We start from the raw sequence: 115343 nt of genomic DNA, 5'->3' as shown, positions 1-115343 counted from the left end.
CGCGGCAACCGGATCGCAGCGGGACTGGCGCCGGGGTTCCTCGACACGCTGGCACCGGGCGATGCCGGGCGGGCGCAGGCCCAGGCGTTGATCGGCAATCCCAACTCGTCGCTGTACAACTCGCAGCTTGGCGGCGGCTTCTTCGCACCCGATGCGACGACGTTGGTTGCCGCGCGGTCGATGAGCGTGCGCTTCGGCGATTATGCGCTGTTCCAGAACACGGCGGTCCCCGGCCGGGCGTCGGGGGTCACCGTCGGGTCGCTGGCGGCGCCGGTGACGCCCGCGCTGCGCATCGCGACGTTCGGCACGCCCTCGGCAGCGAGCTTCGCGTTCTTCGGCGACATCAACGGGATCACCGGGGCGGGGGCGGCGCTGCTCGGTAATCCGGTGATCGATATTCAACCGGCGCTGCTGCCCAACAGCCGGATCAACGGGTGTCTCGCCGGGTCGGGCGCGGGGTGTCTGACGACGATCGTCATCCAGCCGACGCTGCAGGTGTTCGATTGGGACAGCCAGGCGGTCTTCGGCATCCTGCAGGACGTGTCCCTGCCGTTCACCCCGATCATCGGCGGCAACAACGAAGCGTTGTTGAGCGGCCTGCCCGCGCTGGCGCCCGAGACGCCGGCCGATGCCGCCGCCCCCGCCCCGACCGTCGCGGCACCGCCGCAGCAGGAGCCCAAGCCTTGATCCCCAGCCGTATCGTCCCGTTGCTGTCGGGTGCCGCCGCCGCCGTGCTGGCGGGCTGCACCACTACGCCGCCCGCACGGCTCGACAGTTTCAACCTGGGGAGCAACGCGGCGGGCGAACGCTGTGCGGCGGCGCGCAACTGGAGCGATGCGGCGACGCCCGATCCGTTCTCGCGCGCCTATGCCATCACCTGTTCGAGCGTCGCGGCCAGCCGCCCGCTGGGTAGCGTGCGGATCGTGCCGGTCGAAGCGGCAGCGATCGCGGCGGTCGATGCACAGTTCGATTGCGGTGATCGGCGCGACCTGACGATCGCGGGCAACCCCGCCACTGCCGCGCGCTGTTTCGACAGGCAGACCGGGCTGGAATCGATCCGGCTCGACCTGACGCGCGGTACCCGGCGCTATGTCGCGGCGGGGGCGCCGGCGATCCTGCCGCAGGTCGAGGAGGCGCTGACCATCGCCGCAGGCCTGCGCCGGCCAGCGGTGGCGGCGACCTATGTCGCGACCGCCAGCGTCGATGCCGCGAGCCTGCCGCCGCGCGCGGGCGCGCTGGCCGCCGATGCGGCGCCGGTGCCCGAAGCGAGCGCCAGCGCCGCGCTGACGCAGGGAATCGCGCTCAACCACAAGGGGCTGCATGTCGAAGCGTCGCGGGTGCTGAACGACGCGCTTACGCGGCTGACGCCCGACGCGCCGGCAGCATTGCAGGCTGAGTTGCTGCTCGAAGCCGGCCTCGCCGATTCCAACATCCGCTTTCCCGACGCCGCCGCCCAGCATTTCGACGCGGCGCGGGCGATCTTCGTCGCGACGCCCGCAACGCGCACGCCGTTCCTGCTGCGCAAGCTCGACACCTATCGCGCGCTCGACGCGATCAATCGTGGCGCGTTCAACGAGGCGCTGGCGACGCTCGACCGCACCGGCGGCATGCCGGGGGCGACTGCCCGGCCGCTGGAGGATGCCGCGACGCTGGTCGCACTGAACCAGCCGGCAGCGGGTGCGCGCGGGATGCCGGCGTTGGCGGATACGGCGCAGCTGTCGCGGTTGGTGCTGGACGCGCAGTCGCATTACGCGCGCAGCATCGCGCTACTGGGCCGCGGCGACCGGGCCGGTGCGCTGACCGAGATCGAAGCTGCGGCGGCGATCTATCGCCCGTTGACCAACCAGCGGCTCGACCAGACGCAGCTGTTCTGGCTGGGCGCGCGGATTGCGCGGCAGCAGGGGCGGTTGCGGGCACAGGCGGGCGATTACCGCGCGGCATTGGACCATTATACCACCACGGTCGAACTGCTGCGGCGCGGATCGATCGCCAATGCCGGGACCGGCAGCGAGCCGGCGATCGCCGAGGCGGAGCTGGAGCGTGCCGCGATCTATGCCCGTGCCGGTGCGTCTCGCGCCGATGCGCGGTCGGCGTTCCGCGATGCGGTGGATGCGGTCATCGCATCGGGCGGGACGGCGCCCAGTGGGGCGATCGGCATGGAGGATTATCTCGACCTGCTTGTTGCCGAATCCGCCAAGCCTGCCGCCGACACCTATGACCTGTTCTTCCGCGCGGTGCAGGCGACCGGCGAACCCGCCGTCGCGCGCCAGATCACCGAGTTGCGCAACGTCGTCACCGCCGATCCGGCGGTCGGGGCGGCGGTGCGCGAGCGGGCGGACCTCGAGCGCGAACTCACCCGGCTGCGCTATGCGTTGTCCAGCGGCGGCGAGGGCGCTCCGGGCAGCTCGACCGCCGAGCTGAACCGCGCGCGCGAAACCGCGGAGAACCGGTTGCTCGCGGTCGATGCACAGCTGGCCGCCGATCCGCGCTATCGCACGCTCGACGAAAGCCCGGCGACGCTGGCCGAACTGCGCGCCGCACTGCGTCCGGGGGAGACGTTCCTGAAGCTGACCACGCTCAACCGCCGCATCTATGGCATGGTCGTGACCGCCGACCGGACGTATCTGTACCAGGTTGCCGAGAGTGAGGCGGCGCGCGGCGCGGTGCTGCAATTGGGCGAACAGCTGCGCGCGTCGATCGACGGCGACCTGGCGCTGGGCAAGCTTGTGCCGTTCGACGAGGCGCGGGCCTATACCCTGTATCGGCTGGTAAGCGGCCCGGCCGCGCCGGTGCTGGCGGGATCGCGGGCGATCGTGGTCGATCCGTCGGGGCCGCTCCAGCAACTCCCGGTTGGCGTACTGGTAACGCGCTATACCGCCGAGGCGCCGGAAGCGCCTAAGCGCGACGCGTTCGATTTTTCGCGCACCGCCTTCCTTGCCGCCAATGCGTCGATCTCGACCGCGCTGTCGCCGCGATCCTTCCTCGTGTCGCGCGCGCTGCCGGCGTCGCGGGCGCAGCGGGCGTTTCTGGGGTTCGGGCAGAATCAGCCGGGATCGCCAGTACCGGCCCCCGGTGCGAAGGGTGAGATCCGGGTCGGGTTCGGCTGCATGGTCGGCGCCGACCGGCTGGGGACGATCGCGCGGTCGCTGAAACCGATCGACGGGCGCGAGCTGAACATCGCCGCCGGGGCGCTGGGCACGCGCGATCCGCAGTTCGTCACCGGCGCGGCGTTCAGCGATACCGGCGTCGAAGGGCGCAGCGACCTCGACCAATATGAGGTCGTGCATTTTGCGACCCATGGCATCGAGGAAGGGCTGTGGGGCTGTTCGAAGTCCCCGCCCGCACTGGTCACGTCGTTCGGGCAGCCGGGGTCGGACGGGCTGCTCGACTTCTCCGAGATCGCCAAGTTGAAGTTCGACGCCAACCTAGTCGTGTTGTCGGCGTGCGATACGGCGGCGGGGGTGCGTGGCGAGGCGCTGCGCCGTGCGGTCGGGCAGGAGGAGCCGGGATCGACGCTGGAAGGGCTGGTGCGCGCGTTCCTGACTGCCAACGTCCGCTCGGTCCTCGCGACCTATTGGCAGGTGTCGGCCGAGCAGGAGAGTACCGAGTTCATGCGCAGCTTCTATGGCGAGGCGCGCACCCATAGCATCGGCGAGGCACTGCAACGCGCCCAGCGCACGCTGATCGCGCAGCCGCAATATTCGCATCCCTTTTACTGGGGGCCGTATTTCCTGGTGGGTGACAGCGCGAAGACGATGCTGAGCGGTGGGGCGGGCACGCGGGTCGCGGCGCGCTGATCGTGCAGGCCCGCCCGATCGCACTGGCGGGCGCCGGGGTGTTGGCGACATGGGTATGCCTGTGGGGCGTGACGCCCTTTGCCGATCACATGGTGCAAGGCGCTTCGCCGGCGGTGGCGGACGCAGGGTTCGGCTTCGTCGTATTCGGGGCGATCCTGTTGCTGGCGCTGGGGTTGCGCAAGGTCGCGGGATTGTCGTGGCGGTGGCCGGGCGGCGCGGCGGTGGCCGAGTTCGGGCAGGGTGCTGCGATCGGGCTTGGCGCGTTGCTGCTGGCGATCGGCTATTGCGCGCTTGCCGGGACCTTGGGCTGGGGGAGCGGATCGGTTGGTCGCTCGACGTTGCCGTTGGGGCTGCTCATCGTGTTGGTCCAGGTCACGGCGGAAGAGGCCATGTTCCGCGGTTATGTCCAGCCGTTGCTCGTGCGCGGGGTCGGGGCGAGCGGCGCAGTGCCGCTGACGGCGGTATCGTTCGCAGCGTTGCATGCGGTGCTGGGCGGCATGGAGCTGGTCATGCTGGTCAATATGCTGCTCGGCGGGATATTGTTCGGGCTGCTGGCGCTGCAGGGCGGGCTCTGGCCGGCGGTAGGCGCGCATTTCGCGTGGAATGCGGTCGAGCAGCTGGGCGTGGGACTGGACCCCAACCCCGGCACCGGGGCGTTCGGAGCGGTCATCGACCTCGACCTGAACGGTGCAGCGCTATGGGGTGGATCGGCGGCGGGGCTGAACGCCAGTATCGCGATGGGCATCGCGTTGCTGGCGGCGATCCTGCTGGTGTTCCGGCGGCGGTGGGCGTGAGATTACATAGTCTCCGCCCGTTTCGCGTCGATGGCGTCGCGGATCTTGCGGAACGCCGCCATCGCCGCGGCCGGGATCGCGCGGCCGCCACCGGTTTCGATCGACAACGGATCGACCGCTTGCCCGTCGATATGAACCTCGTAGTGCAGATGCGGACCGGTCGAGCGCCCGGTGGTGCCGACCTCGCCGATCTGCGTGCCCTGTGCCACGCGGCTGCCGGGCACGATCGCGGCGGCGATGCGGTTCATGTGCAAATAGAGCGTCTCCCATCCATTGTCGTGGCGCAGCCGGACGAAATTGCCGTTGGCGCCCTTCATCCCCGCAAACGACACGGTGGCATCGCCGGCCGCGAAGATCGGCGTGCCCGTAGGCGCGGCGAAGTCGGTGCCGCGGTGCATCTTGCGAAAGCCAAGGATCGGATGGCCGCGCATGCCGAAGCCCGAACTGATCCGCGCGGCGTCGACCGGCGTGCGCATCAGCGACCGGCGGCTGCTGCGGCCGCTGCTGTCGAACCATTCCGCCTCCGCATCGCCGGGCAGGCGGTACTGGTAGAGCGCGCGGGTCTTGGTCGGGGTGGAGAGAAAGGCGTAGACGAGGCGCGGCGCGCCGACCGCCTCGCCATCGGCGTTGACCCGTTCCTCGAACCCCGCTTCGAACACGTCGCCCGCCGACACTTCGCGCTGGATGTCGAAGTCGTAGCGAAAGGCGTTGGCGAAGGCGCCGACCAGCACGTCGCTGACCCCCGCCGCGACCGCCGAGCTGTAGAAGCTTTCACCGTCCAGCTCGCCGCGGACGAAACGCATCCGGCGGGTGAGCTTCGCCGACAGCGGCTTGGCCGTCAGCGCATTGTCGCCGCCGCGCTCTATCACGACACCGCCGCCATCGACATGGGTCGCGGTGACGGCGTGGAGCGTGGCATCCGCCAGCGTGACGTCGAGGCGGATGAGGCCGGGCGTATCGCCCAGCGCCGCCTGTGCCAGTTGCGCGGCACGGGCGGCGTCGTCCTCCGCAACGCCCAGCGAGGCGAGCGTCGGCGCGATCGCGCCGGGGGCGGCGATGTTGAGGACGCGCTGGTCGTAGGATGTGCCGGCCGTAGCGGTCGGCGCGGGTCCCGGGGTGACGGCTTCGTCGCCGGCCGGCCGGGCGGCATAGGCGAGGATCGCCCCGCCGAGGGCGATAGCGGCACTGGCGGCCAGCGGCACCCGGCTACGGCCGCGATCGACCGGCGGTGGTGTCGGCGGAGCCGGTGCGGCTACCGGGACGGGCCGGGGGCGGCTCCACGAGCGTGGGTCGTAGGACGGTTCGGGATCGTCGCGATACTGCATGGCCTGCCCTTGGAACCATTGACGGCGCCGGGCGTCCCTCCGGCAGCTATTGCTGTGGCGAAACGATCTGGCAGTAACTTGGCTCCGGCGCGGCATGATCCGTCGGGAGGGGGTAGAGGTTGGTGAAGAACCGGGTGGCGTGGTCCGAGGGTATGTTCCTGCGGCCGCAGCATTTTCAAGCGCAGGACCGCCATGCCGAAGCGCAGCTGAACGCGCGGATCGCGTCGATCCGGCCATGGCCGTGGGGGCTGACCGAGCTGGTCATCGACGAGGATGTGGCGACCCTGGGCAAGTTCGCGGTGACGCGTGCGACCGGCATCCTGCCCGACGGAACGCCCTTTGCGATCCCCGACGACTTCCCGCCGCCGCCGCCGCTCGACATTCCGGCGGATGCGCGCGACGCGCTGATCTCGCTGACGCTGCCGGTGGGCCAGTCGGGCGCGGTCCAGTTTCGCGAGGCGGACAGCGACAGCCTCGACGCACGGTTCCTGGTCGACGATGCCGAGGTCGCCGATAGCTTCTCCAGTGACCGGACGAGCGAACCGGTCGGACTGGCCCGCCCCAATCTCCGCTTCGGCGTAACGCGTGACCAGACCTATGGCCGGGTAACGCTGGGCCTCGTCAAGGTGCGCGAGGTGCAGAATAAGCGGGTGATGCTCGACGATCGCTATATCCCGGCGACGCTGGATATCGCGGCGGCGGCACGGCTGCGCGGCGGGCTGTCGGATATTGCCGGGCGTGCCGGTCAGCGCGCGGGCGAGCTGGCGCTGCGCGCGGTCGAGGCGACCGATGGCGGGTCGGACACCTTTGCCGGGTTCCTGCTGCTGCAGGCGCTCAACCGCTGGCTGCCGGTACTCGACCACCTCCAGCATCTGCCGATGGTCCATCCCGAGCGGCTGTTCGAGGCGCTGGTGTCGATGGCGGGCGAGCTGGCGACGCTGATCCGGCCCGAACGGCGCGCGCCACCGTTGCCGCGCTACGACCATGTCGATCCGCAGCAATGTTTCGATCCGGTGTTCGACCTGCTCCAGTCGATGCTGTCGGCGGTGTTCGAACGCTCCGCCGTGCAGCTGCCGCTCGATCAGGCGGGGCCGGGGGCCTATGTGTCGCGGATCACCGACCATGGGTTGTACCAGACCGGCTATTTCTACCTTGCGGTAACGGCGGCCGCCCCGGTCGAGGAAATCCGCGGGCTGTTCCCCTCGGTCGCGAAGATCGGCGCAGTGCAGCGGATGCGGCAGATCGTCGATTCGGCGTTGCCCGGCGTGCCGCTGCGCCATACGCCGACCCCGCCGCCGCAGCTGCGCGTGCTGCCGGGCTTCGTCTATTTCGAGCTGGATCGCGGCGTGCCCGACTGGGCCGAGTTCCAGCAGGCGACGGCGCTGGGGCTGCATGTCGCAGGTGACTGGCCGGGGCTGAAGCTCGAACTGTGGTGCGTAAAGCGGAGCGCGCGGTGACCGAGGACGGCGACGACGGCGACAAGACGGTCTTCCGGCCGTCGCCCCTGCAAGGACTGCGGCGGGGTACCGCGCCGGACGCGGGCTATGGCGCGCCGCCGCCGCTGTCGCGTACCGGCCACGCGCCGGGCGGGGGCAGCCTTGCCCCGTCGCGACTGTCCGAGGACGACGTGCCGCTGCCCGCGACACCGCCAAAGGTGCGCAACGTCATGCTGGCCGAGGCCGAGCCGGTCCTCGCGCTGCTGGCGGCGGTGCGCGCGGGGCGGGTGCGGATGCCGATGCCCGAGTTCCACCGCGAATGCGCCAAGGCGATCGCGACGTTCGAACGGGCGATCGCGGGCCATTACCCCGAGGAAAAGCGCCAGCGCGCCAAATATGCCGTCTGCGCGACCGCCGACGACATCGCGCAGAACCTGCCCGGTATCGGCACCGACGGCGCCGAATGGGCGCGGCGGTCGATGGTCGTGCAGTTCTTCCACGAGAATATCGGCGGCGACCGCTTCTGGCAGCTGGTCGACGACATGCTGCGCACGCCGCACGACAATCTCGACCTGATCGAGCTGTTCCATGCCTGCCTCGCCGCCGGGTTCGAGGGGCGCTTCCGCGTGATGCCCGACGGGCGACGGCGGTTGCAGGAGATCATGACGCGGCTGTACGGCGCGCTGCCGCATGTCCGCAGCCTGTCGCAGGTCGAGCTGGTGCCGAACTGGCGGGGCGAGAAGGCGCCGCCCGCGCGGATCGGGATGAACATCCTCGCGCTGGCGGCGGCGGGCGCGCTGGCGCTGCTGGTGCTCGCCTATGCCATATTGCGGCTGATGCTGGCGTCGAGTGGCGATTTGCCGGCCGACCGGTTGGCGGCGCTCAATCCCGACAGCCGCCTGACCCTGTCGCGCCCGGCCGAGGCCATGGTGGCGGCGCGCAGCGCGCAGGCGTCGCGCCTCGCGAAGTTCCTAGAACCGGAAATCCGCGAAGGGCTGGTGACGGTCGAGGAGGATGCGCAGACGGTGCGGGTACGCACTACCCTCGGGCAGCTGTTCGAATCCGGATCGGACGAACTGGAGGATGGGCGCGATGCGCTGTTCCACCGCATCGGTCGCGCGATCGAGGGCGAGCGGGGATCGGTGCTGATCGAAGGCCATGCCGATAACGACCGCGTCGCCACGGTCCGCTTCCCCGACAACATGGCGCTGTCCGAAGCGCGGGCGGAAACGGTCGGCAAGCTGATCCGTGAGGACCTGTCCGATCCGGCGCGCGTGACGACCAAGGGGCTGGGGGAAAGCGTGCCGATCGCATCGAACGATACGCCGGAGGGCAAGTCGCAGAACCGCCGGGTTGAGATCATCGTGCCGAGGCGCCAGTGATGCGGCGGTTCTTCACCAACTGGTATGCGGTTACGCTGCTGTCGGCGCTGGTGCTGGCGCTGATCGTCGTGTTCGCGCTGCCGCTGTTCTTCGCCTTCTTCCGGCCGTGGAGCGTGCGGATCGCGTTCGTCATCGGCATCGCGCTGCTCTGGGGCGCATGGTGGGGATGGCGGCGCTGGCGGGCGAAGAAGCGTTCGGACGCCATCGCCAAGGAACTGGCCGGACCCGATGCGGCGGAGGAAGAGGGCAAGGCGCTCGGCAGCCGCATGGGCGATGCGCTGGCCAAGCTGCGCAGCGCATCGGGCAATCGCCGCGACTATCTCTACAGCCGCCCTTGGTATGTCATCATCGGCCCGCCGGGCGCGGGCAAGACGACGGCCTTGCTCCATTCGGGCCTACGTTTCCCCTTCGTCGAACAGGCGGCAAAGGGTGTGGGCGGCACCCGCAATCTCGATTTCTGGTTCGCCGACGAAGCGGTGCTGGTCGACACCGCCGGCCGCTATACCACGCAGGATTCGGACGCCACCGTCGATGCGGCGGGGTGGGGTGCGTTCCTCAATTTACTCAAGCGTCATCGCCCGGCGCAACCGATCAACGGCATTATCGTCGCGATCGGGGTCGACAAATTGGTCGGCAGCGATTGCGCGGCGATCGACGCCCATGCCAGCGCGGTCCGGCGGCGGCTGGTCGAGCTGCGCCGGACGCTGGAAACGGCGGTGCCAGTCTATCTGATCGTCACCAAGGCCGATCTGCTGGCCGGGTTCGATACCTATTTCGACGATCTGGATGTCGAGGGGCGGCGCGCGGTGTTCGGCGCGACCTTGCCCTATGCGGAGGGGCGGCCGAGCGCGGAGGCGCTGGCAGAGGCATTCGACGTGTCGGCGCAGGCGATCGCCGACCGGCAGGCACGGCGGTTGTTCGAGGAGGTCGACCAGCGCCGTCGCGGCATGATGCTGGGCTTCCCTGCCCAGCTGCGGAGTCTCCGCGCGCGCATGATGCGCTTTGCCGAAGGTGCGTTCGTCGCGGGGGACGATGCCCCGGCGCAGCTGCGCGGCTTCTACCTGACCAGTGGCGTGCAGGAGGGGGCGCCGCTCGATCGTATCCTCGCCGCGATGGGCGATGTGTACGAAACGCCCGCCGGAGGGATGGAGACGCGCAGCCGCGCCTATTTCCTCAACCGATTGCTGACCGAGGTCATGTTTCCCGAGGCCGGGCTGGGGTCGACCGACCTGCGCGCCCGGACACGGCACCGCGCGCGGCTGATCGCGGCGCTGGCGGCGATCGGGATCGTCACTGCGCTGGTGCTGACGGCATGGGGCTTCAGCTATGCCCGCAACCGTGCGTTCCAGAACCAGCTGGCGGCACGCGCGCAGCTGGCCGAGAACCAGCTGCGCGAGGCCGGTGTCGACTTGGTGCAGGTGCGCGAGGACGACGCCGATCTGCGCGCCGCGCTGCCCGCGCTCGATACGCTGCGCAATCTGCCGCGCGGCTATGCCGAACGCCGCGCCGGCGGCCCGCCGCTGGCGATGACGTTCGGGCTGTACCAATCGAGCCTCAGCCAGCAGGCCGAGGAAAGCTACCGCGTGGCGCTGCGCCGGATCATGCTGCCGCGGCTGCTGCTGCGGCTGGAGGCGGTGATGCGCGCCGACGGACGCGACCCGATGCGGCTGTACGAACCGCTCAAAATCTATCTCATGCTCGGCCAGCAGGGGCCAATGGACGCGAAGGCGGTCAAGGCATGGGTCACGGCCGACTGGGCGGGTGAACTCTATCCGGGTGCGGACAGCCAGGCGGAGCGCACCGCGCTGACCCGCCACCTCGATGCGTTGCTGGAGGATCGCGACATGGCGTCGGTGTGGGCCAATCGCCGCCCGCCGCTCGACGCCGGATTGGTCGCCTCGGCCCGCGCGGCGGTGCAGACGCTGAGCCTCGCCGATCGTGCCTATGCGGTGATGCGACAGAAGGCGGCGTCGGCGGGGCCGGCATGGGAAGCGGCGAACATCCTGTCGCAGGGCGACGTGCTGGCCTTTGCCGACCCGGACGCGGTCGCGGCCTATCGCATTCCCTATTTCTTCACCCGCGCCGGCTATGAGAAGGCGTATCTGCCGGGTCTGGCGACCGTACAGCAGGACCTGAAGCGCGACCTGTGGGTGCTGGGCGGTGCCGGCGAGGGTGGCGTCGGTGAGGAACTGTCGAACGTCCGTCCGGGCGTCGCGGGGCTCTATGCCAAGGACTATATTGCCGCATGGGACGGGATCGTCGCCGCGATGAAGCCCGGTGCGTACTTCCGCGATCCTGCCGCGTTCGGCGCGCTGACCAAGAGCCCGTCGCCGGTGAAGCGCGTGCTGCTCGAACTGCGCAAGAACACGATCTTCACCGGCGGGGTGCAGGCCGGGCTGGCGCGGGCCGGGCGCTATGGCATGAACCGCTCGCGCCTCGGCCGCGTCGCCAACGAACTCGGGCGCGATCGTGCGAGCGGGATCGATGCCGGTGACGAGATCAGCGGCTATTTCAGCAACGTCCACGAATATGTCGGTGACGGTCGCAACCAGGCACCGATCGACGAGTTCGTCGCGGGCATCAAGGCGGCGGGGCAGGCAGTGATGGCGGCGCAGTCGGTCGGCGGCGGCGGCGGTTCGGACGCAACCCAGGCGGCGATGGCGCAGGCGCTGGCGACGGTGAAGGCGTCTGCTGCACAAGCCCCGCCGCAGCTCCAGTCGTTCGTCAACGCCGCCGCTGGTGGTGGTGCCGCCGCGCAGATCGGCGCGGCGAGCGGTGCGGTAACCGATGCCTATGCGCAGAGCGTCCTCCCGGCGTGCAAGGGGGTTGCCCAGGAGCACTACCCTTTCTTCGCGGGTGCGCCGGACGCACCGATGGCTGAGACGTTGCGTGTCTTCGGCATGGGTGGAGTGTTCGACGGCTTCGTGCAGCAGCGGCTGGCGTCGATGATCGATACCGCCGGACCGGTATGGCGCTGGCGCGATGGCGATCCGGTCGCCGCCGCGCTGAACCCGGCGACGCCCGAAGCGCTGTCGCGGACGGTCGAGTTGCGCGACCTGCTGGCAGGCGGTCTGCCGATCAAGGTCGCGGTATCCCGCTTCGGTCAGGGGGTCGCGACGGTCGAGCTGTCGAGCGGCGGCACGCGTTATCGCTTCACCCCGACCGGCAACCAGCCGCGCCCACTGCTGTGGTCGGCGAATGGCGGCCTGCCCGAGGCGTCGCTGGTCCTGTATGGTCCGGCGGTCGCGGGCGCCGCGCCTGCCGGTGCCGATGCACCGCCGGGACCGGAAATCGCACGGATCGAGACCGAGGGGCCGTGGGCACTGTTCCGGCTGATGGACCGCGCCGAGAAGCGCAATGCCGGCGAACAGGCGATCGAGGCGAGCCTGGGCGAAGGGGCGGCGCGCACGACGCTCAAGATCGCGCTGCCGACCAAGCGTAACCCGTTCAGCCGGGCCGGGCTGTGGTCGTTCCGTTGTCCGGCGACGCTATGACCGCGTGGGTGTTCGGCAAGCTGCCCGTGCATGGCGATTTCGTCGCACGGGGCATGACGGCCGAGGATCGCGCCGCATTCGATACGTGGCTGTCTGCGTCGCTGCTGGACGCGCGCGAGACCTATGGCGCAGGCTTCGCCGATCGGTTCGATGCGGCGCAGCCGTGGCGGGCGGAGGGTGACGGGGTGGCCGGCGCGGTTGCCGCGTCGCAGGATGCGGTCGGGCGACGGTTTCCGCTGTTGTTGCTGACTGCCGCTGCTGCTTTCGATCCGGCCGCATGCGAGGAATTGCTGCGATCGGCGATCATGGAGGGTTGGGACGTGGATCGGCTGGCGATGGCGGCGGAGCGCCCGGACGGAGCAGTGCAGCGCTGGGTGGGCGCGGACGGTCGTATCCTGACCGGAAAACGGCCGGTCGATCTGGTGCGGGCAATGCTTGCATGACCGGCGCGGTTCGCATCCGTGCCGTCGCGGCGACCCATCCGGGGCTGAAACGGCGGATCAACGAGGATCGCTTCTGCGCGCGTGACGATCTGGGGCTGTGGGCGGTCGCCGATGGCATGGGTGGGCACGCGCATGGCGACTGGGCATCGAACGCCGTGGTGCAGGCGCTGGAGGCGGTCGCACTGCCGGGTGATTTCCACGACGCGACGCGCGCCGTCGCCGACGCCGTCCACAGCGCCAACCGCCGCATCTGGAGCGAGGCACAGCGCCGGACGCAGCAGATGGGGTCGACCGTCGTCGCCTTGCTGGTGCGCGACGGGTGTTTCTCCGCAGTCTGGGTCGGCGACAGCCGCGCCTATGTGCTGCGCGACGGCGTGCTGCATCCCCTGACCCGCGACCATAGCCAGGTGCAGGAAATGGTCGACCGCGGCCTGATCACGGCGGAGGAAGCACGCGATCATCCGCGCGGGCATGTGCTGGCACGGGCGGTTGGGGTCGGTGCGCGGCTGGCGGTCGATGTGGTGACCGACGATGCTCTGCCGGGCGACGTGTTCCTGCTGTGCAGCGACGGGCTGACCGCGACGACCGACGAAGCGGCGATCGCCGCAACGCTGGCGCTTGCCGACGTCCAGGCGGCGCTCGACCAGTTGATCGCAGGGGCACTGGCCGGTGGCGCGCCTGACAATGTCACGATCGTGCTGGTCGCGGTCGACGAGGCGACCGCGCTGTCGCTCGGGGGCAGGGGAGCATGATCGGCGACGACGACGATCGCACCGTGTTTCAGCCCGGCATGGGCGAGGAGAGCGAGCGTACGGTGTTCGAACCGGCCGGCACCGGGCCTGCAGCGCAGCGCAGCGCGGGTATCCAGCCGGGCGACGTGCTCAACCACATGTTCGTCGTCCGCCGCTTCCTGGCGCGGGGCGGCATGGGTGAGGTGTTCGAAGGCGCGAACCTCGCCACCGACGAACGCGTCGCGATCAAGGTGATGCTGCCGGCGCTGGCCGCCGATCCCAACGTCATCACCCTGTTCAAGCGCGAGGCGCAGACGCTGACCCGGCTGCATCACGAAGCGGTGGTGCAGTATCGCGTGCTGGCGATGGAGCCCGCACTGGGTGTCCTCTATATCGTCACCGAATATATCGACGGGACCAGCCTGTCGGATGTGTTGTCGACTCTGCGGCCCGATCCCGCCGCGCTGGGGGCGTTGCTGCGACGGCTCGCCTCGGGACTGTCGGCGGCGCACCGGCTGGGCGCGATCCACCGCGATGTGGCGCCCGACAACGTCCTGTTGGGCGGCGGCGAGTTGTCCCGGGCGAAGCTGATCGATTTCGGCATCGCCAAGGACCTCGACCCCGGCACCGCGACGATCGTCGGCGACGGTTTTGCCGGCAAGCTCGGCTATGTCGCGCCCGAACAGCTTGGCGATTTCGATCGGGCCTTGGGGCCGTGGACCGATGTCTACAGCCTCGGCCTGCTGATCCTGGCGGTGGCGCGCGGCGCCGACCTCGGCCTCGGCGGGACGTTGGTGGACGCGGTCGACAAGCGGCGGGCCGGGCTCGACCTCGCGGCGGTACCGGTCCCCTTGCGCGGCGTGGTGGAGCGAATGGTGCGGCCTGACCCGGCGCAGCGGTTACGCGACATGGATGCCGTGCGGGCGGCGCTGGATGCGGCCGAGGTGCCCGGTGCGACCGATCGACATCCGTTACGCACCTGGTGGATCGCCGGCGGCGCGCTTGCCGTCCTGCTGCTGGTGGCACTGTTCTTCGCGTTCCGCAGCGGAGACGACCCCGTCGGCAATTCCACCGCGCCGGTCGTCGCGAAGGGCGACGTCGTCCAGCAGGCCCGGTCGGCGATCGACGCCGCGCTGCCGTCGGTCGGCTGCACGTGGCTCAGCATCACCGATATTAAGGCGCAGGGCGGCGGGATCGACGTCGCGCTGACCGGTGTGGCGGGCGATCCCGGTCAGGCGCAGAACGAGATATCGGAGACGCTCCGCGATCGCGGCAGTTCGGCGCGCAACATCGATTTCGCCGATGTGGCGCTCATCACGCCCGCCGGTTGCGCCGCGCTCGACGCCTTTCGTCAGATTCGCGCAACCGGGCGTAGCTGGCTGAGCGTGCCGCTGCGTCGCTTCGAGATGCGGCAGCAACCTGCCACGTCGATCTATCCCGGAAAGCTAGCGGCGAATGCGCTGGTCCTGATCGATATCGCCGACCCGTCGCTCGACTTCGCCCTGTTCGGGATCGAGCCGTCGGGCCGGATCGAACAGATACTTCCCAGCCGCACGGCGTTCACCGCCGCGTTGCGGGCGTCACGGGGCGGCACGCCGATCACCGATCTCGGCAACGACCGCTACCGGATGCAGATCGACCTCGACCATGCCGGCTGGTCGGGCGTGCTGCTGGTGACAGGCAAGGGTCCGTTCGATCCGGCGGTGATGGCGCCGCCGCTGGGTGCGCGCGGCAGCGAATGGCGCGACCGGATCGCGACGCTGGCGGGGGAGCGTGGCTGGCGCACTGACATGGTCTGGTTCGAATCGACCGCGCCGCGCGCGCGCTAGTGCGCCTCGCCGGGTTTCGCCATCCGGCGGGGCCGGGGAGCGAGCCAGATGATGAGCGCCGCCACGCCGAACACGATGGCCGACAACAGGAACAGGTGATTGATCGCCAGTGTGCTGCTCTCGCGCGTCACCGTCATTTCGATCGCAGCGCGGACCTGCTCCAGCGAAAATCCCTGTGCCATCATGGCATTGGCCGTGGCGTCGGTGTTCAGCCGTGACGTCATCTCGCTGCGTGCGATGGTCATGTTGTCGGTATAGAGCGTGGTGGAAATCGACGTGCCGATCGCCCCGGCCATGGTTCGCAGGAAGCTCATGACGCCCGCCGCCGACGCCGTTTCCTGTGGCTCGACCGCACCCAGGGCGATGGTGGTCAGGGGAATGAAGAAGAACGGCATGCCGAACCCCTGCAGCATCTGCGGGAATGCCAGCGTCCAGAAATCTGCGCCGGTCGTCCACCCGACGCGCAGCAGCGACATGCCCCCCAGCCAGAAGATGCCGAAGCACACCAGCGCGCGCGGATCGTATTTCTTCATCAGCTGCGCGACGATCGGCGACATGATCACCGCGCCGACGCCGTTGAACGCGGTGGCATAGCCGGCATAGGTCGACGTGTAGCCAAGGCTTGCCTGCAACCATTGCGGGATCAGCACGACCGAGGCGAAGAACGTCCCGAACGCGAACGACAAGGCGCAGACCGCGACGGTGAACCCGCGATGCCGGAACACGCGCAGGTCGACGATCGGTTGCCGTTCGGTCAGTTCCCACACGATGAATGCTGCCGCGCCGATCGCGGCGACCAGCGCCAGGATGATGATCGTCGGGTCCTCGAACCAGTCATGCTCGCGTCCGATGTCGAGCATGATTTGCAGCGCACCGATCCACAGCACCAGCAGCGCAAGGCCGATCTTGTCGACCTTCAGCTTCTCGCGCTTCGTCTCGGCGGGCTTGAGCAGCCGCAGCGCGCCGAACACGCACAGGATCGCGACCGGAATGTTGATGAAGAAAATCCAGTGCCACGACCAGCTGTCGCTGATGGTCCCGCCCAGGATCGGCCCCAGGATCGGCGCGACGACAGTCGTCATCGCCCACAGGCCCATCGCCTGGCCGTGCTTTTCCTTGGGAAAGATGCGCAGCAGCATCGTCTGGGTCAGCGGCATCAGCGGCCCGCCGCACAGCCCCTGACCGATCCGGGCGGCCACGATCATCGCCAGGCTGGTCGACAGCCCGCACAGGATCGAGAAGATGCCGAAGCCAATCATCCCGAACACGAAGGTCCGCAGCGTCCCGAACCGTCCGGCCAGCCACCCGGTCAGCGGCACGCAGATCGCCTCCGCCACCGCGTAGGAGGTGATGATCCACGTCCCCTGGCTGGTCGAGATGCCGAGCGACCCGGCGATATGCCCGACCGATACGTTGGCGATGGTGGTGTCGAGCACCACCATGAAGTTGGTCAGCGCCAGCACCAGCCCGGCGAGCCACAGCGTCGCGCCGCTGAACGGCTTGAAATCGTTTTGGCCGGCCATGGTGCCGAACTCCCTGTCGCGCGGACTATTGCCCCGAAATGTCGACTTCGGCGGTCATCGACAGCCCGACGCGCAGCGGATGTGCGGCCAGCTCCCGCGGATCGAGTGCGACCCGCACCGGCAGGCGCTGGACGACCTTGATCCAGTTGCCGGTCGCGTTCTGCGCCGGGATCAGCGCGAACGCCGATCCGGTGCCGCCCGAAAAGCCGACCACCCGGCCGTGATATTCGACGTCGCCGCCATACAGGTCGGAGGTGAGCGTTACCGGCTGCCCCGGCTTCACCTTCGTCAGCTGGCCTTCCTTGAAGTTCGCATCGACATAGACCTGGCCCACCGGCACGATCCGCATCACCGTCGCACCGGAGGCGACGCGCTGGCCGACCTGGATGGTGCGGTTGGCGACGACGCCGTCGATCGGCGCGCGAATGACGGTGCGCTCCAGATCGAGCCGGGCCTGCCGCACCTTCGCCTCGGCGGCGAGAACGTCGGGCGAGCTGGATGCCGTCGTCCCCTGGATCAGTGCCTGGTTGGCGGCAAGGTTGCCCGCCGCCGCACCGCGCTGCGACGATGCCTGCGCCACTGCGGCACGCGCCTGTTCGCGCGCGGCACGGGCGGCGGCCAGCGCGTTGGTGGCGGCGGTCAGCTCGTCGCCCGACACGGCGCCGGCGGAAACCAGGCGGCGACGGCGATCGAAATCGACCTGCGCCTTGGCGAACGCCGCTTCGCTCGATTCCAGCTGTGCCCGGGCGCTGCTGACATCGGCGCCGCGCGCGCGGACCTGTTCGGACAGGGCAGTGCTGGTCGCCGCCGTCTGGCCGAACATCCGCTGCGCCTTGGCCAGATCGGCCTCGGCAGCGGCAAGGGTGATCCGCGCGTCGCTGTCGTCGAGCCGGACGAGGATATCGCCGCGCTTCACCGCCTGCGTATCCGACGCGGTCACGGCGATCGCCTGTCCCGCGATCATCGGCGTCACCTGTGCGGTATCGGCGCCGACATAGGCATTGTCGGTTTCGACATAATGGCTGCCGACCAGCGTATACCACGCACCATAGCCGACCCCGCCCAGCAGGACGATGGCGGCGATCCCGCCCAGCAGCTTCTTGCGCTTGGTGGACGGCGCACCCTCGGCGGCTGCGGGGACGGCGGGTTCGGAATCAGCCATGGGTCGGGTCCTCGTTGCTCTGTCCGGCGGGCGTGGCGAACCCGCCGCCGAGTGCGCGTACCAGCGCGATGTCGATGGTGAAGGCGCGGGCGTCGAGCGCGGCGACGGTCCGCCGCGCCTGCAATACCCGGTCCTGCGCGGTCAGCACGTCGAGGAACCGGGACAATCCGCCCTCGTAGCGCAGCCGCGCGACGTCATAAGCGCCCTGTGCGTCGGTCAGTGCCTGGCGCGATTGGGTCAGGCGGGTGTCGAGCGCACGCTGGCTAACCACTGCATCGGCAACCGCGCGATAGGCGTCGGTAACGGTGCGGTCGTAATCGGCGACCGCCGCGTCATAGTTGCCGCGGGCGACGCGGTAGCGGCCCTGCAATTCGCCGCCGCGAAAGATCGGCAGGTTGATCGCCGGACCGACGGTGCCGGCGGTCGAGCCGCTCTTGAACAGATTGCCGAGCCCGAACGACTGGAAGCCGAGCACCGCCGACAGCCGGACCGACGGGTAGAAGTCGGCGCGCGCCACCTTGATCCGGCTTGCCTCCGCCTCGACGCGGGTCCGTGCCGCGACGATGTCGGGGCGGCGGGCGATCAGGTCGGTGGTGACGCCGGCGGGCAGGGGGCGGACGGCGATCGCCGCGCGCGGCGGCGTGATCAACAGGCCGCGATCGGGCCCGGCACCCAGCAGAGCGGCGATGCGGTTGCGAGTCAGTGCGATCTGTTCGTCGGTCGCGGCCAGATCGGCACGCGCCGCTGGGACCGCCGACTGCGCCTGCTTCAATTCGGCTTGGGTATCCAGTCCGGCGGTGACGCGGTCTCCCGTCAGCTTTTGCGTCTGCTGGCGCACCTCGACCGCGCTGGCCTGCACCGCACGGTCGGCGAACAGCCGCGCCAGATCGGCATAGGCGTCGGCGATGTTGGTCGACAGGGTCAGGCGCGCCTGCGCGAAATCGAGCCGGGCCGCATCCGCATCCGAGCGCGCCGCGGCGTACCCGGCGCGATTGCGCCCCCACAGGTCGAGGTCGAAGCCCAATTGTCCTTCGACCCGGCCGGTGTCGTTCCAGCCCTTCGGCACGAAATCGGCGGGAATGCCGTTATTGTAGCTCTGCTTGGTCAGCCCCGCGCTGCCCGCGACGTCCAGCGTCGGCAGGCGCACGGCACCGGCCTGCTGGGCATAGCCATCGGCCTGCAACACGCGCGCGCGGGCGACGGCGACGTCGGGGGAACCGGCCAGCGCCTCGGCGATCAACGTGTCGAGCTGGCGGTCGCCATAGGCCTGCCACCACGCGTCCTCCGGCCATGCCGCGTCCGGCGTACCCGCAAGACTTCGACCGGTGGCGTAGGCGCCCGGCGACGCAATCACCGGCGCCTGTTCCAGCTTCGGCACGGTCGCGCAGGCGGACACCAACAGGGCAGCAATAATCGCCGCCGGACGGGCGGACCTTTCGAGAATCGAGCGCATCAGCGAAAAACCGTACTAGTGGGTACGGTTTTTGCCATGATCCCCGTCCGTGTGGTTGTCAACGGAAATCTGTACCGTATAGTACAGTTTATGAGGACTGGCACTGAAGACCGCCCGATGACGGTGCGAGAGGCGCGCAAGCAAGACCGCCGGGCGGCCATCCTTGCCGCCGCGCGACGCTCGTTTCTCGAAGATGGCTATGCCGCCACTTCGATGTCCGCGCTGCTCAAGACGCTGGGCGGGTCGAAGGCCACGTTGTGGAGCTATTTCCCGTCGAAGGAGGAATTGTTCGGCGCGGTGATTGCCGACGTCACTGCCGCCTTTCGCCGGCAGGTGATGGGTGAACTCGATGCGCCCGGCGACCTCGAAGCGACCCTGGTCAATTTCTGCCGCAGCTTCATGAACAAGACCGCGCATGCCGATGCGGTCGCGGTATGGCGGCTGGTCGTCGCGGAAAGCGGGCGCTTTCCGGAGGTCGGCCGCATCTTCTATCAACAGGCGGCCGGTCATATCGAACGGGCGCTTGCCAGCTATATCGCGCAACAGATTGCAGCGGGGCGACTGCGGGACGATGGCGCGCTCGACATGGCCCGCGTCCTGATCGGCATGACCGCCGCGCAGCAGAATCGACGCTTGTGGGGCGTCGAACCGGTGGGCGGCGATGGCATGGATGCCGATGCAAGGCGGTTCGTCGGGTATTTCTTGCGCCTTTTCGCTACGGGATCGGGCGCAGAATAGAAATATATTGTTACAATGCAAACACGCCGAGCCCGTCCGGCACGAACCGGACGGGCGCCGGCATCAGAAGTCGACGTTCGCCGACAGCAGCAGTCGCCGTCCTTCCTGATTGATCGCATAGGCAGGCGTGAAGACCGTCGCCGTACCGCTGCGATAGGGTTCGTAGATGGCATAGTCGGTGTCGAGGATGTTGTAGACGGCGGCGCCCAGCCGGAAGGCCGGCGTGACCTGATATGATCCGCCGACATGGAACAGTTCGTATCCGCGGAAGTCGCCCAGCGCCGCCTGTTGCGGATTGCTGCCACGGTACCGGCTCGACCGGATTTCGGCGCGGGTCCACAGGCTCGCGCGGTCGGTTATTGCCCAGCGCAGGTTGGTGTTCACCATATGCCGGGGGATGCCCACCAGCGGCCGGCCCTGTTCGGGGCCGCTCAGCTGCTCGGTTTCGGTGTAGGTATAGTTGGCCGTCAACGACACCGCCGGACCGAACGCGATGCGCCCCGCCGCCTCGATCCCGCGGGTCCGTGCCTCGTCGATGTTGATCGACTGGCTGAAGAGGTCGACCGCCGGGAACGGCCCGACGTCGAGGCACCCCGGGCGGTTGGGATTGCCGGTGAAGCGACAGTTGGGGATGCCGGGACCGGCCGCGATCTTGTCGGTGAAATCGTTGTTGAACAGCGTCACATTACCGCTGAACGCGCCCTTGTCGTCGTAATAGATCCCCGCTTCATAGCTGGTGCTGGTTTCGGGCGTCAGGCTGGGCGTGCCGAGCAGCGGCGTGCGGCCTTGGTTGCCGAAGCCGATGATCCCTTCGGCGATCTGTTCGACCCGCGGTGTCTTAAACCCCCGGCTGACCCCGCCTTTCAGCGTCAGCGCATCGGTGACGTTCCACACCGCATAGGCACGCGGCGACCATTTGTTGCCGAAGGTCGAATGGTCATCGTACCGCGCGCCGCCGGTCAGGTTGAACCCGTCGGTCAGCGTCACCGTCGCCTCGGCGAAGCCCGCCCATTGGGTGAAGGCGAACGGCTCGGGCGCGACGCCCTCGACCATGCGTGCCCTCCAGTATTGACCGCCGACGGTGAAGGCGACCGGCCCTTGCCGGCCGGCGAAACGCGAATCGACGATGTCGTTGCGCGCCTCCAGCGTGCGCGGGCTCCCCGGCACCTTGCCCGGCGTGCCGTTGGGGATCAGGCGACCGATCGTCTCGGTTTCGTTGCGGGTGAGCGTGGTGTCCAGCGTGCCGAGCGCGGTGCGCCAGCTATGCGCCACGACATAGTTCGACCGGTTGAACCGCTGTTCCGGTGCATAACCGCCCGATCCGAGCGTGCCGAGCTGCCCGTCGCTATTGTCGTACGCCTGCTGGTTGCGGTCATATTCGATCCACAGGTCGTGATCGGCATGCGGCGTGAACGACAACCGTCCGCCATAATTGTAGATGTCCGACCGCACCGGGTTGCGTCCCAGCGTCAGCGCGGGGTCGCCGGGGATCGGAATGTCCGACCCTTCGCGGTGGAACACGCTGCCGCGCAGCGTCAGGCCGACCAGATCGGCGACCAGCGGCCCCTGCGCAAAGCCGTTGATCGACTGGATATTGCCGAAGCGATCGTCGCCCTGGATCGTACTTTCGGCGGTCGCGGTGCCGACCCAGCGCCGGCCGACCTTGCGGGTGATGATGTTGACGACCCCGCCCATCGCGTCCGATCCGTAGAGGGTCGACATGGGGCCGCGCACGACCTCGATCCGGTCGATCGCGGAAAAGGGCGGCAGGAAACTGGTCGTCGTCTCGCCAAAGCCGTTCGGCGTCACCCCGCCCGGCGGATTCTGCCGCCGCCCGTCGAGCAGGATGAGGGTGTATTCGCTGGGCATGCCGCGGATGGAGATGTTCAACCCGCCGGTCTTGCCGGCCTCGCCGCCGACGTCGACGCCCTGCACATCCTGCAATGCTTCCGCGAGGCTGCCGAAGCGCTTCTCCTCCAGATTGGCGCGGTCGAGGACGGTGATACTGGCCGGCGCGTCGGCGATCCGCTGTTCATAGCCGGCGGCGGTCACGACGATGTCGCTGTCGGTCGCATCGCGCTCCTGCGTATCGCTGGTCCCCGCCTGCGTCTGCGCCGCAGCGATGCCTGCCGTCGCGACCGAACTCGCCAGTGCCGCCGCAACCGTGAATGCAACCCGCTTCATCTTCCAACCCCCTAATAACGCGAATGACTAGCAATAGCGCGCCTGTGATGGGTGGTGTGGTGCGGGGTCAAACGGAATGTCGATGCGGCAACGGAACGTTACAGTTGGGCAAAACGGCAGCGGCACAATGGCGGAGCATTGTCGGCCACATCGCCGGGACGTGCGTAACCGCGACCGGCGGGCCGTCCGCAGCCGATCGGTATCGTATAACCCTTGCGAAAACTGGCAAAGGGAATATGTACCGGACGTTATGGAAACCACTGCCACTGTCGCGCCCAAGGGGCGTCCTCGCGAATTCTGCACCGACCGGGCGCTCGCGGCGGCGCTCGGCGTCTTCTGGTCGAAAGGCTATGAAGGCGCGTCGATGGCCGATCTGACCGAGGCGATGGGCATCACCAAGCCCAGCCTGTATGCTGCGTTCGGCAACAAGGAGGCGTTGTTCCACAAGGCGCTCGACCTTTATGAGGCCGAGAAACTGGAATATACCCGCGACGCGCTGAACCAGCCGACTGCGCGCGCCGTCGCCGAGCATTTCATGCGCGGCGCGATCGATGCGCAGATGAGCAGCTGCGATCCCAAGGGGTGTCTGGGCGTCATCAGCATGACGGCATGCGGTGCCGAGGCGGTGTCGATCAAGGCCGATGTGGTCCAGCGTCGCGCTTCGTCGCAGGCGGCACTGGTCGAGCGCTTCGAACAGGCAAAGCGCGATGGCGACCTGCCCGATCACGTCGATATCCCCGGGCTGACCGGTTATCTCTACGCGATCCTGCAGGGGATGGCGGTGCAGGCCGGATCGGGCGCAACCCGTGCCGATCTGGAGCGCGTCGTCGACACCAGCCTGATGATGTGGCCGGGTCGGTAGAATTATTCTACCGACCGGTACAAAAGGCGTTGACGAAACGATTCGCCGTTAATATACCAGTCAGTATAGAAGAGGGCATCGCAGCGGTGTCCCGGCTTTCGAAAGGATGCCGCTATGCTCGAACCTGATTTCCGCGTGGTGTCTGCCCAGTAGTTCGGCGGCACCCGCACCCTAAGCGTACCTCATCCATCCGCAGACCGGACCACGCTCGACCGATGTGTCGTCGGGCGGTGTCGATCTGCGTCCTCATACCAGCGCCCTGGCCTCGAAAGGGGGCTTTGGCGGTCGCCCCCGTGCGTCCGCCGCCGGGTGCCTCTGCCTATCTGGGAGGATTTCTCATGGCCTATGTCGATTTCTCGGGCGACACGCTGTTCGCCACCCCCGCCATCCTCGATCGGCCCGAGGCCGTCACCGAAACGGTCGCTGCCGCTCCTACCGGGCTCAGCGCACTCGAATGGTCGGTGGTGGCACTGGCGCAGCGTGACCGGATGGCGTCGCTGCGCGAACCCTCGCCGCTGTCGATCGCGCTCGGGCGGGTATTCGGCACCCGTCGCCGCGATCCCAATCTGGCCGATCCGAAGCTCGAAGCGCTGCGGCGTATGGCGGTGCTCAGCTGGCATCGCGGCTTTGCGGTGCCGGTCCATGAACTCGCCGCCTTCTTCGCCGCCGGGTTCAACACCGACCAATATGAAACCATGCTTGCCAGCATCAGCACGGCGCAGGCGTCGCGAAAGGCACGCGCATGAACATGATCTCCACCATCCGCACCCCGGACGCCGTCGATACGCCGTCCGCGCCCACCCGGTCGCGCTGGCGACGGGCGGGCTGGGTCGCCGTGCCCGTCCTTGCACTGGGCGCGGCATGGGGCGTGCTGCATCAGGACAGCCCGGCGGTCGCCGCGATGCCGACGCCGACGGTGGAAGTCGCCCGGCCGCTGGTCCGCGATGTGACCGAATGGGACGATTTCGTCGGCCGGTTCGAAGCGTCGAAGTCGGTCGAGGTGCGTCCGCGCATCGCGGGCGCGATCACCGGCGTCCACTTCACCGACGGCGCGATCGTCCGCAAGGGACAGTTGCTGTTCACCATCGATCCCCGCCCGTTCGCCGCCGCGCTGGCGGAGGCGCGCGCGAGCGTGGCCGGTGCCGCCAGCGATCTCGCATTGGCCCGCGCGAACCTCGACCGCGCGAACCGGCTGGCCGCCGACGATGCGGTATCGAAAAGCGATCTCGACCAATTGGCCGCGCGGGTCCGTGCGGCGCAGGCGGCGCTGGTCGCGGCGCAGGCGCGGGTCCAGGCGCGGGCGCTCGACATCGAATTCACGCAGGTCCGCGCGCCGATTTCGGGGCGGATTTCCGACCGGCGGATCGATGCCGGCAATCTCGTCTCGGCGGGCGATACCACCGGCACGCTGCTGACCACGATCAACGCGCTCGACCCGATCTACTTCGCGTTCGACGCCTCCGAAGGGCTGTTCCTGAAGGCGAAGCGCGCCGGGGCCGAAGGATCGGCGGTCGAGGTACGGTTGCAGGACGAGGCGACGTACAGCCGAACCGGTCGGCTCGACTTCACCGACAACGGCCTCGATCCGCGGTCGGGCACGGTGCGCGGGCGGGCGGTGCTGGCCAATCCCGACCTGTTCCTGACGCCCGGCATGTTCGGCAACATGCGCCTCGCCAATGCCGGGACGATGCGCGCGCTGCTGGTGCCCGATGTCGCGATCCAGACCGATCAGGCGCGCAAGACCGTGCTGACCGTCGGCGCCGACGGCACCGTCGCGGCCAAGCCGGTGACGCTGGGACCGGTCATCGACGGCTTGCGGATCGTCAAGTCCGGCCTGTCGCCCGACGACCGGATCGTCGTCAGCGGGACGCAGCTGGCGATGCCCGGCGCCAAGGTGCAGGTGCGCGCCGCCACGATCGCCGCCACCCGCGCGGTCGCTGCACCCAAGCCCGCGGCGACGATCGGCGAGGCGACCTTCGCCGCGCAGTAACGCCGCCACGCTTCCCGCTGCCCCGTCGGGGCGCACATCCTTTCCATGACCACGTCCCATCGGGGCGAGGAGGCTTTCATGCGCCTGTCGCGCTTCTTCATCACGCGCCCGATCTTTGCCGGGGTCATCGCGGTCGTCATCACGATCGTCGGCGGCCTCGCCTATTTCGGGTTGCCGATCTCGCAATATCCCAACATCGTGCCGCCGACAGTCACGGTCGCCGCGACCTATCCCGGCGCCGCGGCCGAGACGGTCGCCGAAACCGTCGCCGCGCCGATCGAACAGGAGATCAACGGCGTCGACGGCATGCTGTACCAGTCGTCGCAGTCGACCGGCGACGGGCGGGTGACGATCACCGTCACCTTCAAGCCCGGCACCGACCTCGACGCCGCGCAGGTGCTGGTGCAGAATCGCGTCGCGATCGCCACCCCGCGCCTGCCGCAGGAGGTGCAGCGCCTGGGCATCGTCACCAAGAAGACGACGCCCGACTTCCTGATGGTCGTCAACCTCGTGTCGCCGGACCGGTCGCTCGATACGCAATACCTCTCCAACTATGCGCTGACGCAGGTCAAGGACCGGCTGGCGCGGATCGAGGGGGTGGGCGACGTCCAGCTGTTCGGCGCGCGCGACTATGCGATGCGGGTGTGGATCGACCCCGGCCGCGCCGCCGCGCTGAACCTGACCGCGGGCGATATCGTCCAGGCGCTGCGCGCGCAGAACGTGCAGGTCGCGGCGGGCACGCTCGGCCAGCCGCCCTATAATCAGGGCAGCGCCTTCCAGCTGAACGTCGAAACGCAGGGTCGGCTGACCGAGCCGCAGCAGTTCGCCGACGTCGTGATCCGCACCGACACCGATGGCCGGCAGGTTCGCGTGCGCGACGTGGCGCGGGTCGAACTGGGCGCGGCCGACTATTCGACCAACACCTATCTGTCGGGCGAGCCGACCGTGTTGCTGGGCGTGTTCCAGCGTCCCGGATCGAACGCGCTGGCCGCCGCCGAAGCGATCACGGCGGAGATGGATACGCTGCAAAAGACCTTCCCCAAGGGCCTTGAGTACCGCGTCATATACAACCCGACCGAATTCATCGCCCAGTCGATCGACGAGGTGATGAAGACGCTGGGCGAGGCGATCGTGCTGGTCGTGCTGGTCATCATCGTGTTCCTCCAGCGCTGGCGCGCGGCGATCATTCCGGTCGTGGCGATCCCGGTGTCGCTGATCGGTACGTTCGCGGTGCTGTTGCTGGTCGGCTATTCGCTCAACAACCTATCGCTGTTCGGGCTGGTGCTGGCGATCGGCATCGTCGTCGACGACGCGATCGTGGTGGTCGAGAATGTCGAGCGCAATCTCGCGCGCGGCATGACGCCGTTGCAGGCTGCGTTCACGTCGATGGACGAAGTGGCCGGCGCATTGGTCGCGATCGTCGCGGTGCTGTGCGCGGTGTTCATCCCGACGCTGTTCATGAACGGCATCTCGGGCGCGTTCTACCAGCAGTTCGCCGCGACCATCTCGACCGCGACGATCATCTCGCTGATCGTCTCGCTGACGCTGTCGCCCGCGCTCGCCGCGCTGCTGCTGAAAGGCCATGCCGAGGACGCGCCGGTCACGTCGCGCTTCATACGGACGCTGCGGCGGGCCGGTGACGGCTTCAATCGCGGGTTCGAAGCGATGAGCGAGCGCTACAGCCGGATGACGCACGCGCTGGTCACGCGACCGAAGCGGGTGATGGTCACCTATGCCGGCCTGATCGCTGCGACCTTCGCCATGTTGTGGACCACGCCGACCGGCTTCATTCCGCAGCAGGATCAGGGCTATTTCCTGACCGTCATCCAGTTGCCTTCCGGCTCCTCGGTAGAACGCACCGATGCGGTGATGCGCAAGGTCGCGAGCCGCATCCTGCCGCTGGAAGGCGTCAAGGGCGCGGTGATGCTCGCCGGGTTCGACGGCCCGTCGCAGACGCTCGCCCCCAATGCCGCCGCTGCCTACATTCCGCTCAAGGACTTCAAGGACCGCAAGGGCATCCATGTCAGCCAGATCATGGCCGAGGCGCAGAAGGCGACCGCCGACATTACCGAAGCGCGACTGATGATCGTCCCCCCGCCCGTCATCCAGGGGATCGGCGCGGCCGGTGGGTTCCGCATGATGGTGCAGGACAAGGGCGGCCATGGCTATCAGGCGCTGGGCAAGGAAGCCTATGCCCTGATCGCCAAGGCCAATCAGGCGCCGGGTCTGGCGGGTGCCTATACCTTCTTCGACACTGCCACCCCGCGCATCTTCGCCGATATCGACCGGGCGAAGGCCGACCTGCTCGGCGTACCGCCGGAGCGGGTGTTCGAGGCGCTGAACGTCTATCTGGGGTCGGCGTTCGTCAACGACTTCAACCTGCTCGGTCGCACCTATCGCGTGACCGCGCAGGCCGATGCGCCGTTCCGCGCGACCGAGAGCGATATCGCCAACCTCAAGACGCGGTCGAACGCCGGCGGCATGGTGCCGATCGGATCGCTGGCGACCTTCGCCGACAAGACCGGGCCGTACCGTGTCGTCCGCTACAACATGTTCCCCGCGGTCGAACTGGACGGCAATACCGCGCCGGGCTTCTCGTCGGGCCAGTCGTTGCTGACGATGGAGAAGCTCGCCAGCGAGACGCTGCCGACCGGCTACACCACCGAATGGACCGATATCGCGTTCCAGCAGCAGCTGGCCGGTAACACCGCCGCGATCGTCTTTGCGCTCGCCGTCGTGTTCGTCTTCCTCGTGCTGGCGGCGCAGTACGAAAGCCTGGTGCTGCCGCTGTCGATCATCATGATCGTGCCGATGTGCCTGTTGGCGGCGATGATCGGCGTCAATCTGCGCGGCATGGACAACAACGTCCTGACGCAGATCGGGTTGGTCGTGCTGATCGCGCTGGCGGCCAAGAACGCGATCCTCGTCGTCGAGTTCGCGCGACAGGCGGAGATGCAGGACGGGTTGTCGCCGGTCGAGGCGGCGGTGCGTGCGGCAGGCGATCGCCTGCGCCCGATCCTGATGACCAGCTTCGCCTTCGTACTTGGTGCCGTACCGCTGCTGATCGCGACCGGGGCAGGGGCCGAGCTCCGGCAGGCGCTGGGGACGGCGGTGTTCTTCGGGATGTTGGGCGTCACCGGCTTCGGCCTCGTCTTCACCCCCACCTTCTACGTCGTCTGTCGTGCGCTCGGCGATCGGCTGCGGTTCCGCCGGAGCCATGCCGATGCCCAGCTGCAGCCTGCCGAATAAGGGAGACCGACCCATGGTCCGCATCATCCTCGCCGCCGCCTCCACGCTCGCACTTGCCGCGTGCGCGGTCGGCCCCGACTATCACCGCCCGGTCGCGCCGCAGAGCGCCGCCGGTGCGTTCCAGACCGCCAGCCCGGCGATCGTCGCCAGCGCGACCGCGAACGATCGCTGGTGGCAACTCTATCGCGACCCCGTGCTCGACGGCCTCATCACCGATGCGCTGACGGCGAATACCGATATCCGCGTCGCCACCGCGCGACTGGCACGGGCGCGGGCGTCGCTCCGCGAAGTCCGCGGCGACCGGCAGCCACAGGCGACCGCCGGCGCCAGCGCGACCTATGGCCGGCTGTCGGAAATCCAGCGTCCCCCCGGCCTCGACCGCGAAAACTGGACGATCGATACCGGGCTCGACGTGGCCTATGAGGCCGACCTGTTCGGTCGCATCGGCCGCAATGTCGAGGCGGCACGCGGCGATGTCGGCGCGGCGCAGGAAGATGCCGATACGGTGCGGGTCGCGGTGGTCGCCGACACCACCCGCGCCTATGCCGATGCTGCCGCCGCAGCCGAACGGCTGGCAGTCGCGCAGCGGATCGTCGCATTGATCGACCGGTCGCTGAAAGTGACCGAGGGGCGGGCGCGGGTCGGGCTCATTACCGGGCTCGATACCGCGCGGATCGCGGCGCTGCGCAACCAGCGGCAAGCCGATATCCCGGCGATCGTGGCCGAGCGACAGGCGGCGCTGTTCCGGCTGGCCACCCTGACCGGGCGAACGCCCGCCGAGCTGCCGACCATCGCCGCGGCACGCAGCGAAACCCTGCGGCTGACCCAGCCGATCCCGGTCGGCGACGGGGCGGCGCTGCTCGCGCGGCGCCCCGACGTCCGTGCCGCCGAACGCCGCCTTGCCGCTGCGACTGCGCGGATCGGTGTCGCGACCGCCGACCTGTATCCCCGGATCAGCCTGGGCGGATCGATCGGTTCGACCGGGACCGGGCTTGGCAATATCTTCGGTGCGGGGCCGCTCAACTGGCTGCTGGGTCCGCTCATCAGCTGGAACGTCAATCCGGCCAAGGCGCGGGCGCGGATCGCCGGTGCCGAGGCCGATAGCCAGGCGGCGCTGGCGACGTTCGACGGCGTGGTGCTGACCGCGCTGGGTGAAACCGAAACGGCGCTGTCGAACTATGCCCGCGCGCTCGACCGGCGGACCGCGCTACAGGCCGCGCGCGATCAGGCGGCCATCGCGGCGCGCATCACCCGCGCACAGCAGCGCGAAGGCCAGATCGACAGCCTCGCGCAACTCGATGCCGAGCGGACCTTCGCCGATACCGAGGCTGCGCTGGCGCTGAGCGATGCGCAGATCGCGCAGGCGCAGATCGACGTGTTCCGTGCGTTGGGGGGCAACTGGACGGTGTGATCGCCTACCTTAGGTAGGGCAGGTGATCGAGGAAGTTGGCAATTTCGCGCCGGCGCAACCGTTCCTCGGCGAACTCGCCGTCGACGCCCAGCCGCCAGCGGAGCGCGCGACTGGCGGGATCGTCGTGCAACGCGGCGATCTCGTCCGCGCGGGCGGCGACGTCGCTTTCGCGCTCGGCAAGGCCCGCCTCGACCAGATCGCTAGCCTGATCGGCGATCGCGACAGCGATTTCGCGCAACGCCAGCTCGGGATGGTATTGCACGCCCCAGAACACGCCGCGATCGAAGCGGATTTCCGCCGCCTGTACCTCGGTCACCGCGTTGCTGGCGAGCAGGGTGGCGCCCGGCGGCAATTCCCATACCTCGTCGCCATGGATCGCGGGTGCGTCCCAGCTGCCCGGGCGCCCCTTCAGCAACGGATGGCTTCGACCCGCTTCGGTCGGGCTGATCCGCCGGGCGATGCCGGCTTCCATCCGGTCGGGCATCTTGCGCACCCGACCGCCCGCGGCGGTGGTGGCGATCTGCAACCCGGCGCACGATCCGAACGACGGGACGCCGGCAGCGAACACGCGCGTCATGAACGCCAGTTGCCGCTGGACCGGCGGCCCGTCGTCATAGACGTGCATCGGCGACCCGGTCAGGAACACCGCATCGAACCGCACCAGTGCTTCGGCCGACAGCGGCTCGGCATCCTCGTCTGCCGGCGACAGGATCGTGGTGTCGACGCCCGGCTGCAGCTGGTCGAGCGTTGCGGCATAGGTTTCGCCGGAACTCTTGCCGGCGCGCGCCCGGCGGGCCTCGCGTTCCTGCGGCAGTTCGCTCTGGGAAATCAGGTAATGGGGCACGCGCTGCTTTCTACTGTGAACCGCCCCAACGCATGCCCTTGGCCCCGGTGCCGCGTGAGGACGGACAAGTACCTAACAACGCGACATTTCCCGGCCAACGGACCGTCCGTCGCAGCCGATCGTTGAGGCCGGATGGCGCGCGCTATGACCGTCTTCTTCACCGCCGACACCCATTTCGGCGACCATCGCACGATCAATATCCAGAAGCGGCCGTTCGCCAGCGTCGCGGAAATGGATGCGCTGCTGATCGAGCGCTGGAACGCCGTCGTCGCGCCCGACGATATCGTCTGGCATCTGGGCGACGTCGCGCGGCGTCCGGCGGACGTGGCGGCGTTGCTCGCCCGGCTGCACGGCACCAAGCACCTGCTGCGCGGGAACAACGATCCGGACGCGACGCTCGCGGCGCCCGGATGGGCCAGCATCGGCAACTATGCCGAGCTGGAGGTCGACGGCCATCGCCTGGTGCTGTGCCACTACCCGTTCCGTAGTTGGAACGGGCAGCACAAACGCGCGCTGAACCTTCACGGACACGGCCATGGCCGGTTGAAGCCGATGCCGCGGCAATTCGATGTCGGCGTCGACGCGCGCGACTTCGCACCGGTCCGACTCGATCAACTGCTCGGCACTGGCTGAGCAACCCTCCACCGCCGGATCGTGGCGGCGGAGGGGCTGACGATCAGTTACCCTTGGTACCGGCGGCCGTCGCACCGTCGACGGCGCCCGCCCGCACCTGCGCGGTCGACGCGGCGAGCGCCCCGCCGATCGGCTCGGCCCGGCCGCCCAGACACTTGGCGAGGAAGTTTTCCGCCACCGCATTGAACGCGATGTTGTTCGCCGGACGCGCGAAGCCGTGCCCTTCGTCGGGGAACACGACATAGGTGACCGGGATGTTGCGCGCCTTCATCGCCGCGACGATCTGGTCGCTTTCGGCGACGTTGACGCGCGGGTCGTTGGCACCCTGACCGATCAGCAGCGGCTTCCTGATCTGATCGGCATAGGTCAGCGGGCTGCGTTCCTTCAGCAGCGCCTGTCCCTCAGGCGTGCCCGGATCGCCCATGCGGCGATACATCTGCTGCTTGCCGGCTTCCCAATAGGGCGGAATGGTCTTGAGCAGGGTGAACAGGTTCGACGGCCCGACGATATCGACGCCGCAGGCAAAGGCGTCGGGCGTCATCGTCAGGCCCGCCAGCGTCGCATAGCCGCCATAGGACCCGCCCATGATCGCGACCTTGTCCTTGGTGGTCACGCCGCGCTTCACCGCCCAGCCGACCGCGTCGATCAGGTCGTCGTGCATCTTGCGGCCCCATTGCCGGTCGCCGGCCTGTACGAATTTCTTGCCGAACCCGGTCGAGCTGCGGAAATTGACCGACAGCACCGCATAGCCGCGATTGGCGAGCCATTGGTGATAGCCGTTGAACCCATAGCCGTCGCGCGCCCATGGCCCGCCATGGACCAGCAATACCATCGGCGTCGCCGCGGTCGCACCCTTGGGCCGGGTAAGGTAGCTGACCATCGACAGCCCGTCGCGCGTCGGAATGTCGACCGCCTCCATCGCCACCAGCGGTGCGCCGACCAGTTCGGAGCGCGGCGTGTAGAGTTCGCTCAGCTTCTTCGCCCGGCGATCGTACAGCCACGTCGACGACGGTGCGGTAACGGGATCGAACGTCACCAGCCATTTGTCGTCGGCGTCGGTGCGGCTGCCGACATAGAATTCGCCCTTGTTCTGCGCCTTCAGGAAGGCGAGGTCGCCCTTCACCGCATCGCCGACCGGCACATATTCGTTGCGGTGGAAATTGACCGAATAGGCCTCGACCACGCCCGTCTTGGGATTGGTCAGCCCGCCGCCGACATCGGCCCGGTCGTTGGCGCCGATGGTGGTGAACTTGCCGGTCGCCATGTCCTGCGCCAGCAGCGCGCGCGTGTCGCGACCCCGTGCATCGCCCCAGTACAGCGTCTTGCCATCGGCGGTGAACCCCAGCGGCGAGGTCGACGACGCATCCTCGTAATCGACGCGGGTGAACGGCGTCGCCTCCACCTTGTTGTCGACCACCCGATAATAGTCGACGCCGCTGTCGGGCCGCGGCTTGACCGCGATGCGCAGGCGCAGCTGGTCGTCGGACAGGAACCCGGCATAGCCGTCGTTCTGGAACACCGGGGTCAGCTTGCCGGTGGTGAGGTTCAGTTCCTGGATATCGTGCCAGCGCGGATCGCGGTTGTTCACGCCGATCAGCATACGGTCCTTGATCGAATCGGACATGCCGACGACCTGCACCGTCGTCTTCTCGAACGGCGTCAGCGCCTTTTGCGCGCCGCTGGCCAGGTCGACGCCGTACAGCAGGAAATTCTCGTCGCCGCCCTTGTCGTTGACGAACAGGGTCTGCTTCGAATCGGGCGCCCAGAAATAGGAACGGATCGGCCGGACCTTTTCGGCGGTCAGCGGCCGCGCGTCGTTCGGCCGGTCGACCGGCGCGACCCAGACGTTGAGCACCCCGTCGCGCGGCGCGATGAAGCCCAGCCATTTGCCATCGGGCGACAGCTGCCCGCCGGTGCGGGTCGGATTGCCGAACAGCTTGGTCCGTTCGATCAGCGGCACGCCGTTTGCCGGCTGCGTGGTCTGTGCGACGGCGGCGACGGCAACCAATGCCGTCTTCGCGACCGCGGCGAGCTGAACTACCTTGCGCATGATGCATCCCCCTGATGTGTATTGCCAAGACACCACACAACCGGAGCGGCGACAAGAGGGGGACCGTGCGGGAATAACGCTGGACTTCGATCGCCATGCGCATAGCGTTGCGCCGTTCGCCATCCGGGAATTGCCGTGTCCGATCGCCTGAAGATACTCGTCCAGCACCTTCTGCCAAAACAGCATCTGACCCGCTTCGCCGGCGCCGTCGCGCAGGCCGAATCCGGCTGGGGAACGCCCCGGCTGATCCGCTGGTTCGTCCGCCGCTATGGCGTCGACATGACCGAGGCGGCCAATCCCGATCCGGCGAGCTACCCGACGTTCAACGCCTTCTTCACCCGCCCGCTCAGGGACGGTGCCCGACCGCTGGCGCTGGCGGACTTCGTCTCGCCGGTCGATGGCGCGATCAGCCAGCTCGGCGCGATCGAGGATGGCCGGATCGTGCAGGCAAAGGGGCATCGCTTCACCGCCACCGAACTGGTCGGCGGCGACGCTGCGCTAGCGGCGGCGTTTCAGCACGGGTCGTTCGCCAACCTGTATCTGGCGCCGAAAGACTATCACCGGCTGCACATGCCGTGCACCGGGCGGCTGGTGCGGATGATCCATGTGCCGGGCAGCCTGTTTTCGGTGAACCCGGTCACGGCGCGCGGCGTTGCCAACCTGTTCGCGCGCAACGAACGCGTCGTCTGCGTCTTCGAATCCGACGACCACGGCACCTTCGTCATGGTCTTGGTCGGCGCGACGATCGTCGGCAGCATGGCGACCGTGTGGCACGGTGTCGTCAATCCGAAGCGGACCGGACGGATCGCCGAATGGACCTATGCCGACCGCGATATCGTGCTGCGGCAGGGGGAGGAGATGGGACGATTCCTGCTCGGGTCGACCATCATCATGCTGTTCCGCCCGGACACGATCGCGTTCGATCCCGCCTGGGTCGCCGAACGCCCGGTGCGGCTGGGCGAGCGGATGGGCGACCGGGTCGGTTAGCCCGGCGACGTCTCCGGCACCGGCGTCAGCGCGCGGCCGTCGTCGAACCATGCCGTCAGATTGTCGACCACCAGCCGCCCCATCGCGGCGCGCGTCGCGTGGGATGCCGACCCGATATGCGGCAGCAGGACGACGTTGGGCATCGCCAGCAGCGCGTCGGGCACCTGCGGCTCGTTCTCGAACACGTCGAGCCCGGCCCCGCCGATTGTCCCGTCGCTGAGCGCGGCGACCAGCGCGGTTTCGTCGACGACGCTTCCGCGCGACACGTTGATGAGGACGCCGTCCGGCCCGAGTGCCGCCAGCATCTCCGCATCAACCAGATGACGGGTGCCCGAACCGCCGGGGACCATCACCACCACCACATCCGACGCCGCCGCCAACGCGACCGGCGTATCGTGATAGGGGTAGGCGACGCCCTCCTGCCGCGATCGACCATGGTAACCGATCGCTACTCCGAACCCGTCGAGCCGTCGCGCGATCGCCTTGCCGATCGCGCCCAGTCCGAGGATACCGACCCGCCGACCGCGCAGCGTGGGCGACAGCGGAAAGGCGCCGTCGGCCCAGCGCCCCTCGCGCACGAAGCGGTCCGCCTGCGGTATGCGTCGCAACGTCGCGAGCAGCAGGCCGACGGCAAGATCGGCGACCTCGTCATCGAGGACGCCCGGCGTGTTGGTGACGACGATCCCGCGGTCCGCCGCCGCGCTGGCATCGACATTGTCATAGCCGACCCCGAAGCTGGCGACGATCTCGAGCGCCGGAAATCGATCGAGCCATGCCGCATCGATCCTGCCGGCCAGCGTGCTGACGGCCAGCCCGCGAATGTCCGCAGCGACCGAGCGCAGATAGCCTTCGCGGTCGTCCTGTTCCCACAGGCGGTGCAGGGTGAACCGGGCTTCGAGCGCGGCGACGACATCGTCGGCCATGGGGGCGGGCATCAGGATTTGGGCGGCGGGCATCGGTCGTTCCTCGCATCGGCAGTCATCGGAACAGCGCCTCGGCGCCACGGCCGGTTCCGGCGTGTTTCGAAAAGGTCGGACGACCATTCGCCATGCATTCGACCAGACGTTACCCCAGCCTTCGCTGGGGTGACGTAGCGGTGTAGGTGGATTAACCGGCAAGTTCGCAAGGTTGCCGATCGGCATGTTTTCCGTGGGATTAGGGCATGAAACTTACATCGGTTCTCACGGCGTTCGCGCTCGCGCTGGGTTCGATATCCGCCGAGGCACAGCCCGCGAAGCCCGACACGATGCACCTGCGCGGGCGCTACCTCTACACCGCGGCGGGCGAGCGAGTGGTGCTGCGCGGAGTGAACGAGATGTTCGTCCTGTCGAGCGACCCGACCGGGGCGTGGACCATGGCGGAAATCGCTAAGACGGGCGCCAATGCCGTGCGCATCTTCACCATGCCCGATTATCCGGCGGACAAGCTCGACGCGATCCTTGGCAACGCGGTGCAGAACGGCCTGATCCCGATCGCCGAATGCCATGCTGCGACCGGCAAGTGGGAGAAGCTGGGCGAATGCGTCGCCTATTGGACGCGGCCCGATATCGCGGCAGTGATCGCCAAGCACCGGCGCTGGGTGCTGGTCAACATCGCCAACGAAGCCGGGACGACCGTCGCGCGCGACACCTTCGTCGCTGCCTATGTCGATGCGATCGGCCGCATTCGGGCGGCGGGCATCGATGTGCCGCTGGTGATCGACGGATCGGACTGGGGCAAGGAATATGCGATGCTGCTCGACAGCTGGCGCGCGTTCGACCGCGCCGATCCGACCCATGCGATCCTCGTGTCGGCGCACAGCTATTGGGCGGGGACCGAGGAGGAACGCAAGGCGCCGTACCGCGCGATCATCGCCCGCGTGCTGCGCGACGATATCCCGTTCCTGCTGGGCGAAGGGCCGACGGCGACCGGATGGGATTGCAAGCCATCGCCCTATCGCTGGGCACTGACCGAACTGGACAAGGCCGATATCGGCTGGCTCGCCTGGTCGTGGGGACTGGTGCCGAACGGCGATTGCCGCGCGGCCAACAGCTACGACATCACCGATGGCGGTCGCTTCGGACGCTGGAAGGCACCGTCGGGCGAGGCGTTGATGGTCACCCACCCGGCCAGCATCCGCAACACGTCGCGGCGGCCGTGTTCGATCCCAAATGCCGGGCGGATTTGCGTCCGGGCGGGCAAGGAGTGAGGGTGAGTTAGCCGGTAAGACCACGTCACCCCGGACTTGATCCGGGGTGACGGGAAGGGACTATGTGCCGCAACGGCGGACGTTCCGACCTATCGCAATGCCTCCACCATGACCGCCCGTCCGGCCCGCCGGCCATCGGCAGACCGGCTACGCACCTGCACCGGCCCGGTCACCGCGACCGGCCCGGTATAACGCTGCCACTCCCCCGTGCCGACCCGATATTCCAGCGGCACGCCGGGCAGTTCGCTGTTCATCTCCAACCGGCCGCCGACGATGCGCGCGCCGGGCGGGGCGATGCGATAGGCGATGCCGGCGCGATCCAGTCGGCCGAGCGCGACCGTGGCACGCGACGCGTACTCGTTCCACGCCGCGTCGATCGCGCGGACGTCGACCTTGCCGTCGCCCATCGCATAGCTGGTGCCGGGGACATAGGCCGGCTCCCATTCCGGGCGCCGCCACGCGCGTTCGGCAAAGGCCAGCAGGCGCGGGAACAGCATGTAATCGACCTGTTCGTCGCTGCGGACGGTTTCGCTCCATAGCTGTGCCTGGATGCCGTCGACGCTGCGCCCCGCCGCCATCGGCGATCCGTCGAGCAGCGGCACCGGCTGATTGAGGATATTGCCGCGGATCGACGCGTTGGCCGGCAGGTTGCCCGGCATGAAGGCGAACGCCTTCCACCCGTCGATCTCACGCGTGCCCCAGTCATAGCCGTGTTCCTCGGGATCGACGGCGTTGGGCATGTCGAGATAGGTGAAGTCGGGCATCGACAGTACGACCCGCCAGCCCCGGTTCGCTTGGGTGTGCGCCTCGGCGACGCCGCCGGTGTGCAGGCCGCCCCAGATGTTGGTCTGCACCGCCTTTGGCATGCGGTCGGCGGCGGTATGGCCCATGCCGTCGCTCCACCCGGCGACGCGGATGTTCTTGGCGGCGAGGGTGGCGGCGACGCGTTCGATGAAATGCGCGCCGAGCTGGTTGGGTTTGAGGCCGGTGCGGGCCATCATCGCCTGACACGCCGGAGACTGCGACCACGCGCCCGCCGTCTCGTCCGCACCGATATGATAGGTCTGGAGCGGCACGCCGGCGCGCCGGTGCAGTGCCCGCACCTCGTCGATCACCGTGTCGAGGAAGCGATAGGTAGGTTCGATGCAGACGTTCAGGGTATTGTCGTTGTAGTTCTGGATACTGCGATAGGCGGTGGTGTCGCCCGGTTCGACCAGACGGTAGCGTTCGGCCTCTGCGCGGCGGCCGGCGGCGATCAGGCGGTCGTAGCGGACCTCCATCGACCGGATCGCCGCGCGTGAGTGGCCGGGCATGTCGAACGACGGAATGACTTCGATCCCGCGTGCCTTCGCCGCGGCGAGGATTTCGAGATAATCGGCCTGGGTCAGATACCCGTTGGTCGGCGCGTCGCGGGCCGGATCGGCGCCGAGCTGCGGTTGCAGGCAGGTCTTCTCGGTGGCGTCGAGGCAGCGATAGGCGCCGACCTCGGTCAGTTCGGGCAGCGTGTTGATCTGCAACCGCCAGCCCTCGTCGTCGCCCAAATGGAGGTGCAGCTTGTTGAGCTTGTAGGTCGCGGCCTGCTCGATCAGCGACAGCAGCTTGGCCTTGCTGTGGAAGTTGCGCGCCACATCGACATGCAGCCCGCGAAAGGCGTAGCGCGGCGCGTCCTCGACCGCGAGCGGGCGCAGGCGGTAGGACTCGCTCGCCGCCTGTTGCGCCAGCGACCGCAGCGCGTGGTTGGCGCCTGCGGCATCGGCGGCGGCGATGCGCACGCGGCCATCGGCGACGCTCAGGCGATAGGCCTCGGGCGACAGCCCCGGCGTGCGCGCGATCTCGATCGGGGTGCCGTTGCCCGAGCGCGGCACACCGAGCGCGGCGACGGCGGCGTCGATCGACCGCGCGTCGATCCCCTTCACCGACAGGCGTATACCGCGCGATAGGTCGGCACCCATACCCTGCGGGCGCGATACGCGGACCGGTTTGGGCAGGATCACCACATCGGCGGGCAGCGCGCGCCCCCGCGCGGCATAGCGATCGAACGCGCGCTGCGGGGTCAGCCATGTCGTCCGGTCGCCCGCGACCGACGTCGACAGCTTCGCCTCGTCCGTCATCGCGGGCACGAAGGGCAGGTTTTCGAGCCCCGTCTCCCCCGATCGCACCGGACGGATCGCGGCGACGATCCGCGGGCTCAGTCCGGGCGCCGTCACCGATGCGTTGGGCATGGCATAGAAGCGCGAGAAGAAATGGCCGGTGCCGACGATCCCGATGCGATAGCGCTGTCCGGGCTGCAACCGCTTGCCCGGCTTCAGGCTCAGGCGGTGGAGGTCGCCGTTGACGAGCGTATCGTCGAACACGTCGCTTTCGATGTGCAGGACGCGCCCGACAAAGCCATATTGCAGCGTCAGGTCGTTCGGGATCGCGCCGATCCCCGCCGGCACCACCAGTTCGATTTCGGAGCGGAAGCAGGCACCGGGGCCGGGGCAGTCGGCCGGACGATTGTCGAGGATGGTGAAGCGATAGCCGAGCGACGCGGCAAGCCGGTCGAGATCGGCCTGCGCCGGCTGCGGCGGCGTCTGTGCCGGCGCGGTTGCGGCAGCACCCAGCGCCAGTCCGATCAGCATGTGGCGCATCGTGCTTTCCCCTTGTCGTCCTATTCGACCGGCATGGGCCAGGTCCCGTGCTGGCTTATGCCAACGTCGTCAGGCACCTATGCCAAGCATTGCGCGCGGCGTCGAGCAGCCGGTACGATGGGGCACAGAGTGCGAAGGGGGGAAGGGCATGACGACATCGACAGCGGCGACGCCGGGGCGGCTGGCATCGCTCGACGTGCTGCGCGGGCTGACGGTCATGGGAATGATCCTCGTCAATTCGGCGGCGGGCATCTTCTATGGGCATAAGGTGCCGGTGTTCGGCACGCTGCTGCATGCGTCGTGGGACGGGCTGACGCTCGCAGACACGGTGTTTCCGGCGTTCCTGATGATGGTCGGCGTGGCGATCCCCATGGCGCAGCGGCGGGGGAACGACGGGCGGCCGGTGGCGACGGCGGGACCGATCGTGGCGCGCGCGACGCGCTTGTTCGTGCTCGGGTTCCTGCTGTCCAACCTCTACTGGTTCGCCGATTTCAATAGCGGCGCGTGGCGGCTGTGGGGCGTGCTGCAGCGGATCGGGCTGGTCTATGGCGCCTGCGCGCTGCTTTACCTCCACACCGGCCAGCGCACGCGGATCGGGATCATCGCCGCCGTGCTGATCCTCTATTGGCCGCTATTGCTGCTGCCGGCGCTCGACGGGTTGCCGAACGACCTGTTTTCGCGCGGGCATACCTTCGTCGCGTCGGTCGATCGCTGGTTGCTGGGGGCGGGCGGTCATAACTACGTCGCGGGGCCCGAAGGCTATGATCCGGAAGGGTTTCTCAGCACGCTGCCGTCGATCGCGCATGGGCTGATCGGGGTGTGCATCGGCGACTATCTGCGCCAGCGACGCGGGCGGGCGGCGGGCGGCAAGCTGCTGCTGGTCGGCGCCGCGATGGTCGCGGTCGGGCTGGCATGGAGCCCGTGGCTGCCGCTCATCAAGGATATGTGGTCGAGCAGCTTCGTACTGGTGACCTGCGGGCTGACGACGATCGCGCTCGCCGCCCTGCATCTGGCGATCGACGGGCGGACGGCGCCGCTGTCTTGGCCGTGGACGATCGCGATCGTCTTCGGGATGAACGCGATCGCCGCCTATGTGCTGCATATGGTCACCGGGCATATGGTCGGGTGGGACCTGTTCTTCGCGACCTATAGCGCGACCGCCACGGTGGTGTCGCCGGCGGTGGCGGCGCTGGTGCCGATCGCCCTGTACATGGCGATGCTGTGGGCGTTCGTCGCGTGGCTGGCGCGCAAGGGCTGGATCGTGAAGATCTGACGCGATGGCGAGGAAGAAGCGCATCCTGACCGCGACCATGGCCGATGGCTGGGTCAAGACGATCGGCCCGACCAACGCGCCGTTCACGCATTTCTGGCGGATCGTCGCGCAGTTGCAGAACGGCAAGACCGAGGTGTTCTGGGGCCATGCCGCGTCGCTGAAAGAAGCGACGGGCAAGAAGGCCGCGACGCAGGAAGCCGCCCGCCAGCGCGGTTGGACGGCATTCAGCTTCGAAGTCGTGGCACTGGAGGAAGGGTAGCATCCGCACCCCATTGATCCGCGCTGCCCGCGGGTGCATCAGTCACGCCAGATACTAGTCGATCGGACCGTCCATGCGCTTTCTTGCCTCCACCGCCACCGTCACGATGCTGCTGATGTCCACCACCATCCTCGCCCAGAACCCCGCACCGACCGCCGCGACCGCCGCGCCCCTGCCTGCGTCGAACCCGTTCGCCCAGCCCAGCACGCTGCCGTTCGGCGCGCCGCAGTTCGACCGGATCAAGAGCACCGATTACGCCCCCGCGCTGATCGCCGGCATGGCGGCACAACGGGCGGAGATCAACGCGATCACCCGTGCGCGCAGCGCCCCGACGTTCGACAACACGATCGCCGCCATGGAGCGGTCGGGCCGGCTGCTCGAACGCGCCAGCCTCGCCTTCTACGCCGTGGTCGGTGCCAATACCGACGACACGCTGCAGAAGACGCAGGCCGATCTGGCCCCGGCGTTCGCCGCGCATCAGGATGCGATCAACCTCGACCCCGCGCTCTTCTCCCGGGTGAAGACGCTGTACGACCAGCGCCAGTCGCTGACGCTGACGCCCGAGCAGTTGCAGGTCCTGACGCTGACCTATCAGGGGATGGTCCGCGCCGGTGCCCAGCTGTCGCCCGCCGACAAGGTGACGCTGAGCGGGTACAACAGCCAGCTGTCGACGCTGGAAACCGCGTTCCAGCAGAAGCTGCTCGCCGCGGCCAAGGCCGGCGCGCTGGTGATCGACGACAAGGCCAAGCTGGCTGGCCTGTCGGAGGGCGAGATCGCCGCCGCGGCCGACGCCGCCAAGGCGCGTGGCCTGACCGGCAAATATGTCCTGACCCTCCAGAACACGACGCAGCAGCCCGAGCTGGCGACGCTCAAGGACCGGACAACGCGCGAGGCGCTGTTCAACGCCAGTTGGACCCGCGCGACCAAGGGCGACGCCAACGACACCCGCGATACCATCGCGCAGATCGCGTTGCTGCGTGCGCAGAAGGCGAAGCTGCTCGGTTTCCCGACCTGGGCCGATTACGTGCTGCAGGACCAGATGGCCAAGAACCCGAAGACCGCGCTGGGCTTCATGCAGCAGCTCGGCACGCCGGTCGCCGCCGAACAGCGGCGCGAGGCCGCCGAATTGCAGGCGCAGATCAAGGCGACCGGCAGCAATTTCCAGCTGAAGCCATGGGATTGGGATTTCTATTCCGAACAGGTCCGCAAGGCGAAATACGACCTGAACCAGGACGAGCTGAAACCCTATTTCGAGATCAACAAGGTGCTGACCGACGGCGTATTCTATGCCGCGACCCAGCTCTACGGCATCACGTTCAAGCGGCGTACCGACCTGCCGGTCTATCAGGGCGACGTGATGGTGTACGAGGTGAACGAGGCGGACGGCACGCCGATCGGCCTGATGTATTTCGACTTCTGGAAGCGTGACAACAAGAGTGGCGGCGCATGGATGTCGAACTTCGTCAACCAGTCGAAGCTGCTCGGCACCAAGCCGGTGATCTACAACGTGTCGAACTTTACGAAGCCGGCGGCCGGGCAACCGGCGCTGATCAGCTTCGACGACGTGACGACGATGTTCCACGAATTCGGCCATGCGCTGCACGGCCTGTTCGCGAACCAGACCTATCCGAGCGTATCGGGCACCAACACCGCGCGCGATTTCGTCGAATTTCCGTCGCAGTTCAACGAACATTGGGCGCTCGATCCGAAGGTGCTGCCCAACTATGCGGTACATTACGGCACCAAGCAGGTCATTCCGCAGGCGCTGGTCGACAAGATCAAGCGCGCGGGCACGTTCAATTCGGGCTATTCGTTCGGTGAGGCGCTGGCCGCGGCCGAGATGGACATGAGCTGGCATTCGCTGACCGCGGCGGATGGCAAGCAGAATGCAGATGCGTTCGAGGCGAAGGCGCTGGCCGCCACCGGGCTCGACGTCGCCGACGTGCCGCCGCGCTATCGGTCGAGCTATTTTCTGCACATTTGGGGTAATGGCTATTCGGCGGGCTATTACGCGTACAGCTGGACCAAGATGCTGAGTTCGAACGCGTTCAACTGGTTCGAACAGCATGGCGGCATGACCCGCGCCAATGGCCAGCGGTTCCGCGACATGATCCTGTCGAAGGGCCATACCGAGGATTACGCGCCGATGTTCCGCAACTTCAACGGCGCCGATCCACAGGTCGCGCCGCTGCTGAAGGACCTGGGGCTGAACGCCGACGGGTCGCGGATCGCGGTGGCGGCGGCGCCGGCGCCCGCGAAGTAGGGGTTCGGGAAACGTCACCCCAGCGAAGGCTGGGGTCTCCCCGTTGCAGCGCGTAGCAGGAGCCGCAAGACACCCCAGCCTGTGCTGGGGTGACGTTTCGATGCGGGCGTATCGGACCCTATAATAGCCGGTCGAGCGTGATCGGCAGGTCGCGGATACGCTTGCCCGTCGCGTTGTAGATCGCATTGGCGACCGCCGCCGCGACGCCGGTGATGCCGATTTCGCCGATGCCGTGCGCGCCCATCGGCGTGTGCGGATCGGGGATGTCGGTCCAGATCACGTCGATCTCCGGCACGTCGAGGTGCACCGGGATGTGATATTCGGCGAGGCTGGGGTTCATGATCCTGCCGTTGCGTTCGTCGAACTGCGTCTCCTCCATCAACGCCATGCCGAGGCCCATGATGATCCCGCCACGGAACTGGCTGGTCGCGGTCTTGGGGTTGAGGATGCGGCCGCAGTCGAACGATCCGAGGAAGCGGCTGACGCGGACTTCGCCGGTCACTTGGTTGACCCGCACTTCGCAGAACAGCGCGCTGTGCGAATGCATCGACCAGTGCATGAATTCGAGCGGCATCGAGCCCGCTTTCGTCACGCTGACGCTGTCACGGCGGGCGCGGGTGAGGATCGAGGCATAGCTTTCGCGGCGTGACGGATCGTCGAGCTTGGCAAGGCCACCCTCGTCGCTGCCGACCTCGTTCGCCGATAGTCCGGCGAGCGGCGAGTCGTTGCCGGCGAGCTTCAGCAGCGCGGCGACCAGTTCGCCATGCGCCGCGATCACCGCCCCGCCGATCGCTGCGGTCTGTTGCGATCCCCCCGCCATGATCGCGCCGGGAATCGCGCTGTCGCCATAGCCGACCTCGATCCAGTCGATCGGCAGCCCGAGGCGTTCGGCGGCGACGATCGCGGTCGTGGTGGACGTTCCCATGCCCATTTCCGCCGCGGCGACCTCCACCTTCGCGCGTACGTTGTCGCCGTCGCGCAATAAGGTGATCCGTGCCTCGGCGCCGGGCATCCGGTAATAGGGATAGGTCCCGGTCGCGCAGCCCATGCCGATCTGCCATTCGCCTTCCGTCCGCGCGCCCGGCACGGCGGGGCGTTCGTCCCATCCGAAACGGGTCGCGCCGTCGCGCCATGCCTTGACGATATGGCGCGAGGAGAAGGTCAGGCCGCTGGTCGGGTCCTTCTCCGGTTCGTTGCGGATGCGCAGCTCGACCGGATCGAGTCCCAAATCGACCGCCAGTTCGTCGATCGCCGATTCCAGTGCGAAGGTGCCGACCGCCTCGCCCGGCGCACGCATGAAGGTGTTGGCGAGCATGTTCATCCGCGCGATCTCGACCTGCAGCAGCAGGTTGGGCGCGGCATAGGCGCTGCGGGTGCCGAGGATGAACGGTTCGGGCATGTTGTTGTGCGGGGTAATCACCGACAGGCCGGTATGGATCAGCGCCTCAAACGTCCCGTCGGCCCGCGCACCGATCGCGACGCGCTGCTCGGTCAGCGCCCGGCCGCCGACGGTGCGGTACACGCCCTCGCGCGACAGGGCGATGCGGACTGGACGGCCGGCAAGGCGCGATGCGGCGGCGGCGATCACCTGATGATCCCACAGCCCCTTGCTGCCGAACCCGCCGCCGACATAGGGCGAGGTCAGGCGGACCTGTTCGGTCTTCAGCCCGAAGACGTCGGCCATGCTCTGCGCCTGCTGCGTCACCATCTGGCTGGCGTCGTGGAGGATGAGCGTGTCGCCTTCCCATGCCAGCGTCGCGGCGTGCGGTTCGATCGGGTTATGGTTGTGGCGCGGGGTGCGATACCGCTGGTCGACGCGGTATTCGGCGTTGGCAAGTGCGCCCTCGGCATCGCCGATGCTGTTGCGCAGCGGCTGGCCCATGAACAGCCCCTGCTCGAGCCCCTTGGCCTTGGCGGCCGCAAGGTCGGTGATCGACGGTTCCGGCGCATAGCTGATGTCCAGCAGCGCGGCGGCATGGTCGGCCTGTTCCTGCGTTTCGGCGAGGACGCAGGCGATCGGCTGTCCGTTCCAATGGATGCGGTCGTCCTGAAAGATCGGCAGGTCGGCGGGGCCTATCGCGTGCACCGACGTGCCGAACACCGGCGGCGTCGCCATGCGCGGCGCGTTCCGATGAGTCATCACCAGCACCACGCCCGGCGCACTTTCCGCCGCCTGCGTATCGATCGCCACGATCCGGCCGCGCGCGATCGTCGAATAGGCGAGCGAGGCATAGACCATGGTGTCGAAGCGAAATTCGGCGGCGAACGGTGCGGCGCCGGTGACCTTCAGCGTGCCGTCGAGCCGGGAGACGGGCTTGCCGATCAGCCCATGCTTGCGCGCGATCAGCGGGTCGGGCTTGCCGCCCGGAATCCAGCTGTCGGGGGCGAGCGGTACCAGCTTTTGTAGCGCGCCCATCACCAGGCCCTGTGCCGCCTGCTTGGCGGAATCGACGATGCTCATGCCGCTTCTCCGGTGGTTAGCGTGCCCAGCACGGCGGCAAGGGTCCTGCTCGCCAGTACCGGCTTGAAGCTGTTGTCGCGCAGCACGCGCGCATCGGCAAACTCCGCCGCCGCTGCGTCGCGAAACGCCTGCGCAGTGGCCGGGCCGCCACGCAGCGCCGCCTCGGCGGTCAGCGCGCGCCACGGCTTGGGCGCGACGCCGCCGAACGCGATGCGGACGTCGCCGATGCGGTCGCCGTCCATCTCGACCGCCGCCGCGACGGAGATCAGCGCGAAGGCGTAGCTCGCCCGGTCGCGGACCTTGCGATAGGTCGAGCTCGCCCCGAAGCGTAGCGGCGGTAGCTCGATCGCGACGATCAGGTCGCCGGGCGCCAGCACCGTATCGCGGTCGGGTTGGTCGCCGGGCAGGCGGTGCAGGTCGCCGAACGGCATCGTGCGCTGCCCCAGCGGGCCATCGATGTGGACGATCGCATCGAGCGCGGCCAGCGCGACGCACATGTCGGACGGATGGGTCGCCACACAGGCGTCGGAGGTGCCCAGCACGGCATGGATGCGGTTGAACCCGCCCACCGCGTCGCAGCCCTGTCCGGGCGCGCGCTTGTTGCAGCTGGAACCCTCCGCATCGTAGAAATAGGTACAGCGCGTCCGTTGCAGCACATTGCCGCCGACCGTCGCCATGTTGCGGATCTGCGCCGACGCTCCGGCAAGGATCGCCCGCGCCAGCACCGGATAGCGGCTGCGCACCACCGGATGTTCGGCGAGAGCAGTGTTGCGCACCGCGGCACCGATCATCAATCCGCCACCGTCGGTTTCCGCGATCGTCGCGGGCAGCGTGCTGACATCGACCAGCGCGCTCGGCTGCGCCAGCCGTTCGCGCATCAGGTCGACGATATTGGTACCGCCGCCCAGATAGGCCGCGCCGGCGGCGGCTCCCATCCGCAGCGCCTCGGCCAGATCGGTCGGACGGGCATAGTCGAACGGGGTCATGCGGCGACCTCCGCCGCGACGGTCGCGCGGATCGCGTTGATGATACCGTTATGGGCGCCGCAGCGGCACAGATTGCCGCTCATCCGTTCCTGTATCTCTTCGCGGGTCAGGGTGATGTCGGCCGAGAGGTCGCCGGTCAGGACGCTCGGCACTCCGCGCCGCGCCTCCGCCGCCATGCCGATCGCCGAGCAGATCTGGCCCGGCGTGCAATAGCCGCACTGGAACCCATCATGTTCGATGAACGCGGTTTGCAGCGGGTGCAGCGCGTCATCGTCGGCCAGTCCCTCGATCGTAGTGATCCGCCGACCGTCATATTGCACCGCCAGCGCAAGGCACGACAGGATGCGGTCGCCATCGACCAGCACCGTGCACGCACCACACGCCCCCTGGTTGCAGCCCTTCTTCGTACCCGGCAGGTGCAGCCCCTCGCGCAGATGGTCGAGCAGCGACACGCGCGGATCGGCGGGGGGCGCCACTTCCGTTCCATTGACGATCAGCGACATGGCAACCCTCCGTTCGATTGGCAGGCAATGCCGCGAACAGAACAGCTTGCGCCGCCGTCGTCCAGAATATTCGCCGGGTCACCCGCGATAGCGTGCTTCCGCCAGATCAAGCTCGCGCACCATCTTTCGCGCCGTTTCGCTGCCGATCGTCCGGTTGCGGATCAACCGGTTGAGTTGCTCGCGTTCGGCCTTCACCCCGGTCAGCGCCAGTTCGGCGGATAGCCGCTCCTGCGTCCGCACCGCATCGGACGCCCCGCCGGCCAGCCCGTCGATCCGTTCGCGATACACGTCCATCGCCCGCGCGCCGGCGGCGGCGTAGAGATCGGGGTCGTCGCCGGCTTCGGCGAGGACATGCTGCTGCCGTTCGATCGCGCGCACCGCCGCCTTGGCAGTCGCGATCCGGGCGGCGTCCTCCTCGGCCTGATGCGAGGGTTCGGCCGGCAGCGTCAGCCCTTTCAGCAGGATCGGCAACGCAAAGGTCGCCAGCAGCAGCGACACGATGATGACCCCCGCCGCAAGGAAGATGGCGAGGTCGCGCGCCGGAAAGGCGCTACCGTCGGTCAGCGTCAACGGCAGGGTCAGCACGCCGGCCAGCGTGATCGCGCCGCGCACCCCGGCGCAGGAGGTCGTCGCCACCAGCCGCCAGTCGGGGCTGCGCATCGCGCCCGGCGGTGCCTTGCGCAGGATCGTCAGGCGCAGCGACACCCACACCCAGCAGAAGCGCAGCAGCGCCAATCCGGCGACGATCGCAAGGACATAGACCGCGAGCCACCATGGCGAGGCGTGTCCGGTCAGCGCCACCGTGTCCTTCGCACCATCGAGGATCGCGGGCAGTTGTTCGCCAAGCAGGACGAAGATGATGCCGTTCAAGGCGAACTGGATCATGTCCCACACCGAGTTGCGGCGCATCCGCGTGGCGGCCATCGCTGCCCTCGAAATCTCGGTATAGGTCATCGTCACCCCCGCGCCGACCGCAGCGAGGATGCCCGAGGCATGGAAATGCTCGGCGAGCAGGTAGGAGCCGAACGGGATCAGCAGGCTGACGAGGATCTGCGACCCGCTATCCTCGCCGAAGCGGCGCGTCACCCATGCCTTGGCGCGCGACACGACGATGGTGAGGACGACGCCGATCGCCAGGCCGGCGCCCGCGACCCACAGGAAATTGAGCGCGGCGGCAGTGACCGAGAAGGTGCCGGTGAGGGCGGCGGCGATGGCGAAGCGCAGGCAGACGAGGCCCGACGCGTCGTTGAGCAGCGATTCCCCTTCGAGGATGTGCATCATCCGCTTGGGGATCGGCACGCGCGCGGCAATGGCCGACACCGCGATCGGATCGGTCGGCGACACCACCGCCGCCAGCGCGATCGCCACCGCCAGCGGCATGGCCGGGATCATCCAGTGGATGAAGAAGCCCATGCCGACGACGGTAATCAGCACCAGCCCCAATGCCAGTTCGACGACGGTCGACAGATCCTTGAACAATTCGTCCTTGGGAATGCGCCAGCCATCGAGGAACAGCAGCGGCGGCAGGAAGAGGAACAGGAACAGTTCGGGGTCGAGGTCGACCCGGTGCTCGGTCGACAGGCCGATCACCCCGCCGAGTGCGATCTGGACGAGCGGCGTCGGCACCGACCACGGCAACATCCGGGCGATCGCGCCGCTGATGACCACCGCCAGCAGCAGGAACAGGCTGATCGACACGACTTCCAAATAGCTTCTCCCCGCAACGTCAGCGGGTTACTAGAGGGTCTTCGTCATGCGGGGCAACCCGTCGGGGACCGGTTATCGCGCGATCCGGCCGAGCAGATCGTCTTCGCCCACGATCTCGATCGCGGCACCGGCGCGACGCAGTTCCTCCGCGCGGCGATAGTCGGCATGGGCGTGGATGAACCGGCCAAAGGGTTGCGCGTTGCTGATGACCAGCATGGTCGCACTGGTGCCCAAGGTCGCCATGATCCGCGCGCCCTGTGCCGCCAATCGCTGTGCCAGCGGACCGTCCTTCGGCGAACCGAGAATGACGATTTTCTGGCCTTTCAGCGGCCCCTCGAGCGCGGGCCGTGGTGTCGAACGCGTGCGCGGCGGGGTCGGCGACGACCAGTCGGCCAGCGACAGGCCGGTCTGGGTCGTGGCATGCACCACCACCATCGCCGACGCCCGCGCGTCGCTCAGCGCATCGTGGTGGCGATGGGAGATTTTGAGGAAGCGGCTGAGCGTATTGAGCTTGTGGTTGGGCAGGTCGGGCCACGCGCGGCGGGCGATGCGTACGCTGTCGAGCCACACCGTTTCGATCGGCGGCAGGCCGTGGCGTCGGCACGCCGCCGCCAGCGCGCCCTTGTCGAACGTCGAATGGGCCACCGTCGTCTGACCGTTAAGATGGCCGCCGACGACGGCATGTACGTCGGCGAAGGTCGGCTTGCCGACGACATGCTCGCTGGCGATGCCGTGGATGCGGGTATTGAACGGCGAAAAGTCGTCGCACGGATCGATCAGCGTTTCGTAGGCGAAGACCTCGACACCGTCGCGCATGCCGACGATGCCGATCTGGCAGATGCTGCACACCCGCGCGCAGGATGTTTCGACGTCGATCACTACGAAATCGACCGGGGGCAGGCTGGCGTCGGGCAGGGACAGGGGAACGATTGTCACCACCGCGGCCTAGCACAGCGGCGGGGCGACCCGCTATCCGCCGTCTGGCAACGCGATGGCGGCGAAGTCACGGCGAATGGCGGCGAGCTTGGGATCGATATAGCGGCGGCAGAACGGCCGGTCGGGGTCGGTGCGGTAATAGTTGCGATAGCGCTCCTCCGACGGACGGAAACCGGCAAGCGACAGCACGCGTGTCCGCCCGGCGGTGTCGATCGTGTCGGTCAGCCGGGCGATTGCCGCCACCGCCAGCGCCTGCTGCACGTCGTCCCTGACATAGACTGCGCTGCGATAGCGGCCCGCGGGCGAATAGCCGCTGTTCGCCGAATGGGTGCGCAGGTGGATTTCGATCAGCGTATCGAGCGGGATGACATTGTGGTCGAAGCGGACGATTACCCCCTCGGCCCAGCTGGCCCAAGGCGGGTCCGACTGGAGAAACCCCTGATCGACCGAGTCGACGCCCAGCAGGATCTGGAACACCCCTTCGGTACACCAATGGCACCCGCCGCCGAAACCGACCTCCATCATGCGCATGCTGTAGCGGGTACCCATCCGATTGGCGATCCGGCACGAATATTAAGAACAGCTCGCATTAGCATTGACTCTGCGAGTAACTCGCAATAGCTGGGCTCCAACTTGGGGGGATCAGATGATCGAAAAGACGAGTTTTCTCGCAATGACCTGTGTTGGGTTCATTGCATCGGCACCGGCAATGGCAGCGGAACCGGTGGCGCGTCCGTCGGGCCATGCCCTGATGACGCAGGACCAGGTCGAGGATCGTGACGGCATCGTCGTCAATGGCCATCAGCCGCCCGCGGCGAAGGTCGAAAGCCCGAAGGCGACCGCCGCGCTGCGCGACACGCCGCAGACGATCACGGTCCTGAACGACCAGACGATCCGCAAGCAGAACCTTCAGACGCTGCGCGATGCGCTGCAGACAATTCCGGGCATCACTTTCGGCGCGGGGGAAGGCGGCGGTGGCTATGGTGATTCGATCAACCTGCGCGGCTATTCGGCGGCCAACGACATCACCGTCGACGGCGTGCGGGACTCGGCCCAGTACAGCCGGACCGATCCGTTCAACCTGCAACAGATCGAAGTCTATAACGGCGCGAACACGGTCTTCAACGGATCGGGATCGGTCGGCGGCACGATCAACCTGGTGTCGAAGGTGCCGGGCGTCGAGGACCTGTCGATTGTACAGGCTTCCGTCGGCACCGACGACTATTACCGCGCGTCGATCGACGCCAACAAGCGTGTATCCGATCTGGTCGCGGTGCGGCTGACCGGCGCCTATCACCACAACGACGTACCCGGCCGCGAAGTCGAGAAGTTCGAACGCTGGGGCATCGCGCCGTCGGTCACGATCGGCATCGGCGGCCCGACCAGCCTGACGCTCGCTTATGTCCATCAGGAGGATCGCAACACGCCGCTCTATGGCGTGCCGTATTTCCAGAGCCCGATCGGCGGCGGGGTGCTGCCGGGCGTCGACCGGTCGGACTATTACGGGATCGCCAATCTCGACCGGCAGGACCAGACGGTGGACCGCTTCACCGCGACCTTCCGCCATGCGATCGACGACCGCCTGTCGGTGCGGAACCTGACGCGGTGGCAGCGGGTCGCACAGGACAGCGTCACCAGCGCACCGCAAGGGACCTATTGCCTCAGCACCACCGGGTTGCAGCCGGTCGGCGCCAACGCCGCGTCGACGGTCGGCATCGCCTGTCCCGCCGGGCTGGCGCGCGGCAACTGGCGGCCGTCGGGTCCCCGCGGGCTGGTGCGCGATCAGGTCAACGACCTGCTCTATGACCAGATCGACCTGCGCCACGAGGCGGGTGAGAAAGGCCGGGTCCGCAACGTCGCCAATATCGGCGTCTCGGGCACCATCGAAAACTATCACATCATCAGCGGCAGCCTGTTGCGGACCGCGACGGGTGTCGCGGTGACGCCGCCCGACCTGCCGATTGCCAACCCTGACACGCGCTGGACCGGTCCGGTCAACCGGACCGTGACCGCGCGGTCGCGGTCGGAAACGCAGAACCTGGCGGTCTATGCGTTCGATACGCTGGAACTGGGCCGCTATTTCGAGCTGAACGGCGGCGTGCGCTGGGAGGTGCAGGACGCGACGTTCCGCAACCTGCCGCTGGCGGTCGTTCCGCCGGGGACGACGCCGCTGACCACGCTGCAACAGCAGCCGCAGCGATCGACCGAGCGCCTGTTCTCCTATCGCGGCGGCGCGGTATTCCACCCGGTCGAAGCGGTCAGCGTCTATGCCGGCTATGGCAAGTCGAAGACGCCGTCGTCGCAGACGGTGCGGCTGGGGTGCGGCGTGCCGACCGCAGCCGGTGCCGCCGACCCCTGCGCCGTCGCGCCGGAGACTGCCGAGAATATCGAGGCGGGGGTGAAGGCCGCGTTGTTCGGGCGCAAGCTGGAACTGACCGCCGCGGTGTTCCGCAACGAACGCACCAACTACCGCGTGCCGTCGAACGATCCGGCGCTGCCCGCGGGCCTGCAGGTGCTCGACGGTCGCGCGCGGGTCGACGGAATTGCGCTCGGGCTGTCCGGATCGATCCTGCCGGCATGGACCTTATTCGCCAATTACACCTATCTCGATGGACGGGTGCGCCAGTCGATTTCCGACCGCGATCTCGCCGCCGGGGTCCGCGATCCGCAGGCGGATGCGGCGCTGGTGCAGACGCCCGAACATTCGGGATCGCTGTTCACCACCTACAAGCTGCCGTTCGGGCTGGAGGTCGGCTATGGCCTAACCTATCAGGGGGCGATCGCGCTGAACGTGCCGAATGCGTTGCAACCGTTGCAATTCCGCGCCGACGACTATCTGATCCACCGGGCCTATCTGGCCTATACGATTGCGGAGCGGGCGACTGTGCAGCTGAACGTGCAAAACTTCACCGACGAACGCTACCTGACCGGCATCCGCAGCAACGTAAATGCCACGACCGGCGCGGTGACCGGGGGCTGGGCGATGCCCGGCGACCGGCGGCAGGCGGTGCTCAGCCTCTACTACAACTTCTAACGAGGACGGCGGCGTTCCATGCTGATCGCAATTCCGCAGGTGTTGGACGCCGCCATGCTGGACCGCGTCCGCGCGCTGATGGCGGCGGGCGAGTGGGTCGACGGCAACGTCACCTCCGGCCCGCAATCGGCACTCGCCAAGCGTAACCGCCAGCTGCCCGAGGACGGCGCGGCGGCGCGCGAGGCGGGCGGGATCGTGCTCGACGCGCTGGGCCAATCGCCGCTGTTCATTGCCGCCGCGCTGCCGCTGAAGGTCTTTCCGCCGCTGTTCAACCGGTATGAGGGCGGGGAGGCGTTCGGGCTGCATGTCGACAATGCCATAAGGATGAAGCGTGGCACCGATTTCCGCATCCGCAGCGACCTGTCGGCGACGTTGTTCCTCGAAGACCCCGACAGTTATGACGGCGGTGAACTGGTGATCGAGGACCGGTTCGGGCCGCAGACGGTGAAGTTGCCTGCGGGCGATATGGTGCTGTATCCCGCGTCCAGTCTGCACCGGGTGACCCCGGTCACGCGCGGGGTGCGCACCGCCGCCTTCTTCTGGCTGCAGTCGATGGTGCGCGACGATGGCGAACGCAGGTTGTTGTTCGACCTCGACCAGTCGGTGCAGACGCTGGGCGGCGAGCGGGGGCAGGGGGATGCGGTCGTCGTGCAGCTGACCGGATTGTACCACAATCTGCTGCGCCGCTGGGCCGATGCATGACCAGCGCCGCCGTCAAGCGCCGGCGCAACTGGCGGTCATGGTGGGCGAAACAGCTAATCGCGTGGCACTGGATCAGCGCGGGCGTGTCGCTGGCGGCGATGCTTTTGTTCGCCATCACCGGCATTACGCTCAACCATGCCGGGGCGATCTCCGCCGAGCCGGTGGTAGTCGAACGGTCGGCGCAGCTGCCGGGAAGCCTGCTGCGGACGCTGACCGCCGCCGCTGCGACGAAGGGCGCCGTGCCCGCACCCGTCGCGGCCGATATCGAACGGCAGGTTGCGCTGAACGTCGCCGGGCGTCCGGTCGAATGGTCGGACGGCGAAGCCTATGTCGCGCTGCCCCGGCCCGGTGGCGACGCGTGGGTCAGCATCGACCTGACCAGCGGTGCGATCCGCGCAGAGACGACCGATCGCGGCTGGATCAGCTACCTCAACGACCTGCACAAGGGGCGTAACGCCGGGACGGCGTGGTTCTGGTTCATCGACGTGTTCGCCGTCGCCTGTGTCCTGTTCTCCATCACCGGGCTGTTGCTGTTGCAACTCCATGCCAAGCGGCGCCCGTCGACATGGCCGCTGGTGGCGGCTGGGGTGGCGTTGCCCGTAATCCTTGCCTTGTTCCTGATCCATTGAGCTTTGGGAGATCACCTGATGCGTATCCTGTCACTGGCGGTATTGGGCGGCGCGACCGTTGCCGCTGCGCCCGCACCGCCCGCGGGGACGATCACCGTCACCATCCCACGGTTGTCGGTCGCCGAATATCATCGCCCCTATGTCGCGGTGTGGGTCGAGCCGGCGGGCGGCGGCGCGTCGCGGACGCTGGCGCTGTGGTACGACATCCGCAAATCGGGTGCCGAGCCGGGGACGAAGTGGCTTGCCGACCTGCGCGCATGGTGGCGCAAGGGCGGTCGCAGCCTGCAGCTGCCCGCGAACGGCGTTAGCGGCGCGACCCGCGCGCCCGGCACCCACAGCATCGCGCTGCCGACCGACCTGCGCCCCGGCAATTACGTGCTGAATGTCGAGGCCGCGCGCGAGACCGGTGGCCGCGAGCTGGTACAGGTGCCGCTCAGCGTGCCGGCCAAGACCGCGCGCGCGACCGGATCACATGAACTCGGCGCCGTGACGCTCGCCGCCCGCTGACCCTTTTCCGAGGAGATTCCCATGACCCGTCGCGCGCGCCATCTGCTCGCTGCCGCTGCCCTGTTCTCCATCCCCACCGTCGTGTCGGCGCATCGGCTGTGGCTGCTGCCGTCGGGCACCGTGTTTTCCGGCACCGACAGCTGGGTGACGGTCGACTTCGCCGCATCGAACGACCTGTTCTATGCCGACCACCAGCCCGGCCGGCTGGAAATGGTGAAGGTGTGGCAACCCGATGGCAGCGCCGGACAGGTGCAGAACGGCGCGACCGGTCGCTATCGTTCGGTGTTCGACGTGAAGCTCGACAAGCCCGGGACGTGGAAGATCGGGACTGAAATGTCGGGGCTGATGGGCAGTTTCAAGGTGAATGGCGAGGAGAAGCGCGTTGGCGGGCGTGGTGGGCCACCGGGACCGGACGGCGCGCGCCGCCCGCCGCTGACCGTCGCCGACATCCCGGCGGATGCTACCGAGGTGAAGCTGATCGAAACCAGCAACCGTAACGAGGTATTCGTCACTGCGGGCGAACCGACGCGGACGGTCCTGAAGCCTGCGGGCAAGGGGCTGGAAGTCGATTTCGTCACCCATCCCGACGAACTGGTCGCGGGTGAGCAGGCGCGGTTCCGCTTCCTGGTCGACGGGCGGCCGGCGCCGGGGCTGAAGGTAACCGTCGTGCCGGGCGGCAAGCGCTATCGCAATGCCGAGGGTGCGCGCGAGCTGACGACCGGTGCCGACGGGGTGTTGACGGTGGATTGGCCGGCGGCGGGGATGTACTGGCTGAGTGCATCGCAGGAGGACGCGAAGCCGACCGTCACGCGCGCGACCGGGCGGCGGATGGGCTATGTCACCACGCTGGAGGTCATGACGCCCTGAGCCTGCCGCGCATCGTGCTGCCCACCGAGCCATCGGCGGCGGCGCTGACCGATCATGACCCGGACGCGGCGGTTGTGACCTTGTCGGGCGAAACGATGGGGACGGGGTGGCGCGTCCTGTGCGCGCTGCGGGAGGACGTCGATACGGCCGCGCTGCGTGGCGAGGTCGACGCGCGCCTGTCCGGTCTAGTGGCGCAGCTGAGCCATTGGGAGCCGACGTCCGACCTGTGCCGATTCAATGCGCTGGCGGCAGGCGGATGGACCGATCTGTCGCCGGATTTCGCAGCCGTCGTCGACCTGTCGCTGCGCGTCGCCCATGCCAGCGGCGGGGCGTTCGATCCGACGATCGGGCGGCTGGTCGATCTGTGGGGCTTCGGGCCGCCGGGACCGCAGCCGGAGCCCGCCGCCGCCGCGATCGCTGCGGCGCGGGCGGCATCGGGATGGCAGCGGTTGCGGCGCGATCCGGGCGGGGGGCGGCTGCGTCAACCGGGCGGGCTGGCGCTCGACCTGTCGGGCGTGGCGAAGGGCTATGCCGTCGATGCGGTCGCCGATCTGCTGGCGGCGCGGGGCGTGCGGCACTGCCTGGTCGAGATCGGTGGCGAGCTGGCGGGGCGGGGAATGCGGCCCGATGGCGATCCGTGGTGGGTCGACCTGGAACAGCCGGTGGGCATCCGGCCGTCGCCGCTGCGGATCGCGCTGCACGAATGCGCGGTCGCGACGTCGGGCAATTACGTCCGCGGCGATCATTCGATCGATCCGCGTAACGGCAGACCGGCGACGAACGGCGTCGTGTCGGTGAGTGTCATCGCCGCGACGGCGGTGCTCGCTGACGCCCTCGCGACGGCGATCGCGGTCGGATATCCGGCCGGCGAGACGATCGGGTTACTCGATATTGCGGCGCGGATCGTCGTTCGTGACGGTGATGCGATGCGGGAGATATTGACGCCGCGCTTCACACACATGCTGGTCTGACCACCGCGATATGGGCTTTCGGACCGATCCCCGCTAAAGCGCCAAAATGTTAAAAACTCGGATGAATCCGCGTGTCTTCTGGGGCGCCAGCGCGGTCGTGGCAGCGATGCTCGTCTCCACCATGGCGATGCCGGGTACCGCAGACGCCGCGTTCAAGGCGGCGCAGGCATGGACCATCGACACGTTCGGCTGGTTCTACATCGCGTCGGTCGCGGCGTTTCTGGCGATCGTCCTGACGTTGGGCTTCGGGCCGGCGGGGAGGCTGAAGCTGGGGCCGGACGATGCCGAGCCGGACTTTCCCTATGTTTCGTGGCTGGCGATGCTGTTCGCGGCCGGGATGGGGATCGGCCTGATGTATTTCGCGGTGGCCGAGCCGATCCAGCATTACATCGCCCCGCCCGACGTCGCACCGGGAACGGTTCTGGCGGCGCGCGAAGCCATGGCGATCACCTTTCACCATTACGGGGTCCATGCCTGGGCGATCTACGCGCTCGTCGGCATGAGCCTTGCCTATTTCACCTATCGCAAGGGATTGCCGCTGACGATGCGGTCGGGCCTGTCGCCGATCCTGGGGAAGCGGATCAACGGACCGCTGGGCGATGCGATCGACATCTTTGCGATCTGCGGCACGGTGTTCGGCGTGGCGACATCGCTGGGGTTCGGCGTGTCGCAGATCACGGCGGGGCTGGCGTATGAATATGCCGTGCCCGATACGCTGGGCGTCAAGATCGGGTTGATCACCGTCGTGATGGGGGCGGCGACGCTGTCGGTGCTGAGCGGCGCCGATCGTGGCGTGCGGCGCCTGTCCGAGCTGAACCTGATCCTTGCCGTCCTGCTGATGCTGTTCGTGATGAGCGTGGGGCCGACGCTGTTCCTGCTGCGCGCGCTCGTCCAGAATTTCGGCCTGTATCTCGATCATTTCGTGAATCGGACCTTCACCCTCTATGCCTATGAACCCCGCGCATGGATGGCGGACTGGACGCTGTTCTATTGGGCGTGGTGGATTGCGTGGTCGCCGTTCGTGGGCATGTTCATCGCCCGGATTTCGCGCGGACGAACGATCCGGGAGTTCGTCATCGGCGTCCTGTTCGTGCCCACCGCCTTCACCTTCCTGTGGATGACCGTCTTCGGCAACACGGCGATCGCGCTCGACCTGGGGCCGGCGGCGGGTGGCATCGCGCAGGCCGTGCAGGCGAACCTGTCGACCGCCCTGTTCAAGTTCCTCGAATATCTGCCCGGCGCCGGTTTCACCTCCGCGCTGGCGATCGTGCTGGTCGGCGTGTTCTTCGTCACGTCGGCGGATTCGGGGGCGCTGGTGATCGATACGCTCGCATCGGGTGGCGAGGAGGATACGCCGCGCTGGCAACGGATGTACTGGTGTATCCTGCTGGGCGTCACCGCGGCGTTGCTGCTGGTCGCCGGCGGGCTGGGCGCGTTGCAGGCGGCGACGTTGCTGGCGGCGCTGCCGTTCTGCTTCATCATGCTGATGCTGTCGTTCGGACTGATCCGGCAGACCAATGCGGACTTGGCCGGCGTCTCGCTCGACGCACAGTCGCCGGCGATGAGCGAAAGGCTGAAGCGATTGTTCGTGCCCGCGAGCCGTGCGGAGATACAGCGCCAGATCGAGGAGCGCGCGCTTCCGGCGCTGCGGTCGGTATGCGAGACGATGGTGCAGGAAGGGTGGGCCGACAGCCGGGTATGGAGCGACGACGGCACTGCCATGCTGACGATCACGCTCGAGGCGGAGCGGGTCGTGACCTACCGCGTCGGCGCTCGGTCGCGGCCGCTGGCGGCCTTCACCGCCCTGGAGGCATCGGAGACGCGGCGCAGCGTGGCATGGGCGCTGATGGCGACCACCGACGGCGTGGCCGGCGCGCGCGATATCACCGGATGGTCGATCGACCAGATCGTCGGCGACGTGCTCAGCCAGCTGGAACGGCTGCGGCGTTCCTGATCACGGCGGTGGCGGCGGGTCAGTCCGCCGGGCCTCGCGCAGGCAGTACGCGCGACAAGGCGTCGTGCCAGCCGGCGACCAGTGCGTCGCGCTGGTCCGGCGCCATGGTGGCCTCGAAACACGCATCGCGCGCCCACAGGCGTTCGAGTTCGTCGAGGCCGGACCACAGGCCGACCGCCAGACCGGCGTGGAAGGCGGCGCCGCGCGCGGTCGTTTCCAGATCGTCGGGGCGCTCGACCGGCACTTCGAGCAGGTCGGCGAGGAACCGGCATAGCCAGTCGTTCGCCGCCATCCCGCCGTCGACGCGCAGGATCGCCGGTTTGGCCCCGCCGTCACGGATCATCGCGGTGACGAGGTCGAGCGTCTGGTAGCCTACCGCTTCCAACGCAGCGCGGGCCAGATGGGCCTGGGTCGCGCCGAGCGTCAGGCCGAAGATCGCGCCGCGTGCGTCCGGTTCCCAGTGCGGCGCGCCCAGGCCGACGAACGCCGGGACCATGTACACGCCGTGATTGTCGGGGACCTGCGTCGCCATGTCGTCGGTCTCGCGCGCATGGGTGATGACGCCGATCCCGTCCCGCAGCCACTTGATCGCCGCGCCCGCCACGAAGATCGATCCCTCCAGCGCATAGGTGGTGCGCCCCTCTAGCCGATAGGCAGGCGTGGTCAGCAGGCGATGCTCGGACGTGATCGCTTCGTCGCCGGTGTTCAGCAGCAGGAAGCAGCCGGTGCCATAGGTCGACTTGGCGGTCCCCCGCGCGAAACATGCCTGCCCGAACAACGCCGCCTGCTGGTCGCCGGCGATCCCGGTGATCGGGATCGGGCTGTCGAACAGGCCGTCGGCGGTCTCGCCGAAGCGATAGGCGTTGTCGTGCACCGTGGGCAACAGTTCGATGGGCACGTCGAACAGATCGCACAGGCGTTCGTCCCAGCGGTCGTCATGGATGTTCCACAGCAGCGTGCGCGAGGCGTTGGTGACGTCGGTTGCATGCACCGTGCCACCGGTCAGCCGGAACAGCAGGAAGCTGTCGACCGTCCCGAACGCCAGTTCGCCGCGTACCGCCCGGTCGCGGGCACCGGGCAAATGGTCGAGAATCCATCCGATCTTGGTCGCCGAGAAATAGGGATCGAGCAGCAGCCCGGTCCTTGCCCGCACGTCGTCCTCGGCACCGATGGCCTTCAGGTCGTGACACGCCTGCGCGGTGCGGCGATCCTGCCACACGATCGCGGGGTAGATTGCCTCGCCGCTCGCGCGGTCCCAGACGATGCTAGTCTCGCGCTGGTTGGTGATGCCGATTGCCGCGATGTCGGCGGCGGTCAGGCCGGCGGTCGCGATCGCCTCTCGCGCGGTGGCCAGCACGTCGCGCCAGATATCCTCGGGATCGTGTTCGACCCAGCCGGGGCGCGGATAATGTTGCGCAAACTCGGTCTGGGCGGTGGCGACGCGGCGGGCGCGGGCGTCGAACACGACGCTGCGGGTCGACGTCGTCCCCTGATCGATCGCCAAGATATGCGTCGGCACGGTGTCACTCCCGATGGTCGATTTAATCATTGAATGCTTTCGTCCGCGCGTCAAAATGTTCCGCATGACCGGCGCAACCACGCAAGCCGCATTCGACCTGCTGGTGGTCGGTGGCGGGATCAACGGCGCGGGGATCGCGCGCGATGCGGCCGGACGCGGGCTGTCGGTGCTGCTGGTCGAGCAGGACGACCTTGCCAGCCACACCTCGTCGGCATCAACGAAGCTGATCCATGGTGGCCTGCGCTATCTGGAATATGGCGAGTTCCGGCTGGTCCGCGAAGCGCTGATCGAACGCGAGCGACTGTGGCGGGTGGCGCCGCACATCATCTGGCCGTTGCGCTTCGTATTGCCGCAGACCCGGTCGCCGCGGCCGGGGTGGATGGTCCGATTAGGGCTGTTCCTCTACGACCATCTGGGCGGGCGCAAGCGACTGCCGGCGACCGAGACGGTGCGGCTGGATGGTGCGATCGGCGATGGGTTGCAGGACCGCGGGGGGCGCGGTTTCGTCTATTCGGATTGCTGGGTGGAGGATAGCCGGCTGGTCGTGCTGAACGCGCGCGACGCCGCGGATCGGGGCGCCTGTATCGCGACGCGCACCCGGTTGATCGCGGCGCGACGCGACGATGCGGGGTGGAGCGCGACGATCGCCGATGCGCAGGGCGAACGGACGGTGCGCGCGCGGGTGCTGGTCAACGCCGCCGGGCCGTGGGTCGCCGACGTGCTGGAACGGGCCGGCGGCGGGGATCGCGAGCGTACGGTCCGGCTGGTCAAGGGAAGCCATATCGTCGTGCCGCGGCTGTACGACGGCGATCACGCCTTCATGCTGCAGAACCCCGATCGCCGCATCGTGTTCGCCATTCCCTATGAGCGCGATTTCACGCTGGTCGGCACCACCGACGAACCGTGGGAAGGTCCGCCCGCCAAGGCCGCGATCGCGCCGGGCGAAACGCAGTATTTGCTCGATACGATTGCTCGCTATTTCACCCGCCCCGTCGATCGCGATCGAATCGTCTGGAGCTATGCCGGCATTCGTCCGCTGTATGACGACCATGCCGGCAATGCATCGGCCGTCACTCGCGACTACGTGCTGGACCTCGATACCGCAGGCCAGCAGGCACCGATGCTGAGCATCTTCGGCGGCAAGATCACGACCTATCGCAAGCTCGCGGAACATGCGCTGGAAAAGCTCTCGCCATTCTTTCCGGCAGCGCCCGGCGCATGGACCGCGGACGCGCCGCTGCCCGGCGGCGACTTTGCCGATTTCGAGGCGTATCTGGCGCGATTGATCGCGGCGCGGCCCGGTCTGCCACAGCCATTGCTGCGGCGCCTCGTGCGGGCCTATGGCACCCGGACAATCGACCTGCTGGGCGATGCGAAGACCGTTGCGGGACTGGGCGAAGATCTGGGCGGCGGACTGACGACGCGCGAAGTCGCCTATCTGCGCGAGACCGAATGGGCGGTCACCGCGGAGGATATCCTCTATCGCCGCAGCAAACTGGGGCTCCATGTTCCGTCCGGCACCGTCGAGCGGCTGACCGGTTACCTCATGGACATCGCGAGGGGACCGGGCAATGACCGAGGGATCGGGTCCTTGCCGACCGATTCACGCGCACAGGGAGGCGGTTGATGCAGGAAGTCGTGACGCCGACGGGGGGCCAAGTGGACGACGCGCGGGCGACGACCGCGATCATCCTGAGCGCGGCGGGGGCGGCGCTGGGCGGGTTGCTGTTCGGGTTCGATACCGCCGTCATTTCGGGTGCGACGCAGGCATTGCAGGCGCGGTTCGCGCTGACCGATGCGTCGTTGGGGTTCACGGTCGCGTCGGCATTGATCGGTACCGTGATCGGGTCGCTGGTCACCGGCGCGCCGGCCGACCGCTATGGGCGCAAGGCTATCATGCTGTCGGTCGCGATCGCCTATGTCGTATCGTCCCTGGGTACCGGGCTCGCGCAAAGCTGGCCGATGCTGATCGCGTTCCGCTTTCTGGGCGGCCTTGCCATCGGCGCGGCATCGGTGGTGACGCCGATCTACATCGCCGAGGTGTCGCCGGCGAAGTTCCGCGGTCGGCTGGTCGCGATGAACCAGCTCAACATCGTGCTGGGCATCGTGATCGCGTTCCTCAGCAACTATCTGATCGCACAGGCCCTGCCGCCCGAGGCGGCGTGGCGGTGGATGTTCGGCGTCGTCGCGCTGCCGTCGATCCTGTTCCTCGCGGTCACCTTCGTCCTGCCCGAAAGCCCACGCTGGCTGGCAGTGCAGGGAGAGCAGGCGAAGGCCGCGCAGGTCATGGCGCGGTTGGGCTTTATCGATCCGCAGGCCGAACTGGCGCGGATCGAGGCCGCGGAACGCCGCGATGCCGGCCAGAGCGATACCCGCCTGTTCCAACGCGCGCACCGTTTCCCGGTCGCCTGTGCGATCGCCATCGCCCTGTTCAACCAGCTGTCGGGGATCAACGCGCTGCTTTACTATGCGCCGCGCATCTTCGAGCTGGCCGGTGCCGGGGCCGATAGCGCGTTGCTGCAGTCGATCGCGGTCGGCGGCACCAACCTGCTGTTCACGATCGCGGCGCTGTTCTTCATCGACCGGTTCGGACGGCGGCCCTTGCTGTTGGTTGGGTCGATCGTCTGTGCCGCTGCCTTGCTGCTGGTAGGCTGGCAGCTGGAGCGTGCCGCGCCGGACGGCACGTTGATCCTTGGCGGCCTGCTCGCCTTCATCGCCGCATTCGCCATCAGCCAGGGGGCGGTGATCTGGGTCTTCATCTCCGAAGTGTTCCCCAGCGCGGTGCGCGGCAAGGGGCAGGCGCTCGGATCGACCACCCACTGGGTCGCGGCGGCGGCCATCACCTGGCTGTTCCCGATCGTGGCCAGCGCGGTCGGCGGCTGGGTCTTTGCGTTCTTCGGCGCGATGATGCTGCTGCAGCTAGCATGGACCGCGCGGGTGATGCCGGAGACCAACGGGGTCGCGTTGGAAGACATGAAGCTGGGGAGCGACCCGGTATGACGCACATGGACGTTTACGTCATAGCCGAGCCCCGGCAACGACTGCCAGCCCTGCTTTGGTGTGATTGACGGTTGCAGGTGGACGCGTAAGCGTCCGGCGTCCCGTGGGACGGCTTGGATGGGGGGACGGTAGTGACCGACGATCGATCGATGAGCGGCAAGAGCAGCATCCACGAACCTGCCGAGGAGACACCCGTTCACCGGCTCAACCTGAACCTGCTCTACCCGCTCGACTCCATCCTCCATGCGCCGACACTGACCGAAGCCGGACGGCGGGTACGACTCAGCCAATCGGCGATGAGCCATGCGTTGCGCCGGTTGCGCGAGCATTTTACCGACGATCTCGTCACGTATCTGAACGGCGAGAAGCAGATGACGCCGCTGGGCCTCGCGCTGCGCGACGAGGCTCGCCGAGTGATGCGCGAGATCGACGGGACGTTCAATTTCTCGCTGATCTTCGATCCGCCGACTTCGTCGGGAACGATCACAGTGGCGGCGCCGGACGCCATCGAGCAGATGCTGTTGGGGACCGTGCAGCGCGTCTTGGTCAACACCGCGCCGAACCTGACCATCAACGTCATTCCGCTGGACGCAGCCGATCCACGTCGAGCAATCGACCTGGGCGCCGACCTGCTCGTCCTGCCGTTGGATGCGGCCCTTCCCGAGCTGGAACGGGTGCCGATCGTCGATGATGACAGTTCCTGTATGATATGGACGGAGCATTCCAAGCTGGTAGGCAAATACGAAATCGATGAGGATACATACCGTGCTGCACGACATGTGGTCGCGCGCGACGATCGATGGTCGGCCTTCGCCGGCGATCCCCACGCTGCCGAGCTGCTCAAGGCGCGCAAGGTCGTGATGCGCGCGACGTCGCAGGCGGCGTTGCCAACCATCATCATCGGCAGCGATCTGATCGCCACGGGGAGCGGGTGGCTGTTTCAATATTACGCATCGATCCTGCCCGTCAGGGTGGTTGCGCCACCATTTGTTAAACGCGCAACGACCATCGTTGTGCAGTGCGCGGCGCACAAGCGTCGTGATCCGATGCTCAATTGGTTCGTCACGCAGATCGAGCAATCTTCACCCTATGCGTGGCGGCGGCAATCGTCATCAATACCGCTCATGGGGGCGTGAACACTTCGAATTTGCCTGTAATATGAGTGAAGCATAGCATTACCCCAGACAGAAAATCCGGCTGGCGCGGCAAGGCGTCAAGACATGGAACACCGTCTGCAGGAGTACGGCTGCGGTTGCATCCTTCGAGGGTTGCCACCGCATTACACGCCGCGAGGCGCTAACCGTTTGACCAAAGGGGCTTTGTCCCATTCGACGCATGGCTGTGCCTTGCGACGATGGTGCGCGTCCTGGGGGGGGGATTATATGTTGAATCTGACTGGTAACGTGCGTCGTCTGTTAGGGGCTGCAAGCCTCGGTGTCATCGCCGCATTCGGTGCGAGCCTGCCGGGCACGGCCATGGCGCAGGTGGCCCCGGGGGGCGGCATCACGGTTCCCGCGATGCCGCTGGACCGCGCTCTTGACACGATCGGCCGGCAGTCCGGCGTAAACGTCAATTTCGATCCCGATGCCGTAAAGACGCTGACGTCGCAACCGGTCAGCAACGCGCGGTCGGCGCGTGAAGCGATCGAGATGGCGATCAAGGGGCTGGGCCTGACGGTCATACCGGGGACGCAGGGCGGCCTGGTCGTCGTGAGCGAGATCGTCGTGACCGCCCGCCGCGACGAGGCAGAAACCAGCGTGCTGGTCCGCGCAGCGACGACATCCGATCGCAACGGCCTGGGCCTGCGCAACCAGCCGCGCAACACGCAGGTCATCACCGCCAAGACGATCGAGGAACAGCAAGCGCTCAGCATCACCGACATCCTGCGTAACGCAGGCGGGGTGACGGCGCAGCAGAACAGCGGCAACGGGGGCGCCACCTATACAGTTCGCGGCTTTTTTGCAGGAGGACTGGTCAACGGCCTGACCACGACGTCGCAATACGGCGTCAACGCGGGCGCCGATCAGCCGGTCGCCAATATCGAGCGGGTCGAAGTTTTGAAGGGGCCCGATGCGATCCTGTCCGGGTTCAATAATCTGGGCGGTAACGTCAACGTCGTGACGAAGAAGCCCAGCGCCGAGGAGCGGCTGGCCGTCGGGTTCGACACGGGTTCGTTCGGGCTGGTCCGTGGCGTGCTCGATGCGAACAATGCAATCACCGCCGACAACAAGCTATCGGGCCGCGTCATCGCCAGCGGGCAGACGATGGACCATAATTATGGCGGTTATACCGGCGACAAGAACTGGCTGTTCGCGCCGTCGCTGCGGTACAAGGATCGCCTGACCGACATCGTGATCGGTGCCAGCATCAACGAATCGAAAAGCGGCATCGGTGCCTATACGTTGTTCGATCGGGTGTCGCGGCAGATCATCGACCGCGATCCGTCGGTGCCGATTCTCAAGTCCGACCAATATGTCGAAGTCAACACCAAGCGTTTCTCGTTCGATGCAACGCGTCAGATCGTGCCGGGCGTCGAGCTGGTGGTACGCGGCATGCATGATCAGACCCAGTTGATCGCTCGGGTCAGCAACGTCGGTTACAGCAGTCGCACGGGTCTCGTGATCGCGAGCTTTACCGGGTCGCAGCAGGAGGGGTCGTCCAACGCCATCGACGGTTTTCTGCGGGTCAAGACGCATATCGGTGACGCTTTGAAGGCAAGCTTCAACGTAGGCTACAATTACAGCGACGGCTCCTCGGAGCAGCGAAGCGGGCTGAGCAGTCCGACGTTCGTCAGCCCGCCGCTCGGCGCCAATACCACCGTGATCGTCCCGCCTTGGTCAGCGTTCGGCAACGTGCTGGTCCGCACCAGTGGCAAGCAACAAGGGGTCTATGGTCAGGCGCTGATCGAGTTCTGGAAGGTCAAGGTGCTGGGCGGCGTTCGCAAAAATTGGTTTGACAACCAGTCACAGACGTTTTTCGCCGGCCCCTCGCCGATAACGAAACAACACAAGGACGGTACATCGCCGAGCGCGGGCATCATCTTCGATGCCACGGACGCGCTCTCAATCTTCGCCAACTATTCGCGCGGGGAACAGGCGACCTTTACCCCCGCCAGGGACGGATCGCTCCTGCCGAACATCATCACCACCAACAAGGAGGCGGGCGTCAAGCTCGACCTGTTCAACAAGCGCGCGACGATCAATGCGTCCTATTTCGATATTCAGCAGGACAATATCGTCATTCGCGACCCGAGCGATCCGACGAACCTGCTGCCCGGGCCGGGTCAGCGTGGGCGGGGCATCGACCTGAACGTTGCAGGTCAGTTGCTGCCGGGATGGACGGTGTTGGCGTCGCTGACCCGCACCAAATACGCTCTGCTGTCGACGACGACCACGCAGACGACTGTCGCTAACCAGCCGCGTGACACGTACAGCGTCTATTCGACCTACCGCACGAAGATCTCGGACGACGTTAATGGCGGCGTGTCGGCCGGTCTGTACGGACGGTCGAGCTCCTTTGCCAATGTTCTTGGCCAGTATGTCGTGCCGCCTTCGCGACAGGTCGATGCCAATGGGTTCCTGAGCGTCGCTGGCTTCGACCTCAACGTCGGCGTCCGCAACATCTTCAACCGGAGAAACTACGGATCGACAAGCATCTTCACGTACGTTCCCGTCAGTGAGCCGCGTAGCGTGCGCGTCAGCATTTCCAAACGCTTGTTCTGACGGGGTAGTCCAGACCAATGATGCCACCCCCAGCCAATGTCGAGGAGACCCGCCGCGAGGCGGGTCTCCAGTCCACCCAACCGGCGCGCGAGCGCTGGGCACATGCGTGGCGGCTGAGCACGCGCTACTTCGTGTCGGACGACTGGAAATGGGCATGGTTTCTGGTCACGTGCTATTGCTTGATCGAGGTCAGCACGACCTCGGTCTTCCTGCTGTTGAACACATGGCAGCGTGAATTCTACGATACGATCGAGCAACGGCAGGGCGGACTGTTCCTGTCGCTGGTCGTGAAGTTCATAATGATTTCCGGGATGGCGATCGGGACGCAGGTCCTCCACAATCTCGTCGGCTGGACGCTGTCGATCCGGTGGCGGCGGTGGCTGAACGACTGGTATCTGGGGCGCTGGTTCGCCCGCGACCGCTTCTACGAGATCGAGCGGTTGCGGATGATCGACAATCCCGACCAGCGCATCGCCGAAGATCTCCGCGCCTTCACGTCGATGGGGCTGGAATATGGCCAGTCTCCGCTCAGCATCGTGATCTCGATCATCTTCAGCTTGGTCCGTGCGGTCGCCTTCGCTGCCATCCTGCTGCAAACCTCGTCGCCCCTCACGCTCCCGCTGTTCGGCTATCGCATACCGCTGCCCGGTGGCGATCTGATCTGGTTCTCGGTCGGCTATGTGGTCTTCGGTACAGCCTTCATCACCTGGATCGGCAAGCCGTTCGTCCGTCGCAAGATGCGCGAACAGCATTACGAAGCCGATTACCGCGCCGGCTTGATCCACGTTCGCCGCAACGGCGAGCAGATCGCCTTTTCCAACGCGCAAGCGATCGAGAAGGACGGCCTAACGAACGCCTTCGCGAATATCCGCCGCAACTTCTATCAACTGATGCTGGCCAATATGGGGCTGAGCGCGGGGCAGGACGTTTATCAACGGACCATGCAGGTCGTGCCGCTGTTCCTGACCGTACCGAAATATTTTGCCGGGGCGATCACCTTCGGCCAGGTTCAGGGTGCGCGCGACGCTTTCACCCAATTCGCTACCAGCCTGTCCTATATCGTCCAGGCCTATCCGGGCATCGCGCGACAGGTCGCCAACATCAACCGTCTGAAGGCGCTGGACGATGCGATCGATTACGAACGACCACGCGGCATCGGTTTCACGCCGGGCGGCACGGCCGAGGGCGTGGCGATCAGCACGACCGGGCTGATACTGCGCCGCCCCAATGGCGCGCCGCTGCTGGAGGTCGCCGACTGGACGATCCGCAACGGCGAGCGTTGGGTGGTCGAGGGACCTTCTGGGAACGGCAAGACGACGCTGCTGCGCGCAATCGCCGGGCTGTGGCCGGACGGTATGGGCCAGGTGGCGATGACGCGAGCGGGCACCGCGATGCTGGTGCCACAGCGCCTCTACCTGCCGCTGGGCACACTGAAGGCCGCGATCTGCTTCCCCGACCGCGCGGAGGATCATGACGATGCGTTGATTGCGGCGCTGTTGGAAGTGGTCCGGCTGCAAACGCATGTTAGTGCCATGCACGAGCTGCGCATGTGGCAGGACGAGCTGTCGCCGGGCGAGCAGCAGCGGGTGGCGCTGGCGCGAATCCTGCTCCAGCGGCCGACCCTGCTGGTGCTGGACGAAGCGACGAGTGCGCTCGATGCTGAAAATGCCGCCCATTTCTACCAATCGGTGCTGGCAGCGGTGCCGGACGCGACCATCGTCAGCGTCGTGCATAACGAGAAGCTGGCATCCTATCACACCCACCGCCTGCAGCTGCAGCACGGCCATGCGACGCCGGCGCGAATCGAGATGAAATCATGACACAGTTATTGAGCCAGACCGAAGCGGAGTTGCGCGATGCGGCGCAGCTGGCGGTCGAGCTGGCGAGCAAGCGCGGCGCTCGCGCCCGTGCCTCGGTGCATCATGAGGGCATTGCCAAGATCGCGGTGCGTGGCGGCGAGGTCGAGACCGCCGAGCGCAGCGGTTCGCAGGGCCTTGGCCTGACGGTATTCCACGATGGGCGGCGCGGATCGGCCTCGACCGCGGCCTTCGACCGGGCATCGATCGAGCGGCTGGTTGAGGAAGCGATGTTGATCGCGGACCATGTCCAACCCGATCCGGATGCCGACATGCCCCAAGCCGAGAGCCTCGCCTTTGCGGCGCCCATGCCGGTGATCTACGCCGATAGTCCGCGCGGACCGGAGACGCTGCTGGAAGCGGCGACAACGCTCGACCGGGTGGCGAACGACATCGCCGCTTCGGACAAGCGGTTGCGCGCCGGCGAGTCGGTGGCGGTAGCGATCGAGGGACTGTGGGCGCTGGCGACCAGCGACGGCTTTTGCCGCAGTGTGATGCGCTCCAACGACAGCCGCTGGACGGTCATGCTGGCGCAGGACGAAGGCGGCAGCATTTCCGATTTCTGCCAGTCGCAGGCGCGGCGGGTCGAGGATTTGCTTTCGGCAGAACGGCTGGCGACCATCGCCGCCGAGAGGGCACGCCGGTCGCTGGGTGCAAAGGCGGTCGACAGCCGTCGCTGCCCGGTGCTGTTCGAACCGCGCACCGCCGCCACTCTGGTCGGCGAACTGGCGGGCGCGCTGACCGGCGCGGCGCAGTATCGCCGGATGAGCTTCCTGCCCGATCCCATCGGGCGGCAGGTGGCCGCCGCGCATCTGAGCCTGCACGAAGACCCATTCGAGGTGCTGGGGCTGGCGAGCGGCGGGTTAGACAGCGAAGGGATCGCTGGATCGTCGCGCGCGATCCTGCGGGACGGCGTGGTCGAAGGGTTGTTCCTGTCGAGCTTTTCGGGGCGCAAGCTGGGCCTCGCCTCGACCGGCAATGCCGATGGCTTTTATAATCTGCGCCTGAACAGCACCGCCGAGAGCGGCGACTGGGACGCGATGCTGCGGATGCTGGGCACCGGCCTCGTCGTCACGCAGTTCCAAGGCGGCAAGACCGATCCCGCCAGCGGCAACTGGACCCAAGCGGTGCGCGGCCTGTGGGTCGAGGACGGGCAGGTCGTCCATGCGGTCAACGATGTGACGCTGGCGAGCAACATGAATGCGATGCTGAACGGTATTGTTGCGGTAGGCAGCGACGTCGAACGGCTGGGCGCGATCCGCACCGGATCGATCTTGATCGACGATATGCAGGTAGGAGGCAGGGCATGAACGGCGGCGACACGGCGCTCGACCGCGCGCAGGCGCGCTTGCTTGGCCCGGCGGGACTGGACGAAGCGGCGATTGGCCGGGCGCTGGGCGTGATGGCCGGTGGCGGCGCGGACATTGCCGAACTGTATTTCGAGACGACCAGCCTGCGCAGCTGGCAGCTGGAGGGCGGCCGCGTCACCCAAGGCAGCTTCTCGATGCGGCAGGGCGTCGGCGCCCGCTCGGCGCATCGCGGGCAGGTGAGCTTCGCGCACTCCGCCGACATTCGCGAAGGCGCGCTGCTCGATACGGCACGCGCGGTGCGGACGCTGGAGCGCCGCGGCGAGGTGGCCAGCCACCCGCATGGCATCGCGCTGAACCGCCGCGCGCCCGCCCATGCGCTGTATCCCGCGATCGATCCGGTCGCGGTCGACGATGCGACCGCGTGGATCGCGATCCTCAAACGGATCGACGAACTGGCGCGATCGACCGACCCGCGCATCGTCCGCGTCGATGCCAATGTCCGCGCGACGGATACGACGATTCTGGTCGCCGAGGCCGACGGGCTGCTGGCGGGCGATGTCCGTCCGCTGACGATCTTGTCGATGGTTGTCATCGCCGAGCAGAACGGCCAGCGCGCACGCGGGCAGGCGGGATTGGGGCGACGGGCCGGGCTGGACGGCTTTCCGGCGGACGCGGTCGAGGCGATGGTCAAGACCGCCGCCACGATGGCGCTGACCAATCTCGACGCCATCGCCGCCCCCGTCGGAGAGATGCCGATCGTGCTGGGGCCGGGCTATCCGGGCGTGCTGTTCCATGAAGCGGTCGGTCACGGGCTGGAGGGCGACCATCACCGCAAGCATTTGTCGGCGTTCGACGGCAAGGTCGGCGAGCGGATCGCCGCCCCCGGCGTGACGGTGATCGACGACGGCGGCCTGCCGGGGCGGCTGGGCTCGCTCGGCATCGACGACGAGGGCAGTGCGCCCGACCGGACGGTGCTGGTCGAGGATGGGATGCTGACCGGGCTGATGCAGGACCGACTGAATGCTGGGCTGATGAATGCGCGTTCGACCGGCAATGGCCGTCGCCAGTCCTATGCGCATCTGCCGATGCCGCGCATGACCAACACCTTTCTGGCGAACGGCACCGCTGATCCGGCCGATATCATCGCTTCGATCGATCGTGGTATTTACGCCACCGAGTTCGATGGCGGGCAAGTCGATATCGTCACCGGCCGCTTCAACTTCACTACGATTGCGGCATGGCTGGTCGAGAAGGGCAAGCTGGTCGCCCCGGTACGCGGCGCGACGTTGATCGGCGTCGGGCACGAGGCGCTGCGCCACATTTCGATGATCGGCAACGACCTTGATTTCGACACCGGCATGGCGACCTGCGGCAAGCAGGGCCAGCAGCTTCACGTCAGTGTCGGCCAACCGACCCTCCGGATCGACCGGATGATGGTCGGCGGACAGGCCGGCTAAACCCCAATTTCCCTAAGGATGACCTATCATGCGTAATGCGACCGAGCAGGATTTCGACGAGATCGTGATGCAGAACGACAAGCCGGTGCTGGTCGACTTCTGGGCCCCGTGGTGCGCGCCGTGCAAGGCGCTGGCCCCCACGCTCGACGAGATGGACGCGGAATATGCCGACGAGATGGAGATCGTGAAGGTCGACATCGAGGCGAACCCCAAGCTGGCCGAGCGCTTCGGCGTGCGCGGTATCCCGTTGTTGATGGTGGTGAAGAACGGCGCGGAAACCGCCCGGACCTTCGGCACCGTTTCGCGCAGCCGGCTCGACGCGTTCGTCGACGCGAATATCGGGGCCGAGTGATGGCCGATATCGCGTTTCACGGCGACCCGGCGATCAAGGCGCAGGCGCTGGAGCGGCTGCGTCGGCATATCACGGGCGGCAGCTTCGTGTACTTTCCCGCTTGGGAAAACGGGAAAGCCAATGTCATCGGTGCCGTTGTCGAGGCGGACGACACGCCGCTTTATGCCGAACGCCTGGGCTATCCGGTTTCACTGGCCGACACGCTCCCGATGTTCGTCAACGGCTTTCGTCCGCAGGCCGAGGCTGAGCGATTCGCCGTGGCTTGGCTTGAGCGGACGCCGGTCGGAGCCGACCTGACGCGCATCGTCTCGCAGCTAATGCTGGAACTGCTAAGCAATGACAAACTAGCGGCGTTGACTGCACAGCACCTGAATGTCGAGCAGGCGCGTCAGGCAGTCATGGCGTTGCATAGCCGCGCCATCGCCGGAGACGCCCCCGATCGCAAGATTTGGAAGGCTACTCGTATGGCAGCCGTTCACGCGACCGACACGCTGGACGAGAAGTCACTGGATCGCCGGGCAGGACAGGTGGTCGAGGCGGCGGCGTGGCCGGGAACCATGCGCACCGTCCTGCGCGACACGCTGTCCGCGTTGGGCACGCTCGAGCTGTACCTCGCCTTGAACGATATCGGATGGACCGAAGAAGAAGAGAGTCGTGTCTTCCACCTCCGCGAAAAGGCCGAGACGGACGGATACAAGTCAGATTTCACCGGACTCGATCGAGTGCTGGCGATCCTTGACGCCGATCATCCGGATTTGGGCCGTCGGTTTCGCTTGCGCCTCGACCGCGTGGAGGAGGCCAGTGAGCGGTACCGAAAGATGGGCTGGCAAACGATCGAGATGATGGAGCGAGCATCGCTCACCGCCGAGCCGGCGCTCGCGCAATAGAATCGGAAACCAGAATGTCGAAGACTGAAGAGCCCAACGTGCGGCACAGCAAGGTGCTGATCATCGGCTCCGGCCCGGCGGGTTACACCGCCGGTGTCTATGCCGCGCGCGCCGCGCTGTCGCCGGTTCTGGTCGAAGGGCCGCAGCCCGGCGGGCAGCTGACCATCACGACCGATGTCGAGAACTGGCCGGGCGACGAAAGCGTGCTCGGCCCCGAATTGATGGCGCGCATGGGTGAGCAGGTCCGCAAAGCCGGCGTCGACGTCGTCGGCGACCTGATCGTCGAGGTCGACCTGACCGCCGCACCCTTCCTGGCGATCGGCGATGGCGGCACCCGCTACACGGCCGACACGATCGTCGTGGCGACCGGCGCGTCGGCGCGCTGGCTGGGGCTGGAAAGCGAAACCGCCTATCGCGGGAGTGGCGTATCAGCCTGTGCGACGTGTGACGGCTTCTTTTACCGCAACCGGATCTGTGCGGTCGTCGGCGGTGGCAATACCGCGGTCGAGGAAGCGCTGTACCTCACCAATTTCGCGGAAAAGGTCTATCTGATCCATCGTCGCGACACGCTGCGCGCCGACCGGACCAATCAGGCGCGGCTGCATGCCAACCCCAAGATCGAGATGATCTGGAACGCCGAGGTCGCCGAGGTGCTGGGCGATACGGGCGGCGTTACCGCCGTCGCGTTGCGGGATACCCGTGACGGTGCGATATCGCAACTGCCGGTGCACGGCCTGTTCGTCGCGATCGGGCACGACCCGGCCACCGCGCTGTTCAAGGGCCAGCTGCATATGGATGACGAAGGCTATATCCTCGTGACGCCGGGCTCGACCGCGACCAGCGTGCCGGGCGTATTCGCGGCGGGCGACGTGCAGGACAAGCTGTTCCGTCAGGCCGTCACCTCGGCCGGCATGGGATGCATGGCCGCGCTGGAGGCCGAACGCTATCTGGCCGGGCACAATACTCATGCGATCGCCGCCGACGGCGCCGATGCCAATCTGCTGAACTAAACGGGAAACGTAATGACCAACCCGCTGCTCGACACGCTCGCGCTTCCGCGCTTCGGCGAGATAAAACCCGATCACGTTGCCGATGCGCTCGACCGCGTCCTTTCCGACCATCAGACGGTCGTGGCGAAGATCGTGGAAACCCGGCCTACCAGCTTCGACGAGGCATGGATGCCGCTGGAGCGCGCCGATGCGGCGATCGGCGCGGTCTGGTCGGCGGTATCGCATCTTCATGGCGTGGGCGACACGCCCGAACTGCGCGCCGCCTATGCCGCCGGGCAGAAGCGGCTGGTCGAGAACGAGCTGCAGGTCATGCAGAACCAGGCGCTGTTCGAGGTACTGGTCGCGCTGACCGCGACGACCGGGTTTGCCGAGCTGGCGCCGGCGGATCGCGCTGCGGTCGAGCATATGGTCCGCGATTTCACGCTGTCCGGCGTTTCGCTGTCGGTCGAGGATCGCGCGCGCTTCGCCGAGCTGGCGGTCGAACTGTCGCAGCTGTCGACCGCATTCGGCAACGCGGTGCTCGACGCGACCGATGCATGGTCCGAACAGGTCGAGGACGAATGCCTGCTCGCCGGCCTATCGGCGGCGGACAAGGCGATGTTCGCCGACGCCGCGAAGGCAAAGGGGCTGTCGGGCTGGCTGGTCACGCTGCAGATGCCGAGCGTCAACGCGGTCTTGACGTTCGCCGATGACCGTGGGCTGCGCGAACGTGTCTATACCGCATCGGGCACGCGTGCGTCGGATCAGGGACCGCACGCCGGCCAGTTCGACAATTCATCGCGGATCGCCGAGATCCTTGCCCGGCGGCGTGAAGCCGCTCGGTTGCTGGGCTTCCCCGATCCGGTCGAGTGGTCGCTCGCTACCAAGATGGCACCGAATGCAGGCGAGGTGCTGGCGTTTCTGCGCGATCTGGCCGCGCGGGCGAAGCCGGCGGCGGAACAGGAGTTCGCTACCCTGGCCGACTATGCCGCCAAGCAGCTGGGGCTGGCGGAGCTGTTGCCGTGGGACGTGACCTATGTCTCCGAGCGGCTGCGCGAGGCGCGCTATGCGGTCGACGAACAGGAAGTGCGCGCATATTTCCCGGTCGAGCGGGTGGTCGAAGGATGGCAGCGGCTGCTCGACCGGCTGTTCGGCATCCGGATGATCGCGCGTCCGGACATTGCGGTCTATCACCCCGATGCCTGCTATTACGACATGGCCGACGAAGACGGGACGGTGTTCGCGGGTGTTTATATCGACCTGCATGCGCGGTCGGGCAAGCGCAGCGGTGCATGGATGGCGCAGGCGCGGCCCCGGCTGAACGACGGTAACGTCCGCCGCGTGCCGGTCGCCTACCTCGTCTGCAATTTCGCGCCGAAGACCGACGGGCACCCGTCGCTGCTCAGCCACAAGGAGGTCGTCACCTTCCTGCACGAAACCGGGCATTGTCTGCACCTACTGTTCACCGAAGTCGATCGGCCGAACATCGCGGGCATCAGCGGGTTCGAATGGGACGCGGTCGAGCTGCCCAGCCAGCTGATGGAGGATTTCGCATGGGACCGCGCCGTCCTGCGCGAGATGTCCGGGCATCATGCGACCGGCGCGCCTCTGCCCGATGCGCTGTTCGACAAGCTGATCGCGGCGCGCCATTTCCTGTCGGGCATGTTCATCGTCCGGCAAGTCGAATTCGCGCTGTTCGATCTGCTGCTGCATCTGGGCACGATGGGCAGCGATCCGATGGAGGTAATCGAGGCCGTCCGCGAAGAGGTGGCGGTGGTGCGCCCGCCGTCGTGGCATCGTTTCCCGCATGCCTTCACCCATATCTTCGCCGGTGGCTATGCGTCGGGCTATTACAGCTATCTCTGGGCAGAGGTGCTGGCGGCGGATGGCTTTCAGCGGTTTGCCGAAGCGGGGTTGATCGATCGCTTCACGGCCGCGAAGTTCCGCAAGGAAGTGCTCGCGCGTGGTGCCAGCCGGCCGGCAGCCGACAGCTACCGCGCGTTTCGCGGACGCGACGCCGATCCGGCGGCGATGCTGGTCCGTCATGGGTTGACCGTCGATGTCGGCTAAGGCGAACGACGACGCCGTCCGGGCATGGCGGACCGAGGCGATCCGGCGGATCGAGGCCGACTATAACCGTTCGGCCGATACCCATCTGATCCGCCTCGACCTGCCGCGTCATCCGGGCATCACGCTCTACCTGAAGGACGAAAGCAGCCATCCGACCGGCAGCCTCAAGCATCGCCTCGCCCGATCGCTGTTCCTCTATGCGCTGTGCAACGGGTGGGTCGGGCCGGACACCTGCATCATCGAGGCGTCGTCGGGCTCGACCGCGGTCAGCGAAGCCTATTTCGCGCGGATGCTGGGGTTGCGCTTCATCGCGGTCGTGCCAGCTACCACGGCCGCGCCCAAGATCGATGCGATCCGCTTCCATGGCGGCGAGATCCACGCGGTCGACGACCCGCGCACGGTCTATGACGTGGCCCACCGGTTGGCGGCGGAAACCGGCGGCCATTATCTCGACCAGTTCACCTATGCCGAGCGCGCGACCGACTGGCGCGGCAACAACAACATCGCCGAAAGCATCTTTGCGCAGATGGCGGCCGAGGAGTATCCGGTCCCGGCATGGATAGTCTGTGGCGCGGGCACCGGCGGCACGTCGGCGACGATCGGGCGCTATATCGGCTATCAGCGGCATGCCACCCGGCTCTGCGTCGCCGATCCGGTCCATTCGGTGTTTCATCGCCATTTCGACGATCGGTCGGTCACGTCGCTGCCCGACGGCTGCGCCAGCCGGATCGAGGGGATCGGCCGTCCGCGCGTCGAGCCGAGTTTCATCCCGTCGGTGATCGACCGGATGATCGCCGTGGAGGACGCCGACAGCATCGGCGCGATGCGGGCGCTGTCCGCCCGATTGGGCCGCCGCGTGGGCGGGTCGACGGGCACGAACCTGATCGCGTGCGCGAAGCTGGTCGCGGAGATGGAGGCAGCGAACGAGCAGGGCTCGATCGTCACCATCCTGTGTGACGGCGGCGAACGTTATGAATGCACCTACCACTGCGATGACTGGCTGAGCGAGCGCGGCATCGAATGGCGAGCGGCGGAAGCGAAGATGCAGGCGCTGATCGCCATCGATTGATCGAGGCGATCAGGCTGCTGCCAGATCGAGCGGTCGTCAGGCGCTGACGGCGTCGGGCGTGTGATAGGTTTGTAAATAGGGGTGGGCGAGTACGCGCAGCGCGTTGCGTTCGCCGATCGTGGTATCGTTGACCAAGCGGCTGCCGGCGACGGTGCGGTAATAGGCGACGCAGGCGTCCAGCCGGACGAAACGGGCGCCGGCGGCGGCGGCGCGGGTGTAGAAGTCCCAGTCGTTGCAATTGTGGAAGCTGGGGTCGAAGCCGTGGACGCGTTCGACCAGGCTGCGGCGGACCACCGACCAGCTGGGCCCGATCACGCCGCCGCTCGCCAACCCCAGCCCGATGCAGCCGCCGTCCCAGCCGCATTCGGGAGGGGTGGGCGGTGCGGCCCCTTCGATCCGTGCGAAATGGCCGACGACGATATCGTGACCCGCGGTGGCGGCGGGTGCCAGCAGCGCCTCGGCCGCACCGGGCAGCCAGACATCGTCGCTGTCGAGGAACGCGACCCATTCGGCGGTTGCCAGCGCGACGCCGCTGTTGCGGGCCTGCGACGCGCCGACGTTGCGCGGCAGGATCATCGCCTGCACCCGGTCGTGCGTCGCGGCGAGCGCGCGGATTACCGTCGGGCTGGCGTCGGTCGATCCATCGTCGACCACGATCACCCGGCAAGGCGCATGGTCCTGTGCCAGCACGCTTTCCACCGCGTCGGCGACGACATGGGCGCGGTTGTGGCACGGGATGACGACGTCATACGACGCGAGGCGGGCGGGGACATGCTGCATCCCCGCCCTTTGCGGCCTGACGGCCCGCGGAGCAAGCGTCAGCGCGTACCCAGACCCATGCGCGCACCGGCGTAGAAATAGCGGCCGATCGGCGAGATCGGCACGTTGGTTTCGAACCCGATATCGGGACGCTGGTCGATCAGGTTGTTGACGCCGCCGTAAAAGGCGAAGCGATCGTTTACCCGCACCTGTGCCTGCACGTCGTGGCTCCACAATTCCTTGTAGCGGAAATAGCGCGGGTCGACGAAGTTGGGCGTACTGTCGGTGTCGAAGCGCGTGAAGCGCCGGACGCCGTTCTGCCAGCGCAGATTATAGCTGAGCGTCAGCGCCTCAATTTCCCAGCTGGGCGAGAAGGCGAGGGTGTAGCGTGGACGGAACGGCTGATCGACATTGTTCTCGATCGCCGCGCCCGGCGTCGCGATCTGTTCCAACCGGTCGAGATAGCCGCCGACCAGTCGCAGGTCGAAGCTGCCGACGTCGGTGGTGGTGAAGCGATAGGCGATGTTGAGTTCGGCACCGGCGGTGCGGAACGATGCGACATTCTGTGGCTGGACGGTGAAGCCGTTGATGAAGCCGGTGCCGGTCGCGCGGGTGATCGCGCCGCAATAGGCGTTGTCGAGGGTCGGCTGGTCGACGCACAGTTCGGCGATGGTGTTGGCGCCGGGCGTGTTGATCGCATCGGTCAGGTCGATGTCGTACCAGTCGACCGCGATCGACAGGCCGGGGACGAAGTCGGGGCGCAGCACGATGCCCGCGGTCCACGTCTTGGCGACTTCGGGGCGCAGGTTGCGATTGCCCTCCTGCGTGCCGGGGATGAAGATCGTCGCATCGGGGTTGTTGGCGGCGGTGAAGGTTGCGGGATTGCCGCCGGCTGCAGTGATCAGCGTCTGGCAATTTGTTGCGCGGAACGAGGTGCCGAGCGTACGGTTGGCGAGGTAGCACGGGTCGGAGAAGAAGTTGCTGGTGCCGGTCTGCGGGCGGAAGATTTCGCCGATGTTCGGGGCACGGACCGAGCGGCCATAGGAGCCGCGGACGGTGATCGCGGCGATCGGCGCATAGATCCCGTTGACCTGCCAAGCCCGGGTCGTGCCGATCGTCGAATAGTCCGACAGACGCCCCGCCGCGCCGACCGACAGCAGGTGCGCGAAGGGGACGTCCTTCAGCAGCGGCGCGTTCAGTTCACCGAACGCTTCCCACACGTCGAAGCTGCCGCGCGAGGGCGTGGGAATGACATATTCGTCGAATTGATAAAAGGCGTTGTCGAGCAGCTGCTGGGCCGGGCGAAAGCGGCTCGATTCCTTGCGATATTCGCCGCCCGCCGCAAAGGCGACCGGGCCGCCGGGCAGTTCGAAGAACTGGCCGAAATCACCGGTCAGCGCGGCGTTGACGACATGCTGTTCGATCCGCGCGGTGCTGACCGGATCGAACAGGTAATAGTCGAACGAACGCCCGTCGACGGTGTTGCCGCCGAAGGTGTTGACCGGAACGCACCCGGCGGCGCGGGCGGTGGCGGAGCGGCATACGATCTGGCCACTGCCGTCGCGCACCGCATCGAGTGCTTCGAGGAAGCGATCGTTCAGCCGGTCGTTGCGCTTGGTCGCGCGCACGTCTGTGCGGCCATAGGTGTAGGACACATCGTAATTCGCGTGGTCGGAAATGCGCCCGCTGACGTCGATCACGCCGCGCCAGGTGCGGCGGCGATCGGTCTCACCCCGGCGGGGAATGTCGAAATTGTTGCGGCTGATATCGACCGAGGTCAGGTCCGCGGCGCGGGCGGCGGTCAGGATCGACACCGGGATGAACGGATTATCGAGCGCGATGGTCGCGGGATAGTTGCCGCCAAAACCACTGAAGCTGGTCACCTCGCTCTGCACAAACTTCGCCTCGGCAGACAGCCTGAACGCGTCGGAGACATCGAAGCGGGCGAGGGCGTTGACCGCATGGCGTTCGGTGCGCGGCAGGATATCGCCGATATAGCCCGCGACCGGCGTATCGTCGCCGCCGATCGAATAGCCGTCGTTCAAGAGGATGCGGCCGGAGGTATAGCGGGCGCCGTCGCCGCGGAACACCTGGTCGCCGATCACGACATAGCCCTGGTTCGAACCATAGGGATAGCGCAGGTCGCGCGCCGGGGCGACCTTGTAGCTGCCGGGACGGGTGGGATCGAAATCGTCGGTGTTGACGAAGTACTGTCGCTGAGCGAGCGCCAGATAGTCGCGGTCGTCGTTCGCCAGCGGATCGTCGGCGTTGTATTCGTAGGCGAGGGTCAGGTTGCCGCGTCCGTCCGCGAAATTGCGCCCGGCGATGATCGAGGCGAAGCGGTTGCCGGCATCGCCGCGCTCCGAAATCCCCGCCTGCACGCGCGCCGCCACCCCGTCGAAATCACGACGCAGCACGAAATTGACCACGCCCGATACGCCGTCGGCACCGTAGATTGCCGAGGCCGCGCCGGTCAGCACGTCGACGCGTTCGATCAGGTCGGTCGGGATGGCGTTGATATCGACCGCGGCGGTGTCCGACTGGCCGGCGACATGCCGCCGTCCGTTGACCAGCACCAGCGTGCGATTGGGGCCGAGCCCGCGCAGGTCGAGCAGGTTCAGCCCGACCTGCCCCAGCGCACCGTCGCCCTGGCTGCGCCCGGCAGTGCGGGTGCTGTCGAGCGAGTTGGTCAGCGCCGGCACGCGTTGCAGGAAGGTGGTGACGTTGGTCGTCCCCGACTGGCGCAGGTCCTCGGCACCGAACGACACGACCGGGTTGGGCGCCGCATAGTCGGGACGGGTAATCCGCGAACCGGTGACGACGATGTTGCCGTCGTCGGCTTGCGCGGAGGGCTGTTCGGTGGCCGGTTCGGGTGCGGGGGTGGTTTGCGCCTGCGCAGAGGCGGCGGCAAGGAACGCCACCCCGGACAGGAGGCGGCGGCGCGTGATGATCGTCATGACAAGGTCCCCCGGGAGCCGCGCGATCCCCGTCGAACGATCTCCAATCCGCCACAACGCATGGGCGCGGGTTCGGTAACCGTACGCCGCGGACCGTCTTTTGCCGATGTTTCCGCGACTTGGGACCCGATCGCGGCTGGCGTAGCCGCCGCCGATCCGGCACGGTCGCATGGTGCAGGGACGGAAGGATCATCGCGGGCCGACGCGCCGGGCGGTACTGGGGATGGTCCCGGCGATGGCGCTGGGGGCGTGCGGGCGTTCGGACGGTCCTTCGCCACTCAGGGTATGGGCGATGAGCTACGAGGGTGATTATTCGCCGCACTTGATGCCCGATTTCACCGCGGCGACGGGCATTCCGGTCGATGTCCAGTCGCTGCCGACCACTGCCTCCCATGAAAAGCTGCTGACGGCGCATGCGGGTAGCGCGCTTCCCGACGTGCTGATGCTGTTCAACGGGTGGATCCGCGAGTTCGCGATGATCGGGGCGGTCGCGCCGGTGCCGACGCCAGCGCTGACCGCCGGCATCTTTCCCGGCATCCGGGACGCGCTGCGGATCGGCGGGGTCGAATATGCGGTGCCGTGGTCGGTCGCGCCACAGGTGCAATATTACCGCCGGGATATCGTACGCGACGCGGGCTACGACACGCCACCGCTCGATTGGGAGGGGTGGTTGCAGATGGCGCGGGCGATCAAGCGGCGGCGGCCGGACGATTACGTGTTCCTGATGCTGCTCAACTGGCCGACCGCGCTGTTGACGATGATGACGCAGGCCGGGGCGACGATGCTGCGGGACCGGGCGACGCGGGGCAACTTCCGGTCGGAACCGGTCCGCCATGCCTTTGCCTTCTATGCGCAGCTGTTCGCCGAGGGGCTGGCGCCGCGTGCGTTGTCGACCGAGGTGCAGGACCCGGTGGCGGCGTTTGCGCAGGGGTATTTCGCGATCTGGCCGAGCAGCCCGACGACGCTGCTCGACCTGCGCCGGCGCGAAGCCGAAATCCCGGCGACACGCTGGGGCACCGCGCGGCTGGCCGGGCCGACCGGGCCGGGACCGGTATCGGGCGACAGCGCCAGCCTGTGCGTCGCGAGCAGCTGCGACCGGCCGCAGGCGGCATGGGCGCTGGTGCGGCACATGACATCGCGCGCCAGCGAGCTGAAGTTCCAGCGGATGATCGGCAATCTGCCCGCACGGCTCGACGCATGGGATTCGCCGCAGCTGGCGCAGCCAGTACTGGCGGCGTTCCGCGAACAGATGGCGCAGCCCGCGCCGATCCCCCCGGCGGTCGAATGGGAACGCATCCAGAGCGAGGTCCAACTGGCCGCCGAACGGGTAGTGCGCGGCATCCAGACGATCGACGCGGCGCTGGCGGCGCTGGACGACCGTGTCGACCGGTTGCTGGCGCAGCGCCGCGCGCTGGTCGATGCGGGGAAACTCGCATGACGCGCGAGACGCGGGCCGCATGGGGATTTACCGCACCGGTGCTGACGATCATCGTCGCGGTGTTCGTGCTGCCGACATTGCTCGCCATGGCGATGGCATTCACCGACTATTCGATCTACGCGCTGGCCGATCCACGCAACCTGCACTTCACCGGCGTAAACAATTTCACGACGCTGTTTGCGACGCCGCTATTCTGGCGGGCGATCGGCAACACGCTGCTGTTCGCGCTGTTGGGAGTGCCGATGGCGATCGGCGCGTCGCTGTTCGCGGCGTTGCTGCTTAACGATGCGACGGTGCGGTGGAAGCCGTTGTGGCGGGTGGTGCTGTTCGCGCCGTTCGTGACCAGCGTCGTCGCGACCGCCGTCGTGTGGCGGTTTCTGTTCAACACGCGGTTCGGCCTGATCAACCAGGCGCTGGGCGCGGTCGGGCTGCCCGGTATCGATTGGCTGGGCGATCCCAACACCTCGATCCCGGCGATCCTGATCTTCGTCACATGGAAGATTTTCGGCTACAACATGGTCGTGTTCACGGCGGCGCTGGCGGCGGTGCCGCAGGACTTGATGGAGGCGGCGCGGCTGGACGGGGCGGGGCGGTGGACGCGGTTCCGCCATGTGACGCTGCCTGCGATCGGCCCGACGCTGGTGCTGGCCGGGGTGATGAGCGTCGCCGGCTTCCTGCAGATTTTCGCCGAACCCTATGTCATGACGCTGGGCGGCCCGGCGCAGAGCACGACGACGATCCTGTATTTCATGTTCGACGAAGGCTTCAAATGGTGGAATCTGGGGCAGGCGAGCGCGGTGGCGCTGGTGCTGTTCCTGATGATCCTCGCCGTCACGCTGCTCCAGACACGCATCGCCCGGCGGAACGAGTGGCTGTGAAGCACCGCCGCGCGATTATCACCAACACACTTGTCGTGGCGCTCGGGCTGCTGACGATCGCGCCGCTCGCCTACATGGTCATCGTGTCGTTCATGCCGCGCGGAGAGTCGGGGACGCTGCCGATCCCGCTCTGGCCGTCGCGCTGGAGCCTCGAAAATTATCACGAGCTGCTGGTGCGGCGGCAGATCGACGGGGCGTGGTTCGATTACCGCATCCTGCCCGCGCTCAAGAACAGCATCGGCGTCGCCGCGCTCTCCACGCTGTTCGGCCTGCTGCTGACCGTGCCGGCGGGCTATGCGCTGGCCAAGCTGCGCTTTCGCGGGCGCGAGCGGGTGGTGCAGCTGCTGATCGCCGCGCTGGTGGTGCCGGGGCAGGTCGCGATGCTGCCGCTGTTCCTGATTTTTCGGCAACTGGGGCTGGTCAACAGCTATGCCGGGGTGATCCTGCCGGGGCTGGCGGGCATTTTCGGCGTGCTGTTCGTGCGACAGGCGATGCTGGCGATCCCCGACGAACTGATCGATGCGGCGCGGATGGATGGCGCGGGGGAAGGACGGATTTTCGTATCGATCGTGCTGCCGCTGCTGACCCCGATCGTCATCACGCTGGCGCTGTTCCTGTTCCTCGGCAGCTGGAACGACTTCCTGTGGCCGCTGATCGTGCTGGCCGACCAGCATCGCTATACGCTGCCGGTCGCGGTTGCGGCGATCGCCCGCGAACATGCCGCCGATGGCGAGCTGATGATGGCGGCGTCGGTGGTGACGACGATGCCGGTGCTGCTGCTGTTCCTCGCGCTCCAGCGCTTCTACCTGACCGGGCTGCTGGGCGGCGGGGTCAAGGGATAGGCGCGGCCGTCGGGCGCGAACAGATGCGTGTCGGCGGGGGGCACAGCAAAGGGCAGCACCTCGCCCAGCGTCACCCCGCGGTCGCCGGGCAGCTGTGCGACGATCGTCCCGGCCGCGCCCTGTCGCCCGAGATGCGCGAACGACAGCGGGCCCAGCCGTTCGAACAGCTCGATCGCGCCGGCGAACGGCCCGGTCGGGTCGGGGACCAGATGTTCGGGTCGCACGCCCAGGGTGACCGCCGTACCGATCAAGGCGTCGGGTACCTGCGCGGCCGTCTGGACGACAGCGCCTTCGTTCGTCCGCACCGTTGCGCCATCCGCGCCGCCGCCGACGATGGTTGCGGGCAGCAGGTTCATGCCGGGCGAGCCGATCGCGGCGGCTACGGCGAGGCTGGCCGGACGGCGATAGACGTCGAGCGGCGCGCCGACCTGTTCGATCCGTCCGCCGTGCATCACGACGATCCGGTTGGCCAGCGTCATCGCCTCCAGCTGGTCGTGGGTGACGTAGATCATCGTCATGCCCAGCTGCTGGTGCAGGCGCGCGAATTCGTGCCGCATCCGCGCGCGCAGGCCGGTGTCGAGGTTGGAGAGCGGTTCGTCGAGCAGCAGCACCTGTGGCCGGCGGACGATGGCGCGGGCGATCGACACCCGCTGCCGCTGTCCGCCCGACAGCGCCCGGGGCTTGCGCGCCAGCAGATCGGTCAGGTCGAGCATCGCCGCGGCCTCGGCCACCCGTTCGGCGATCTCTGTCTTCGGTAATCGCGCGACCTTCAACGGAAAGGCGATGTTGTCGGCGACGCTCAGGTGCGGATAGAGCGCATAGGACTGGAACACCATCGCCACGCCGCGGTTGGCGGGCGGCGCTTGCGTCACGTCGCGGCCGCCGATCGCGACGGTGCCGTCGCTCGGCACTTCCAGACCGGCGATCATCCGCAGCAACGTCGATTTGCCGCAGCCGGACGGACCGACCAGCACGACGAATTCGCCGTCGGCGATGGTAAGCGTCGCTGGTCGCACCACCGTCGCATCGCCGAACCGTTTGGTCAGTCCCGTCAGTTCGACCGTTGCCATCCCCGTCCCTCCCGTCCGTCGCTGTTCGCCGTCGATTACCCGGACAGGCTCATGGCAAGATCGGCACTGCGAAATGGCTTGGTCAGCCGCAGCATGTCGGGGTCGATACCCGCCGCCTCGGCATAGCCGGACACGATCAGCGTGCGGAGCGTCGGCCGCTCCGCACGCAGGATATTGACCAACTCGGCGCCGGTCATCCCCGGCATCAGGTGGTCGGTCACCACGATGTCGGGGGTGAATCCGTCGCGGACCATCGCCAGCGCCTCTTCCGCCGATCGTGCCTCTACCACCTCATAGCCTAGGTCGCCCAGCATGTGCGCGGTGCTCATCCGCACCAGATCCTCGTCGTCGACCAGCAAGGCGATGCCGGTGCCGGCATGCGCCACGTCCCGCCCGGTCGATTGAAAGTCCGTGTCGGGCGCGGTCGTGCTGATGGGCAACCACAGGTCGATGGTGGTGCCTTCGCCGGGCATACTCGCGATCGTCAGCGCCCCGCCGAGCTGCGCGGCCAGACCATGGACCATCGACAGGCCGAGCCCGGTTCCCTTGCCGATGCCCTTGGTCGAAAAAAACGGTTCTATCGCGCGCCGGCGGGTTTCCTCGTCCATCCCCTTGCCGGTGTCGGTCACGCTCAGCCGAACATTATGGCCGCGGGGCAGGGTGGCGGTCGGCTTGCGGACGGTGGCGGGCGCGGCGGCGATGGTCAGCTCGCCATTGCCGTCCATCGCGTCGCGTGCGTTCACCGCCAGATTGAGCAGCGCCATTTCCAACTGGTTCGGATCGGCCAGCGCCGGCGGCAGGTCGGAGGCGAGATCAACCTTCAGCTCGACCGCGGGGCCCAGCGTGGACCGGACCAGGTTCGTCATGCCGCCGACCAGGTCGGACAGGTCGACCGCGGTCGGCTGAAGCGGCTGACGGCGCGCGAAAGCGAGCAGGCGCTGGACGAGCGTCTTGGCCCGCTCCGCCGATTGCAGCGCGCCCTCGATCAGGCGCCGCTCTCGATCGGTGCCCAGCGCCTTGCGGTGCAGCATGTCGAGCGAGCCGATGATCGGGGTCAGCAGGTTGTTGAAGTCGTGCGCGACGCCGCCGGTCAGACTGCCCATCGCTTCCATCTTCTGGCTCTGCCGCAGCGCTTCCTGTGCGGCCTCCAGTTCGGCCTCGCGTGCCTTCATGTGGCTGAGATCGCGGCCGACCGCGATGAAGTTGACGCCGTCCGGCTCGGGCGCGACGGTCCATTCGATCGGCTTCCATCCGCCATCGCGCATGGCGTTGCGGTTCTCGAAGCGGGTGGGCTGGCCGGTCTCCGCCATGCCTGCGATCGCGGCCAGCGTCGATCCGGCATCGTCGGCGTGCATGAAACTGGCGTAGCCGCGCGACAGCAGTTCCGCTTCGCTCCACCCGAGCGCCCATTCCCACGAGGGACTGACCGCCGACATCATCCCCGAATAGTCGGCACGGGCGAGCATGTCCTGCGACAGGTTCCAGAGGCGATCGCGCTCGGCTGAACGAGCGGCGACCAAAGTCGCCAGCGTCTCGTTCATTTCCTGCAATCGCAATTCGGCATTGCGGCGCGCAGTGATGTCGCTGAACAGCACGGCGACCCGATTCTGTCCGCGCTCGCCGACGGCAAAGGCGTAGACGTCCCACCAGCGGCCGAGCGCAGCCGACCCCTGTTCGACGCGTCCCGCCACGCCGGTCGCCGCGACCTGGCCATAGAAATCGAACCAAAGCTGCTCATGGTCGGGCACGATTTCCCGCATACGGCGGCCGGCGGGATCGAACCCCGCCTGGACCTTCATTGCCGGATTGGATTCGAGGAAACGGTAATCGACCGCGCGGCCGTCACCGTCGTGGATCACCTCGATGATGCAGAAGCCGACTTCGATATTCTCGAACAACGTTCGATAGCGCGTCTCGCTATCCTGCAGCGCCAGGAGGCGCGCGCGCGCCTCGTACTGCCGCCGTCGCGCGCGGATGGCGGAGCGGACGAGGCTGACGAGGGTCGTCGGGTGGAACGGCCGTTCGAGGAAGGTGACGTTGCCCAGCACGTCGAGATGGCGGCTTGCCGCCGGATTACGCTCCAGCCCGCCGCCACGGCTCGTCAACAGGATGATCGGCAGGTCGGACCATTCCGGCTGCGTTTCGATCCAGCGGGAAAACGGGGCCAGATCGGCGGTGGCGATCGCTTCCTCGGTCAGCACGATCAGGCCGGCGCCGGCGTCGAGTTCGACGATCAGCGGTGCCAGCCCCGCGCACGCCGCCGTTTCCAGCCCCGCCTCGCGCAGCATGCCCGTCGCGATGGCGGCATCGCGTCCGAGCGGCGCGAGTACCAGCGCCCGTTCGGAAACCGTCGTGCGCTTCACGCGTCCTCGCCGTCCAGCAATCCGGCATCGCCGTGCAGCATCGGCACGCCGCGCAGCACGCCCTGGAATTTCGTCAGCGGATCGCCCAGCGTGACCCCGTTGCCGGCGATACGATATTCGCGGATCGTGTTCTCGTGCGGCCCGGTCCGCTTCTTGACCACGGAGATCGCGCGCCGCACCCGGCCGATCGCTTCGAAATAGCGCAGCAGGATTACGGTGTCGGCCAGATAGGTCACATCGACCGGCGTCTTCATGTCGCCGACCAGCCCATGCTGGGCGACGGTCAGGAACGTCGTCGCCCCCTGCCGATTCAGATATTGCAGGATTTCGTGCAGGTGCAGGATCAGCGCTTGCTCGCCCGGCATCGCCGCCTGATAGCCGTTGAGGCTGTCGATCACGACGGTCTGTGCCCCCCAGACCTCGACGGAGGTCCGGACACGAGCGGAAAATTCGCCCGGCGACAGTTCGGCGGCATCGACCTGTTCGAGGTGGAGCGCGCCGGAATCGATCATTGCCTGTAGATCGACGCCGATGCCGCGCGCGCGCTTGATCAACAGACCTACCTCTTCGTCGAAGACGAACATCGCGGCGCGCTCGCCGCGCTCTATGGCAGTGCGGATGAAGGTCAGTGCGATCGAGCTTTTGCCCGTACCGGCCGGTCCCAGCACCAGCACGCTCGACCCGCGTTCGATGCCACCGCCCAGCAAGGCGTTCAGCTCTGGCAGGTCGGTCGTCATCAGGTCGCGATCGAAGCTGGTCTTGTGCTCGGCCGAGATGAGGCGGGGGAACACGCGGACGCCGCCGGTTTCGATCGTCGAGTCATGATATCCGCCGCGGAAACGCCGCCCGCGATATTTGACGACCCGCACCCGCCGCCGCTCCGCGCCATATTCCGGCGACAGTTCCTCGAGGCGGATCACGCCGTGCGCGACCGAATGCACCGTCTTGTCGTTCACGTCGGTGGTCAGGTCGTCGAGCATCAGCACGGTCGCATTGCTCTTGGCGAAATAATGTTTGAGCGCGAGAATCTGGCGCCGATAGCGCAGAGAGCTTTGCGCGAGCAGCCGGATTTCCGACAGGCTGTCGAGGACCACGCGGTCGGGCTGGACGCGTTCGAACACCTCGAAGATACGCTTCGTCGTCTCACCCAGTTCCAGGTCGGACGAATAGAGCAGGCTCTGCTGCTGATGTTCGTCGAGCAGGTTTTCGGGCGGGATCAGTTCGTAGATCTCGATACCCGCCAGTTCCCAGCCGTGCGACGCGGCGGACGCGCGCAGCTCGTCCTCGGTTTCCGACAGGGTCACATACAGACAGCGCTCCTTCGCGGCAGCACCCTCCAGCAGGAACTGCATCGCGATCGTCGTCTTGCCGGTGCCCGGGTTTCCTTCCAGCAGGAAGGTTCGTGCCCGTTCGAATCCACCCGCCAGGACGTTGTCGAGGCCGGAAATGCCAGTTTGCGCGTCACTGGAACTCATAAGGGACAACTCTCCGGAACCCGTCACCTGTCCGCTGTAGCAGGGGATCGGGCAATTGATACATAATGGCCGCGCGGGATCGAGCTATAGAAATTATCGTGGCTTAGGCTGCTGCTTTCGGCCGGTCGCTCCCTCTACGTTGATGCAGAGCATCGGCGACAGAATAATCCGCCGACAGGCCCGTACCGACCGGACGGTTCGAACGCCGATCCCGGTGGCTTTTCTGCTTCGGGTTCCCGCGCCTTAGACGGCTGACGCGCAGCCTCGGTTCAAAATTAGATGACAGGACCGTCGCTCCCATATTATAATGTGGGCTTCAATACCATATTGTGAAACAAATGTGGGTTGGCGGGGAGAGGGTATTTGACGGTATCTCGCACAGCTTTGTATTCCACATCGGTTGTCGCACTGGCACTGGTTCTGGCCATCGCGATGCCGGCAGCCGCGCAGGACGTTCCCACCGAGACGAGCGGCGACACCGCCACGCCTGCGCAGGTCGACGACGGCGAGATCGTCGTCACCGGATTCCGCGCCTCGCTGAACAGCGCGCTGGGACAGAAGCGGCGGGAAACCGCCGCCGTCGACAGCATCGTGGCCGAGGATATCGGGAAGTTCCCCGACGCGAACCTCGCGGAATCCATGCAGCGTGTCCCGGGTGTGGCGCTTGCGCGCGGGGACGGTGGCGAGGGGCGCAATATCTCGGTCCGGGGTCTCGGCGCCGGTTCACCCGGGTCCGCATCAACGGCATGGAAGGCACCGCACAGACCGGTTCCTCCGATATCTATGGCGCGGGCAACAATGGCCGCAGCTTCGACTTCAACGTCTTTCCGACGGAAATCTTTTCGTCGCTGTCGGTCCGCAAGACGCCATCGGCCGATGTCGAGGAAGGGTCGCTGGTGCCACGGTCGACCTGGCCGCGCCCAAGCTGCTCGACGCCCGCGAGGATTTCGTGCTGACCGCGACCGCACGTGGCATCTGGAACGAGCTGTCGAAGCAGGTTGACCCGCGCGCATCAATGCTGGTGTCGAAGAAGTTCGACGACGGCCGGCTCGGCGTGCTTGCCTCGATCGCGTATCAGAAGCGGCACCTGCGCGAGGTCGGTTACTCGGCGGTCGATATCCTGTCCGCCAACACCAATGGGCTGTTCTGTTCACCGGTCGGCGTCACGCCCTTCTATCCGGCGGTCGGTACCAAGGGCGCGACCGCGTCCGACTGTTCGACCGGCAACCCGCGCACCGGATCGGCCGCGGCGTACAACACGATCCTCGGCCTGCGCCGGGCCGACCTGCCCAATACGCCGGGCAGTGGCGCGTTCTTTCCGCGCCTGCCGCGCTACCTCGATTCCGAACAGGATCAGGAGCGGATCGGCGGCACCTTCACCGTGCAGCTCAAGCCCGACGAGAATATCGATATCTCGGTCGACCTGCTCTATTCGCGCTTCGACGTCGAGCGCCGCGACAACTATATCGCCGGCATCTCGTTCGGGCGGTCGATCGCCAATAACGGGCAGCCGATGGTGTCGGTGCGCGACGTGCAGTTCAGCGACAAGGGCTCGCTGCTCTACGGCCTGTTCGGCGGCGTCGACGTCCGGTCGGAAGGGCTGCTCGATCACTTCGTCTCGACCTTCAAGCAAGCGAATTTCGACCTGAAGCATCGTTTCAACGACGCGCTCGAACCGACCATGCTGGTCGGACGCAACCAGTCGGTGTGGGACGGGCGCAAGCGGTTGCAGACGTTCATGGACGTCATCGACAGCGACAATTTCTCGATCGATTTCCGGGGGAAGGGCAGCACGCCGACCCTCGGCTTCGGCTTCGACGTCGCCAACCCGGCGAACTTCAGCTACGCGCCCGGCCTGTCGGACGGCACCGTGCTCGGCGGGTTCAGCTTCCAGGCCAAGCCGTCCAAGAACACCACCGACAACATGACCGGCGAGGTCAATCTCGGCTGGACCGTCGCCGATGGCTTCACCGTCAAGGCCGGCGGACAATATCGCGAAAGCGATTTCGTGTCGTCGTTCCTGCGCCCCTACAATGCCGACACCGTCGTCCGCGCGCTGCCAGCCGGCACCACGCTTGCCCGCATCACCCGCCAGATCAAGGGCGTGGGCAACCTGTTCGGATCGGGCGCACCCAATGCATGGGCAGCGATCGATCCCGACAGATGGGCATCGACCTTCGACTTCGACCAGGTCCGCTATTGCGGCGTCGAATGCGGCGCTGGGCGCAGCCGGGTAAAGGAAGAGGTCAAGGACGCCTATCTGAGCCGGACAGCGATCTGCAGGGAAACAAGCCGACGCTCTACGTCGATGCCTCCGCCTCCTATGGCATTGCCGACAGCATCAAGCTGATCGTCGAGGCGACCAACCTGACCTACAAACGCAACGCCTCTACACCGACAGCGCGCGGCAGGACACGTTGTTCGAGACGCGGATCGGGCGGACGGTCACCGCCGGCGTCAACGTGCGTTTTTGACCTACTGGACAAAAGCCGGCAGCGTCACGCTGCGCAGCACTAATTGAAGGAGTGGAGGATGACGGGCATCGATCGCCGCAAACTCGTTCAGGCGGCATGCTTGATCCCGCTGATCGCGGACGCACCGTCCGGCCGATCGAAACCGCTGCCGTTGCGCCGGACACCGATCGCGGCACCCTTTGCAATGCCGCCGGTCACCGAACCCGACTTTTCGACCAGTCGCCGCTTCTCGATCGTCGACCACGGCGCGGTACAGGGGGATCAGGCGCGCACCACCGCCGCCATCGCCCGCGCGATTGCGACCGCCCATGCCGCAGGGGCGGGCGTGGTCGTCGTACCGCCAGGCGACTGGCCTACCGGCGCGATCCACCTTCGCAGCAACGTCGCGCTGCATGTCGAAAAGGGTGCGACGCTGCATTTCTCCGACGACCCCGACGACTACCTCCCGGCGGTGCAGACGTCGTGGGAGGGGATCGAATGCTTCAACTATTCACCGCTGATCTATGCGTTCGACTGCACGAACGTTGCGATCACCGGCCATGGCACGCTTCGCCCGCGGCTGGACCGATGGAGCGAATGGTATGCCCGGCCCAAGCCGCATATGGATGCGCTGGTCCAGCTATACGACATGGCGTATCGCGACGTGCCGGTCGCCGGGCGACAAATGGCGATGGGCGAGAACCATCTCCGCCCGCAATGCATCCAGTTCAACCGCTGCCGCAACGTGCTGGTGCAGGACGTGTCGATCGACGGTAGTCCGTTCTGGACGATCCACCCCTTGTTGTGTCGCGACGTGACCGTCCGCGGCGTGAAGATTCGCGCGCACGGCCATAACAATGACGGCGTCGATCCGGAGATGAGCCACAACGTGCTGATCGAGGATTGCGTGTTCGATCAGGGCGACGATGCGATCTCGGTCAAATCCGGGCGCGACATGGACGCATGGCGGCTCGCGATCCCCTGTCGCAACATCGTCGTTCGCAACTGCCAGATCCTGAACGGTCACCAGCTTATGGCGATCGGCAGCGAATTGTCGGCGGGGATCGAGAACGTCTTCGTCGACAATTGCCATTTCACTGGGTCAGGCAAGGGCGCGGACGGTTGGGCGGTGCCGATCGACAACCTGTTGTTCGTGAAGACCAACGAACGGCGCGGCGGGTACGTCCGCAACATCCATATGTCGAACGTCAGCGCGACGATGATTGCCGGCAGCGTCCTCGCCGTCGAAACCGATGTGCTGTATCAGTGGAAGACGCTGCTACCGACCTATGTGCGCAAGCTCACGCCCATCGAGGGCCTGGTCGTCAGCAACGTCCGCGTCGCACAGGCGGCCCATATCGCCTCGATCGAAGGGGAAGCCGAACTGCCGGTGCGGGACGTCCGTCTGCGGAACGTCGAAGTGGACAAGGTCACGGGCGAGCGGTTCATCGAACGGAATGTCGTCATCACCCGATAGGTCGATGCCGTTGCCGACGACCGGATTTACACCGGAAACTATTCCGGTCAGCGTTACCACAATCGATTGTTGTCAGGCGTGCCAAAGCTGATATAGCTGGCGTCAGGCTCGCGCAGACGGGCGTCAGCTATGAGGATGCCCGATGCGCCTGCCTGCTTCCAAGCCGCACCTTTCGCTGCCACGCATCCTCGAGATGAACCTGGGGTTCCTCGGCCTGCAATTCTCGTTCGGATTGCAGCAGGGGAACATGGCGCCGATCTACGGCTATCTGGGCGCGTCGGAGGCGACGATCCCGATGCTGCAACTGGCCGGACCGATGACCGGCCTGCTGGTGCAGCCGCTGATCGGCGCGCTTAGCGACCGGACCGACAGCCGCTGGGGGCGGCGCACCCCCTATTTCCTGCTGGGCGCGGTGCTGTGCGCGCTGGGGCTGTTCTTCATGCCGCTCAGTTCGTCGCTGCTGATGGCGGTGTCGCTGCTGTGGATTTTGGATGCCGGCAACAACATTACCATGGAGCCGTATCGCGCCTATGTCAGCGACCGGCTGAACGAGAACCAACACCAGATCGGGTTCCTGACGCAGAGCGCCTTTACCGGTGCGGCGCAGATGCTGGCGTTCCTGACCCCGTCGCTGCTGGTGTGGGCGGGAATGAACCAGGATTGGGTCGACACCCACAACATCCCCTATACCGCGCGGATCGCGTTCATGGTCGGGGCGGTGCTGAGCTTCTCCACGATCCTGTGGTCGATCTGGCGCGTGCCCGAATTGCCGCTGTCGGTGCAAGAGCGCGCCCGTATCGCCGCCGAGCCGAAGGGGCTGGGCGCGATGTTGAAGGAGATCGGATCGGCGATCCGCGACATGCCGCTGGCGATGCGGAAACTGGCACTGATGAGCCTGTTCCAATGGTATGCGATGGCGGCCTATTGGGCCTATGTCATCTATTCGATCGGGCGGTCGGTCTATGGCACCGCCGAGGCGACGTCGACGGGCTTCCACTCGGCGGTGCTGACCAATGGCGAGATGGCGGCCTTTTATAACGGAGTCGCGTTCCTTGCCGCCTTCGCGATGGTGCCGCTCGCCAAGCGACTGGGCGCGGCCAGCCTGCATGCGATCTGCCTCGTGCTGGCCGGGATCGGCATGGTGTGGCTGCCGCATGTCACCGAGAAGTGGATGCTGTTCCTGCCCGCGATCGGCATCGGCATCGGCTGGGCCAGCATCATGGGCAACCCGTACGTCATTCTGGCAGGATCGATCCCGCCCGAGCGGACCGGCGTCTATATGGGCATCTTCAACATGATGATCGTGATCCCGATGCTGATCTTCTCGGCCACGATGTGGCTGTTCTACGACAGCCTGCTGGGCGGCGATCCGCGCAACGTGCTGACGCTGTGCGGTGGGCTGATGTTCGCGGCGGCGGTCGCGGTATGGACGGTGCGCGAGCGCAACAGCGAAGGTCTGCCGGTCGGTGCGACGCAGGAGGCGGCGGCGTGACCATCGCGCTGCATGGCGAAGCGTCGAGCCTGATCCTCGAGGCGCAGGAAAGTGCCGCGCCGCTGTGGCGATGGTGGGGGCCGCGCGTCGATGCCGATACGCTGCCGGCGCTCGCCCATACGCGACCGCAGGCGTCCTTCTCGCTCGATCGCGATCAGCCGCTGACGCTGGTGCCGAGTTACGGCACCGGCTGGTTCGGGCCGGCGGCGCTCCGCGCGCATCGCGGCGGACAGGCGTTCGCGCAGTGGTTCGCCGATGTCGCCATCGAAGCAGAGCCGCATGTGATCACTGTCACGCTGACCGATCGGACCGCGCGCGTGACCGTCGTACAGCGGATCGCGATGGCGGGCGACGTGATGACCCTGTCGGCGAGCGTCACCAATGACGGCGACGATATGCTGGACGTCGAATGGCTGGCGGCGGGGACGCTGCCGCTGCCCGGCGACAGTGCAACGATCCGCAGCTTCACCGGGCGTCACAATGCCGAGTTCGTCGTCCATGACGAAGCGATGCCAGCGCATGGCTGGGTCCGCGAGAACCGGCGCGGGCTGACCGGCCATGCCGGGCCGCCGGGGCTGTTCGTAGCCGGACCGGATGCAGGCTGGCACCATGGCCGGGTCCATGCCGCGCAGTTGGCATGGTCGGGCAATCACCGGCTGTCGGTCGAGCGTGACGATGACGGTTTCTGGGTGTTGCAGATGGGCGAGGCGCTGGCCCCCGGCGAGATTCGGTTGGCGCCGGGCGAAACCTATGCGTCGCCCGAAATGCTGGCGACCTGTTCGACCGCCGGACTGAACGGCGCGGTGCAGGCGTTCCACGCCGCCGTCCGGGCGCGCGCACCATGGGGCGGGGCGATGCGCCCGCGCCCAGTGCATGTGAACAGCTGGGAAGGTTTCTATTTCGACCATGACGAAGCGGCGCTGATGGCGCTGGCCGATCGGTCTGCGGGGTTGGGCGTCGAGCGGTTCGTGCTGGACGATGGCTGGTTCGAGGGGCGGGCCGACGACACCGCCGCGCTAGGCGACTGGGTCGCCGATCCGGTAAAATATCCGCGCGGGTTGAAGCCGCTGGCTGACCATGTCGTCGCGCTCGGCATGGAGCTCGGGCTGTGGGTCGAACCCGAAATGGTCAATCCCGACAGCGATCTGGCGCGGGTGCATCCCGATTGGGCGTTGCAACTGGACGGCGTGCCGATGCTGACGTCGCGCAACCAGCTGGTGCTCGACCTAGGGCGGGCCGAGGTTCGCGACTATCTGTTCGACGCGATCGATACGCTGTTGCGCGATTTGCCGATCGCCTATCTGAAATGGGACCATAACCGCGATCTGGCGCCGGCAGGCGACGCGCGGGGGCGGGCGGGATATCATGCCCAAGTGCTCGGTGCCTATGCACTGATCGATCGGCTGCGCGTGGCGCATCCGGCGGTCGAGATCGAGGCGTGCGCCGGAGGTGGTGGGCGCAGCGATGCCGGAATCGCCACGCGGACGCACCGGATGTGGACCAGCGACTGTATCGATGCGGTCAGCCGCGTCGCGATGCAGCGCGGCTTTCTGCATTTCCTGCCGCCCGAGATGATGGGGTCGCATGTCGGCGCCAGTCCGGCACATTCGACCGGCCGCAGCCAAGGCATGGCGTTCCGCGCCGCCGTGGCGCTGCCCGGCCATTTCGGCGTCGAGCTGGACCCGGCGGTGATCGCGCCGGCCGATGCGGCGACGCTGGCGGCGGCGATCGAGCGGTACAAGGATTTGCGCGACCGGCTGCACCATGGCCGGGTGTGGATGGGCGAGGGCGGCGACGGGCTGGTGTGGCAGATGCACGGGGAGCCGGGCGACCTGCTGCTGAGCGTGACGCAAGTCCAACCGATGACGGTGCGCCATCCATTGCCGCTGCCCGTGCCGTTGCTGGCCGGGGCGGGGCGGGTGCGCGTACGCCTGATCGACTTGGCCACCACCCCCGGCCACACGCTTCCCGATGCGCCGATCTTTGCCGCGATGCGTGGCGACGGCGTCGTGCTGGACGGCGACTGGCTGGCCCATGCCGGCCTGCCGATCCCGGCGATGAAGGCGGAGAGCGTCGCGTTGTTCGCCATCACCGCCGTCTAAACCCTGTTTCCAGTCGAAAGCCGCCGTTATGACCATGTCCGCCCGCCGTTCCGCCCTTGACCAGTCGCTGCCGACGCATTGGAACATCGATGCCGCGCGGCTGGCCGCCGATCAGCCGGAACTGGCATTGCCGGTATTCTCGCTGGACGAATTGACGCCGGTGGTGCCGGGGCATGACGTGTGGGACATGTGGCAGATCGCCTATGCCGATGGCCGCACCGCCTTCGTCGACGATCGCAGCTGGTGGTTCTTCCTGATCACGCCGCAATTCGCCGATCCCGACGATCGGCACGATGCGGCGCGCATCCGGCTGACCAGCCATGGCGCGGATGGGTGGCGCGATCATGGCGATGCGTTCCCCGACGGCTTCACGCCGGGCAGCCGCGAATGGTCGGGGTCGGCGGTGCTGGCCGAGGATGGCGAGACGCTGACCCTGTATTTCACCGCATCAGGCCGGCAGGGGCAGGCGCGGACGTTCGAACAACGATTGTTCGAGAGTGTTGGGCGCTTTGCCGATGGCCGGGTCGGCGACTGGTCGGTGCCGGTCGAATCGATCGCCGCCGATGGTGCGATCTATCTGCGCGCCGATCAGCCGGAGGCGGTCGATGGCCGGATCAAGGGGTTTCGCGATCCCGGCTATTTCCGCGATCCCGCAGATGGCGTCGAATATCTGTTGTTCGTTGGGTCGGCCGGCTGGGGCGACGACGTGCATGACGGCGTGATCGGCGTCGCGAAGCGCGATACGCCCGATCAGCCATGGCGACTGGCTGCACCGCTGCTGGAGTCGATCGGGGTCAATAGCGAGCTGGAACGGCCGCATATCGTGTTGGTCGACGGCCGCTATTATCTGTTCTGGTCGACGCAGGCGAAGCGCTTCGTCGACGGCACCGGCGCGCCGACCGGGCTGTACGGCGCGGTTGCGGAGAGCATGGACGGACCATGGGTGCCGCTTAACGGATCGGGTCTGGTGGCGGGCAATCCGGCGGCGGAACCCTATCAGGCCTATTGCTGGTGGGTGACCGGGGAGCTGGACGTCATCAGCTTTGCGGACTCGGTCGGGCTGAACGGGGCTGAGCCGAGCGATGGGCCGATGCGGCGCAAGCATTTCGGAGGGACGGCGGCACCCTGGTTCCGGCTGGTCCTAGACGGGGACAAGGCGCGCTGGACCATGTGATCCGACTGGCTTTGTGATGACGTGGGGCGTCGCCGGTTCGGTCCGGCGGCGCCCTTTCTTTGTCTCGAGCATAGCCTTTTTGCCAAACGCGTCGCCCCAGCGCGGGCTAGGGCCTTCAGCGGCTCCTGCTGCGTGCTATCACGGGAAGATCCCAGCCTGCGCTTCGATGACGTTGGAGCTTGGAAGGAAAGATATCCTCCGCGCACAAAAAAAGGGCGGCAAGGCCGAGGCCGTGCCGCCCGTAAGGTTTGGGAGCGCGTTAGAAGCGGTAGCGGATCGACCCCGTTACCGTCCGGCCATAGAGCGCGGTGTTGTTGAACACGGCGCTGGTCGACGACAGGACCGGGTTCAGGTTGCCACCGCCACGAAAACCGAGCTTGTCGAACAGGTTGTTGACGTTCAGCCCCAGTTCGACGCGTTCGACCGGCCGCACGGTCACGAAACCGTTGACGAAGGTCGAGCCCTTGATCGTGTAGAGGTTGAAGTCGTCCGACGGGGTCGCCGTCTGTCCGTTCACGCTGACGCCGAAGGCGACCAGACCCGCGTCATAGGATGGCGAGATGACGTAGAGGAATTCGGGCAGACCGCCCGGACGGTTGCCGACCAGTGCCGGCGTCGCGCTGCTGACGATCTTCGAATTCGAATAGGTCGCGTCGGCGGCGAGGTGGAAGTTGCCGTAGTTGATCCGGCTCGAAAACTCGACGCCGAACGAGCGATAGCCGTTCGAGATGTTCGGGTCGTTGTTCGGCGCCGGATTGTTGATGCGAGTGAAGTCGTAGTTGTTTTCGGTCAGTGTCGAGCGGAAACCGGTGACTTCGACCGAATACCACCCTTCGCCGAGAATGCCGCCGCGCTGCTTCAGGCCGATTTCCTGCTGGTTGAGGAAGTTGACCGAGGTCGATTCACCCTGCGAGTTGAGCGAGCCGTCGGCATTGAAATTGCCCGACAGGACGCGGCGATCGGCGTTGAAGCGGCCACCGCGGCTGACGCGGCCGAACAGGCTGGTATTGCTGCTGAACGCATAGAGCGCACCGACCGACCAGCTGACATAGCTGTCGCTATAGTCGATATTCTCGCCCGTCCGGCTCAGCACCAGCGACGGGATCAGCGCCGAACCCAGCGCGTCGGTGACGCGGGTGGTCGGGCCGGCGACGCCGCCCTGTGCAGTGCCCTTGCCGCTGACATTGTCGTACCGCACCGACGCGTCGAGGTTCAGCCCGCCGGTTTCATACCCGAGCTGCAGGAACGGCGCGACATCGGTATAGCTCAGGTCGACGCGACGGGCGCAGCAGCTGCCCCAATTGTCGTTGAACCCGGCCTGGCCCGCAGCGGTCAGCTGCGTCCCCGTGGTCGAGAACAGGTCGAGCGGCGCCGCATTTTCACCATTCAGTTCGGCGAAGTTGCGGTTGACGTGCCAATCCTGTTCAATGTTCTGCTTCATTACGAAGACGCCGGTCGAGAAGGTCGCCTTTCCGCCACCGACCGAGAACTTGCCGTTCAATGCAAGGTTGTTGGCGAAGTTGTTCATGTTCTTCATCAACGTGTTGATGTTCGGGTTATTGTTCACATAGGCGCCGGTGTACAGCTGGCCGAGGTTCGGACCGGCGGCATAGCGCAGCGATCCGACGACCTGTCCGTTCACCGTCGACCCGATCACGCCGCCGGTGCCGGTACGCGGCGCGACGTTGATGAACTGGGTCGTGAAGTTGCCGCTGATCCACTGATAGCGCAGGACGTTGTCGATCGTCAGATTGTCGTCGATGTCATAGTGGAACTGCGCGCCCAGACCGGTAACGCGCGGGTGGATGCCCTGCACTTCGGCATTCTTGATGCCGCCGCCGTCATAGTCGAGATACTGGAAGCTGCGGTTGTAGATCGAATAGGACGACCCGTCGCGCCCGTCGAAATTCGGCAGCGGCGCGAAGCCGGTGACCTTGTTCCCTTCCAGCGTCGCGATCGACGGGGTGGTCGTGTTGGTCGGCGCCTGTTCGTCCAACCGCTTGAAATACAGACGGACGAAACCGCGATTGTCGGGCAGGTCCTTGGTGACGTTCGCCTTGATCTGATAGCCGCGCAGGATGTTGAAGCGCTCGTTGGTCAGGCCGCCGCCGTTGCGGGCATAGCCGCCGACATGGAAGCGCAGCGTGTCGTCGATCGGCGCGCCATAGTCGAAATCGACGCGGTGTTCGCGAAAGCCGATGCCGTTCGAATAGGCGATCTGGCCGCCCGCCTTGTCACCGGTCTTGCTCAGATAGTTGATGACCGCGCCCGGCGCCTGGCTGGAGAAGGTCGAGGCCGAACCGCCGCGCACCGCTTCGACGCGCTGGACATTCTGGTCGAAGCGCAGCCAGTAATCGTTATTGCCGAAGTTGATATCGCCGAACAGCACGGTCGGCAGGCCATCTTCCTGCAACGCGACATATTCCGAACCGCCGGTCGACACGGGGATACCGCGCACGCCGATATTGGCGTTGCCGCCCGGGCCGGCGGTGTCGGAGGGCTGCAGACCCGGAATGTTGCGCAGCACTTCGGCTTCCGAACGCGGCGTGAAATTCTGGATCGCTTCGTTGCTGATCTGGCTGACCGAGATCGAGCTGCGGAAGCGCGAGCGTTCGCCGCTGCTGGCGGTGACGACGATCTCGTCGGTTGCATCCGCCGCATCGGGAATCGTACCCGGTGCTTCGCTAGTGGTCTGCGCTGCGGGGGCGCCCGTTTGGGCGATCGCCGGTGCGGCAACCAACAATGCGATCGGCGACGTGCAGGCAAGCAAAACCGGCATCTTCATAGCAAACCCTCCTGAATCACCCCGCTCTCCGGGGTTTCTTGAGGCTCTTCATATCGACTCAGCAATCGTTTGCAACCGATAATGCAAAGGTTTGCAAACATCGTCCGTCAGGTGCTTCTCGAGGCGCCGATCTGTTGCAAAAAGGCGCCATGTTCGGGCATCGACCGCGCCATGGTATCGACGGCAGTTGCCAGCCGGTCGACGAAGCTGGCGCTGTTGGTGGTGTCGAGTAGCGGGTCGAACGAGACGGGGTTGTTCAACTGGCCGATATGCACCGCGGCCCAGCTGGCCGGACCGAACAGGTCCATGTCGCGCGCGACGAGGCGGCCGCCGTGTCGGAAATGCGCGATCTTCAGTGCCAGCGTGTCGGGAATGTCCATCGCCGCGCATTCCCGCCAGAGCGGCGCATCGTCCCGCATCGTCAGCTTGTAATGCAGGATCAGGAAGTCGCGGATGCGTTCGACTTCGGTGATCGCGACGCGGTTATATTCGTCGATCAGCATCGGGTCGAAATCGCGCGTCGGGAAATAGGCGAGCAGCTTGGCGATGCCCGTCTGGATCAGATGGATGCTGGTCGATTCGAGCGGTTCCATGAACCCGCTCGCCAGGCCGATGGCGACGACGTTGCGGTTCCAGAACTGCCGCCGCCGGCCGGTGGTGAAGCGCAGGAAACGTGGTTCCGCCAGCGGCTCGCCATCCAGATTTGCCAGCAGCGTCGCCGCGGCCTCGTCATCGGACAAATGCCGGCTGCAATACACATAGCCGTTGCCGGTACGATGTTGCAGCGGGATGCGCCATTGCCACCCAGCCGCCCGCGCGGTCGAACGGGTATAGGGCGTCATGCCCTCGCCCCCGGTCGCACACGGCACCGCCACCGCCCGGTCGCATGGCAACCAGTGCGTCCAGTCGTCATAGCCGGTCGCCAACGCCCCTTCGATCAGCAGTCCGCGAAATCCCGAACAGTCGACGAACAGGTCGGCGCTCAGGGTGCGGCCGTCGTTCAGCGTGACGCTGGCGACATGGCCACGCTCGCCGTCCAACGCGGCGTCGGCGACCTTCCCCTCGACGCGAACGACACCGCGTGCCTCGGCATAACGGCGCAGGAACGCGGCATAGAGCCTGGCATCGAAATGATAGGCATAATCGAATGTCGAGGCGACGCTGCGCGGATCGGCCATTGGTCGCGCAAACCGGCCATGCCGCGCCGCGCCCCACGCCATCGACAGCGCATCGAACGGGACGGGGGACCCCGCCGCCCTGGCCGCCAGCCAATGCTGATGCACGGCCACCAGATCGAATGGTTTGCCGAAGGTGCCGAACGGGTGGAAATAGCGATGGCTTCGCCGGGCCCAGTCGACGAACTCGATCCCCAGTTTGAAGCTGCCCTTGGTCTCGCGCAGGAACTGGGCCTCATCGATGCCGAGCGTGTCGTTGAACAGCTTGATCGGCGGGATCGTCGCCTCGCCGACCCCGACCGTGCCGATCTCGTCCGATTCGACCAGCGTGATCGCGCAGCGATCGCCCAGCGCATGCGACAGCGCCGCCGCCGTCATCCACCCCGCCGTGCCGCCGCCAACGATCAGGATCGAGCGAATTGCCAATTGCGCGCCGTTCAAACCACTCTCCAACATGTGCGCGTTCTGTGGCGCGTCAGGTCTATGGTACGGCTTGGCCCGCTCTATCGCAATCGATTGATACGGTGGCGCCGACTGAACCGTTCTCCGGCAGATGAACGACCGCAGCGCATGGGTCGACAGCATCACGGACGCGCAGTTGCGGAGATGCGCGTCGAGCGTGTGCGGGAAATGCGCATGGGGCCCTCTCAGGCCAATGCAGGCGAGTGCTGGCGATCCGATATTCGCGCAAAGGGTACGGGACCGCGGGTGGCCCGTTCACGGCGTCAGTCGGCAAACCCGGCTAGGAACGCGGCGACGTTGACGCCCAGAGCATCGACGGCATAGCCGCCCTCCATCACGATCGCACAAGGCAGGCCGGCATCGGCGATCCGTCGGCCCATCGTCGTGAAATCTTGCGTTTGCAGCGCGAACCCCGAAATCGGATCGTCGACATAGGTATCGGCGCCGAACGACACGACCAGCATCTTGGCGCCCCAGTCGGCGATCGCGGCCAGCGCGGTGTCGAGCGCCGGGCGATACGCCGTCCAGTCGGTGCCGCGCGGCAACGGCAGGTTCAGTGTCGTACCGTGCGCCATGCCTTCGCCCCGTTCGTCGGCATGGCCCCAATAGAATGGGTAATCGGTCCGCGGATCGGCGTGGATCGACGCAAAGAACACCTGATCATCGTCGAGGAAGATATCCTGCGTGCCGTTGCCGTGATGGTAATCGACATCCAACATCGCGACCGGCCCCATGCCCTGCGCAGCGGCATGGCGCGCGGCGATCGCGGCGTTGTTCAGGAAGCAGTATCCGCCTAGATAGTCGGGGCCGGCATGATGGCCCGGCGGGCGACACAGGGCGAAACTGGCACGCGCACCGTCGGCCAGTGCATCGACCGCGCTCAGCGCGCTTTGCGCCCCCCAATAGGCCGCGTCCCAGCTGCCCGCGCTAATCGGCGTCGACGCATCCATGCTGAACGCGCCGAGGCGCGCGTCGATGCGCGTCAGGTCCAGCGGCCGGCGATGCACCACCGGAAACGTATAACCGATCGCATCGCCTTCCCGTCCGGCCGCCACCCACGTCGCCCATGCTTCCTGCAGGAACGTCAGATATCGGGCGTCATGGACTGCCGCGATCGGGGCGATGCCGTGGTCGTGCGGCGGGATGAACGGCCCGACCGCCGCTACGACCTGTGCCGTGCGATCGGGCGTTTCGGCATGCGGGGTCCATCCGCCATTGTGGAATTCGCGGGTCGGGGCGTGGGCCGCCTGCCGGGAATCGAAAAACAGCTTCAGCACGCTTCTCTTCCGAATTGGTCCATCCATGCGGCCAGCGTGCGGTCGTGTTGGCGCAGTTTGAGCCGGACGTCGACCTGACGGACCGCCGCGCGCCACGCAATGATGCACAACAGTAGCGCGTCATGAATGCAGCGGTGCGTCAGTCGGCTACACTCGCGCTTTGTCGTCCAATTTCAGTTCCTTCATCAAGGCAGTCAAATGCGCCAGCGCCTTGTCGTCCGGGCCGGGATAGGCACCCTCGATCACCTGATCGCCGATAAAGCCCATATCCGCCTTCCCTTCGGGCAGGCTGTAGAAGCCGAGCACGAACAGGTTGCGCAGCCGGTCCATGAACGCGACTGGCCTCGCCAGGGCGGGGGCGGGCGCGTCGCTAGTCAGCGCATCTAGCAGCGTGCCGCGTTGCGCCGTCGTCAGTGCGGCGAACGGCGTCCGGTGCAGCGCCCGGCTCTGTGCGTCGAGCCAGCTCAGCCCGGCGATGACGGTGGTCCGGTCGTCCTGCTGGCGGGGATAAGGCGCGCTGATCCATTCGTCGATGAAAGCGCCGACGCCGAGCTTGCCGGCGCCGGGCGACGCGGCGTCGGCGGGCAGGATCATGTCGCCGAGCAGGTCGATGGCGGCGCGCTGCGCCTTGGTAAAGGTCAGCGGCCACGGCACCTGGGGATCGGTCAGGTCGGGGTCGCGGCCATAGCCCTTGGTCGGGGGCAAGGGCGCGACGTTGACCGGCCAGTCGACCACGTCGAACGGCGGCGGGACGCCGGCCCCGGTCGCGACTGCGCCGAACGCCGGGGTCCATGACGCGAGCGACAGGGTGGTGGCGGTAGCGAACCATTGCAGCGTCGTGCGGCGGCTGATCGTCATGCGAGCGCTCCCGATGTCAGGCGCGCGGCGAGGCGCTCCGAGGCCCGCAGGGCGAGCGCGAGGATGGTCAGCGTCGGGTTCTTGTGCGGCCCCGAGGCGAAGGTCGCCCCGTCCATCAATATGATATTGTCGACGTCCCAGGTCTGGCCGTAGCCGTCGACCACCGACATTCGCTTGTCCGCGCCCATCCGCGCGGTACCGAGTTCGTGGATGATCTCACCCCCTGCGGTCATGATCCTTTCGGGCGGCAGATCGGGATCGAGGATCGTGCCGTTCAACCGCCGGAACACCGAATGTGCGGCGCGGCGGCCATGCGCGACCTGATTGACCTCGTGCTGCGACCATTTGAACGCGAAGCGCAGCACCGGGATGCCGAAGCGATCCTTTACGCCCGGATCGATCTCGCAATAGCTGTCCTTGTTGGGAATCATCTCGCCGCGCAACACCAGCCCGATCGTCGCGCCCGATCGCGCGCGGACCGCCTGCTTCAGCGCCGGCCCCCAGACGCGAGGCAGCGCGGTTTCGGGGGGAATGCCGAAGCGCCCGTTGATTTCGAAATGATAACCGCGCGCGAAATCCAGCTCGCCGCGCTTCTGTTGTTCGTACAGCCAGAACGGGATGTAGATATGCTGCCCGCCGATCCCGTCCTCGTTATAGCGCGGCCGGTTGGCGAGGCCGGGGATGTACGCCCGGAACGATGCACCGGTGGAATCGGTCAGGTTGCGTCCAAGCTCGCCCGAGGAATTGGCGAGACCGCGGCCGTCCTTCCCCGAATTGAGCAGCAGCCGCGTGGTCTCGCCCGTGCCGGCCGCCAGCACCACCGCGCGCGCCGTGACCTGATGGCGCTGTCCGGTCTTGCGATCGACATATTCGACACCAGCGGCGCGGGTGCCCGACCCCATCACCACCCGCGACACCATCGCATCGGTCACCACGCGCAGCTTGCCGGTTGCCTTGGCCATCGGCAGCAGCGAGGTCGTCGTCTGGAACATCGCGCCGATCGTGCAGCCGCGCGTGCAAGGCGTGGCGTTGAAACAGGCGCTGCGCGGCGCGACGGGGTCAGGCATGTCGCGGGTCAGGACGGCGGTATGCGCCGCGCGGACCGGAATGCCGAGGCTCTCGGCCGCGGCGGTAATCAGCATTTCCGGCACGCGCGGCTTGGGCGGCGGCATCAGGCAGCCAGCGGGTGAATCCGGGTGGTTCTCCAGCCCGATCGGCCCGCCATTGACGCCGATCATCCGCTCGACCCGGTCGTAGAAAGGAGCGACGTCGTCATAGCCGATCGGCCAGTCGACGCCCAATCCGTCGCGCGAAAAGGGTTTGAAGTCATACGCACCGAAGCGCGGGACGTGCCGCCCCCAATGGTTGGTACGGCCGCCCAGCATCCGCGGACGCCACCAGCGAAAGTCGGTGCCCTCCTGCATCGTGTAGGGTTCGCCCTCGATCTGCCAGCCGCCGTCGACCGTCGCATCGAAATAGCCGAACGGCTTGTCGGGCGTGCCCGATCCGCGCAGCGGCGCGTCGCTTTCGGGGGCGAACATGTTGACCTCTGCCTGCGGATCGTAGTTCCGCCCGGCCTCCAACATCAGGCAGCGCAGGCCCGCTTTGGTCAGGCTGTACGCCGCCATGCCGCCCGCCGCGCCCGACCCGACGATGACGACGTCGATCGCGGCATCCGCCGCGGCGAAGGTCATTTGGCCGCTCCCGTTGCCGACGTGCCGATCCGGCGGAGCTTGATGTTGCGGAACGCGACCGGCTCGCCATGGTCCTGCAGGCCGATGACGCCGCTCTGGAAGGTGCCGAACCGCGGCATCTTGGCGAATTTGGAGGCCGCGACCCGCTTGCGCCACGCATCGTCGCCGTAGGAGACATCGGCGGTCAGCGTGCCGTTCAGCCATTGCCGGATACGTCCGCGCTCGACCAGCAGCCGCGCATGGTTCCAGCTTCCCGCCGGACGCGATACGCCCGCGGGCGGTACCGTCATGTCGTAGAGCGAGCCCGCGCGATGGGTCGGAATCTTCCCGTCCGAATGGCCTTCGTCGTCCAGCACCTGCATTTCCAGTCCGGTCTGGTACAGCAGCGGGGCCTCGGGCAGCCGGCGCGCCAGATAGAGGATGCCGCTATTGCCGCCGCGCTCGACCTTCCAGTCGAGCGTCAGTTCGAACGCGCCGAACATGTCGGCGGTCACCAGATCGGTGCCGCTCATCTGTCCATCGGCCTTGGTCAGCGCCAGCGTGCCGTCGCGCACCGTCCATGTCCGCGCCGGGGCCGATCCGTCGAACGACCGCCATCCCGCCAGGTCGCGTCCGTTGAACAACAGTCGCCACCCCTGCGCGCGCTCCTGCGCCGACAAGACGTTGTCACGGTCCCCGGCGGGCTGTGCCGCGACCGGCGATGCCATCAGCATGAGGGTCGCGCCGATGCCGAATGCCATGCGCATGGTGGTTCTCCTAAAAAATCGCCGTGCTTCGATGCCGCCGTTGTCAAAGGCTTACCGACTGCGCAGTGGTTTACAAGGCGCCAGCGGAACCCGCGTCCGTCGAGGGTGACGCTTCCCGGCAATGAACGTAAGGACGGTGCATGGCACCTCTATTCGAAAGGTTCAGTGCGACCAGACGCTGGACCCCGTCGCGCTTCCGGGCGCTGCTGCGGACCAGCGGACCGCAATCGGTCCAGTTCCGCACCCGCACGGCGATCCTTGCCGGTGCGATCCTGGTCGGCATCGTCGCGACGCTGTTCGCCGAGGCTTCCGACTGGGCAGGCGACGTGTTCGGTCGCTATGCCCGCGCCGCCCACTGGTGGCCGCTCCTGACGACACCGCTGACGTTCATGCTGCTGGTGTGGCTGACGCGCCGGTTTGCGCCCCTGGCGCGCGGGTCTGGCATCCCGCAGGTGATCGCGGCACAGGCCAATCCGAACGAGGCGACAGCAACGCTGATTTCCGTTCGGACGGTCGCGGCCAAGGCCGCGCTGACGATCGGTGCCGTACTGGGCGGCGCGTCGGTCGGGCGCGAAGGCCCGACCGTACAGCTTGCGGCCGCCGTCATGGGGATCACCCATCGGATCATGCGGGTGCCGCTGCGGGGCGGGGTGCTGATCGCCGGCGGTGCCGCCGGTGTCGCGGCGGCGTTCAACACGCCGCTGGCGGGGCTGTTGTTCGCGATCGAAGAACTCGCCTCCGCCTATGAACAGCGCGTCACGCTGCTGGTGTTGGCGGCGATCGTCATCGCCGGCATGGTCGCCCAGTCGGTGCAGGGCGATTACATCTATTTCGGAGCGATCGGCGCGCATATGCCGCTCTCGTCGGCGCTGTTCGTCGTTCCCGTCGCCGGCATCCTGGGGGGAATGTCCGGTGGGCTGTTCTCGCGCCTGCTGCTGGCGATGGCGACGGGGCGCAACCGGGTGACACGATGGGCACGGGCAAGGCCGGTGTGGTTCGCCGGTATCTGTGGCGGCATCGTCGCGCTGCTGGGGGTTTTTACCGGACTGACCTGGGGAACGGGCTATTCGGCGGCGCGGGCGATGATTGTCGGGGTGGACGCGCCGCTCTGGTTCGGACCGGTAAAGCTGGCCGCGACCGCGGCGACCGCGATCGCGGGGCTGCCCGGCGGCATCTTCGCACCATCGCTCGCGGTCGGGGCAGGGGTCGGAAACCTGCTGCGCGAAGTCTTTCCGGACGAGCCGGCGAGCGCCGTCGTGATCCTGGGCATGGTCGCCTATTTCGTCGGCGTAGTGCGCGCGCCGCTGACCGCCGTCATCATCCTGTCCGAAACGACGGCGAGCCGCGGACTGATGCTGCCGATGTTCGCCACCGCGTTCATCGCCGACTTCGCCAGCCAATGGATTTGCCGCGAAAAGCTGTACCATGGATTGGCGCAGACGTTCGGCATGACCGATCGGGCACCGGCCCACTGAAGTTCGAAGGAGGCCCGACCCAGCGCGTGGCCGATGCCAATCACGCGATGGCAAGGCAGGTTACCAAACCTACGGCGATGATCACCGGTAATCTGATCCCAACGAAATCTGCGAAACGGTAATCGGCTGTCGCATAGACCATGGTGTGGGTCTGATACCCTATCCGATGACGCCGTGGCCGCTGTCCCATAGTCGGCGATGGAGCAGCGAGAGTTCAGCGGCGTCGCGGTCGCTGGCGAGTTTCCCCTGTCCTCGATCGAAGGCATCCTGCGCTTCCCGACGGCAGTCGGGCATGGCCCGTTCGTCGATGGCGACGAGCGCGGCCAGCGCCTTTTGAAGACGTATGCCGACTTCGATAGTGGCGGCGCCGTCGCGGGCGATGGGTCGGAACAGGTCTTCGATCATATCGGCGAATGCGACGGGTGGCACGATCACGCGCGGTGGCGGTGCGCAATCCGCACCGGGTCGGTGCCGCAGAACGGCGGACAGGACCCGCGTTCCCGCTTCGATCACCGCGATTGCGGTACCCGGATCGTTGACGGCGTGCGACAAGGCGCGGGCCGCGATTTCGCCCAGAACGACCAGACCGAACCGCGGATCGTGATCGAAGGTGCGCTGGTGCTCAACGGTGAACGCATCCCGGAGCAGACATGCCTGACCGTCATCGAGTTTGGCGTCCACCCATGCGACCGGCCTCGACGGATCGACGAAATGGACGGGACCACTAACGAGGTGGATGTTCGCGCCGATCTTGGCTGCAACGTCGCCGATTTCAGCGACATCGACGTGTGTGACGCGACCGATCCTGTTGTGGTGCAGGACATGCGCGTCGCCCGGGATCAATGGTGGATCGGCGACCCCGAACCGGGCCTGCTGCAGCATCCCTCGTACGGCGTCGGTAGCAGCGCGCTCGACCCGGTCGATCGTATCGGACACCCGTCCGAACCGGGCGATGTGCTGTATCCAGCGCAGGAACGTCACGACGATGATCAGGATGACGAGGATGGTACCGGCGTACAGGATGACGCGGCCGGTATTGCCGTAGATGCCCGTTGACAGGGCGACTATGCCGACGATCGCGAACAGGAAGCTGCCCAAGAAGGTCGCGAGCGCATTTTGGGACGTGCTGTCGTCAATCAGGAGCTGCACGGCGCGCGGGGTGATGCTGCTGGTTGCCCCCGAATAGGCCTGAACCATCGCGGTCAACGAAAAGGTCGTTACCGCGAGCATGGACGACGCGAGCAGGTTCAATATGCCGTCGACCGACTTCGAACCTACCTTCGCGGCAAAGTCGTACGATATGGTGTGTCCGACCAACGCGCTGGCGAGTGCCAAGGCTATTGCGAATACACAGAACAGCCCGGCCCGGAACCACATCTGGCGGGTAAGGAGGCGAGCCGCCCACTGCCACCGTCGCATCATGCCGCGGCTCGATCGCTGTGGGAACGGTGGGAGGGAAGCGCTGACGCGTTCGTGGATGCGGGAAGAGACATGCGCGATATAACCGACGATATGGACAAATGGACCCTATCCATCATCCAGCGTCGCTATTGGATAATTAATGCGCAGCAGGACGATACGGGGCACCGTCCTGTTGCGCATTTCGTACAAGTTCGCGCTTAGAAGCTGAAGTTCGCCCCGGCACTGAAGCTGCGTCCGACCAGCCCGGCATAATGCCAGCTGCTGAGATAGTTCGGATTGCTGGTATACGCGCCCGAGGCGAGCGGCGCACGCGCGTTGGTCAGGTTCTGCACGTTCAGGAAGAAGCGGAACTGATCGTTCACCTGCACCGCAGCGTTCAGGTCGGCATAGATGAACGGACGGATATAGCATTGTGCCGTCAGCGCATTCTTGCACGACAGGTCGATGACGCCGTTGACCGGGGTGATCCCGTCCGCCGCGACCTGCTTGATCCGGCCGACATAATAGGTCGTCGCGGTCAGTGCGAAGTCACCGACCTCGACCGAGTTCTGCCAGTTGCCGCGGGTGCGCGGCGTGCCGCCGCCCGACGACAGCTGGTACGGCCCGAGCGTACCGGCATATTTCTGCACCACGCCATCCGGCGTCACGAGGTTCTGGTTGATGACCTGCGTGACGTCGAGGCGGCTGATCAGGCGCACCCGGTCCGACAGCGGGACGTTCAAATTCGCCTGCATATCGACGCCCGAGCTGACCTGATAGTTCGCGTTGACATATGGCACGTTGAACACGAGCAGGCGGGGCAGGGCGCCCGGGTTGTCGGGATCGGGCGCGTCGATGACGTTGCAGCGATAGCCTTCGCCCACCGCCGCCAAAGCCGCGCAGCCCGCCGTCGCATTGGCTTGGCCGTAATAGGCGGCGATCGCTTCGGCACGCAGCGGGCCGCTGACGATCAGGTTCGACTTCTTGATGTTGTAATAGTCGACCGTGAGGTTGAACCAGCGCACCGGCTTGAAGATCGCGCCGGCTGAGAAGCTGCGCGAGACTTCGGGCAGGATCTCGGCATTGCCGGTCGCGCCGCTGCCGATATTGTAGGTGCTGGTATAAGCGGGGTTACCCGGATGCGCGGCGACGAAGCTGGCCGGCGGTGTGAAGGACGAGAAGCCAGAATAGCTGCTGGCCGGGTTGTTTTCGGCAAAGGTCGGTGCGCGGAAGCCCTTCGAATAGGTCGCCCGCAGCGAGAACTGGTCGACCGGCATGAACTTCATGCCGACCTTGGGCGAGAAGCGGCTATAGCCCTGCGAGTAATTGTCGTAGCGACCCGACACGTTCAGGTCGAATTCGCGGACGAACGGTGCGTCGATTTCGAAGAAGCCGGCCGTTACCGTCTGCCGCCCCTGCGCCGACGAGGTGTTGAGGCCGTAATAGCTGAGGTCCGCGTTCTGGTTGCGGTTCATCAACGTCTCGCGGCGGATCTGGAAGCCGGCACCGACATTGAGGTCGCCGCCGGGCAGCGGCATCAGCGACTTCAGCAGCGACCCGCCGATCGTCGCGATCGTCGAATAGGACGGCGTGGTGCGATCGGGCGAAATCTGCTCGCGCACCGCCGCGGTATTCTGCTCCGGATTGACGAAGTTGTAGCTGCCGGTGTTGATCGCGTTCAGCAGCCCCTGGATATTCAGGAAACCGCGCTGGGTGACGGCGAAATTGTCGCGGGCGTAGACGCCGTTCAGGCGGAATTTGAACCCGTTGCCCAGATCGCCCGAAATGCCCGCGGTCGTGCGGAACACGTCGACATAGCGGTGGCTGTTCGCCGGGATGTCGCCGAACAGATAATAGATGCGCGCGGCACCCTGACCCGGGTTGTTGGCGAAGGCGGCAGCATAGGGATTGTTCGGGTTCAGCCGCCGGTCCGCCGCGGTCGCGCAGTTGACGCCCGTCGAACAGACATAGACCGGCAGCACGATGCCGGGGCTGCTGGAGGCGAGCGCCGCCGACCCGCCGAACGGCTGCGTCTGGCGGATGCCGGTCGGTGCGCCGCGGATATCGACTTCGGAATGCGAATAGCTGCCGCTGGCGAACGCTTCGAAATTGTCGCTCAAGCGGACGCTGAGGCGACCGGTCGTCGAGTAGCGCTGCTGTCGCGGCTGGATGATCGAATATTCGTCGGGAATGTTGTGGGCGCAGGCGGTGCCGCGTGCCGCCGTGGTGTTCACGGTATAGGTGCCGAACGGGCACGAACCGGGATTGAGCAGCTGATACAGGTTGGTCAGCGGCGCGCCGACCTGACCCGATAGCGGGTTGTTGAGGTCGCTCTGGCCGACGCGGGTTACGACCGCCTGCGGGTTCTGCGCCGTCAGCGAATCATCGTTGCGGTTGCGATCGGTCAGGCCGCTCGGACGCAAATCCAGCGTGTTGAAGGGATAGCCGCGCGAGTTGTTGGTGATGTACCCATCAAAGGTGTATTCGCCGTTGAGGTAGAAGTTGAACCCCTGCTCGCGATAGTCGCCATAGCCGGCGGTCAGCGTCGCCCGGTAGCGCGACCCATCGGCCTTTTCGGTGGTGCCACCCTGGACCGATCCTTCGACGCCCTGGAAATTCTTCTTGCTGATCAGGTTCACGACGCCGCCGATCGCGTCCGCGCCATAGGTCGACGATGCACCGTCCTTCAGCACCTCCACCCGGTCGACCACGCTGAACGGGATCGAATTGAGATCGACATAGGCGTTGTGGCCATCGTCGTTGAGCGGAAAGTTCGCCGAACGAAGTCCGTCGATCAGCACCACGGTCGACGAGACGCCAAGTCCGCGCAGCGACACCGCCGCGCCGCCGGCCGAGAAGCCGTTGCGGAAGCCGGTCGAGATCGACCCGGCGCTGTCGGCCGACACCGAGCGGATCGCATCCTGCACGGTGGTGATGTTCGCGCGCTCGAGCGTTTCCGACGTCAGCACGGTCACCGGCGAAATCGAGCTGGCGTTCGAATCGCGGAACAGTGTGCCGGTGACGACGATCGTCGCGGGCGCACCGGCATCGGCGGGCGCGGCCGGCGTTGCCGGGTCCTGTTCGACCGGCGCTGTCACCGGTTCGGTCGTGGCAGCGACCGGTGCCGGCACCGCGTCCTGGGCATAGGCCGGAAACGCGGTCGCGGTCAGCAAGGCAGCCGTCGAAATCCCGCAACGCAGGGTAGAGTACGCCGAAGTAAGCAAATGCACGAAGATTCCCCAAATACCGCGACGGATTACCGCCGGTCCCCCATGTGCCGTTCGCGACGACACGATGGACGCGTTATTGCGGAGCTCGTTACCGATGGATTAAGGATAGCGGGATTTTCGAAAGCGTTTTTCGTTACATGCGACTTGCTGCCAAATGTTTTGGCGAACACCGGACTGAAGGACATGGTAAGTCGCTGGGATCAGGGCGATGTGAACGCTTGGCCGTAGGTCGTCACGTCCGCGTGAAGCTGGCCGAATAGTGGCTGGCAGCACTTTGGCCAGAGCCCGCGAGCTTCACCGGGGAACCGACGGCACACGACCCGTCACCAGAAAGGCGAGATCCCAGACGATCACGCCGCCGATGGCGCGATGCTCATCCTCGATCCGCTGCGCCAATGTCGCTGGATCGATCTGCTCGACCCTCGCGACGCCGCGCTCGACGATCCGCGGCAACATCGCCTGCGTAAGCGTCGCCAGGAATGACGGCTCTTCGAGATGCAGCAGGATGGCCTCGCCGCGCGCTACCTCGACCGACAGCCCGAGCTGCCGCATCATCTCGGTCAGCCGGAGCGCCAACCCCACATCCCGACCTTCCGCCGTCACCGTGTGCCAGTTCCAGTCGCAGAGTTGGCGGTGCAGCGCGAGCAACAACTAGGCGGTCAGACGGTGCGGATCGTCCCGCCGTCGATCACGAACTCGGCGCCGTGGATCGCGGCGGCGCGGTCGGCGGCGAGGTAGGCGATCAGGTCGGCGACCTCCTCAGGTTCGGCTCCACGGCCGATTGAAATTCCGCCCAAAGCATCAAGGACGGCTTGCCGGGCATCTTCAATCGTGCCGCCATTGGCTTTCTGAAGCATGGCGAGAAAGTCGCCCGTCGCTTCCGTCATGATCCAGCCAGGCGACACAGCATTGACCCGCACACCTTTTGGCCCAACCTCCTTGGAGATCGCCTTGCTGTAGGTCCGAAGCGCAGCCTTCGCGGCGGCATAGCCAGTCGTTGAATCGGGTAGCGGAAGAACGGACTGGATCGAAGTGACGTGCACCACAACGCCCTTGCCCCGCTCGAGCATCTGCGGGATCAGCAGGCGATCGAGCCGGACGGTTGCGAGCAGGTTCAAGTTCAATTCGGCGAGCCAGTGTTCGTCCGTCAACGCGGCAAAACCACCAGCCGGCGAGGCCGAGCCGCCGACGACATGAGCGAGGATGTCGATCCCGCCCAACCGCTTGAGCGCTGCTTCGGCAAATGCCGCGCCGCCGTCAGACGTGGTCAGGTCCGCCTGGACGTATTCGACGCCATCGATCGGGTCCTTGATGATCCTTGCGGCCGTGATGACCCGTGCGCCACCGGCCAGAAAGCGCTCGACGGTCGCGCGGCCGAGACCCTTGGTTCCGCCGCTGACAAGCACGCGCTTTCCGGCGAACTCGGTGGGATCGATCGTGATGCTCATACCGTGATCTCCAGCGTCTCGATCGCGCCGCTCGTCAGCCGGAAGCGGTAGATGAAGCGGAGCGGGCTGCCCGGAAATTGACCGTGCGCAGGACCTTCCACCACGACGGCGCCGCCCTCTTGCCGGACGCTATCGGGCATAAAGATCGCCTTCACCGGGATCACTTCGTCTTCGAGGAGCTGCCGAATTGCCGGCCGTCCTTCGAACCGCTTGCCGTTATCGATGACGACGGCGTCGTGCTGAAAGGGCTTCAACATGCCGTCGACATCAAGACGGGCGTTCGCCTCGACATAGTCGGCGAGGGGGCTGGGTAGGTCCAGGGACATGGTCATCTCCTCGCTGGTGATGACCACGATCTAGCGATGGACATTCCGCGTGATAATCGAGACAAATCGGCATAGCGTGTCACGGAAAGCGGGATAATGAGTCGACATTCTTTGATCGAACTCGAGGCGGTGCTCGCCATCGTCCGGTGTGGTTCGTTCCGTGCCGCCGCGCTCGACCTGGGCCTGTCGACGACTGCTATCAGCAACGCGGTGGGCAAGCTCGAACGCGAGCTGGCTGTGCGGCTGTTCAATCGCACCACGCGCAGCGTCTCGCTCACGCATGCCGGGCGGATCTTCGTCGCGCAGATCAAGCCCGCGCTCGAAGACATCCAGAAGGCAATGAACACCGCGCGCTCGCAGCAGGAGGTGCCATCGGGCACGCTACGCATCAACGCCTTCGCCACGGCGGCGCGCGAAATCATGGCCCCCCTCGTCCTGGCCTACCTGCGGCGCTACCCCCAAGTGCACATCGATCTCGTCACCGAAGGACGGCTCGTCGATGTCGTCGCAGCCGGCTTCGATCTAGGGGTGCGAAGCGCTGACTTCGTGCCGAGCGACGCGATCGCCATCCCGCTCGGTCAAGTGCGGCGAATGGCAGTCGCGGCGTCACCCGCCTTTTTCGAGAGCCGAACGATACCTCGAGTGCCGCAGGACCTCCTGCGCTACCCATGTCTGCGCATCCGGTTGCCAAACGGCGCCTTGTTTCAATGGCGCTTCGAAAAGGATGGCGAGGAACAGCGGATCGACGTCGAGGGACCGATCACGCTCGACGAGGCATCGCTATCTCGGATTGCAGCGACGCAAGCCGTTGGGATTGGCTATTTCATGGAAGCGGACGTTCGCGACGATATCGCGGCGGGCCGGCTGGTCCGTATCCTCGAAGACTGGACGCCGCCGCTCGCACCGCTGTGCCTCTATTACTCCAACCGCCGCAATTCGTCGGCGGCCTTTCAAACCTTCATCGCGCTTGCCCGTAACTTCGCCGCTGGACGCCTCACCGAGTCCGAAGCGTGACTGCTGCGGGTGCTGCGATGGGCTCCGTCTACCGATGCTGGCGGCCAAGATGCTTGCCTAGGTGTTTAGTCCCGGCATCTGGTGGATCGGGTCGACGATGAACCGGTCTGGCTCTGACGTCCAGATCCTGGCGATGTATTCGTAGGGTGTGAGCCCACTGAGCGTCTTGAGCCGGCGGGCGAAGTGGTAGGCGGCCATGAAGTCGGCGAGGTGTGTCCGCAGCTGGTCATGGCTCTCGTAGTGGAAGCGTTTGACGGTGGCTTCCTTGATGGTGCGGTTCATCCGTTCGACCTGCCCGTTCGTCCAGGGATGGTTCGGCTTGGTGAGGCGATGCTCGATGCCGTTCGCCTGGCAGATCATGTCAAAGCGCATCTGGCGCGACCAGGCGGTGTTGCGGTTGCGGGGCTGCTCGGCGAATTGAATTCCGTAGCACATTGGGAAGCGCTGGTTCGGGAGCCGCTATGGCCCTGATGAAGACAAGGCCGCGTAGCGGCCGCAGACTTCATCAGGGCAAGCCATGGCCGGTCAGCAGGTATCTAAAGTGAGGTTGTCGA

At 66.8% G+C, this 115343-nt stretch carries 84 protein-coding genes and 2 pseudogenes (1 of these 86 running past the window's edge); 52 read left to right on the top strand and 34 right to left on the bottom strand.

The genetic code is table 11. The annotated features are described in order from the left end of the window. The 3 genes in view from MF610_RS00440 to MF610_RS00430 are tightly spaced (at most 2 nt apart) and all read left to right on the top strand, a layout consistent with a single transcriptional unit that may run on beyond the window. Positions 1–687: the final stretch of a two-partner secretion domain-containing protein gene (locus MF610_RS00440; RefSeq protein WP_242192163.1), read on the top strand. It extends 6423 nt beyond the left edge of the window; 687 of the gene's 7110 nt are visible here — the last part of the coding sequence; the start codon falls outside the window, past its left edge; the stop codon is at positions 685–687. Next, positions 684–3797, top strand: coding sequence for a CHAT domain-containing protein (locus MF610_RS00435; protein ID WP_242192162.1), 3114 nt, complete (start codon positions 684–686; stop codon positions 3795–3797). Before MF610_RS00440 ends, MF610_RS00435 begins: the two co-directional genes overlap by 4 nt. Positions 3798–3799: 2 nt before the next feature. Beyond that, positions 3800–4591, top strand: a complete 792-nt coding sequence (locus MF610_RS00430; RefSeq protein ID WP_242192161.1) for a CPBP family intramembrane glutamic endopeptidase — start codon at positions 3800–3802, stop codon at positions 4589–4591. A gap of 2 nt (positions 4592–4593) precedes the next feature. Here the strand turns inward: MF610_RS00430 and MF610_RS00425 are convergent, their stop codons facing one another. Continuing rightward, a complete protein-coding gene (locus MF610_RS00425) occupies positions 4594–5916 on the bottom strand; it encodes a M23 family metallopeptidase (RefSeq protein WP_242192160.1) in 1323 nt (440 codons plus the stop codon). Between the two features lie 122 nt (positions 5917–6038). On the opposite strand from MF610_RS00425, the gene tssK reads away from it, so the two are divergent. From tssK to MF610_RS00390, 6 genes are read left to right on the top strand one after another with little or no spacing between them, the layout of a single operon-like run. Continuing rightward, the gene (gene tssK / locus MF610_RS00420) at positions 6039–7373 is read left to right on the top strand and encodes a type VI secretion system baseplate subunit TssK (RefSeq protein ID WP_242192159.1); all 1335 of its coding nucleotides are present in this window, start codon (positions 6039–6041) and stop codon (positions 7371–7373) included. After that, on the top strand, positions 7349–8734 hold the full coding sequence (gene icmH, locus MF610_RS19005; protein ID WP_339328496.1) for a type IVB secretion system protein IcmH/DotU: 1386 nt from the start codon (positions 7349–7351) through the stop codon (positions 8732–8734). Before tssK ends, icmH begins: the two co-directional genes overlap by 25 nt. After that, positions 8734–12228, top strand: a complete 3495-nt coding sequence (gene tssM, locus MF610_RS00405) for a type VI secretion system membrane subunit TssM (protein ID WP_242192158.1) — start codon at positions 8734–8736, stop codon at positions 12226–12228. The genes icmH and tssM overlap by 1 nt, the downstream gene beginning before the upstream one ends. Then, positions 12225–12671 (top strand): type VI secretion system-associated protein TagF, encoded by a 447-nt coding sequence (tagF, locus tag MF610_RS00400; RefSeq protein ID WP_242192157.1) that lies wholly within the window; start codon positions 12225–12227, stop codon positions 12669–12671. Before tssM ends, tagF begins: the two co-directional genes overlap by 4 nt. Further along, complete coding sequence (locus tag MF610_RS00395; RefSeq protein WP_242192156.1) at positions 12668–13423, top strand: PP2C family protein-serine/threonine phosphatase; 756 nt, start codon at positions 12668–12670, stop codon at positions 13421–13423. The genes tagF and MF610_RS00395 overlap by 4 nt, the downstream gene beginning before the upstream one ends. Further along, on the top strand, positions 13420–15231 hold the full coding sequence (locus tag MF610_RS00390; protein ID WP_242192155.1) for a serine/threonine-protein kinase: 1812 nt from the start codon (positions 13420–13422) through the stop codon (positions 15229–15231). The genes MF610_RS00395 and MF610_RS00390 overlap by 4 nt, the downstream gene beginning before the upstream one ends. On the opposite strand, the gene MF610_RS00385 is transcribed toward MF610_RS00390, so the two are convergent. Genes MF610_RS00385 through MF610_RS00375 form a run of 3 tightly spaced genes read right to left on the bottom strand, consistent with a single transcriptional unit; the run spans position 15228 to position 19369 of the window. Continuing rightward, the gene (locus MF610_RS00385) at positions 15228–16754 is read right to left on the bottom strand and encodes a DHA2 family efflux MFS transporter permease subunit (protein WP_242192154.1); all 1527 of its coding nucleotides are present in this window, start codon (positions 16752–16754) and stop codon (positions 15228–15230) included. The genes MF610_RS00390 and MF610_RS00385 overlap by 4 nt on opposite strands. A gap of 25 nt (positions 16755–16779) precedes the next feature. Then, positions 16780–17916, bottom strand: coding sequence for an HlyD family secretion protein (locus MF610_RS00380; RefSeq protein WP_242192153.1), 1137 nt, complete (start codon positions 17914–17916; stop codon positions 16780–16782). Then, the gene (locus MF610_RS00375; RefSeq protein ID WP_242192152.1) at positions 17909–19369 is read right to left on the bottom strand and encodes an efflux transporter outer membrane subunit; all 1461 of its coding nucleotides are present in this window, start codon (positions 19367–19369) and stop codon (positions 17909–17911) included. Before MF610_RS00375 ends, MF610_RS00380 begins: the two co-directional genes overlap by 8 nt. Positions 19370–19459: 90 nt before the next feature. Here MF610_RS00375 and MF610_RS00370 point away from each other — a divergent pair, with 90 nt between their 5' ends. After that, positions 19460–20107 (top strand): TetR/AcrR family transcriptional regulator, encoded by a 648-nt coding sequence (locus MF610_RS00370; RefSeq protein WP_242192151.1) that lies wholly within the window; start codon positions 19460–19462, stop codon positions 20105–20107. A 63-nt stretch (positions 20108–20170) separates the two neighbouring features. On the opposite strand, the gene MF610_RS00365 is transcribed toward MF610_RS00370, so the two are convergent. Next, positions 20171–22291, bottom strand: coding sequence for a TonB-dependent receptor domain-containing protein (locus MF610_RS00365; RefSeq protein ID WP_242192150.1), 2121 nt, complete (start codon positions 22289–22291; stop codon positions 20171–20173). Between the two features lie 250 nt (positions 22292–22541). Between MF610_RS00365 and MF610_RS00360 the strand changes: the two genes are divergently transcribed. The 5 genes from MF610_RS00360 (at position 22542) to MF610_RS00340 (ending at position 29803) form a co-directional block, all read left to right on the top strand. Beyond that, complete coding sequence (locus MF610_RS00360) at positions 22542–23153, top strand: TetR/AcrR family transcriptional regulator (RefSeq protein ID WP_242192149.1); 612 nt, start codon at positions 22542–22544, stop codon at positions 23151–23153. A 338-nt stretch (positions 23154–23491) separates the two neighbouring features. Next, positions 23492–23899, top strand: coding sequence for a hypothetical protein (locus MF610_RS00355; RefSeq protein ID WP_242192148.1), 408 nt, complete (start codon positions 23492–23494; stop codon positions 23897–23899). Then, the gene (locus tag MF610_RS00350) at positions 23896–25143 is read left to right on the top strand and encodes an efflux RND transporter periplasmic adaptor subunit (RefSeq protein ID WP_242192147.1); all 1248 of its coding nucleotides are present in this window, start codon (positions 23896–23898) and stop codon (positions 25141–25143) included. Before MF610_RS00355 ends, MF610_RS00350 begins: the two co-directional genes overlap by 4 nt. 78 nt (positions 25144–25221) lie before the next feature. Next, positions 25222–28392 (top strand): efflux RND transporter permease subunit, encoded by a 3171-nt coding sequence (locus MF610_RS00345; RefSeq protein WP_242193507.1) that lies wholly within the window; start codon positions 25222–25224, stop codon positions 28390–28392. 13 nt (positions 28393–28405) lie between these two features. Beyond that, on the top strand, positions 28406–29803 hold the full coding sequence (locus MF610_RS00340) for an efflux transporter outer membrane subunit (protein WP_242192146.1): 1398 nt from the start codon (positions 28406–28408) through the stop codon (positions 29801–29803). Between the two features lie 4 nt (positions 29804–29807). Here MF610_RS00340 and MF610_RS00335 read toward each other — a convergent pair whose 3' ends face one another. Continuing rightward, positions 29808–30647 carry a type 1 glutamine amidotransferase gene (locus MF610_RS00335; RefSeq protein ID WP_242192145.1) on the bottom strand — a complete coding sequence of 280 codons (840 nt, stop codon included), beginning with the start codon at positions 30645–30647 and terminating at the stop codon, positions 29808–29810. Positions 30648–30779: 132 nt separating this feature from the next. Between MF610_RS00335 and MF610_RS00330 the strand changes: the two genes are divergently transcribed. After that, positions 30780–31280 (top strand): metallophosphoesterase family protein, encoded by a 501-nt coding sequence (locus tag MF610_RS00330; protein WP_242192144.1) that lies wholly within the window; start codon positions 30780–30782, stop codon positions 31278–31280. 43 nt (positions 31281–31323) lie between these two features. Here MF610_RS00330 and MF610_RS00325 read toward each other — a convergent pair whose 3' ends face one another. After that, positions 31324–33330: a S9 family peptidase gene (locus MF610_RS00325; protein WP_242192143.1), complete on the bottom strand. Its 2007-nt coding sequence runs from the start codon at positions 33328–33330 to the stop codon at positions 31324–31326. 135 nt (positions 33331–33465) lie between these two features. Here MF610_RS00325 and asd point away from each other — a divergent pair, with 135 nt between their 5' ends. Further along, entirely contained in the window at positions 33466–34317 is an 852-nt protein-coding gene (asd, locus tag MF610_RS00320) for an archaetidylserine decarboxylase (protein ID WP_242192142.1), read from the top strand. On the opposite strand, the gene MF610_RS00315 is transcribed toward asd, so the two are convergent. After that, on the bottom strand, positions 34314–35273 hold the full coding sequence (locus MF610_RS00315; protein ID WP_242192141.1) for a 2-hydroxyacid dehydrogenase: 960 nt from the start codon (positions 35271–35273) through the stop codon (positions 34314–34316). The genes asd and MF610_RS00315 overlap by 4 nt on opposite strands. Before the next feature lie 206 nt (positions 35274–35479). Here MF610_RS00315 and MF610_RS00310 point away from each other — a divergent pair, with 206 nt between their 5' ends. Then, positions 35480–36505 (top strand): cellulase family glycosylhydrolase, encoded by a 1026-nt coding sequence (locus MF610_RS00310; protein ID WP_242192140.1) that lies wholly within the window; start codon positions 35480–35482, stop codon positions 36503–36505. An 89-nt stretch (positions 36506–36594) separates the two neighbouring features. Here MF610_RS00310 and MF610_RS00305 read toward each other — a convergent pair whose 3' ends face one another. Continuing rightward, on the bottom strand, positions 36595–39135 hold the full coding sequence (locus MF610_RS00305; protein WP_242192139.1) for a family 20 glycosylhydrolase: 2541 nt from the start codon (positions 39133–39135) through the stop codon (positions 36595–36597). 148 nt (positions 39136–39283) lie between these two features. On the opposite strand from MF610_RS00305, the gene MF610_RS00300 reads away from it, so the two are divergent. From MF610_RS00300 to MF610_RS00290, 3 genes are all read left to right on the top strand, one after another. Next, the gene (locus MF610_RS00300; protein ID WP_242192138.1) at positions 39284–40408 is read left to right on the top strand and encodes an acyltransferase family protein; all 1125 of its coding nucleotides are present in this window, start codon (positions 39284–39286) and stop codon (positions 40406–40408) included. Positions 40409–40412: 4 nt separating this feature from the next. Continuing rightward, positions 40413–40667, top strand: a complete 255-nt coding sequence (locus tag MF610_RS00295) for a hypothetical protein (protein ID WP_242192137.1) — start codon at positions 40413–40415, stop codon at positions 40665–40667. 73 nt (positions 40668–40740) lie between these two features. Beyond that, positions 40741–42930, top strand: a complete 2190-nt coding sequence (locus tag MF610_RS00290; protein ID WP_242192136.1) for a M3 family metallopeptidase — start codon at positions 40741–40743, stop codon at positions 42928–42930. A 118-nt stretch (positions 42931–43048) separates the two neighbouring features. Here the strand turns inward: MF610_RS00290 and MF610_RS00285 are convergent, their stop codons facing one another. The 6 genes from MF610_RS00285 to MF610_RS00260 form a co-directional block, all read right to left on the bottom strand. Further along, positions 43049–45391, bottom strand: a complete 2343-nt coding sequence (locus MF610_RS00285; protein WP_242192135.1) for a xanthine dehydrogenase family protein molybdopterin-binding subunit — start codon at positions 45389–45391, stop codon at positions 43049–43051. After that, positions 45388–46377, bottom strand: a complete 990-nt coding sequence (locus tag MF610_RS00280; RefSeq protein ID WP_242192134.1) for an FAD binding domain-containing protein — start codon at positions 46375–46377, stop codon at positions 45388–45390. The genes MF610_RS00285 and MF610_RS00280 overlap by 4 nt, the downstream gene beginning before the upstream one ends. Then, positions 46374–46880 (bottom strand): 2Fe-2S iron-sulfur cluster-binding protein, encoded by a 507-nt coding sequence (locus tag MF610_RS00275; protein ID WP_242192133.1) that lies wholly within the window; start codon positions 46878–46880, stop codon positions 46374–46376. Before MF610_RS00275 ends, MF610_RS00280 begins: the two co-directional genes overlap by 4 nt. 78 nt (positions 46881–46958) lie before the next feature. Then, complete coding sequence (locus MF610_RS00270) at positions 46959–48587, bottom strand: Na+/H+ antiporter (protein ID WP_242192132.1); 1629 nt, start codon at positions 48585–48587, stop codon at positions 46959–46961. A gap of 72 nt (positions 48588–48659) precedes the next feature. After that, entirely contained in the window at positions 48660–49523 is an 864-nt protein-coding gene (locus MF610_RS00265) for a 3'-5' exonuclease (protein ID WP_242192131.1), read from the bottom strand. 33 nt (positions 49524–49556) lie between these two features. Continuing rightward, positions 49557–50072 (bottom strand): peptide-methionine (S)-S-oxide reductase, encoded by a 516-nt coding sequence (locus MF610_RS00260; RefSeq protein WP_242192130.1) that lies wholly within the window; start codon positions 50070–50072, stop codon positions 49557–49559. 160 nt (positions 50073–50232) lie between these two features. On the opposite strand from MF610_RS00260, the gene MF610_RS00255 reads away from it, so the two are divergent. The 7 genes from MF610_RS00255 (at position 50233) to MF610_RS00225 (ending at position 58187) form a co-directional block, all read left to right on the top strand. Continuing rightward, positions 50233–52557 (top strand): TonB-dependent receptor, encoded by a 2325-nt coding sequence (locus tag MF610_RS00255; protein ID WP_242192129.1) that lies wholly within the window; start codon positions 50233–50235, stop codon positions 52555–52557. An 18-nt stretch (positions 52558–52575) separates the two neighbouring features. Continuing rightward, positions 52576–53259 carry a Fe2+-dependent dioxygenase gene (locus MF610_RS00250; protein WP_242192128.1) on the top strand — a complete coding sequence of 228 codons (684 nt, stop codon included), beginning with the start codon at positions 52576–52578 and terminating at the stop codon, positions 53257–53259. Then, positions 53256–53888 (top strand): PepSY-associated TM helix domain-containing protein, encoded by a 633-nt coding sequence (locus MF610_RS00245; RefSeq protein ID WP_242192127.1) that lies wholly within the window; start codon positions 53256–53258, stop codon positions 53886–53888. Before MF610_RS00250 ends, MF610_RS00245 begins: the two co-directional genes overlap by 4 nt. Positions 53889–53906: 18 nt before the next feature. Then, positions 53907–54395: a DUF2271 domain-containing protein gene (locus MF610_RS00240; protein ID WP_242192126.1), complete on the top strand. Its 489-nt coding sequence runs from the start codon at positions 53907–53909 to the stop codon at positions 54393–54395. 21 nt (positions 54396–54416) lie between these two features. After that, a complete protein-coding gene (locus MF610_RS00235) occupies positions 54417–55262 on the top strand; it encodes a DUF4198 domain-containing protein (RefSeq protein ID WP_242192125.1) in 846 nt (281 codons plus the stop codon). Between the two features lie 14 nt (positions 55263–55276). Then, on the top strand, positions 55277–56233 hold the full coding sequence (locus MF610_RS00230) for an FAD:protein FMN transferase (RefSeq protein ID WP_242192124.1): 957 nt from the start codon (positions 55277–55279) through the stop codon (positions 56231–56233). A gap of 61 nt (positions 56234–56294) precedes the next feature. Then, positions 56295–58187 (top strand): BCCT family transporter, encoded by a 1893-nt coding sequence (locus tag MF610_RS00225; RefSeq protein ID WP_242192123.1) that lies wholly within the window; start codon positions 56295–56297, stop codon positions 58185–58187. A gap of 19 nt (positions 58188–58206) precedes the next feature. Here MF610_RS00225 and glpK read toward each other — a convergent pair whose 3' ends face one another. Beyond that, positions 58207–59736 carry a glycerol kinase GlpK gene (glpK, locus tag MF610_RS00220; protein WP_242192122.1) on the bottom strand — a complete coding sequence of 510 codons (1530 nt, stop codon included), beginning with the start codon at positions 59734–59736 and terminating at the stop codon, positions 58207–58209. 34 nt (positions 59737–59770) lie between these two features. Here glpK and MF610_RS00215 point away from each other — a divergent pair, with 34 nt between their 5' ends. From MF610_RS00215 to MF610_RS00160, 12 genes are all read left to right on the top strand, one after another. Beyond that, on the top strand, positions 59771–61333 hold the full coding sequence (locus MF610_RS00215; protein ID WP_242192121.1) for a glycerol-3-phosphate dehydrogenase: 1563 nt from the start codon (positions 59771–59773) through the stop codon (positions 61331–61333). Further along, positions 61333–62706, top strand: a complete 1374-nt coding sequence (locus MF610_RS00210; protein WP_242192120.1) for a sugar porter family MFS transporter — start codon at positions 61333–61335, stop codon at positions 62704–62706. The genes MF610_RS00215 and MF610_RS00210 overlap by 1 nt, the downstream gene beginning before the upstream one ends. Positions 62707–62837: 131 nt before the next feature. Continuing rightward, a complete protein-coding gene (locus MF610_RS00205) occupies positions 62838–63842 on the top strand; it encodes a LysR family transcriptional regulator (RefSeq protein ID WP_242192119.1) in 1005 nt (334 codons plus the stop codon). A gap of 84 nt (positions 63843–63926) precedes the next feature. Continuing rightward, positions 63927–66428 carry a TonB-dependent siderophore receptor gene (locus MF610_RS00200; RefSeq protein ID WP_242192118.1) on the top strand — a complete coding sequence of 834 codons (2502 nt, stop codon included), beginning with the start codon at positions 63927–63929 and terminating at the stop codon, positions 66426–66428. A 17-nt stretch (positions 66429–66445) separates the two neighbouring features. Further along, the gene (locus MF610_RS00195; protein ID WP_242192117.1) at positions 66446–68248 is read left to right on the top strand and encodes an ABC transporter ATP-binding protein/permease; all 1803 of its coding nucleotides are present in this window, start codon (positions 66446–66448) and stop codon (positions 68246–68248) included. Next, on the top strand, positions 68245–69594 hold the full coding sequence (locus MF610_RS00190) for a TldD/PmbA family protein (RefSeq protein WP_242192116.1): 1350 nt from the start codon (positions 68245–68247) through the stop codon (positions 69592–69594). The genes MF610_RS00195 and MF610_RS00190 overlap by 4 nt, the downstream gene beginning before the upstream one ends. Beyond that, positions 69591–71051 (top strand): metallopeptidase TldD-related protein, encoded by a 1461-nt coding sequence (locus MF610_RS00185; protein WP_242192115.1) that lies wholly within the window; start codon positions 69591–69593, stop codon positions 71049–71051. Before MF610_RS00190 ends, MF610_RS00185 begins: the two co-directional genes overlap by 4 nt. A gap of 28 nt (positions 71052–71079) precedes the next feature. Next, positions 71080–71403, top strand: a complete 324-nt coding sequence (trxA, locus tag MF610_RS00180; RefSeq protein ID WP_242192114.1) for a thioredoxin — start codon at positions 71080–71082, stop codon at positions 71401–71403. Beyond that, positions 71403–72290, top strand: coding sequence for a hypothetical protein (locus tag MF610_RS00175; protein WP_242192113.1), 888 nt, complete (start codon positions 71403–71405; stop codon positions 72288–72290). The genes trxA and MF610_RS00175 overlap by 1 nt, the downstream gene beginning before the upstream one ends. Positions 72291–72304: 14 nt before the next feature. Continuing rightward, the gene (gene trxB / locus MF610_RS00170) at positions 72305–73300 is read left to right on the top strand and encodes a thioredoxin-disulfide reductase (protein WP_242192112.1); all 996 of its coding nucleotides are present in this window, start codon (positions 72305–72307) and stop codon (positions 73298–73300) included. Positions 73301–73312: 12 nt separating this feature from the next. Beyond that, a complete protein-coding gene (locus tag MF610_RS00165; RefSeq protein ID WP_242192111.1) occupies positions 73313–75349 on the top strand; it encodes a M3 family metallopeptidase in 2037 nt (678 codons plus the stop codon). Beyond that, a complete protein-coding gene (locus MF610_RS00160) occupies positions 75339–76418 on the top strand; it encodes a PLP-dependent cysteine synthase family protein (RefSeq protein ID WP_242192110.1) in 1080 nt (359 codons plus the stop codon). The genes MF610_RS00165 and MF610_RS00160 overlap by 11 nt, the downstream gene beginning before the upstream one ends. A gap of 36 nt (positions 76419–76454) precedes the next feature. Here MF610_RS00160 and MF610_RS00155 read toward each other — a convergent pair whose 3' ends face one another. After that, entirely contained in the window at positions 76455–77198 is a 744-nt protein-coding gene (locus MF610_RS00155) for a glycosyltransferase family 2 protein (protein ID WP_242192109.1), read from the bottom strand. A gap of 38 nt (positions 77199–77236) precedes the next feature. Next, positions 77237–80134, bottom strand: a complete 2898-nt coding sequence (locus MF610_RS00150) for a TonB-dependent receptor plug domain-containing protein (RefSeq protein WP_242192108.1) — start codon at positions 80132–80134, stop codon at positions 77237–77239. Positions 80135–80303: 169 nt separating this feature from the next. On the opposite strand from MF610_RS00150, the gene MF610_RS00145 reads away from it, so the two are divergent. Genes MF610_RS00145 through MF610_RS00135 form a run of 3 tightly spaced genes read left to right on the top strand, consistent with a single transcriptional unit; the run spans position 80304 to position 83292 of the window. Further along, a complete protein-coding gene (locus MF610_RS00145; RefSeq protein WP_242192107.1) occupies positions 80304–81572 on the top strand; it encodes an extracellular solute-binding protein in 1269 nt (422 codons plus the stop codon). Continuing rightward, positions 81569–82450, top strand: a complete 882-nt coding sequence (locus MF610_RS00140; protein WP_242192106.1) for a carbohydrate ABC transporter permease — start codon at positions 81569–81571, stop codon at positions 82448–82450. The genes MF610_RS00145 and MF610_RS00140 overlap by 4 nt, the downstream gene beginning before the upstream one ends. Next, the gene (locus MF610_RS00135; protein ID WP_242192105.1) at positions 82447–83292 is read left to right on the top strand and encodes a carbohydrate ABC transporter permease; all 846 of its coding nucleotides are present in this window, start codon (positions 82447–82449) and stop codon (positions 83290–83292) included. The genes MF610_RS00140 and MF610_RS00135 overlap by 4 nt, the downstream gene beginning before the upstream one ends. Here MF610_RS00135 and MF610_RS19000 read toward each other — a convergent pair. The 4 genes from MF610_RS19000 to MF610_RS00110 all read right to left on the bottom strand — a co-directional run bounded on the left by MF610_RS19000 (position 83253) and on the right by MF610_RS00110 (position 88790). After that, the gene (locus MF610_RS19000; protein WP_277923819.1) at positions 83253–84362 is read right to left on the bottom strand and encodes an ABC transporter ATP-binding protein; all 1110 of its coding nucleotides are present in this window, start codon (positions 84360–84362) and stop codon (positions 83253–83255) included. The genes MF610_RS00135 and MF610_RS19000 overlap by 40 nt on opposite strands. A 35-nt stretch (positions 84363–84397) precedes the next feature. Continuing rightward, positions 84398–86725, bottom strand: a complete 2328-nt coding sequence (locus MF610_RS00120; protein ID WP_242192104.1) for an ATP-binding protein — start codon at positions 86723–86725, stop codon at positions 84398–84400. After that, the gene (locus MF610_RS00115) at positions 86722–88200 is read right to left on the bottom strand and encodes an ATPase domain-containing protein (RefSeq protein WP_242192103.1); all 1479 of its coding nucleotides are present in this window, start codon (positions 88198–88200) and stop codon (positions 86722–86724) included. Before MF610_RS00115 ends, MF610_RS00120 begins: the two co-directional genes overlap by 4 nt. Before the next feature lie 302 nt (positions 88201–88502). Further along, positions 88503–88790, bottom strand: coding sequence for a hypothetical protein (locus MF610_RS00110; protein WP_242193623.1), 288 nt, complete (start codon positions 88788–88790; stop codon positions 88503–88505). Position 88791: 1 nt separating this feature from the next. On the opposite strand from MF610_RS00110, the pseudogene MF610_RS19130 reads away from it, so the two are divergent. From MF610_RS19130 to MF610_RS00075, 7 genes and pseudogenes are all read left to right on the top strand, one after another. Then, positions 88792–88866 (top strand): annotated as a pseudogene (locus MF610_RS19130) (hypothetical protein); the annotation flags it as partial. 80 nt (positions 88867–88946) lie between these two features. Beyond that, positions 88947–89156: a hypothetical protein gene (locus MF610_RS00100; protein ID WP_242193621.1), complete on the top strand. Its 210-nt coding sequence runs from the start codon at positions 88947–88949 to the stop codon at positions 89154–89156. Beyond that, positions 89150–90550, top strand: a complete 1401-nt coding sequence (locus MF610_RS00095) for a hypothetical protein (RefSeq protein ID WP_242192102.1) — start codon at positions 89150–89152, stop codon at positions 90548–90550. Before MF610_RS00100 ends, MF610_RS00095 begins: the two co-directional genes overlap by 7 nt. A gap of 182 nt (positions 90551–90732) precedes the next feature. Then, positions 90733–92130, top strand: coding sequence for a glycoside hydrolase family 28 protein (locus MF610_RS00090; RefSeq protein WP_242192101.1), 1398 nt, complete (start codon positions 90733–90735; stop codon positions 92128–92130). A 142-nt stretch (positions 92131–92272) separates the two neighbouring features. Further along, the gene (locus tag MF610_RS00085) at positions 92273–93622 is read left to right on the top strand and encodes an MFS transporter (RefSeq protein WP_242192100.1); all 1350 of its coding nucleotides are present in this window, start codon (positions 92273–92275) and stop codon (positions 93620–93622) included. Continuing rightward, positions 93619–95724, top strand: coding sequence for an alpha-galactosidase (locus MF610_RS00080; RefSeq protein ID WP_242192099.1), 2106 nt, complete (start codon positions 93619–93621; stop codon positions 95722–95724). The genes MF610_RS00085 and MF610_RS00080 overlap by 4 nt, the downstream gene beginning before the upstream one ends. Positions 95725–95752: 28 nt before the next feature. After that, positions 95753–96898, top strand: coding sequence for a glycoside hydrolase family 68 protein (locus MF610_RS00075; RefSeq protein ID WP_242192098.1), 1146 nt, complete (start codon positions 95753–95755; stop codon positions 96896–96898). A gap of 259 nt (positions 96899–97157) precedes the next feature. Here MF610_RS00075 and MF610_RS00070 read toward each other — a convergent pair whose 3' ends face one another. The 6 genes from MF610_RS00070 to MF610_RS00045 form a co-directional block, all read right to left on the bottom strand. Beyond that, on the bottom strand, positions 97158–99683 hold the full coding sequence (locus MF610_RS00070; protein WP_242192097.1) for a TonB-dependent receptor domain-containing protein: 2526 nt from the start codon (positions 99681–99683) through the stop codon (positions 97158–97160). A gap of 107 nt (positions 99684–99790) precedes the next feature. Further along, positions 99791–101314, bottom strand: coding sequence for a tryptophan halogenase family protein (locus MF610_RS00065; protein WP_380870573.1), 1524 nt, complete (start codon positions 101312–101314; stop codon positions 99791–99793). Between the two features lie 269 nt (positions 101315–101583). After that, a complete protein-coding gene (locus tag MF610_RS00060; RefSeq protein WP_242193504.1) occupies positions 101584–102594 on the bottom strand; it encodes a histone deacetylase family protein in 1011 nt (336 codons plus the stop codon). A 150-nt stretch (positions 102595–102744) separates the two neighbouring features. Beyond that, a complete protein-coding gene (locus tag MF610_RS00055; protein WP_242192096.1) occupies positions 102745–103455 on the bottom strand; it encodes a gluconate 2-dehydrogenase subunit 3 family protein in 711 nt (236 codons plus the stop codon). Then, on the bottom strand, positions 103452–105149 hold the full coding sequence (locus MF610_RS00050) for a GMC family oxidoreductase (protein WP_242192095.1): 1698 nt from the start codon (positions 105147–105149) through the stop codon (positions 103452–103454). Before MF610_RS00050 ends, MF610_RS00055 begins: the two co-directional genes overlap by 4 nt. Then, positions 105146–105895, bottom strand: coding sequence for a 3-keto-disaccharide hydrolase (locus tag MF610_RS00045; RefSeq protein ID WP_242192094.1), 750 nt, complete (start codon positions 105893–105895; stop codon positions 105146–105148). The genes MF610_RS00050 and MF610_RS00045 overlap by 4 nt, the downstream gene beginning before the upstream one ends. A 140-nt stretch (positions 105896–106035) precedes the next feature. Here MF610_RS00045 and MF610_RS00040 point away from each other — a divergent pair, with 140 nt between their 5' ends. Continuing rightward, positions 106036–107370: a chloride channel protein gene (locus MF610_RS00040; RefSeq protein ID WP_242192093.1), complete on the top strand. Its 1335-nt coding sequence runs from the start codon at positions 106036–106038 to the stop codon at positions 107368–107370. A gap of 159 nt (positions 107371–107529) precedes the next feature. On the opposite strand, the gene MF610_RS00035 is transcribed toward MF610_RS00040, so the two are convergent. The 5 genes from MF610_RS00035 to MF610_RS00015 form a co-directional block, all read right to left on the bottom strand. Further along, the gene (locus MF610_RS00035; protein WP_277923843.1) at positions 107530–108747 is read right to left on the bottom strand and encodes a DUF2254 domain-containing protein; all 1218 of its coding nucleotides are present in this window, start codon (positions 108745–108747) and stop codon (positions 107530–107532) included. A gap of 242 nt (positions 108748–108989) precedes the next feature. Beyond that, on the bottom strand, positions 108990–111944 hold the full coding sequence (locus MF610_RS00030) for a TonB-dependent receptor domain-containing protein (protein ID WP_242192091.1): 2955 nt from the start codon (positions 111942–111944) through the stop codon (positions 108990–108992). A 351-nt stretch (positions 111945–112295) separates the two neighbouring features. Further along, positions 112296–112649 carry a hypothetical protein gene (locus MF610_RS00025; RefSeq protein WP_242192090.1) on the bottom strand — a complete coding sequence of 118 codons (354 nt, stop codon included), beginning with the start codon at positions 112647–112649 and terminating at the stop codon, positions 112296–112298. 11 nt (positions 112650–112660) lie between these two features. Continuing rightward, positions 112661–113449, bottom strand: coding sequence for an SDR family oxidoreductase (locus tag MF610_RS00020; RefSeq protein ID WP_242192089.1), 789 nt, complete (start codon positions 113447–113449; stop codon positions 112661–112663). Then, positions 113446–113775 (bottom strand): nuclear transport factor 2 family protein, encoded by a 330-nt coding sequence (locus tag MF610_RS00015; RefSeq protein ID WP_242193503.1) that lies wholly within the window; start codon positions 113773–113775, stop codon positions 113446–113448. Before MF610_RS00015 ends, MF610_RS00020 begins: the two co-directional genes overlap by 4 nt. 96 nt (positions 113776–113871) lie before the next feature. On the opposite strand from MF610_RS00015, the gene MF610_RS00010 reads away from it, so the two are divergent. Beyond that, positions 113872–114789 carry a LysR family transcriptional regulator gene (locus MF610_RS00010; RefSeq protein WP_242192088.1) on the top strand — a complete coding sequence of 306 codons (918 nt, stop codon included), beginning with the start codon at positions 113872–113874 and terminating at the stop codon, positions 114787–114789. A 57-nt stretch (positions 114790–114846) separates the two neighbouring features. On the opposite strand, the pseudogene MF610_RS00005 reads toward MF610_RS00010, so the two are convergent. Then, positions 114847–115215: pseudogene (locus MF610_RS00005) on the bottom strand (integrase core domain-containing protein); the annotation flags it as partial. Positions 115216–115343 lie beyond the last annotated feature (128 nt).

This window comes from Sphingomonas hankookensis (genome assembly GCF_022664465.1).
Taxonomy (GTDB): domain Bacteria; phylum Pseudomonadota; class Alphaproteobacteria; order Sphingomonadales; family Sphingomonadaceae; genus Sphingomonas; species Sphingomonas hankookensis.
Note: the sequence above shows the minus strand (reverse complement) of the source record. Positions and strands in the feature narration are given on the sequence as shown.

Bases quoted from the DNA above. Each gene is read 5' to 3' on its own strand.
- MF610_RS00300 (WP_242192138.1), top strand. From the start codon at position 39,284: ATGACGACATCGACAGCGGCGACGCCGGGGCGGCTGGCATCGCTCGAC.
- MF610_RS00190 (WP_242192116.1), top strand. From the start codon at position 68,245: ATGACACAGTTATTGAGCCAGACCGAAGCGGAGTTGCGCGATGCGGCG.
- MF610_RS00340 (WP_242192146.1), top strand. From the start codon at position 28,406: ATGGTCCGCATCATCCTCGCCGCCGCCTCCACGCTCGCACTTGCCGCG.
- MF610_RS00100 (WP_242193621.1), top strand. From the start codon at position 88,947: ATGGAAGGCACCGCACAGACCGGTTCCTCCGATATCTATGGCGCGGGC.
- MF610_RS00285 (WP_242192135.1), bottom strand. From the start codon at position 45,391: ATGAGCATCGTCGATTCCGCCAAGCAGGCGGCACAGGGCCTGGTGATG.
- MF610_RS00375 (WP_242192152.1), bottom strand. From the start codon at position 19,369: ATGCGCTCGATTCTCGAAAGGTCCGCCCGTCCGGCGGCGATTATTGCT.
- MF610_RS00210 (WP_242192120.1), top strand. From the start codon at position 61,333: ATGCAGGAAGTCGTGACGCCGACGGGGGGCCAAGTGGACGACGCGCGG.
- MF610_RS00015 (WP_242193503.1), bottom strand. From the start codon at position 113,775: ATGTCCCTGGACCTACCCAGCCCCCTCGCCGACTATGTCGAGGCGAAC.
- MF610_RS00160 (WP_242192110.1), top strand. From the start codon at position 75,339: ATGTCGGCTAAGGCGAACGACGACGCCGTCCGGGCATGGCGGACCGAG.
- MF610_RS00350 (WP_242192147.1), top strand. From the start codon at position 23,896: ATGAACATGATCTCCACCATCCGCACCCCGGACGCCGTCGATACGCCG.
- MF610_RS00255 (WP_242192129.1), top strand. From the start codon at position 50,233: ATGGCAGCGGAACCGGTGGCGCGTCCGTCGGGCCATGCCCTGATGACG.
- MF610_RS00345 (WP_242193507.1), top strand. From the start codon at position 25,222: ATGCGCCTGTCGCGCTTCTTCATCACGCGCCCGATCTTTGCCGGGGTC.
- MF610_RS00045 (WP_242192094.1), bottom strand. From the start codon at position 105,895: ATGCGCATGGCATTCGGCATCGGCGCGACCCTCATGCTGATGGCATCG.
- MF610_RS00245 (WP_242192127.1), top strand. From the start codon at position 53,256: ATGACCAGCGCCGCCGTCAAGCGCCGGCGCAACTGGCGGTCATGGTGG.
- MF610_RS00145 (WP_242192107.1), top strand. From the start codon at position 80,304: ATGGTGCAGGGACGGAAGGATCATCGCGGGCCGACGCGCCGGGCGGTA.
- tssM (WP_242192158.1), top strand. From the start codon at position 8,734: ATGCGGCGGTTCTTCACCAACTGGTATGCGGTTACGCTGCTGTCGGCG.
- MF610_RS00165 (WP_242192111.1), top strand. From the start codon at position 73,313: ATGACCAACCCGCTGCTCGACACGCTCGCGCTTCCGCGCTTCGGCGAG.
- MF610_RS00380 (WP_242192153.1), bottom strand. From the start codon at position 17,916: ATGGCTGATTCCGAACCCGCCGTCCCCGCAGCCGCCGAGGGTGCGCCG.
- MF610_RS00055 (WP_242192096.1), bottom strand. From the start codon at position 103,455: ATGACGATCAGCCGCCGCACGACGCTGCAATGGTTCGCTACCGCCACC.
- MF610_RS00280 (WP_242192134.1), bottom strand. From the start codon at position 46,377: ATGACCCCGTTCGACTATGCCCGTCCGACCGATCTGGCCGAGGCGCTG.
- MF610_RS00075 (WP_242192098.1), top strand. From the start codon at position 95,753: ATGACCATGTCCGCCCGCCGTTCCGCCCTTGACCAGTCGCTGCCGACG.
- tagF (WP_242192157.1), top strand. From the start codon at position 12,225: ATGACCGCGTGGGTGTTCGGCAAGCTGCCCGTGCATGGCGATTTCGTC.
- MF610_RS00115 (WP_242192103.1), bottom strand. From the start codon at position 88,200: ATGAGTTCCAGTGACGCGCAAACTGGCATTTCCGGCCTCGACAACGTC.
- MF610_RS00355 (WP_242192148.1), top strand. From the start codon at position 23,492: ATGGCCTATGTCGATTTCTCGGGCGACACGCTGTTCGCCACCCCCGCC.
- MF610_RS00110 (WP_242193623.1), bottom strand. From the start codon at position 88,790: ATGCTGTCGACGGCGGCGGTTTCCCGCCGCTTCTGTCCCAGCGCGCTG.
- MF610_RS00395 (WP_242192156.1), top strand. From the start codon at position 12,668: ATGACCGGCGCGGTTCGCATCCGTGCCGTCGCGGCGACCCATCCGGGG.
- MF610_RS00175 (WP_242192113.1), top strand. From the start codon at position 71,403: ATGGCCGATATCGCGTTTCACGGCGACCCGGCGATCAAGGCGCAGGCG.
- trxB (WP_242192112.1), top strand. From the start codon at position 72,305: ATGTCGAAGACTGAAGAGCCCAACGTGCGGCACAGCAAGGTGCTGATC.
- MF610_RS00360 (WP_242192149.1), top strand. From the start codon at position 22,542: ATGGAAACCACTGCCACTGTCGCGCCCAAGGGGCGTCCTCGCGAATTC.
- MF610_RS00425 (WP_242192160.1), bottom strand. From the start codon at position 5,916: ATGCAGTATCGCGACGATCCCGAACCGTCCTACGACCCACGCTCGTGG.
- MF610_RS00240 (WP_242192126.1), top strand. From the start codon at position 53,907: ATGCGTATCCTGTCACTGGCGGTATTGGGCGGCGCGACCGTTGCCGCT.
- MF610_RS00275 (WP_242192133.1), bottom strand. From the start codon at position 46,880: ATGTCGCTGATCGTCAATGGAACGGAAGTGGCGCCCCCCGCCGATCCG.
- MF610_RS00250 (WP_242192128.1), top strand. From the start codon at position 52,576: ATGCTGATCGCAATTCCGCAGGTGTTGGACGCCGCCATGCTGGACCGC.
- MF610_RS00010 (WP_242192088.1), top strand. From the start codon at position 113,872: ATGAGTCGACATTCTTTGATCGAACTCGAGGCGGTGCTCGCCATCGTC.
- MF610_RS00140 (WP_242192106.1), top strand. From the start codon at position 81,569: ATGACGCGCGAGACGCGGGCCGCATGGGGATTTACCGCACCGGTGCTG.
- MF610_RS00150 (WP_242192108.1), bottom strand. From the start codon at position 80,134: ATGACGATCATCACGCGCCGCCGCCTCCTGTCCGGGGTGGCGTTCCTT.
- MF610_RS00290 (WP_242192136.1), top strand. From the start codon at position 40,741: ATGCGCTTTCTTGCCTCCACCGCCACCGTCACGATGCTGCTGATGTCC.
- MF610_RS00215 (WP_242192121.1), top strand. From the start codon at position 59,771: ATGACCGGCGCAACCACGCAAGCCGCATTCGACCTGCTGGTGGTCGGT.
- MF610_RS00050 (WP_242192095.1), bottom strand. From the start codon at position 105,149: ATGACCTTCGCCGCGGCGGATGCCGCGATCGACGTCGTCATCGTCGGG.
- glpK (WP_242192122.1), bottom strand. From the start codon at position 59,736: ATGATTAAATCGACCATCGGGAGTGACACCGTGCCGACGCATATCTTG.
- MF610_RS00185 (WP_242192115.1), top strand. From the start codon at position 69,591: ATGAACGGCGGCGACACGGCGCTCGACCGCGCGCAGGCGCGCTTGCTT.
- MF610_RS00090 (WP_242192101.1), top strand. From the start codon at position 90,733: ATGACGGGCATCGATCGCCGCAAACTCGTTCAGGCGGCATGCTTGATC.
- MF610_RS00315 (WP_242192141.1), bottom strand. From the start codon at position 35,273: ATGCCCGCCGCCCAAATCCTGATGCCCGCCCCCATGGCCGACGATGTC.
- MF610_RS00295 (WP_242192137.1), top strand. From the start codon at position 40,413: ATGGCGAGGAAGAAGCGCATCCTGACCGCGACCATGGCCGATGGCTGG.
- trxA (WP_242192114.1), top strand. From the start codon at position 71,080: ATGCGTAATGCGACCGAGCAGGATTTCGACGAGATCGTGATGCAGAAC.
- MF610_RS00155 (WP_242192109.1), bottom strand. From the start codon at position 77,198: ATGCAGCATGTCCCCGCCCGCCTCGCGTCGTATGACGTCGTCATCCCG.
- MF610_RS00305 (WP_242192139.1), bottom strand. From the start codon at position 39,135: ATGCGCCACATGCTGATCGGACTGGCGCTGGGTGCTGCCGCAACCGCG.
- MF610_RS00195 (WP_242192117.1), top strand. From the start codon at position 66,446: ATGATGCCACCCCCAGCCAATGTCGAGGAGACCCGCCGCGAGGCGGGT.
- MF610_RS00385 (WP_242192154.1), bottom strand. From the start codon at position 16,754: ATGGCCGGCCAAAACGATTTCAAGCCGTTCAGCGGCGCGACGCTGTGG.
- MF610_RS00070 (WP_242192097.1), bottom strand. From the start codon at position 99,683: ATGAAGATGCCGGTTTTGCTTGCCTGCACGTCGCCGATCGCATTGTTG.
- MF610_RS00065 (WP_380870573.1), bottom strand. From the start codon at position 101,314: ATGTTGGAGAGTGGTTTGAACGGCGCGCAATTGGCAATTCGCTCGATC.
- MF610_RS00390 (WP_242192155.1), top strand. From the start codon at position 13,420: ATGATCGGCGACGACGACGATCGCACCGTGTTTCAGCCCGGCATGGGC.
- MF610_RS00260 (WP_242192130.1), bottom strand. From the start codon at position 50,072: ATGGGTACCCGCTACAGCATGCGCATGATGGAGGTCGGTTTCGGCGGC.
- MF610_RS00200 (WP_242192118.1), top strand. From the start codon at position 63,927: ATGGAACACCGTCTGCAGGAGTACGGCTGCGGTTGCATCCTTCGAGGG.
- MF610_RS00085 (WP_242192100.1), top strand. From the start codon at position 92,273: ATGCGCCTGCCTGCTTCCAAGCCGCACCTTTCGCTGCCACGCATCCTC.
- MF610_RS00040 (WP_242192093.1), top strand. From the start codon at position 106,036: ATGGCACCTCTATTCGAAAGGTTCAGTGCGACCAGACGCTGGACCCCG.
- MF610_RS00235 (WP_242192125.1), top strand. From the start codon at position 54,417: ATGACCCGTCGCGCGCGCCATCTGCTCGCTGCCGCTGCCCTGTTCTCC.
- MF610_RS00035 (WP_277923843.1), bottom strand. From the start codon at position 108,747: ATGTGGTTCCGGGCCGGGCTGTTCTGTGTATTCGCAATAGCCTTGGCA.
- MF610_RS00325 (WP_242192143.1), bottom strand. From the start codon at position 33,330: ATGCGCAAGGTAGTTCAGCTCGCCGCGGTCGCGAAGACGGCATTGGTT.
- MF610_RS00370 (WP_242192151.1), top strand. From the start codon at position 19,460: ATGAGGACTGGCACTGAAGACCGCCCGATGACGGTGCGAGAGGCGCGC.
- MF610_RS19000 (WP_277923819.1), bottom strand. From the start codon at position 84,362: ATGGCAACGGTCGAACTGACGGGACTGACCAAACGGTTCGGCGATGCG.
- MF610_RS00330 (WP_242192144.1), top strand. From the start codon at position 30,780: ATGGCGCGCGCTATGACCGTCTTCTTCACCGCCGACACCCATTTCGGC.
- MF610_RS00020 (WP_242192089.1), bottom strand. From the start codon at position 113,449: ATGAGCATCACGATCGATCCCACCGAGTTCGCCGGAAAGCGCGTGCTT.
- MF610_RS00310 (WP_242192140.1), top strand. From the start codon at position 35,480: ATGAAACTTACATCGGTTCTCACGGCGTTCGCGCTCGCGCTGGGTTCG.
- MF610_RS00365 (WP_242192150.1), bottom strand. From the start codon at position 22,291: ATGAAGCGGGTTGCATTCACGGTTGCGGCGGCACTGGCGAGTTCGGTC.
- MF610_RS00225 (WP_242192123.1), top strand. From the start codon at position 56,295: ATGAATCCGCGTGTCTTCTGGGGCGCCAGCGCGGTCGTGGCAGCGATG.